The sequence below is a fragment of the Pseudomonas sp. RW10S2 genome (genome assembly GCF_014268985.1).
In the GTDB taxonomy this organism is placed as follows: Bacteria; Pseudomonadota; Gammaproteobacteria; order Pseudomonadales; family Pseudomonadaceae; genus Aquipseudomonas; species Aquipseudomonas wayambapalatensis.
In genome coordinates this window covers 1-80,890 of record NZ_JABWRO010000006.1, presented here as the reverse complement: position 1 = coordinate 80,890, position 80,890 = coordinate 1, and the positions used below count along the sequence as shown (strand labels likewise).

Below are 80,890 nucleotides of genomic sequence, written 5' to 3'. Positions count from 1 at the left end.
CCCCCCCCCCCCCCCCCCCCCCCCTTTTTTCGTTTCTGTCAGCCCTTGCGGGTCAGCAGCGCCGGACGCTCGCCACGTGGGCGGCTCGGCAGGTCATCCAGTTGCTCGGGCGTTGGGTAACGGTCGAGCTTGGACTCCTTGCGGATGATCACAGGCGTGCTCTGCGGCTCACGCGGATTGCGTACGGCAGGCTCCTGGCGGTTGCTGTCGTCCCGGCGCGCGCGGCCTGGGTTGCCATCACGGCGTGCACCACCACCATTGTTGTTGCGGGGACGCTTCTCGCCAGAGCCCTGGCCGCCCTGGCGCTGGCCGCCGCCACCGTTGTTGCTGCGAGGCTGGCCCGAACCCGAACGCTGCCCCTGGCCTTGAGCCTGGCCGCCGTTGCCGCCTGGGCGACGGTTGCGGCCCTGGTTCTTGCCGTTCTGGTAAGGGCTGACGTAGTCGGCGCGGTTACCGAAGTTGTCGATATCGTCGTCCAGGAATTCTTCCGGGTCGCGATCGGCAGGGACTTTGGGGACATTGCCCTGGGCCTGGCCGGCCTGCTGCTGACGCGGCTTCTTGTTGTCGCGCTGCTTGCGTGGTTCCTGCTTCTTCTGCTGTGGCTTGTCGCCCGCAGTGGCCTTGTCGGCAGGTTTGTCGGCGGCCTGTTGCTTGGCCTTGCCTTTGTCCTTGCCCTTGTCCTTGCGCCCGCCGCTGCCTTCCTTGCTGCCTTCGGCACGTTGCTGCTGGTTGCGCCCGCCGCGGCCGTTATTCTGCTGGCGCTCGCGCACCTCGGGTTTCTCGGCCTCGACCTGCGAGGCATCGAAGCCCATCAGGTCGCCATCCGGGATCCTCTGCTTGGTCACCCGCTCGATGCTCTTGAGCAGCTTCTCTTCGTCAGGTGCCACCAGCGAAATGGCTTCACCGGAGCGGCCGGCACGGCCAGTACGACCGATGCGGTGAACGTAGTCTTCCTCGACGTTGGGCAGTTCGAAGTTGACCACGTGCGGCAACTGGTCGATGTCCAGGCCGCGGGCGGCGATGTCAGTGGCGACCAGCACCCGCACGCTGTTGGCCTTGAAGTCGGCCAGAGCCTTGGTGCGCGCATTCTGGCTCTTGTTGCCGTGGATCGCGGCAGCGGTCAGACCGTGCTTTTCGAGGTACTCGGCAAGGCGGTTGGCGCCGTGCTTGGTACGGGTGAAGACCAGCACCTGTTCCCAGGCGCCGAGGGTGATCAGGTGGGCCAGCAGCGCACGCTTGTGGCTGGCGGGCAGGCGGTAGACGCGCTGCTCGATACGCTCGACGGTGGTATTGGGCGGCGTGACCTCGATGCGCTCGGGGTTGTGCAGCAACTTGTCGGCGAGGTCGGTGATGTCCTTGGAGAAGGTCGCCGAGAACAGCAGGTTCTGGCGCTTGGCCGGCAGGCGTGCGAGGACTTTCTTCACGTCATGGATGAAGCCCATGTCGAGCATGCGGTCGGCTTCGTCCAGAACGAGAATTTCCACCTTGGACAGATCGACGCTGCCTTGGCCGGCCAGGTCGAGCAGGCGGCCCGGGCAGGCGACCAGAACGTCGACACCCTTGGCCATCGCCTGGATCTGCGGGTTCATGCCGACGCCGCCGAAGATGCAGGCGCTGATGAAGTTCAGGTCGCGGGCGTAGATCTTGAAGCTGTCGTGGACCTGTGCGGCCAGTTCGCGGGTTGGGGTCAGGACCAGGACGCGCGGTTGGCGCGGGCCGTGACGCTGCGATTTGTCAGGGTGGCCACCCGGGAACAGGCGCTCGAGGATCGGCAGGGCGAAGCCACCGGTTTTACCAGTGCCAGTCTGCGCGGCGACCATCAGGTCGCGGCCTTGCAACACGGCGGGAATGGCCCGCTGTTGCACCGGGGTAGGCTGGGTGTAGCCCGCAGCCTCGATAGCGCGGACAAGTGCCTCGGAGAGACCGAGGGAAGCAAAGGACATGGGCAATCCTGTTCTCGTTTGGGCTGAGCCCTGTGGGATGTTCTGCCTGGCGCGACGGGCATCGGTGGGATGCGATCGCGTCCGGTCCAGCTGGGCTTACACTGCGCATCCTGGAGGCGGCGGGCGGGCACTTGAGTGTGCGTCGCTGCTGGTCGAGATGCCTGTTGCGAGGCCGAGCGTCCGGGCGTGAGCCGGGCGGGAAGGCCCGAGTATAACAGAGCTATCGCGAAGTGCTGCGATCCTGCTGCTCAACGGTGTCGAGAAAATGTCCATCGATGTTTGCGTTGCGCGTCTGCAGGGCAGTACAGGCGCGCTCCAGGGTGGTCAGCAGGGCTGTGCTCAGGCTTGCTGTGCGTCGATCAGATGCCGCTCGATATCCTTGTGGCGTGAGCCTAGCGACAGACGAAGGCCGGGTTGGCGCAAGCATTCGCGCAATTGCTCGGGGCTCATGCCACCCTGACGCTGATTGAAGTTTTCCAGGGCCTTGTCCCACCACGCCGTGGCGCAGGCGCGGTCGAATTCGTTGTCGTAGGGATAGCAGCCATAGAGCAGTTCGCGAGCGAACTGGCGGTGACGACTGGGTAGCGTCAGGCTCATGGCCTTGTAACCGAGGCGGTGCAGCGTGGGTGGGCGAGGCAGTTGGTCGTTGACCAGCGTGATGTCGGCCAGCGCGGCTTCGCCGAGCGGATCGTCGCCGTGCTTGCGCAGCCACGCCTGGATCTTGGCACGGAACTGCGCCTTGCGGCTCCAATAGTGGTGGATGACGTCGGTGCAGGTGGCCAGTTGCAGCTTGCGGTAGGCGGCGACCGCCAGGCAGAACTCCTCGAGCGTATAGGCCTCGCGCGCCAGGGGATAGAGCTCGTCCATCAGGGCGATGGAGTGGTCCAGGGTCGTTGCGTCCTGTGCAGTCAGGCCGATGACGCCGGAGTTGACCAGCGGCATCTGGCAGTCGGCCAGGCCACGTTGCTGCAGGAGGGTCAGCAGGTTCTTGTACAGCAGGCACTTCCGGTTTTCGCCGTAGCGTCCGTCGATGGCGTTGCAGAGCACCGCGCCTGGCTTGACCCGGCGGAACAGTTCGATCGGCGACTGGCGGAAGAAGGTGTCGGTGTCGATCAGGACCGCGCGCGGGTGTTGTTCGAGGACCTGGCGCAGCAGCACATGCTTGCTGCGGAAGTGATAGCCGTGGGGCTGATTCCACGTTGTACGCGTGTGCTCATCGAGCAGGTGCACGGTGACGGGCAGCTTGGCGTAGGGTTCGGGGTTGTCGGTGTAGACCTGGATGTCCATGGCTTCACCTGGCGTCTTGCGCAGGTTGGCCAGGGCGCTGACGATGCTGAAGCACGCTTCCTGGTGATAGGTAGCCGGGCCGAAGGCGAGGTAGACGAGTTGCGGGGTGTCACAGTTGCACGGCTGCATCGAGGGAAACCTGGTATCAGCTTGAATGATCAAGGCTCCAATCTACGTTCGGAGCCTTAATCATTGCTGAAATTTTTGTTACCAAAAGGTGTCAGCGTGGCAGCTTTAGGTTGTTCCAGATCGCCAGGCTCGGCTCGGCCTGGTTCAGGGTATAGAAGTGCAGGCCCGGCGCACCGCCTTGCAGCAGCTCTTCGCACATGGTGCTGATCACTTCTTCGCCGAATGCCTGGATACTGGCGGCATCGTCGCCGTAGGCCTCCAGTTGCTTTCGGATCCAGCGTGGGATCTCGGCACCGCAGGCGTCGGAGAAGCGCGCCAGCTTGCTGTAGTTGGTGATCGGCATGATGCCGGGCACTACCGGAATGTCCACGCCCAGCTTCTGTACGCGCTCGACGAAGTAGAAGTAGCTGTCGGCGTTGAAGAAGTATTGGGTGATGGCGCTGTCGGCACCGGCCTTGACCTTGTGTACGAAGTTGGCCAGGTCGTCCTCGAAATTGTGCGCCTGTGGGTGCATTTCGGGGTAGGCGGCGACTTCCAGGTGGAAGTGGTCACCGGTTTCCTGGCGGATGAATTCGACCAGGTCGCTGGCGTGGCGCAGCTCGCCACTGGCCATGCCCATGCCGGACGGCAGATCGCCGCGCAGGGCGACGATGCGCTTGATCCCGGCCGCCTTGTATTCGGCGATCAGGGCGCGCAGGTCGTCCTTGCTGTCGCCGACGCACGACAGGTGCGGGGCTGCAGGGACTTTCACTTCGTTTTCCAGTTGCAGCACGGTGTTCAGCGTGCGATCGCGGGTCGAGCCGCCGGCGCCGTAGGTGCAGGAGAAGAAGTCGGGGTTATAGGTGGCCAGTTGACGGGCAACGGCCATGAGTTTTTCGTGACCGGCATCGGTCTTGGTCGGGAAGAACTCGAAACTGTAGCGGCGTTCCTGGGACATCGGTCGTTCCTCTGGCAGCGTGCCTCAAGCGTCAGGCTGCAAATAAAAGCCAGATCGGTGATGGCCGATCTGGCTTGGGCGTAGTTCAAGATCCTTGCGCTGCTGCGGCGCGCAATGCGCGCCGCATGCCGCTTAGTAGCGGTACGCGTCGGGCTTGAACGGGCCTTCGACAGTCACGCCGATGTACTCGGCCTGCTGCGGGGTCAGCTGGGTAACCACGCCGCCGAAGCCGCGGACCATTTCCAGGGCCACTTCTTCGTCGAGCTTCTTGGGCAGCACTTCGACGGTCAGGCGCTCGGCCTTCTTCGCGGCAGGCAGCTCGGCGAACTTCTGCTCGAACAGGAAGATCTGCGCCAGTACCTGGTTGGCGAACGAGCCGTCCATGATGCGGCTCGGGTGGCCAGTGGCGTTGCCCAGGTTCACCAGACGGCCTTCGGCCAGCAGGATCAGGTAGTCGTCATTCTGCGGATCGAAGGTGCCGGCGCCGGTGCGGTGGATCTTGTGCACCTGCGGCTTGACCTCTTCCCATGCCCAGTTCTTGCGCATGAAGGCGGTGTCGATCTCGTTGTCGAAGTGACCGATGTTGCAGACCACTGCACGCTTTTTCAGGGCCTTGAGCATGTTGGCGTCGCAGACGTTGACGTTACCGGTGGTGGTGACGATCAGGTCGATGCGGCCCAGCAGGTCCTTGTTGATGCCGGCTTCGGTACCGGTGTTGATACCGTCCTTGAACGGCGAGACCACTTCGAAGCCGTCCATGCAGGCCTGCATGGCGCAGATCGGATCGACTTCGGTGACCTTGACGATCATGCCTTCCTGGCGCAGGGACTGGGCCGAGCCCTTGCCCACGTCGCCGTAGCCGATCACCAGGGCCTGCTTGCCCGACAGCAGGTGGTCGGTGCCGCGCTTGATGGCGTCGTTCAGGCTGTGACGGCAGCCGTACTTGTTGTCGTTCTTGCTCTTGGTGACCGAGTCGTTGACGTTGATCGCCGGGACTTTCAGCTCGCCCTTGGCCAGCATGTCCAACAGGCGGTGCACGCCAGTGGTGGTCTCTTCGGTCACGCCGTGGATCTTGTCCAGCATGGCCGGGTATTTCTTGTGCAGGATTTCGGTCAGGTCACCGCCGTCGTCCAGGACCATGTTGGCGTCCCATGGCTGGCCATCTTTGAGGATGGTCTGCTCGATGCACCACTCGTACTCCTGCTCGGTTTCACCTTTCCAGGCGAATACCGGGATGCCGGCAGCGGCGATGGCGGCGGCAGCCTGGTCCTGGGTGGAGAAGATGTTGCAGGACGACCAGCGCACTTCGGCGCCCAGGGCGACGAGGGTCTCGATCAGCACGGCGGTCTGGATGGTCATGTGGATGCAGCCGATGATCTTAGCGCCCTTGAGCGGTTGCTCGGCTTGATACTTGCGGCGCAGGCCCATCAGTGCGGGCATTTCCGATTCGGCGATGATGACTTCCTTGCGGCCCCAGTCGGCCAGGGAAATGTCGGCGACCTTGAAGTCGGAAAAACCAGCGGGCGTGTTTACAGCGCTCATGAAGAGCCTCCATTCGTAGTGTGCGAATGGGCGCCGTTGTGCGTTGAGCGTCCGCAGGAGCGGACAACGCCCCATCCGAGCCTGACAGGTGAACCTGCTGCAGCGCCCCTCGGACAGGTGGCGGGATGACCACCGCAGCGGGTGGCCATTGGAAACGGCGAGATTATAGCCGCGGCTGTGTGACACACCCAAGACTTTCTGTCGATTTATCGCGACGATAGTCGATGTTCAATGGAGGCGGGCCGGTGGGTCTGCCATCATTGCCCCATGTCAGTCAGGCACGTCAGGAGTTGTAATGAATTTCCACACGCGCAAATGGGTAAAACCCGAAGACCTCAATCCCAACGGCACCCTGTTCGGTGGCAGCCTGCTGCGCTGGATCGACGAGGAAGCGGCGATCTACGCCATCGTCCAGTTGGGCAACCAGCGGGTGGTGACCAAGTATATCTCCGAGATCAACTTCGTCAGCGCCTCGCGCCAGGGCGAGATCATCGAGCTGGGTATCACCGCCACCGAGTTCGGTCGCACCTCGATCACCCTGCAGTGCGAAGTGCGCAACAAGATCACCCGCAAGAGCATCCTCACCGTCGACAAGATGGTCTTCGTCAATCTGGGCGAGGATGGCCTGCCGGCACCGCACGGGCGCACCGAGATCAAGTACATCCAGGATCAGTTCCCGGATTCGGCGGTGGAGTAGTGCTGGAAACCGTGCGGCGCACTTCGCGGGCTTGCTCGCGGAGTGCGCCGTTGTAATCACGGCTGGGCGCTTACCCGGCGCACCACCTTGCCGATTGTCAGCCCCTGCACCAGGATCGACGACAGCACCACGATGTAGGTGATCGACAGCAACAGGTCGCGTTCGTCTCCCACCGGCAGCGACAGCGCCAGGGCCACCGATACGCCCCCGCGCAAGCCTCCCCAGGTCAATACCCGCACCGTGCCACGTGGCACTTCGCGCCAGCGCCGCAGCAAGACGATGGCTGGTGCCACGGTCAACAGGCGCGATGCCAGCACCGCGACCGCAAGCACGCCACCCGCTGCCAGGTGCAGCCAGTTGAACGGCAGCAGCAACAGCTCCAGGCCGATCAGGGCGAAGAGCAGGGCATTGAGCATGTCGTCGATCAGCTCCCAGAAACCGTCCATGTAACGACGGGTCATATCGTTCATCGCCAGGTTACGCCCCAGGTTGCCGATGATCAGGCCGGCTACCACCATGGCGATTGGCGCCGACACGTGCAGTTCGTAGCACATGGCCGAGCCGCCGATCACCAGCGCCAGGGTCAGCATCACCTCGACCTGATACTGCTCGATGCTCTTGATCATGCGGTAGGTGGCGTAGCCGATCAGCCCACCGAACACCACGCCGCCTACGGCTTCGCGGGCGAACAGGATGGCGGTGTCGGAAACGCTCGGCGTCTCGCCGAGCTGGATGATGCCCAGCAGCACGGTGAACACCACCACCGCAGTGCCGTCGTTGAACAGCGACTCGCCGACGATGGTGGTCTTCAGCGGTTTGGAGGCGTTGGCGGTACGCAGTGCACCGAGCACCGCGATGGGGTCGGTCGGCGAGATCAGTGCGCCGAACAGCAGGCAGTAGATCAGCGGTACGTCCCAGCCGAACATCGCGAACACCCAGTGGGCGAGGTAGCCGATCACCACGGTGGCGATCAGTACGCCGATGGTGGCGAGCAGGCCGATTGGCCAGCGGTAGCTGCGCAGGTCGCCGAGGTTGACGTGCAAAGCGCCCGCGAACAGCAGGAACGACAGCATCCAGTGCATCAGCAGGTCATTGAAGTCGATCTGGTTCATCAGGCCTTCGACGCGTTCCTCCAGGCCGGGGAAGCCGATCAGGCTCAGGCCCTGCAGGATCAGTGAGAACAACAGGGCGGTGACCATCACGCCGATGGCGGGCGGCAGGCCGATGAAACGGTAGTTCACATAGGTGAGGAGGGTGGTGAGGCAGATGAACGCGGCAACTAATTCAAGCATCCTGAATCCTGTGACAATGGCTTCCAAGTCGTAACCCGAAGGGCTCGGGCAGTTCTTTGATGGCCTGACGGAGCGCTCGGGACACACCTTATGACCGGAATTATAAGGATCGTTCCTCAATTCACCGCTGAAGCGGCCCTGTAGGAGCAACTGTCTGGTTCACATCCGACGGCCAGCTCATCCTTCTGTGTAGGAGCGGGCTTGCCCGCGAACACCGGCTTGGCCGGTGCCCTGCACCGCGGTGTATGTTTCGCGGGCAAACCCGCTCCTGCAAGCGCTGCCCGGATCGCGTATATAGTGACTCGAGTCTTGTCCAAGGAACTCCACGCGTGCTGGCAACTTCCCTCGTCCTGATCGCCGCCCTGCTGCATGCCACCTGGAACACCCTCATCAAGTTCAGCGCCGAGCGCCTGCTGGTAATCGCCAGCATGGACGCGGTGGCGCTGGTCTTCGCGGTGCTGGCGGTGGCGTTCGTCGAGCCCCCTCCGGCGGCGATCTGGCCATGGCTGTTGGCCTCGGCGCTGGCCGAGCAGGCCTATCGTGTCCTGTTGATCAAGGCCTACCGGGTCGGTGACCTGGGCCTGGTCTATCCTCTGATGCGGGGATTGTCGCCGCTGGTGGTGCTGGGGCTAACCCTGGCCTTTGCCGGTGAATCGCTGAGCAACCAGCAGATCATTGGCATTCTGCTGATCCCCTGCGGCATGGCGTGTCTGCTCTGGCAGGGCGGTGGCGGTGATCGGCTGCCCTGGTCGATGCTGCCGGTGGTGGCGCTGATCGGCCTGTGCATCGGCTGTTACACCTGGTTCGACGGCCAGGCGGTGCGCCTGTGGGGTAAACCCTGGGACTACCTGGTCTGGCTTACGCTGCTGAGTGCCTGGCCGTTCCCGGTGCTGGCAGGCGTGGCCCGACGTGAACCCTTCGTGCAGTTCTGGCGCAGCCAGTGGCGGCTTGGGTTGGCGGTGGGGCTGTGTGTATTGCTGAGTTACGCCCTGGTGCTGTGGGCCATGCACCTGGGGTCGGTGGCCGAGGCGGCGGCGCTGCGGGAGGTCAGTGTGATCCTGGTGGTGCTGTTGGGCATGCGCTACCTCAAAGAACCTTTTGGCGGTCCGAGACTCTTAGCTTGCGGGCTGGTCCTGGCAGGCATGCTGGTGATGAAGCTCTGACCTTTCTGAACGAGGAGCCAGTCCATGACCGTTGCCCTGTGGTGCATCCTGATCGCCCTGGTCCTGCCGCCGTTGTGCGCATTGATCGCCAAAGTCGCCAGTGGCCGTTTTGGCTTGAGCGACAACCATGATCCGCGAGCCTTTCTCGACACGCTCTCAGGCTTGCCTCGGCGCGCTAATGCGGCGCAGCAGAACGGCTACGAGGCGTTTCCTGCCTTCGCCGCAGCGGTGCTGGTGGCCGATATCGTCGGTAACGCCGAGCAAGTGACCCAGGATGTACTGGCGGTGCTGTATATCACCAGCCGGCTGCTGTACATCATCTGTTACCTGGCGGACTGGGCGGCGTTGCGCTCGCTGGTGTGGTTTGCCGGGTTGGCGTTGATCGTGTCGTTGTTCGTCGTATCGGCGTGAAGCCATCGCGGGGCAAGCCCGCGATAGCTTCACCACCGATCACGGCACCTTCGGCACTTCAGGCAGGGCAGCCCCCTTGGGCCACAGCATCCAGATCTGTCCTTGCTGCTTCATGTTGCCTGCCAGCTCGCCGGCCTCGGGGCCGGTGCCCCAGAACAAGTCGGCGCGCACTTCGCCGGTGATCGCGCCGCCGGTGTCTTGCGCACCCACCGGGCGCACCACCGGCGAGCCATCCGGCCGGGTGGTGGACAGCCACAGCAGGCTGCCCAGCGGAATCACCTTGCGGTCGATGGCCACGCTGTAGCCTGCGGTCAATGGCACGTTGAGCGAGCCGCGCGGGCCTTCGTTGCTGTCGGGGCCTGCGGCGAAGAACACATAGCTCGGGTTGCTCGCCAGCAGCTCCGGCACCCGCTGGGGGTTGGCCTGGGCCCAGGCGTGGATGCTGCCCATGGTCACGTCTTCTTTTTTCAATTGGCCCTGGTCCACCAGCCAGCGGCCAATCGGTCGGTAAGGGTGGCCGTTCTGGTCGGCATAGCCCAGGCGCAGTTGGCGACCGCTTTCCAGTTGCACGCGACCGGAACCCTGGATCTGCAGGAACTGCAGGTCCATCGGGTCGGTCAGCCAGGCCAGCACCGGCGCCTTCACACCCTGGCGGTTGATCACTTCGGCGGTGTCGTAGGGCTTGAGCACGCGACCTTCGAGACGACCGCGCAGGCGTTTGCCCTTGAGTTCGGGGTATACGCTGGCCAGGTCGACCACGATCATGTCGTCGGGCGGACCATAGACCGGGACACTGGCCTTTGCCGTACGTGTCAGGCTGCCGGGATAGACCGGTTCGTAGTAGCCGGTGATCAGGCCATTGGCGTTGTTTTCTGCAGAGCGCAGACCATAGACCTGCAGATTCTGTTGCAGGAAGGCGCGCACCTGGGCGGCGTCTGCCGGTACTCCGGCAGCGGCATTGCAGGTAGCGGCCCACACCGGATCACGCTTGAGTTTCTCGCAGCCGTTGCGCCAGGCCTGGAAGCCTGCGACCAGGTCGGTGTCAGTGACACTCGGCAAATCTTGCCAGGTGGCATCGGCATAGGTGGCGATGGCGTGGGGCTCAGGTTTTGTACCCTCACCGCCGTTGCAGCCGGCCAGCAGGGCCAGGGCCGGGAGTGCCCAGGCGAGAGGGCGCAAAGCAGATTTCATAAGCAGGGTCCTGTTGCGGGCAGAGATGAAAAATCGCCCTTGTCTTTTGTGTGGCTATTGGTCTTTACCCGGCGGGCAGCGATACTGGCGACCCGTTCATGCAGGCCGAAGAGACCGTGATGTTCAAGCGATTGACCGTAGTGCTGCTCGCCACCCTGGCCCTGACCGCTTGCGAGCGTGTCGATCCGAACTCGCCATTGGGCCAGCGCAAGGCGATCTTCAAGGACATGCTCAAGACCAGCGAAGACCTGGGCGGTATGTTGCGCGGCCGCTTGCCGTTCGACGGGATGAGGTTCGCCGAGGGGGCGGTGAAGCTCGATACCCTGGCCCACGAACCCTGGCAGCACTTCCCGCAGGCGCGTGACGGGGGGGACAGCAGCGCCCGGCCTGAGGTCTGGGAGCGCCAGGCGCGGTTTCATGACCTGGCCCGCCAGCTCGAGGGTGTTACCAGCGAGCTGGTCGGTGTGACCCGCAGCCAGCCACTGGATGCGGCTGGGCTGAAGGCGCCGATGGACCGCGTCGAGGCGGCGTGCAAGGCCTGTCATACCGAGTTTCGCAATCATTGATGATCTGCAGTGCCCTGTGTGGGAGCGGCCGCGCTTGCCGCTGGCCTCAGCGTTCGAGCTCGTCGACCGCTTCCTGCAGTTCTTTCTTCGCCTCGGCGAGCTTCTCCTTGCGCTTGTTGATCTTTTCCGCGTCACCTTTTTTCATGGCCTTGTCCAGGTCCTTGGTGCGCTGGTTCACCTCGTGGCGGGCATCGAGCACCTTCTGCTCGCGTTCCTTGCGCAGGCCCGCATCGGTGCAGTGTTCGGTGACTTCGCTCAGTGCCTTTTCCAGGCCCGCCTGCTGATCGGCGTTGCCGTGGGCGCGGGCTTGCTCGATCTGGGTGCTGATGGCCTGGCGCTTGGCGGCGCAGCCGGTCAGCTCCGGCTGTACCTCTGCGGCCAGGGCGCTGTTGGCGACCAGGCCCAGTGCGGAAGACAGAATGAAGGTCGAGAGCAGTTTCATGAAGGGCTCCAGTCGGGAGGCGGCAGAAACGGAAATGCTGCCCTGATCTGCGAAAATTAGAAACCCTCTATTGCATGCCGACGCAGTTCTCCGGCCACGGCCAGCACTTCCTCATGGGCGAAAAAGGCCCGCAACTGCCCGGCCCTGCCACGGCCAACCCCAGGTTCGGCAAGCCATTGCTCAATGTTTCGGCTGGCCAGTGTCTGCCAGTCCGGGCCCAGGCGCAGGTTACTTGGGGCCGGAACACCCAGGGCGCGCAGCCAGCGTTCGAAAGGCTGTGTGCGGGCCGTCATGAAGGCCCGATGCAGTTTTTCGGCGCGTACGCTGCCAATCCCCGGGACCTGCAGCAGGTCATCGTGGCCAAGCTCCAGCCAGCGGGTCAGGGTGTCGCCCAGGCCTTGCTCGGTGAGTAACTGCCAGGTGCCGGGGCCCAGGCCTGGCATGTTCAACCCTTGCTTGCCCGAGAGCCACGTGAGGCGAGCAAGGTACTGTTGGCTGCAGTCGTCGCGAGGTGTCCAGCAACTGAGCGGGTGGTAGCGGCCTGGGTCGGGTACTGCGACGGGGACGCGCTGCAGACTGCGCAGCACCACACTTTCGAACCGCGGGATGGTGAGCCCGGCCAGGCTCACCGCCACCTGGTCTCCGGGGCGGATATCCAGTTGCTGCCAGCGCTGCAGCGAGCCGAGGCTGACCTGGCGAACGAGGCGGTCGTCCAGCTTTACAGGCTGAACCTCCAGCAGCGGGGTGATGCGGCCGCTGCGGCCGATGCGGAAGCTGACCTGGCGCACTTCGGTCAGCACCTGGCGGTAGGGGTATTTCCAGGCAGCGATCCAGTAAGGCGCCTGGGCCCGCCAGCGCGTGGCGGGCGGACGGCTGTCCTGGCGCAGAATCACGCCATCGGTGGCGAACGGCAGGGGTGAGCGGTACCAGTGTTGGCGCCAGTGGGCCGCTTGTTCGAGGTTGTCGATCGGCACGCTCAGGCGGCGGCTGTCAGCAAAGCCCAGCGCTTCCAGCTGGGCCAGGCGCTGCGCCTGGTTTTCGGGACCCTCGGGCCAGTCCCAGACGAACAGCCCGATCCCTGCGGCCTGGTCCGCAGGCAGTTGCTTGCGTGCCAGCAGGCCGGCGACGATGCCACGAGCGTTGACCGAACCTGCCTGTGCCTGCACATGGTCTTCGAGCTGCCAGTACAGCTCACCTTGGAGCACAAGGTCGTGCGGCCCGGATAGTTGCCGTATGTCGACACGCAGGTGCGGGATATGCCGGCTCCAGTCGTGGCCGTGCACACCATCGCCGCGGCTGAGCAGCGTGCTCAGGCGTCCCTGTCGGTAGATCAGCGACACCGCGACGCCGTCGACCTTGGGTTGTATCCAGACAGCCTGCCGGCCCTGCAACCATTGGCCTACAGCGGCTTCGTCGGCCAGCTTGGCAACGCCGGTATGTGCCACCGGGTGGGCATGTGGACCTGCGGCCGTGGCCAGTGGCGAGTCGCGATGAGGTTGTCCGAAACAGCCTTGCAGGTGCTCCAGCCGATGCCGGCTCTGGTCGTAGAGTTCATCGGCCACTGTGGCAATACCCTGGCGATGGTAGCGGTCGTCCCATTCGGCGAGGGTCTGGCGCAATTGTGCGATTTCATCGGTGGCGCGCCGTGGCGGCCAATCGGGGCAGGGGGTGGCCAACGCTGCTGAGCTGAAGGCGATGAGTAGCAGTAGGGTGAGCAAGCGAATCGACATGGCCAGCATCCTTGCATGGCAGGAGGAAGGGCTCAGCCTAGGCGCCGATGTTCAGGTGTGCCGGGACAGGACTGTCAGGTGATGTGTCACAAAAAAGCCCCTGCTGATTGCTCGGCAGGGGCTTTCCGTTACTGCTGTAGGAGGCTTACAGGCCGGCGGCGTCGCGCAGGGCGGCGGCGCGGTCGGTGCGCTCCCAGGTGAAGGTGGTGAAGGTGTCGTCACCCACGGTCTTCTGCTGCGGCTCACGGCCGAAGTGACCGTAGGCGGCCGTCTCCTGGTACATCGGGTGCAGCAGGTCGAGCATGGTGGTGATCGCGTAGGGGCGCAGGTCGAAGCACTCGCGCACCAGCTGGATGATCTTGTCGTCGGACACCTTGCCGGTCCCGAAGGTGTTGATCGAGATGGAGGTCGGTTGGGCTACGCCGATGGCGTAGGAAACCTGGATCTCGCAACGCTCGGCCAGGCCTGCGGCAACGATGTTCTTGGCCACGTAGCGACCGGCGTAGGCTGCGGAACGGTCGACCTTGGAAGGGTCCTTGCCGGAGAACGCGCCACCACCGTGACGGGCCATGCCGCCGTAGGAGTCGACGATGATCTTGCGACCGGTCAGGCCGCAGTCGCCCACCGGGCCGCCGATGATGAAGTTGCCGGTCGGGTTGATGTGGTACTGGGTGTCCTTGTGCAGCAGTTCGGCCGGCAGGGTGTGCTTGACGATCAGTTCCATCACCGCTTCCTGCAGGTCTTTCTGCGACACTTCAGGGTTGTGCTGGGTCGACAGGACCACCGCGTCGATGCCGACCACCTTGCCATTCTCGTAGCGGCAGGTGACCTGGGACTTGGCGTCCGGGCGCAGCCATGGCAGCAGCTTGGACTTGCGCGCTTCGGCCTGGCGCTCGACCAGGCGGTGCGAGAAGCAGATTGGCGCAGGCATCAGCACTTCGGTTTCGTTGCTGGCGTAGCCGAACATCAGGCCCTGGTCGCCTGCTCCCTGGTCTTCCGGCTTGGAGCGATCGACGCCCTGGGCGATGTCCACCGACTGCTTGCCGATGATGTTCATCACGGCGCAGGTGGCGCCGTCGAAGCCGACGTCGGAGCTGTTGTAGCCGATGTCGATGATGACCTTGCGCACCAGGTCTTCCAGATCGACCCAGGCCGAGGTGGTGACTTCGCCGGCGATGATGGCGACACCGGTCTTGACCAAGGTTTCACAGGCTACGCGGGCGTATTTGTCCTGGGCGATGATTGCGTCCAGGACCGCGTCGGAAATCTGGTCGGCGATCTTGTCCGGATGCCCTTCGGACACGGACTCGGAAGTGAAAAGGGAGTATTCGCTCATCTCGAGGGGTTCCTAAAATTTACCGATGTGTGTGTCGCCAGCGGCCCGCTGGAAATGACGGACCTGAATCTGGAAACCGTTACGCAAGCCAACATAGAGGCTGTCCCCGGGAGTCAGCCCCGCAGCATTGGCCCAGCGGGCCAGGTCGTCCTGCTCGAAGCCCAGCCAGAGGTCGCCGCAGGCGTCCCGCGCCCACCCCTGGTTATGGCTGCACAGCTCGGTGACCAGCAGGCTGCCGCCCGCTTTCACCCGTTTGGCCAGCAGGCGCAAGGCCAGGGCCGGGTCGCTGAAATGGTGCAGGACCATGTTCAGCACAACGCAGTCGGCTTCCACATCCGTTGCACCCAGTGCATCGGCCAACTGCAGGATTACATTATCCAGGCCTTCACGTTCGCAGACCTGGCGAGCCAGTTCGAGCATGGTCGGGCTGTTGTCCATCGCCGTGACCTGAGCGAAGCGCTGCGCCAGATCAGGCAGGAAGCCGCCATCGCCGGGGCCAACCTCCAGGGCGCTGGCGTCGCTGCCAAAGCTCAACTTGTCGAGCAGGGCCAGCAGGCTTTCGCGGTATTGCGGTACACCGGCGATCAGGTCCTGCTGGGCACGGAATTTTTCTTCGACGCGCTGGAAAAAGTCCTGGCTGGTGGCCGCGCGGCGTTGTTGCACCTGGGCAATACGCGCCTGCACGTCGTCCGGCAGGGCCAGTTCGTCGATTTCCTCGAGCAGGGCCGCATGCAGGCGTCCGCCTTGGCGCAGGCTGTCGGGCAGGGCGCGGCGATAGAAGATCGCGTTGCCTTCGCGGCGCGTGGCCACCAGTTCCGCCTGGGCCAGCACCTTGAGGTGGTGGCTCATGCCGGACTGGCCGATGTCGAAGATCTGCGCCAGCTCCAGCACGCCGAACGAATCGCTGGCCAGGGCGCGCAGGACATTCAGGCGCAGCGCATCGCCACTGGCCTTGCACAGGGCAGCCAGTGTATCGCTTCGCTGGGGGATCGCTTGCGCACGCAGGTTCATGGGGCGGCAGTCTAGACAGGCATCGTTGTCCTGGCAAGCCAATATCAAAAAGTTTTGATATTGGCTGATGGGTGGCCGATACCAGGCTTTGGAATCCGTGGGAGCGGGTTCACCCGCGAAAAGCACGAAGCCGATCTCGAGTTTTTTACCCGAAGTGCCCTCCAATCACAGGAAAAATCCCCGACTGCGACCATCCGTCATTGCCCCGGAGGCCCCCAGTGGGCGAAAATGGCCGCCTTTTTTCGTTTCACTACTTATTCAAGCCTCAGGAGATAAGCGATGCCCAGCCGTCGTGATCGTGCCAACGCCATTCGTGCCCTCAGCATGGATGCCGTGCAAAAGGCCAACAGCGGCCACCCAGGTGCCCCCATGGGCATGGCGGATATCGCCGAAGTGCTTTGGCGCGACTACCTCAAGCACAACCCGAGCAACCCGAATTTCGCCGACCGCGACCGCTTCGTGCTGTCCAACGGCCATGGTTCGATGCTCATCTATTCGCTGTTGCACCTGACCGGCTACGACCTGTCCATCGATGACCTGAAGGCGTTCCGCCAACTGCACAGCCGCACCCCGGGCCACCCGGAATACGGCTACACCCCGGGCGTCGAGACCACCACCGGCCCGCTCGGCCAGGGTATCGCCAACGCTGTCGGTTTCGCCCTCGCAGAGAAAGTGCTGGCGGCCCAGTTCAACCGTGAAGGCCACGACATCGTCGATCACAACACCTACGTGTTCCTGGGCGATGGCTGCATGATGGAAGGTATTTCCCACGAAGTCGCCTCGCTGGCCGGCACCCTGGGCCTGAACAAGCTGATCGCCTTCTACGACGACAACGGCATCTCCATCGACGGCGAAGTGCACGGCTGGTTCACCGACAACACCCCGGCGCGTTTCGAAGCCTACAACTGGCAGGTGATCCGCAACGTCAACGGCCACGACGCCGAAGAAATCAAGATGGCGATCGAGACCGCGCGCAAGAGCGACCGTCCGACCCTCATCTGCTGCAAGACCATCATCGGTTTCGGCTCGCCGAACAAGCAGGGCAAGGAAGACTGCCACGGCGCGCCGCTGGGCAACGACGAAATCGCCCTGGCCCGCAAGGAGCTGAACTGGAACCACGGCCCGTTCGAAATCCCGGCCGACATCTACGCCGAGTGGGACGCCAAGGAAGCCGGTGCCAAGGCCGAAGCCGAGTGGAACCAGCGTTTCGACGCCTACGCCAAGGCCTTCCCTGAACTCGCCGCCGAGTTCAAGCGCCGCGCTGCTGGCGACCTGCCGGCCGATTTCGCCGAGAAGGCCCACGCCTACATCAATGAAGTCGCCGCCAAGGGCGAAACCATCGCCAGCCGCAAGGCCAGCCAGAACACCCTCAACGCCTTCGGCCCGCTGCTGCCCGAGTTCCTCGGTGGTTCGGCGGACCTGGCCGGTTCCAACCTGACCCTGTGGAAAGGTTGCAAGGGCGTCGAGGCCAATGACGCCAGCGGCAACTACGTGTTCTACGGCGTGCGCGAGTTCGGCATGACCGCCATCATGAACGGCGTGGCCCTGCACGGCGGTCTGGTGCCTTACGGCGCCACCTTCCTGATGTTCATGGAATATGCCCGCAATGCGGTGCGCATGTCGGCGCTGATGAAGCAGCGCGTCATCCACGTCTATACCCACGACTCCATCGGTCTGGGCGAAGACGGACCGACCCACCAGCCGATCGAGCAACTGACCAGCCTGCGCAGCACGCCGAACCTGGACACCTGGCGTCCGGGTGACGCGGTCGAGTCGGCCGTGGCCTGGAAAGCCGCCCTGGAGCGCAAGGACGGCCCTTCGGCGCTGATCTTCTCGCGCCAGAACCTGCAGCACCAGGAACGCAGCGCCCAGCAGATCGCCGACATCGCCCGTGGCGGCTACGTGCTCAAGGACTGCGCCGGCGAGCCTGAGCTGATCCTGATCGCCACCGGCTCCGAAGTGGGCCTGGCCGTTCAGGCGTTCGACAAGCTCAGCGAGCAGGGCCGCAAGGTCCGCGTCGTGTCGATGCCAAGCACCAGCGTGTTCGACGCCCAGGACGCTGCCTACAAGCAGTCGGTACTGCCGTTGGAAGTCGGTGCGCGTATCGCCATCGAAGCTGCCCATGCCGACTTCTGGTACAAGTACGTCGGCCTCGAAGGCCGCGTCATCGGCATGACCACCTACGGCGAATCGGCCCCGGCCGCCGCGCTGTTCGAGGAGTTCGGCTTCACCCTGGAGAACATCCTGGGTACCGCTGAAGAGCTGCTGGAAGACTGATGCATCAAGCCTGGGGGCAGTGATGCCTCCATCGATCGCGGGACAAGCCCGCTCCTACAGCGCATGTGTAGTGCTCTGTAGGAGCGGGCTTGTCCCGGGATGGCCGTTCAACGCACTAGCCACGTGAGTCCCGAATGCCCCAGCGTCCCTACAAAGTTGCACTCAACGGTTACGGCCGCATTGGCCGCTGTGTCCTGCGCGCACTGTTCGAGCGAGGGGCGAAGGCAGGTTTCGAGATCGTTGCGTTGAACGACCTGGCCGACCAGGCCAGCCTGGAGTACCTGACGCGCTTCGACTCCACCCACGGGCGTTTCCCCGGCGAGGTGAAGGTCGACGGCGACTGTCTGCATATCAATGGCGACTGCGTGAAAGTCATGCGCAGCGCCACCCCTGAAGGCATCGACTGGGCCGCCCTGGGCATCGACCTGGTGCTGGAGTGCTCCGGTGCCTACAACACCCGCGCCGATGGCCAGCGTTTTCTCGACGCCGGCGCGCCGCGCGTGCTGTTCTCGCAGCCGATGGCCAGCGAGGCGGACATCGATGCCACGGTGGTCTACGGTATCAACCAGGACCGCCTGACCGGCGACGAGCTGCTGGTCTCGAACGCGTCCTGCACCACCAACTGCGGCGTGCCGCTGTTGCGCGTGCTGGACCAGGCCTTCGGTATCGAGTACGTGCAGATCACCACCATCCACTCGGCGATGAACGACCAGCCGGTGATCGACGCCTACCACCACGAAGACCTGCGCCGTACCCGTTCGGCGTTCCAGTCGGTGATCCCGGTGTCCACTGGTCTGGCGCGCGGCATCGAGCGCCTGTTGCCGGAACTTGCCGGGCGAATCCAGGCCAAAGCGGTACGTGTGCCGACCGTCAACGTCTCGTGCCTGGACATCACCCTGCAGACTGCCCGTGACACTACGGCTGCCGAGGTCAACCGGGTGCTGCGCGAGGCGGCGCTGGACGGCCCGCTCAAAGGCCTGCTGGCCTACACCGAACTGCCGCACGCCAGCTGTGATTTCAACCATGACCCGCACTCGGCCATCGTCGATGCCAGCCAGACCCGCGTCTCAGGCCCCCGCCTGGTGAACCTGCTGGCCTGGTTCGACAACGAATGGGGGTTCGCCAACCGTATGCTCGACGTTGCCGAACATTATCTGCACGTCGTCCACCAAACCCGCAGCAAACAGCCCTGAAGGACTGCATTCATGACCGTGTTGAAGATGACCGACCTCGACCTGCAAGGTAAGCGCGTACTGATCCGCGAAGACCTCAACGTGCCTGTGAAGGACGGTGTGGTAACGAGCGATGCGCGTATCCTGGCAGCGCTGCCGACCATCAAGCTGGCCCTGGAAAAGGGCGCCGCGCTGATGGTCTGCTCGCACCTGGGCCGTCCGACCGAGGGCGAGTTCTCCCAGGAAAACAGCCTCAAGCCGGTCGCCGACTACCTGAGCAAGGCCCTGGGCCGCGCAGTACCGTTGGTCGCCGACTATCTCGACGGCGTCGAGGTCAAGGCCGGTGAGGTGGTGCTGTTCGAAAACGTACGTTTCAACAAGGGCGAGAAGAAGAACGCCGACGAGCTGGCGCAGAAGTACGCCGCCCTGTGCGACGTGTTCGTCATGGACGCCTTCGGCACCGCCCACCGCGCCGAGGGTTCCACCCACGGTGTGGCCAAGTTCGCCAAGGTCGCTGCCGCTGGCCCGCTGCTGGCGGCCGAGCTGGACGCCCTGGGCAAGGCCCTGAAGGCGCCGGCCAAACCCATGGCAGCCATCGTTGCCGGCTCCAAGGTCTCGACCAAGCTCGACGTGCTCAACAGCCTGTCGACTGTCTGCGACCAGCTGATCGTCGGTGGTGGTATCGCCAACACTTTCCTCGCCGCTGCCGGGCACCCGGTCGGCAAGTCGCTGTACGAGCCAGACCTGGTCGAGACCGCTAAGGCCATCGCCGCCAAGGTCAGCGTACCGCTGCCGGTCGATGTGGTCGTTGCCAAGGAATTCGCCGAGAGCGCCGAAGCCACCGTCAAGGCGATCGCTGACGTGGCCGCCGACGACATGATCCTCGATATCGGCCCGCAGACCGCCGCCAACTTCGCCGAGCTGCTGAAGTCGTCGAAGACCATCCTGTGGAACGGCCCGGTCGGTGTATTCGAGTTCGACCAGTTCGGCAACGGCACTAAAGTGCTGGCCAAGGCCATCGCCGAAAGCGCCGCGTTCTCCATCGCCGGTGGCGGCGACACCCTGGCGGCCATCGACAAGTATGGCGTCGGCGCTGATATCTCCTACATTTCTACCGGTGGCGGTGCGTTCCTCGAGTTCGTCGAGGGCAAGGTCCTGCCTGCAGTGGCAATCCTGGAAGAACGGGCCAAGGCCTGATAGTGACGGCGCCTGGCAAAGGGAGCGACCTGATGGTCAAGCAATTGCCTGTGATGATCGTGGCCTTGTTTTTGGGGGCCTGCTCCAGCGGCGGCGCCCCCGACAGCGAACCGGCACGTGAGCCCAAGGGCGGCTGTTACCAGTCGCAGTGGCAGGCGGAGACGGTGCCGGTGATCAACAAGCGCCTGGGGCCGGACGGGCTGGAGAAGTACGACGAAGAACACCAGCGCAAGGCGCCCGGCTGCCCTTGATCGGACAGCGGGCAACCGATGGGCTGTTTTGTGGTCTTGAACAGAAGGTCCGTGGTGCGGCCTTCGAAGCGAGGATACTCAATGAAAGCGCTGCTGGCCGTACTGGCCCTGGCGACCCTGGCAGGCTGCTCCCTGCTGCAACCGTCGCGACCTGCCGCGACGGACAACTGGACCCGCTGGGTCTGCGACAGCCAGGCCGAAGTGCTGTGGCGCTTCGCCGATGCTTCGCAGCAGTCGGTCGATGTCCGCCTCGGCGGCGCTGACCAGGTCTACCGGCTCAAGGCCGAGCCCGGCGCCTCGGGCGCGCTGTACAGCGATGGCGTGCTCGCCTTCCACACCAAGGGTAATGAAGGCCTGGTGTACTGGGAAGCGACCAACGATCTGATTGGGCGGGGCTGCAAGGCGCCGTGATTGGCCGGACCGCGACGGTGGTCCACAACTACTTGAACAGCAACCGCCCCTGCGGCAGGCTTGCACGAAACAACGACGCTTGTCGGGAGAGAGATACACAATGGCACTCATTAGCATGCGCCAGATGCTGGACCACGCCGCCGAGTTCGGCTACGGCGTTCCAGCTTTCAACGTCAACAACCTCGAGCAGATGCGCGCCATCATGGAAGCCGCCGACAAGACCGACTCTCCGGTCATCGTCCAGGCCTCCGCCGGTGCCCGCAAGTACGCCGGTGCTCCCTTCCTGCGTCACCTGATCCTGGCGGCGATCGAAGAATTCCCGCACATCCCGGTGTGCATGCACCAGGACCACGGCACCAGCCCTGACGTGTGCCAGCGCTCGATCCAGCTGGGCTTCAGCTCGGTCATGATGGACGGCTCGCTGCGTGAAGACGGCAAGACCCCGTCCGACTACGAATACAACGTGCGCGTCACCCAGCAGACCGTGGCATTCGCCCACGCCTGCGGTGTGTCGGTGGAAGGCGAGCTGGGCTGCCTGGGCAGCCTGGAAACCGGCCAGGCCGGTGAAGAAGACGGCGTCGGCGCCGAAGGCATCCTGGACCACAGCCAGATGCTGACCGACCCGGAAGAGGCTGCCGACTTCGTCAAGAAGACCCAGGTCGATGCCCTGGCCATCGCCATCGGCACCAGCCACGGCGCCTACAAGTTCACCAAGCCGCCTACCGGCGACATCCTGGCGATCGACCGCATCAAGGCGATCCACCAGCGTATCCCCAACACTCACCTGGTGATGCACGGTTCCTCGTCGGTTCCGCAGGACTGGCTGGCGATCATCAATGAGTTCGGCGGCGACATCAAAGAAACCTACGGCGTGCCGGTCGAAGAGATCGTCGAAGGCATCAAGCACGGCGTGCGCAAGGTCAACATCGACACCGACCTGCGTCTGGCCTCCACTGGCGCGATCCGTCGCTTCCTGGAGCAGAACAAGTCCGAGTTCGACCCGCGCAAGTACTTCGCCAAGACCGTCGAAGCCATGCGTGACATCTGCATCGCGCGTTACGAAGCCTTCGGTACCGCTGGCAATGCGTCGAAGATCAAGCCGGTTTCGCTGGATGAGATGTACCTGCGTTACGCCAAGGGCGAGCTGGCCGCAAAGGTCAACTGATCCGCTGATGGCACTGAAGAAACCCGCAGAAATGCGGGTTTTTTTTCGCCTGTGAAATGATCGCAAAGCGCAGTGACCATTAGTCGGCTATTTTCATTTTATCCATTGATAGCGAACTGATTGCATTGCGTCCTGCAAAGTCGCGTCTAGAGTAGAGAATCGGATCCAATTACAAGACGAAGTCGGTCGGACAAGAGAAGCGGCATGGATGGAGCTCAACCCGCGGCACCGGAAGGCAGCTCAGTGCTGCTGGTGGTCGATGACTACCCGGAAAACCTGATCAGCATGCGGGCTTTGCTAGCCCGGCAGGATTGGCAAGTACTCACCGCAGGCTCAGGGATGGAAGCACTGAGCACCTTGCTGGAACACGAAGTGGACCTGGTCCTGCTCGATGTACAGATGCCCGAGATGGATGGCTTTGAGGTCGCCCGCTTGATGCGCGGCAGCCAACGCACGCGCCTGACCCCAATCATCTTCCTTACCGCCAACGAGCAGTCCAAAGCTGCCGTGCTCAAGGGCTATGCCAGTGGCGCGGTGGACTACCTGTTCAAACCCTTCGATCCGCAGATCCTCAAGCCCAAGGTGCAGGCCCTGCTCGAACAGCAGCGCAACCGGCGCATGCTGCAGCGGTTGAGTCGTGAGCTGGAGTCGGCCCGCGCATTCAATGCCTCGATTCTTGAGAACGCCGCCGAGGGTATCCTGGTGGTCGACGAGGCGGGTGATATCAGCTTTGCCAACCCTGCTATCTCGCGTCTGCTGCAGATGTCGGTAGACAGACTGCAGGGCGCCCATCTCCTGGACCTGATCCAACTGCCCAGCGCTGCGTTGTGGCGCGACTCGGACTTCTACCAGGCCTATCTGGGGCGGCAGATCTTCCGCGTGCACGATGCCCAGTTGCGTCCGCCGGAGGGGCCGCTCGTTCCGGTAGCGCTGTCGTGTGCGCCGCTGCCCGCTGAACAGAAGGCCATGGTGGTGACCGTACTGGACATGTCGGTGGTGCGCAGCCTGCACCAGCAACTGGAACACCAGGCGGTGACCGACCCGCTGACTGGCTTGCTCAACCGCCGCGGTTTCTACCAGACGGCAGAAGGTGCGTTGCTGCGCAACGAACGGCCCGGCAAGGTCCAGGCCTTGATGTACATGGATCTGGATGGTTTCAAGCGAATCAACGATTCCTTGGGTCACGAAGCGGGCGACCGGGTCCTGCGCTGGGTCGCCGAGCAACTCAAGGACTGCCTGGGCAGCCAGGCGATGCTTGGGCGTATGGGCGGTGATGAGTTCACCGCGTTGTTCGACGGCTTGCCCTATGCGGAGCAGACCGGCCGGTACGCCGAGGCCTTGATCGAGCGCATGTCCAGTTGCCCGCAGGTTGACGGCCAGGATGTCAGTCTTGGGGTCAGTATCGGCATCGCCACCTACCCTGATTGCGGTGCCTCCGTCGAAGGTCTGCTGCGCGCTGGCGATGCGGCGATGTATGCCGCCAAGCGCGCCGGGCGCCAGCAGTATCGCTTCTATGACCAGGAGCTCAACGGCCGCGCGCGTTCGCGGCTGATGCTCGAGGATAGTGTGCGCACTGCCATCGAGCAAAAGGACTTCACCTTGGTCTACCAGCCGCAGGTGGGATTTGCCGACGGACGTCTGCGTGGCTTCGAGGCGCTGCTGCGCTGGCGGCACCCCAGTGTTGGCGATGTGCCGCCGGGGCTGTTCATTCCGTTGCTGGAAGAAGCGCGCCTCATCCATCGGCTGGCGAGCTGGATCTACAGCAAGGGCGCGGCCCAGCGTCACGAATGGCGCCAGGTGTTCGCCGACGATGTGGTGCTGGGCATCAGCCTGAGCCGCGCGCAGTTCACCCAGCCGAACCTGGTCGATGAACTGCGGCGGGCGATCCAGGAGCACGGCCTGGAGCCTGCGCAACTGGAAGTGGAGGTGGCGGAAACCTCATTGATGTATGACATCGACGCGGCTGCCAAGCAGGTCAAGCGTTTGCGCGAGCTGGGCGTACGCGTGGCGCTGGACGACTTCGGCGCCGGAGATTGCTCGCTGCGCATGCTGCGCGACCTGCCGATCGACACCCTGAAGCTCGACCGCCACTTGGTGGCACGCCTGCCGGATTCGAAGGTCGATGCGGCGCTGGCGCGCAGCGTCATCGCGCTGTGCGCCGACTATGGCATCACGGTGATCGCCGAGGGCGTGGAAACCGACGTTCAGGCGCAGTGGCTGCGCGACAGCGGCTGCGCCTACGTGCAGGGCTTCCTGGTTGCACGGCCGATGACGGCGAGGGATGCGCGTGGTTTTCCGACGGTGTATCCGTGGGTGCCGACCCGATCAACCACTCCCCAGACCTGATAAAACTGCCAGTTGCCCGTTCGGCTCATGATGAGCGACTGTCGTCTCTCCAGTCATGACCCGCAGGTGTACAGGTTGTGAGCAGCGCACTGTTCCAGCAGACGCCCTCGATCAAGGTCCTCGACAACCGCGGCCAAACGGTGCGCGAGATCGAGTATCAGCGTGCTTCGCTGCTGGATGCCGCCGATACGCGTATCACGCGGCAGGTGTTCAGTCCGGCCGGCCGACTGGCGCAGATCACCGACCCACGGTTGCATGGCGCAGGCCTTGCCAACTTCATTCATCGGCATGATCTGACAGCTCAGGTGATACGCACGCAAAGCGTCGATGCGGGCGTGAGCCTCGATCTGAAAGACGCAGCCAGGCGTGACCTGTTCTCGATTAGTCGTATTGGCAGGACGTTGGATGGACAGGGCGATTTCGCTGAAGCCGTGACCCGGACCCTGCGCTACGAACCGGTCAATATGCCCGGGCGTCTGTTGGCGGTTGGCGAGCAAGTTGCTGGCGATATCCCTCGTATCAGTGAACGTGTGTTGTACGGCGGCAATGAGGCGCAAGAGAAAGCCCGCAACCTAGCCGGCACTCGGATTGCCCATTACGATCCAGCCGGGTGCGTTTCTACCCTCGCCAACGCCCTCGGCGGCGCAGCCCTCTGTGTGCAGCGCAAGCTGCTGAAGGGTGGCGACGACGATGCGGTGCAAGTTGACTGGCAAGGTGAGGCTGCTGAGGCCTGGGACGCACTGTTGGATGATCAGCGCTACACGACCCGTAGCCACGTAGACGCCACCGGCAAGGGGCTCACGGCGCTGGATTGCGCAGGCCATCAGCAGCGAAGCGCCTACGATGTGGCAGGCGTCCTGGCGGCCAGCTGGTTAACGCTCGAAGGTACGCCAGAGCGTGAGATCGTCAGGTCGGCGAGTTACTCGGCGGGAGGGCGCAAGCAGCACGAGGTGCATGGCAACGGCATCGTCACTGTGTACACCTACGAACCGACGACCCTGCGCCTGGCGACCGTGCGGACCACTCGCCAGACCAGCGAAGGCCAGCGATTGCAGGACCTGCACTATCGCTATGACCCTGTCGGTAACGTCGTCGTGCTGGCCAACGACGCCGAGCCGACGCGCTTCTGGCGCAACCAGAAGATCAGCGCGCAAAGCGAGTACCGCTACGACAGCCTGTATCAACTGGTCTTCGCCAGCGGCCGCGAGATGGCCAATGCCGGGCAGCAGGGCAATCATCTGCCAGGCGTGCTGGTGCCGCTGCCGGTGGATGATTCGGCCTATACCCTCTACACCCGGAGTTATACCTACGACAGCGCGGGCAATCTCACGCATGTCCGTCATAGTGCGCCGGCCACGAACAACAACTACGTCACTGCAATCACCGTCAGCCAGCGCAGTAATCGCGGCGTGTCGAGCGTTTTGGCCAGCGACCCGGCCAAGGTCGAGGTGCTGTTCAGCGCAGGTGGCGAGCAGCGTGTGCTGCTGCCGGGGCAGCCGCTTGAGTGGACTACACGCGGCGAGTTGCGCAGGGTGGCTGGCGCTACCCAGGAAAGCTATCGCTACGACGCTGGCAGGCAGCGTGTGCTCAAGGTGAGTCATCAGCAGCAAAGTGGATCACTGAAGGTGCAGCGCACGCTGTATCTGCCGGGGCTTGAGCTGCGTATCACGACGGTCGACGGCGCCGTGCGCGAAAGTCTGCACACGGTGGTAATGGGCGAGGCGGGCCGTGCCCAGGTGCGGGCGTTGCGCTGGGAGGCCGGTAAACCGGAGGAGATCGATAACGACCAGGTACGTTTTGGCTATGACAACCTGATCGGCAGTGTCGGACTGGAGCTCGATGGCGAGGGCAGTGTCATCAGCCTCGAAGAATATTACCCCTATGGGGGAACGGCGATTCTGGCGGGGCGTCATCGCATAGAGGTGGAATACAAGACGGTGCGTTATTCGGGGCGGGAGCGAGATGCGACAGGGCTTTATTACTACGGGTATCGCTATCATCAACCCAGGGTTGGACGCTGGCTGACGCCCGACCCCGCAGGCATCGTCGACGGTATCAACACCTTCCGCATGACCCAGAACAATCCGGTCTCGCTTGAGGACTCTGCGGGGCTTGCTACCTTCAGCGACAATCTCCAGCCAGCACGGGGTGACCTAGTGTATGGGCTGGGCGAGTGGCGCGAGAGCTATTTTAATCATGTAGGAATCGATTACACCAAGTCAGCGCTGACGATCGATCACTACAATCAGGCAATCGCTAGAGTCATCAGGGAGAACGCGCTTGCACGCTCAGGTTTGACCGAAACAGCGCCTCATACCGAAGTGATCAAGTTCGTCAGGGCGAATGCATCCCTGTTTGCCAAGGTCAAGGAAACCTTTCCTGGCTACCCGTTATGGAACCGGTATGTATCAGCCGGTCTCTTCAACAATAAGTTCGATATCGACCAAATTTATTCCGAGGTCAAAGGGCGGCCCGGAAAAACCCAGTTCCATGAGTGGCTGGAGGGGGACCCAGGCCCGCAGTTGTTATGGAAGCGCGGGAGCAAGATTGGGCTGTCGATAACCGCGAGAAGGGCGGATCATCATGTTCATTTCATCCTCGATGGTATCGACGAGGCCGCAGTGATCAACAAATCAATGACCCACGGGCAGTCATACACCTCCAGCGAGCTTCGCTATGCATTTAGGCAGTGGGCACAGCTTGAAGCACGACTCCACTTCTACAAAAACGGTCATGAGGTGTCTGCGCCGTGGGTCAGCAATCCAACGGGTTGGAGCAGTTACACGTCCAAGGCTGAGCAACCGCGAAAAATGAAAACCCTCCAGGTAACACGGCGTGCGCAGCACTGACTCACTCACCACGTTTACCTGGTGGACTGATCTGGTCCCGCTCACCGTGTAACGCTAAAGCTCCCGGGCAAACGGCAAATCCGGCCCAACCCGCGAACAGGTGATGGCCGCCGCTCGAATGGCGAATTCGAGGATGCCGTCGATCGCTTCGCGCGTCAGCGCCGCTAGTGCCTGGGGACTGTCCGCGTGCAGCTTGGCCAGACAGCTCAGCACCGCCGCCTGGAAGGTATCGCCAGCACCGACTGTGTCTTTCACTGCCAGCGAGGCATCCGCCGGTCGTGTCCACGAGCCGTGCGCGCAATGCACGCTGGCGCCGTCTGCACCGTGGGTGACGAACACCAGTCGGCAGCGGTCGTTCAGCCAGCCGCGGGCCACTTCGGCCGGCGCACGGTCCGGATAGAGCAGCGCGAGGTCTTCCTCGCTGGCCTTGATCAGGTGGGCGTGGGCCGCGAAGGCTTGCACCTGGCGTCGCCACAACGCCACGTCGGGCTGCGGGTTGAGGCGTACGTTGGGGTCGAGGCTGATCAGCCGGTGTGCGCTTTCGCGCTGCACCAGCGCCAGTAATGTATCCGCCACCGGCGTGACCACCAGGGTGTAGGAGCCCACGTGCAGGCCGCGCACCTGGCCATCGAGCGCCGGCAGGTGTTCGAGGCGCACCTGCCGGTCGGCGCAACCTTCGCCACGGAACTGGTACTGCGCCGAGCCGCTCGCATCCAGCCCGACCATGGCCAGGGTGGTCGGTGCATCGCTGGTCACCAGGTAACTGCAATCGACCTTTTCCTCTTCCAGCACCCGGCGCAGGCGTGCGCCCAGGTAGTCGCTGGACAGCCCGCCGAACAGCGCCGACTCCACGCCCAGCCGGCGCAGGCCCACCGCGACGTTGAACGGCGAGCCGCCGGCAATCGCCTTGAAGCCCAACTCGCTGCTGCGTGGGCTGTCATCCAGGCTGAATACATCGAACAGGGCTTCGCCACAGACCAGGTACATGAAATTCTCCGAAACGAAGTAAGCGGGCAGGATACCTGCGATCAGTGTGCAGGCAGATGCGAAAGGTAACGTTGATAGGCGGTTTCGTAGGCCGCCCGTTGCGCGGGCCGGGGTGTGGTGCGCGTGCTTTCGTCGAGTTCGACGCAGCGCTGGCACAGAGCCTCCAGGCTGTCACCTTCGCCGAGCTTGCGGCCCAGGCTCCAGGCAGCCTGGATCGCAGCACCCAGGGCGGCGGCTTCGGTCTGGCGCGGGCACACCACCGGCAGGCCGAGCAGGTCGGCGAGTGCCTGGCGCCACAGCGGGCTTTTCGCCGCGCCGCCGACCAGGCGGATCTCCTGGCCCTGCAGGCCGCTGGCGCGCAGCAGGTCGAGCCCGTAGCGCAGGCTGAAACAGGTGCCTTCGAGCACCGCCCGGCAGAGGTTGGCACGGGTCAGGTTGCTGCTGGTCATACCGTGCAGGCTGGCACTGGCCTCGGGCAGTGCGGGCACGCGCTCGCCATTGAAGAACGGCAGCAGCAACAGGCCGTCGGCGCCGACGGGGGCTTGTGCGGCGAGCTCGCTGAACGCCGACAGGTCAAGCTGCAACAGGTCTTGCACCAGGGCGCAGGCGCTGGTGAGGTTCATGGTGCAGATCAGCGGCAGCCATCCGCCGGATGAGCCGCAGAAGGTCGCGACCTCACCGTGGGGGCTGACACGTGGCTGGTCGAGGTGTGCGGCCAGGGTGCCGGAGGTGCCCAGGCTGAGGGTGATCATGCCGGGGCGAATGTTGCCGGTGCCGATGGCGCCGAGCATGTTGTCGCCCCCACCGCTGGCCACCCAGGCGCCAGTGTCCAGGCCCAGCGCCTGGGCTGCCGAGGGCTGCAGGGTGGCGATGCAGTCGCCGGACTCGACCAGCTCGGGCAGTGCCGCCAGCAGGCGCTTGCCGGGCTCGATCAGCGCCAGCACATCGGCGGCCCAGGTGCGTTTGCGCACATCGTAGTAGCCGGTGCCCGAGGCGTCGCCCGGTTCGCTGCAGGCACGGCCGGTGAGCCAGTGGTTGAGGTAATCGTGGGGCAGCAGCAGGTGTGCGGCGCGGGCGAACAGGTCTGGATGATGGCGCTGGCTCCACAGCAGCTTGGACAGCGTATAGCCCGGTGCGACCACCAGCCCCAGGCGCTCCAGCGAGCCTGCGGCGCCGCCGAGGGCGGCCAGCAGTTCGTCATTTTCCGTAGTGGTTTCGGTGTCGCACCAGAGCTTGGCCGGGCGCAGCACCTGGCCTTGGTCATCGAGCATCACCAGGCCGTGCTGCTGGCCAGAGACGGCCAGTGCGCGGATGGCATGGCCCCCGACCCCGGCGTCAGCGAGGGCATTGGCCACCGCCGTGCGCAGGGCCTGCAGCCAGTCTGCCGGATCCTGTTCACGGCGGCCGTGGTCGCCCTGCGGCGCCGCATGTGCCGCGCTGCCCAGCCCCAGTACGCGACCGCTGTCTGCGTCGAGCACCAGGGCCTTGGTGCCCTGGGTGCCGCAGTCGATGCCGAGGAACAGTCCTTCCATCATTGCTGCGCTCCGTCTCAGTCGCCCAGTACCCGGCGCAGGGTTTCACTCACGCCGACTTCACGCAAGCTGTCGTACAGGCGCTCGAAGGCGTCGACGAAGGCCCGTGAGTTGGGGATCGCCGTGCCGAAGATCGCTTCGTCGCCGAGCACCCGGGCCGCCAGGCCTTCGCGCTGGACGACACGGGCCTGGCACTGTGCTGCGCGCGGATCGGGAATGCTGTAGACATTGCCCTTTTCATCCTTGCCGCCCAGGTACAGCGCCCAGGCTGCGACTACCAGCGCCACGCGCTCCAGCGGCTTGCCGTCGGCAATCAGGCGGTTGGCGGTGGGTACGATGAACTTGGGGAATTTCGAAGAGCCGTCCGAGCACACCCGCTCCAACTGGTCGGCGATGGCGCGGTTGGAGAAGCGCTCGGTGAGGCTGTCCTTGTAGTGCGTAAGGTCGATGCCTGGCACCTGCGCCAGTTGCGGCGTGACGTCCTGGTCCATGAAGGTGCGCATGTAGCGGCGCAGCAGGTCGTCGGCGAGGGTCTCGTGGACGAAGCGGTAGCCCTGCAGGAAGCCCAGGTAGGTCAGCGCCAGGTGGCTGCCGTTGAGCAGTTTGATCTTCATCTCTTCATAGGGCGTGACGTCGTCGGTGAACTGCACGCCGACCTTCTCCCAGGCCGGGCGACCGCTGACGAACTTGTCTTCCAGCACCCACTGCAGGAACGGCTCGCAGACCACCGGCCAGGCGTCCTCTACACCATGGCGCTCGGCCAACTGGCGGCGATGTTCGTCGCTGGTCATCGGTGTGATGCGATCGACCATGGCATTGGGGAAGCTGACGTGCCGGGCGATCCACTGGGCCAGGTCATGGTTGAGCAGGTGGGCGAAGGCCAGCAGTGCCTTGCGCGCCACGTCGCCGTTGTGTGGAAGGTTGTCGCAGGACATGACCGTGAACGCCGGGGTGCCGGCCTCGCGGCGACGGCGCAGGGCCTCGCAGAGAAAACCGAATACGCTGTGCGGCTGGTCAGGTCTGGCCAGGTCGTGCTGGATCAGCGGCAGGTTCTCGAGGAACTCGCCCGTGCTGTCGTCGATGCAGTAGCCGCCTTCGGTGATGGTCAGCGAGACGATACGGACTGCAGGGTCGGCAAGTTTGTCGAGCAGCGCCTGGCTGTCGCTTTCGGCCAGCAGCATGCCGCTGATGGCACCGATCACGCGCACCTCGGTGTTGGGTTTTTCGCCCAGTTCGAACAGGGTGTAGAGATGGTCCTGGCTTGCCAGGGCGTCGCGCATGGCGCGGTCTTCGCTGCGCAGGCCGGCGCCGCAGATCGCCCAGTCGAGGGCTTCGCCGCGGTTCATCAGGGCGTCGGTATAGGCGGCCTGGTGGGCGCGGTGAAAGCCGCCGACGCCGATGTGCACGATGCCCTGGCGCAGCTGCGCTGGGTCATAGGTGGGGCGGGCGACCGGGGCGGGCAGCTTGTCGAGATTGCGCTGGTTGAGTTTCATCGAGAAATCCTTGAAGACGGCTCAGGCCGCCTGTTGCAGTCGTTTGTCCAGGGCCTTGCCGGTGCTGTCGAACAGATGGCAGTGCGCCGGATCGAAGCTCAGTTCCAGTTGCTCGCCGTACTCGGGCGCGAAATCGCCGCGCACCCGCACGGTGAGCATCTCGCCGGAGGCGCTGCGCACGTGGCAGTAGCTGTCGCTGCCCAGGCGCTCGCTGACATCGGCGGTGACCTGCAGCGAACCCTGTTCGCCGTGACCGCTGCGGCTGATGCTCAGGTGCTCCGGGCGAATGCCCAGGGTGATCTGGCTGCCGGTGGTCAGTTCACCTGCGCACAGCGGCAGGGCGATGCGGGCGCCGCACTCGAGGGCGACCTCGCACTGGTTGCCTTGGTTGCGGCTCAGGTGTCCGCGCAAAAAGCCCATCTTCGGTGTGCCGAGGAAGCCTGCGACGAACAGGTTGGCCGGATGGTGGTACAGCTCCAGCGGCGAGCCGACCTGCTCGATACGACCGGCGTTGAGCACCACCACCTTGTCGGCCAGGGTCATCGCCTCGACCTGGTCGTGGGTCACGTAGATCATGGTCGCGGCCAGTTCCTTGTGCAGGCGCGACAGCTCCAGGCGCATCTGCACGCGCAGGGCTGCGTCGAGGTTGGACAGCGGCTCGTCGAACAGGAAGATCTTCGGGTTGCGCACGATCGCCCGGCCGATTGCCACCCGCTGGCGCTGGCCGCCGGAGAGCTGGCGCGGCTTGCGCTCGAGCATCGGTTGCAGCTCGAGGATGCGCGCGGCGTTGTCGACCTTGCTGGCGACCTCGGCCTTGGCCACGCCCGCCAGGTCCAGGGCGAACGACAGGTTCTTGCGCACGGTCATGTGCGGATACAGGGCGTAGGTCTGGAACACCATGGCCAGGTTGCGCTTGGCCGGAGCGGTGTCGGTGATGTCGACGCCATCGAGGGTGATGCTGCCGCTGCTCACCTCTTCGAGGCCGGCAATCAGCCGCAGCAGGGTCGATTTGCCACAGCCGGATGGCCCGACGAACACCACGAACTCACGGTCGTGTACGTCCAGGTCGATGCCCTTGATGATGGCGTGGCCATCAAAGCCTTTTTGCAGATTGCGGATCTTCAGGTCAGCCATGTCGAGTTACCTGTGCAGTGGCCAGGAAAAATTGAGGTTTTGCAGAATCCTGTAGGAGCGGGCTCGCCCGCGAACACCGGCATAGCCGGTGCCATGCACCGCAGTGTTTGCTTCGCGGGCAAGCCCGCTCCTACAGGGATGGCGTAGTTGGGGGTATTCATTTCACCGCTCCGAACGACAGCCCGCGCACCAGTTGCTTCTGGCTGATCCAGCCGAAGATCAGGATCGGTGCGCAGGCCAGTGTCGAGACGGCCGAAAGCTTGGCCCAGAACAGGCCTTCGGGGCTTGAGTAGGAGGCCACCAGCGCGGTCAGCGGTGCGGCGGCCGAAGAGGTCAGGTTGAGCGACCAGAACGCCTCGTTCCAGCACAGGATCAGCGACAGCAGCACGGTCGAGGCCAGGCCGCCACGGGCGATCGGCAGCAGCACGCGGAGGATTTCCTGCCAGGTGCCGGCGCCGTCCAGGCGCGCCGCTTCGAGGATGTCGACGGGGATGTCCTTGAAGTAGGTGTACACCATCCACACCACGATCGGCAGGTTGATCAGGGTGTACACGATGATCAGCGACAGCCGTGAATCGAGCAGCCCGAACTGCTTGGCCAGCAGGTAGATCGGCATCAGCACGCCCACTGGCGGCAGCATCTTGGTCGACAGCATCCACAACAGCGTGCGCTTGGTGTGGCGGGTCTCGAAGAAGGCCATGGAGTAGGCTGCCGGCACGGCGATCAGCATGCACAGCAGGGTCGCGGAGAACGAGATCAGCACCGAGTTCCAGGCGTAGGCGAAGTAGTCGCTGCGCTCGTTGATGTGCAGGTAGTTCTCCAGCGTCGGGTGGAAGATGAACTGCGGCGGCGTGGCGAAGGCGTCGAGTTCGGTCTTGAAGCTGGTCAGCAGCATCCAGAAGATCGGGAAGAAGATCGCCAGGGCAATGCCCCAGCACAGCAGGCCGATCAGCGCATCGCGCAGGCGGCGGGTTTGCTTGAGTGTCAGCATGGCGGGCTCCTCAGCTGCGCTCGGTGAGGTTCTTGCCGATCATGCGCACCAGCACGATGGCGGCGATGTTGGCGATCAGCACGGCGATCAGGCCACCGGCCGACGCCATGCCGACGTCGAACTGCAGCAGCGCCTGGTTGTAGATCAGGTAGGCGAGGTTGGTGGATTCATAGCCCGGCCCGCCGCTGGTGGTGGTGAAGATCTCGGCGAACACCGACAGCAGGAAGATGGTTTCGATCATGACCACCACGGCAATCGGCCGCGCCAGGTGCGGCAGGGTGAGGTGCCAGAAGATCGCCAGCGGGCCTGCACCGTCCAGGCGTGCGGCCTCCTTCTGCTCCTGGTCCAGCGACTGCATGGCCGTCATCAGGATCAGGATGGCGAACGGCAGCCATTGCCATGACACGATCAGGATGATCGACAGCAACGGATAGTGCGCCAGCCAGTCCACCGGCTGGGCGCCGAACAGGCGCCAGACCGCCGCGAGGATCCCGGACACCGGGTGGAAGATCAGGTTCTTCCACAGCAGCGCGCTGACCGTGGGCATGATGAAGAACGGCGAGATCAGCAGCACGCGCACCACGCCGCGGCCCCAGAACTCACCCGCCTCCAGCAGCGCGGCGATGAGCACGCCGAACACCACGCTGATCGCCAGCACGCTGCCGACCAGGGTCAGGGTATTCAGGGCGCCGGGCAGGAAGCCGGCATCGGTGACGAAGAAGCTGAAGTTCTCCAGGCCGACGAAGTCGTTCTCGCCGGGATACAGCAGGTTGTAACGGATCAGCGAGAAATACAGGGTCATGCCCAGGGGCACGATCATCCATAACAGCAGCAGCGCCACCGAAGGGCTGACCAGGAACCAGCCGGGGCCGACGCGGCGTTTGCCGGGGCGCGCGGTGGCGTGGGTCGGGGTGTCGAGGGCCGAGGTGTTCATGACGACTCCGTGTTCGGCAGAAAGAGGCGAGCAGCCGGCCGCCGGCACACCGAGGGCGGCGTGCTGGCGGCCAGGGGCGGTCTACTTGGGGTAGCCGGCGCGTTTCATCTCGCGTTCGGTGGACGACTGGGCGGCGGCCAGCGCCTGTTCAGGCTTCATCTGGCCGGTCAGGGCGGCGGAGAACAGCTTGCCGACCTGGGTGCCGATGGCCTGGAACTCAGGAATGGTCACCAGCTGGATACCCACGTAGGGCACGGGCTTGAGGGTCGGGTGGTTGGGATCGACCTTCTTCAGCGACTCCAGCGTGACCTTGGCGAACGGTGCGGCCTGCAGGTAGGCCTCGCTGTAGGTGGAGGCGCGGGTGCCTGGCGGCACGTTGGCCACGCCTTCCTTGTCGGCGACCAGTTGGCCATAGGCCTGGGAGGTGGCCCAGGTGCTGAAGGTCCTGGCGGCGTCCTTGGACTTGGAGCTGGTGGGGATCGCCAGCGCCCACGAGTACAGCCAGGTCGCGCCCTTGTCGGTGACCTCCTTCGGCGCGAAGGTGAAGCCCACGTCGTCGATGACCTTGCTCTGGCTCTTGTCGGTGACGAACGAGCCGGCGACGCTGGCATCGACCCACATTGCGCACTTGCCGCTGTTGAACAGCGCCAGGTTCTCGTTGAAGCCGTTGCTGGAGGCGCCGGGCGGGCCGTACTGCTTCATGGTGTCGACGTAGAAGTTCAGGGCCTTGGTCCACTCGCTGCCGGTGAACTCCGGCTGCCACTGCTCGTTGAACCAACGGGCGCCGAAGGCATTGGCCAGGGTGCCGATCAGCGCCATGTTCTCACCCCAGCCGGCCTTGCCGCGCAGGCAGATGCCGTACTGGCCGGCCTCGGGTTTGTTGAGCTTGGCGGCGAATTCGCCCAGTTGGGTCCAGGTCGGTTGCTCGGGCATCTGCAGCCCGGCCTGCTGGAACAGGTCCTTGCGGTAGTAGGTGATCGAGGCTTCGGCGTAGAAGGGCAGGGCATAGAGCGTGCCCTTGACCGACAGGCCGTCGCGCACCGAAGGGAAGATATCGTCGAGCTGGTAGTCGGCAGGCAGGTCTTTCATGGGTTCCAGCCAACCCTTGGCGCCCCACAGCGCGGCTTCGTACATGCCGATGGTGAGCACGTCGAACTGTCCGCCTTGTGTCGCGATATCGGTGGTCAGGCGTTGGCGCAGGACGTTCTCTTCGAGCACCACCCACTTGAGCTTGATGTCCGGGTGCTGCTCCTCGAACACCTTGGACAGCCGCTGCATGCGGATCATGTCGTTGTTGTTGACGGTGGCAATGGTCAGGGTTTCGGCAGCCTGGGCAAACACCGGCAGGCTCAGACAGGCAATGGCCACGCAGGCCTTGATCGAGTCGTTCATCGTTGAACTCCTCTTCCGGACCGCAGGGCGGCGCGGAAGTCACTATTGTTTTTTTTGTGTCGCTGGTTGCCGATTACACTCCTGCATCGCCAGCGCAACAAAGCCTCGACTGCACGCAGGCCGATACTTTTTTGCACTGGGGTATTGGCAGTGCGATGCACTGCTCAAGCGTTTCACTAAAGGTTTTGCTCGGTCAGGCGCTGGGTGACCAGGCTGCGGTAGCCCGACGGTGTCATGCCTTTGAGCTGCTGGAACCGCCGGTTGAAGTTGGACAGGTTGCTGAAGCCGGACTCGAAGCACACCTCGGTCACCGGCAGGTCGCTGCGCGCCAGCAGTTCACAGGACTTGCTGATCCGCAGGCGATTGACGAACTCGACGAAGCCGCGCCCGGCGGCCTGCTTGAAGAAGCGCGAGAAGTAGGTGGGGGTCATGCCCAGGTGCTCGGCGACCTCGTTCTGGGTGAGGTCCTGGGCGTAGTGCTGGAAGATGTAGTCCACCGCGCGGTTGATGCGGTCGACGTTGTGTTCGTCGGCCAGCTGCGAGGAGGTGACGGTGGACAGCAACTGGTAGTCCTCGCAGGCAGCCAACTGTTCCATGAGGATAAAAAAGTATCCCAGGCGCGTCATGCCGGCACTTTGCGAGATACGTTGCATCAGTTGCTGGCTCTCGGCGATCAGGCGCGGATCGCGGAATTCGATGCCATAACTGGCGCGGGCCAGCAGTGGCGTCAGCTGGTTGAGCTCGGAGAACACCTGGCTGCCTTGCTCGAGCACTTCGTCAGTGAAATTGACCAGCATGTCGCGGGTGTCGACGACCTCGTCGGCGGCCACCTGGCTGATCCAGTTGTGTGGCAGGTTCGGCCCGGTGAGAAACAGTGTGCCCGGGGCGAAGTTGCCGATGTAGTCGCCGATGAACACCTTGCCGGAGCTGGCGACGATCAAGTGCAGCTCGTATTCCTTGTGAAAGTGCCAGCGCACCAGCGGGCTCGGGAAGCCGTGCTGGCGATAGATCAGCGAATGGCCTTCGTGGTCGTCCATCAGTTCGTAGGACGGGTCGGTGATCTTGCTGGCTTTGGGCATGGTGAGTGCTTCGAGCAGGGGGTGAATACTGCATCCTAGCCAAATTTTGCGTCCTGTAGGAGCGGGCTTGCCCGCGAAAGGGCCAGCCCTGCCAACCACAGGCCCCCGCCAATTCGGTAAACTCCCACCCCATGACCACCCTACGCTACTTGCAAGCCTATCCCCCGCACCTGCAGGAACAGGTCCGTCAGATGATCGCCAGCGATCGCCTGGGCGGCTACCTGCAGCAGCGCTACCCCGCCCGCCACGAGGTGCAGAGCGACAAGGCGCTGTACCTCTATGCCCAGGACCTGCGCCAGCAATACCTGCGCAGCGCGCCGCCGCTGGACAAGGTGCTCTACGACAACCGTCTCGACCTCACCCACCGGGCCCTGGGCCTGAACACGGCGGTGTCGCGGGTGCAGGGTGGCAACCTCAAGGCCAAGAAGGAAATCCGCATCGCCTCGCTGTTCAAGGACGCGGCGCCGCAGTTTCTGCGCATGATCGTGGTACACGAGCTGGCGCACCTGCGTGAGCGCGACCACAACAAGGCGTTCTACCAGCTGTGCCAGCACATGGAGCCGGACTACCATCAACTGGAGTTCGACTTGCGTGTCTACCTGACCTGGCGCGAATTGCCAGGCAATGCATGAGGATCCCACCAGCATGGACGTGAGCAAGACCAAGAGCAGCTTCTATCGCCGCCTCTACGTGGCCTGGCTGATCGACAGCCAGACCGCCACCAGCGTGCCCGCGCTGATGGAAGCCACCGGCATGCCGCGACGCACGGCCCAGGACACCATCGCCGCCCTGGCAGACCTGGACATCGTCTGCGAGTTCGAGCAGCAGAGCGGTGCGCGCAACCACGCCGGGCATTACCGCATCCACGACTGGGGTGCGATCGACAAGCAGTGGATCATCCAGCACCTGCGCACTATTCGCGAAGTGCTCGGCTATCCATGACCACCCTCCAGGACCCGTTCATGCCGTCCAGCCGCTTCAGCAACTACGCCGCCATGGCCGAGGGCATCGCAGCCCTGTTGTTCCCGCATGCCGAAGTGGTGGTGCACGACCTGGCCAGCCAGACGGTGGTGCATATCGCCAACAACATTTCCAAGCGCCAGCTCGGCGATGATTCCGGGCTCGACGACCTGCCCAGCCAGCTCGATGACAGCACCCGCCTGGGGCCGTATGAAAAGCTCAACTGGAACGGGCAGAAGATCCGTTCGATCAGCAGCGTGATGCGCGACGCCAGCGGCCAGCCCGAGGCGCTGATCTGCATCAACCTCAACGTTTCGATTCTCGAGCAGGCGCGCGATGCGCTGGAGGCGTTCTTCCAGGCCAGCCGCCTGTTGCCGCAACCGCAGGCGTTGTTCCGCGACGACTGGCAGGAGCGCATCAACACCTTCCTGCATGCCTGGTTGCAGGCGCGTGGATTGAGCCTGGGCGGGCTGGACCGCGAGCAGAAGCGGCAGTTGGTCGAGGCGCTGCACGGGGAGGGCGCGTTCCGTGGCAAGAGCGCCCATGACTACGTGGCCAACGTGCTGGGGATGGGGCGGGCGACGGTATACAAGTATGTGAAGGCGTTGCGCCAAGGCTGAGGCCATCGCTGGCAAACGACAGGCTTTCAATGCGTGGAAAAATAGTCTACGGTAGAATTTAATTCTATATCGTGGCGTTTGCCCCTGCGCATCGCCCAAGGAGCCACCATGACTATCCTGGACACCCTGCCACACGCCATCCGCGAAGCCCATGAAGCCCTTCGCCCCCAGGTGGCGGTCACGCCGCTCAGCCACAGCCCGGGGCTTTCCCGTCAGAGCGGCTGCAATGTCCATCTCAAGTGCGAGCACCTGCAGCACACCGGCTCCTTCAAATTCCGAGGGGCCAGCAACAAGCTGCGCCTGCTCGACCCTGCGCAGCGTCAGGCTGGCGTGATCACCGCCTCTTCCGGCAATCACGGGCAGGGCCTGGCACTGGCCGGGCAATTGCTGGGTGTGCCGGTCACCGTGTACGTCAGCAGCAGCGCCTCGCCGCTGAAGATCCGGGCCATGCGCGGCCTGGGAGCCGAGGTAATCGAACTCGACGCTGACCCGCTGTCGGTCGAGCTTGAAGCGGCTCGCCAGGCCAATCTGCAGGGCAAGCCTTTCGTCTCCCCCTACAATGATGCGCAGATCATCGCTGGCCAGGGCACCATCGGCATGGAGCTGTTCGAGCAGGCGCCGGATCTGGACGCGGTTTTCGTCGCTGTCGGTGGTGGCGGCTTGATCTCGGGCATTGGCGCTGCATTGCGCGCGCTTGCACCCTCGGTGCAGGTCATCGGCTGCTGGCCGGCCAACGCGCCCACCCTGCAGCGCTCGCTGGAGGAGGGACGGATCATCGAGATGCAAGAGCTCGATACCCTGTCCGACGGCACGGCCGGCGGCGTCGAGCCCGGCGCCATCACCTTCCCCCTGTGCCAGCAGTTGCTGCATCGCACCGTGCTGGTCAGCGAGGCTGAGATCAGCGCAGCCATGCGCGACGTCGCAGGCCACGACCGCTGGATCATCGAAGGGGCGGCAGGGGTTGCCGTCGCAGGCATGCAGAAACTGGCCGGTGAGTTCCAGGGCAAGAAGGTCGCGGTGGTGCTGTGCGGGCGCAACATCGTGCTGGAGAAGTTCCTGGAGGCGATCCAATGAGGATCATCGACAAGGCGCAACTGGTCGAAATCCTCGACCGGGATTTGGCGGTACGCCTGATCGAAGAGGGTTTTATCGCCTTTTCCGCGGGCAAGGTCCATGTGCCACCGGTGCAGAATTTCGCCTTCCCTGAACAAAACGGCGACTGCTGCGTGAAGTCCGCCTGGCTGCAGGGCAGCGATAGCTTCACGGTGAAAGTCTCCACCGGTTTCTACGACAACCCTTCCAAGGGGCTGGAAAGCAACGCTGGCTTGATGCTGGTGTTTTCGGCCAGTACCGGCCAACCGCTGGCGCTACTCCAGGACCAAGGCTGGCTGACCTGCCTGCGCACCGCGCTGGCCGGGCAAATCGCCGCCCGCCTGTTGGCGCCGCGCAAGGTACGGGCAATCGGTGTACTGGGCAGCGGGGTGCAGGCGCGGATGCAGCTCGAACAACTGCTACCGGTCACCGACTGCCGTCGTCTGATTGCCTGGGGCCGTGATGCCGGGCGGCTTGCGGACTACCGACGGTTCGCCGAAGGGCTGGGCTTCGAGGTGCGCACCACCCATGATGCCCGCGAGCTGGCCGAGTCCGCCAACCTGATCGTCTGCACCACGCCTTCGCGCGAGCCGCTGCTGCAGCGTGAATGGATACAGCCCGGCACCCATATCACCGCCGTGGGAGCCGATGGCCCTGGCAAGCAGGAGCTCGATCCAGCGCTGGTAGCCGCCGCCGATTGCATCGTGGTGGACGCTATCGGCCAATGCAGCCGCTACGGCGAGGTGTCCCACGCGCTGGAGGCCGGCCTGATTGCAGCTACCGACCTGATCGAGATCGGCGCGTTGCTGGCTGGGCAGGCGAGTGGTCGCACGCAGGATGCCGCGATCACGTTGGCTGACCTGACCGGCGTGGCGGTGCAGGACGCGCAGATCGCGCGGTGTGCATTGATGTCCCTTGGGGCAAGCCGCCAAGGAGACCTGCTCGCACAGCTCGGCTAAAATAGAAGCTAAATGACATCATTGTCCGCTGCCGTCGACTGTCGCCTTTGTGTACTCTCGCGTAATCAGTGTGGGGCCCTCAACTGCGAAAGGAACTGAGCATGCGGCCACTGCTTTGCGTTCTGGGATTGACCGCAATGATGTTCACGGCGCTCGCGGCGGCGCAGCCACCGCTGCGCCTGGTGGCTGACAAATGGCCGCCGTTCTCCGACAGCGCCATGCCGGGCGGAGGCCTGGCCACCAGCATCGTCACCACGGCACTCACCCGCGCCGGTTACGCCAGCGAGTTCGAGGAAGTGCCCTGGGCGAGGGCGCTGCTGGGGATTGGCGAAGGGCGCTACGACGTGCTCATCAATGCGTGGTACAACGAATCGCGTACTCGCCTGGGCCAGTTCTCCGGGGCCTATCTGACCAACCGTATCCGCCTGCTCAAGCGTCAGCGCGAGGCACTTGGCTTCAAGCGATTGGCCGATCTGTATCCCTACAGCATCGCCGTGGTGCGTGACTACGCCTACTCACCGGCGTTCGATGGCGACAGCCGGCTGAACAAGGTGGCGGTGCGCAGCTTCCCGTCGGCGATCCGCATGCTGGCGGCAGGGCGCGTGGACCTGGCGGTGGAGGACGAGTACGTGGCGCGCTACAACCTGCAGCGTGAGCCGCAAGAGGTGCGCGAGGCAGTGGATTTTGTCGAGCGGCCGCTGGGGGAGAACAGCCTGCATATCCTCGTCAGCCTTCAGCACCCTGAGCATCGGCAGATCGTCGAGCGTTTCGAGCGAGCGATTGCAGCGATGAAGGCCGATGGCAGCTATGCGCGGTTGTTGAAGCAGTATGGCTTGTGACCTGGGGTGTCGGCGCCGGCCTCAAGCCGGCTCCCCTTCCTTGATCAGATGCGCTGCCAATGTACGCAACGGCCCCAGTTGCCGGCAGATCAACGCCAACTGGGTCTGTACCAGTCGCTGATGCTCATCCAGCTCCTCGGGCATCTGCTCCAGCTGGTTGGCCAGCGCTTCTTCTTCATCGCTGTGAATGGCCACCGGCAGCCGCGCCGCCAGGCCATTGGCGATCTCGTCGAGACTGCGTGCCAGGCTGCTGCCGACCCCATCGATCAACTGTTCGTGCACCTCGGCAGGCAGTGCCGTATCCCGGTGTGCGCCGAGCCCTGACAGATAGCTGAGCAGGGTGTGCGACAACACCAGGAAGCGGAAGCCCACATCGGCCTCCTTGCGGAAGTGCCCCGGCTCCATGAGCATGTTCGACAGCGTGGTCGATAACGCCGCGTCGGCATTGTGGGCGTTGCGCCGGGCCAGGCGGTAGGCGAGGTCGTCGCGCTTGCCGTTGGCGTACTGCTGCATGATCTGGCGCAGGTACAGGCTGGCGCAGCTCAGGGTGTTGGCCAGCACCTTGTTCAGGCGCCGCCCCTGCCAGTCGGGCAGGAACAGGAACACCGCGAGGATCGCGATCAGGGCGCCCACCAGGGTGTCGAACAGGCGCGGCAGGAACAGCCCGTAGCCATCGCCGATCTGGTTGAAGCAGAACAGCACCATCAGCGTGATCGCCGCCGTGGCCAGGGTGTAGCGGGTGGTGCGGTTGACGAAGAACACCACGCCAGCGACCACCGCGAACAGCGACTGGACGATCGGGTTTGGGAACAGGTCGAACAGCGCCCAGCCAACCGTCAGGCCGATGGCGGTGCCGAAGATCCGCTGCACCAGCTTGCGTCGCGTCGCGCCATAGTTGGGCTGGCAGACGAACAGGGTGGTGAGGATGATCCAGTAGCCTTGCGTGGGGTGGATCAGGTGCACCATGCCATAGCCGATCGACAGCGCCAGCGGTAGGCGCAGGGCGTGGCGGAACAGCAGCGAGGTGGGCGTGAGCTGGGTGCGCAGGCGTTTCCACACCTCCTTGAAGGTGCGCGGCGAGCGGTCGAGCAGGCTGCTGTCGCTGGCGTCGGCAAGGCTGTCGGGGTTGCTGGCCGCGCCAAGCAAGCGGTCCAGCGTGGCCAGGTTGACTGCCAGCGCCCGCAGCGAGCGCAGCAGGCTGCGCCAGGCCGGGTTGTTCTGAGTGCGTAGATGCTCCAGCGAGGCGTTCAGGTCTTCCAGCGCCTCGGGGTAGCCGCTGGCGAGCACGAATGGCTGGCGCAGGCGGATCGAACGGGCCAGCTCCTGGCAGGACGAGCCCTGTTTGCGCAGCAGGCGCTGGCAGCGGAACATCACATCGCTGTGGAAGAACGCCTCGCTCAGGGCGTTGTAGGGGTAGTGCGAGGCGCTGACGCGCTCGTGGATGTCCTGGGCCAGGAAGTACAGCTTCAGGTAACGACTGACCTTGGAGTTGGGCTGGCTGTTGCCGACCCGGTGCAGGATGATTTCCTTGGCGGCATTGAGCGCGGCCACCACCTTGCCGTTCTGCTTGGCCAGCTCCAGGCGCGTGGCCTCGACATCGAGGGTGCGCACCGGCTCGAACAGGCTGGCCTTGAGCTTGAGGTAGCTGCCCAGCTCGTAGAACAGCTTGGCCAGGCTCTGCTGCACCGGCTGGTTGGAGAACAGCGCCTGCCAGAGCACCGAGAGCGCCCCGTACCACGCGGCTCCAGCCACCAGCAGCAGCGGCTCGTGCCAGAAATCAGTGACCACGCCGCCGCGCTGGTCAACGCCGATCATGGTGTACACCGACAGGATCAGCGTCGCCGAGGCGATGGCGCCATAGCGTTCGCCCAGTGCTCCGAGCATGGTCAGGCCGAAGGCTGCCAGGGCCAGGGAGCCGGCGAAGATCCAAGGGTAGGGGAACAGTAGCTCGACCGACAGCGCGGCGATGGCGAAACATACGAGGGTGACGGCCAGCGCACTGAGACGGCCCTGCCAGCCGTCGTCGGTCTCGGCCAGGGCGCTGGCGATGATGCCGAGGAACAACGGGATGAGCAGGCTCATCTCGTTCTGGTACCAGCACCAGGCCATGGTGCCGGTCAGGGCGATGGTCACCCGGATGGCGTAGCTGAACTTGTCTTGGCCCCACAAGCGACGCAATGAATGGCGGAACGAGCTCGATGACATAGTGGCCTGCTGGACAGAGTTCGAATGAGGACCTTGGGACCGACGCGGCTGCGCTGCCTTTCGCGGGCAAGCCCGCTCCTACAGGGCCAGCGCAATCCTGTGGGAGCGGGCTTGCCCGCGAAGGGCAGCGCACTCGGTCAAACCTTCCCGGCACAGACCAGCAAGAAGCGTTCCGTGCTGAAAGGATTCTACTCTAAACGAACTGCGCCGCTGCGTTGGCAGAAGCCCACGCCCACTGGAAATTGAACCCGCCCAGGTGCCCGCTGACGTCCAGCACCTCGCCGATGAAGAACAATCCCGGGCTCTTGAGCGACTCCATGGTCTTGGACGACACCTCGCGGGTGTCGACGCCGCCCAGGGTCACTTCCGCGGTGCGGTAGCCCTCGGTGCCTGCCGGTACCAGTTGCCAGGCCGCGAGCTGCCCGGCGATCTGGGTCAATTCTGCCGGGGTGTACTGCTTCAAGGGTTTCGAAACGAACCACTGCTCGGCCAGCAGGGTCGCCAGCTTGCGGGTGAACACCTCGCCCAGCACGGTCTTCAGCTCGCTGTTGGGGCGTTCGGCCTGCACGCCTTGCAGCCACTGCAGCGCGTCGCGGTCGGGCAACAGATTGATCTCCAGGGTGTCGCCCGCTTCCCAGTACGAGGAAATCTGCAGGATCGCCGGGCCGCTCAGGCCGCGATGGGTGAACAGCAGGTTTTCGCGGAAGCTTGTGCCGTTGCAGCTGGCGATGCAGTCCAGCGAGGTGCCGGAGAGCTCGGTGCACAATGCCTTGAGCTGGGGCTCGGTGATGGTGAACGGCACCAGCGCAGCGCGGGTCGGCAGCAGGGCGTGGCCGAACTGGCGGGCGACCTGGTAGCCGAAGCCGGTTGCGCCCAGGGTTGGGATCGACAGACCGCCGGTGGCGATCACCAGCGACTGGCAGGCAAATACACCGGCACTGGTCTGCAGGCGATAACCGCTGTCGGTCTTCTCGATCTGCTCGATGCTGGTGTTCATCCGCAGCTCGGCACCGGCGTCGTCGCATTCGGCCAGGAGCATGTCGAGGATGTCGCTGGACTTGTTGTCGCAGAACAGCTGGCCGAGCTTCTTCTCGTGGTACGGCACGCCGTGTTTGGCCACCAGCTCGATGAAGTCCCACTGGGTGTAGCGGGCCAGCGCCGACTTGCAGAAGTGCGGATTCTGCGAGAGGAAATTGGCGGGCTCGGTGTACATGTTGGTGAAGTTGCAGCGCCCGCCGCCGGACATGAGGATTTTCTTGCCCGGTTTGTTGGCATGGTCGAGCAGCAGCACACGGCGGCCACGGCGCGCGCTGAGTTGAGCACACATCAGGCCGGCGGCGCCGGCGCCGAGGATGATCACGTCGGTGGAGTGCACGGTGTTACCTCATGGATTTCCGGGGCCGCTTCGCAGCACCTCAGCGCTCACAGAGAATGCACTCGGCCTGAGGCCTGTGGAGATCCTGTGGGAGCTGGCTTGCCTGCGATGGGCTGCAAAAGCAGCCCCAGAATAGGTCAGACGATACGGACTTTCAGGGCCCGGCCCTTGATCTTGCCGCTGTTCAAGCGCTGCATCGCGTGCTTGGCCACAGCCCGCTCCACCGCCACGAAAGCGACGAAATCGAAGATGGCGATCTTGCCCACCTGCTTGCCCGGCAGCCCGGCATCGCCGGTCAGGGCGCCAAGGATATCGCCCGGACGCAGCTTGTCCTTGCGCCCGGCGGCGATGCACAGGGTGGTCATGGTCGGCAGCAGTGGCTCACCGCCCTTGTTCTTCAGGCTGTCCAACTGCTCCCAGCGCAGCGGGCGCTTCTGCAGGTCTTCGATGGCTTGCGCGCGGTGGCCTTCGGCCGGGGCCACCAGGCTGATCGCCACGCCTTTCTCGCCGGCACGGCCGGTACGCCCGACGCGGTGCACATGGATCTCGGCATCACGCGCCAGTTCCACGTTGATCACCAGGTCCAGGCCGTCGATGTCCAGGCCTCGGGCGGCGACATCGGTGGCCACCAGTACCGAGCTGCTGCGGTTGGCGAACATCGTCAGCACCTGGTCGCGGTCACGCTGTTCCAGATCACCGTGCAGGGCCTGGGCGACGATGCCCTTGGCGGTCAGGTGGGCGACCAGGTCCTCGCACTGCTGCTTGGTGAAGCAGAACGCCACGCAAGACTGCGGGCGGTAGTGGCCCAGTACGCGGGTAACCGCCTCCAGACGCTGCTGTGGATCGATCTCGATGAAACGCTGCTCGATCTGGCTGTCGCTGTGCTGGCTCTCGACCGTGACCTGCTGCGGCTTGCGCATGAAGTCGGCGGCCAGTTGCTCGATGCCGGCCGGGTAGGTGGCCGAGAACAGCAGGGTCTGGCGGCGCGACGGGGTCTTGCCGATGATGGCGGCGATGGCGTCGAAGAAGCCCATGTCGAGCATGCGGTCGGCTTCGTCGAGTACCAGGGTGTTGAGCCCTTTCAGGTCCAGGGTGCCCTTGTCCAGGTGCTGCTGGATACGGCCCGGGGTGCCGACGATGATATGCGCACCGTGCTCCAGCGAGGCGATCTGCGGGCCCAGCGAGACGCCACCGCAGAGGGTGAGGATCTTGATGTTGTCTTCGGCGCGGGCCAGGCGGCGCAGCTCCTTGGCGACCTGGTCGGCCAGTTCGCGCGTCGGGCACAGCACCAGCGCCTGGCAGCCGAAGAAGCGCGGGTTGATCGGATTGAGCAGGCCGATGCCGAAGGCGGCGGTCTTGCCGCTGCCGGTCTTGGCCTGGGCGATCAAGTCCTGGCCCTTGAGGATGACCGGCAGGCTCTGGGCCTGGATCGGGGTCATCGAGGCATAGCCCAGGGCGTCCAGGTTGGCCAGCATGGCGGCGGACAGCGGCAGGGAGGCGAAAGCGGTGGATTCGGTGGTCACGAGGCGGGCCTGCGGTGCGAAGCGAAAAATGCCGCACAGTCTACCAGCCTCATGGCCATTCGCCCTACGTTTCCACGTGCTCTTCCGGACGACGGGCACGCCTTCCGTCCGTCGGCGACAGTTGCAGGAAGATCGCCGCGGCCAGCATCGCCATCAGGCCGATGGTCAGGAAGGTCAACTGGAACGCGCCCAGCGTGGTTTCCACACCCTCGGCGCTGCCGGAGGCGGTAAAGCCGCCGAGCAGCGCACCGGCGCAGGCTACGCCCAGGCTCAGCGACAGTTGCGCGACCACCGACAGCAGGCTGTTGCCGCTGCTGGCGCTGGCGTCGTCGAGGTCGATCAGCGTCACTGTGTTCATTGCAGTGAACTGCAGCGAGTTCACTGCCCCCAGCAAGCCCAGTTGCACCAGCAGCAGCCAATAGGGTGTCTGTTCGTCGACCAGCCCCAGGCTGGCCAGCAGTACACCCAGCAACAGCGTGTTGCCGGTGAGGATGATGCGGTAGCCGAGGCGCTCGATCAGCGGCCGTGCCACCGACTTGGCGATCATCGCCGCGGCGGCCAGCGGGATCATGCTCATGCCGGCCTGGGCCGGCGAGTAGCCTAGCGCCACCTGCAGCAGCAGCGGCACCAGGAAGGGCAGGGCGCCGCTGCCCAGGCGGGCGAACAGGTTGCCGAGGATGCCGATGGCAAAGGTGCGCACGCGGAACAGGCTGGGCGAGAACAGCGGCTCCGGGTCACGCCCGGCGCGCAGCCAGTAGGCGGCAAGGCAGGCCATGCCAGCAAACAGCAGCAACATCACCCGCAGGTGCGGCAGGTGCAACTCGCCCAGGCCCTCCATGGCGATGGTGATCAGCACCATCGCGGCACCGAACAGGATGAACCCGGGCCCGTCGAAGGTGGTGCGTTCGCTGCCGCGCAGGTCGGGGATGAACTTCCATACTGCGTAGCAGCCCAGCGCGCCGACCGGCAGGTTGAGCAGGAAGATCCAGTGCCAACTGAGGATTTCCACCAGCCAGCCGCCGACGGTCGGACCCAGCAGCGGACCGAGCAGGCCGGGGATGGTGATGAAGCTCATGATCCGCACCAGCTCCGAGCGCGGATAGGCGCGTAGCACCACCAATCGCCCGACCGGCAGCATCAGGGCACCGCCCAGGCCCTGGATGACGCGGGCGATGATCAGGAAGCCCAGGCTGTTGGCCGCCGCGCACAGCAGCGAACCCAGGCTGAACAACAGGATGGCGCCGAAGAAAATGTGCTTGGTGCCGAAGCGGTCGGCGATCCAGCCCGAGGCCGGGATCAGCAGCGCCACGGTGAGCATGTAGGCGATGATCACACCCTGCATGCGCAGCGGGTCTTCTGCCAGCGAGCGGGCCATGGCTGGCAGTGCGGTGTTGAGGATGGTGCCGTCGAGCGACTGCATGAAGAAGGCGATGGCCACCACCCAGGGGATCCAGCGGGCGGTGGTGGGGTCGAGCGGGGCGCGTTCGGGCATGGCCTCAATCCTGAAAAGTGCGCAGTTCCCTGCGGGCGCGGCGAACCGCCGCTCCCACAGGGGCGTGACGTTACAGTGTCAGCGTCAATCCTCTGACCAACGCCCCGGGCAGATGACTCGATCCGGTTTGCCGCTGCCCATAGGTACTGGTCGACAGGATCAGCTCGCGGTCACGGGTCAGCTCTTCCAACTGCTTACCCAGCAGGTTATAGAGGCTGTCGTCGAAGCGCATGGTGCTGACCGGGCCCTGGATCTGGCCGTTTTCCACCCAGAAGGTGGCGAAGCGCGTCAGGCCGGTCATCCGCGCTGCCGGCAGGTCTGAATAGTTCAGGTACCAGAGGTTGCTGATGTACAGCCCGGTATCCAGGCGCGCCAGGATATCCGCCGACGCCAGCTCGCCCGGTGCCAGGCTCAGGGCGCACGGTGTCTCGTAGCTGTCGGCGCCGTTGCCCGGCAGGTCGAACTCTACTGCGCTGCGGGGGCTGACCAGGCGTGCGTGGCCCCGGCCTTCGACGATCAGCGCTACGTCCTTGCGGGGCGAGCCCTCGCTGGAGAACGCCGGGCTCAGCGAACCGCTGACCTGCTCCGAGAAGCTGACCCGCGGATCGAGCTTGTCATCACCGGTGTACAGACGCTGCAGTGGGCTGTTGCCGGTGGCCAGGGCCTGGGCCGAGAAACCGCCCCAGGCCAGCATGCCGGCGATCTCGTCCATGGCCGCGGGTGCCAGGTAGGCGCGGTAGCTGCCAGGCTTTAGGGTGATCGTCGGGCGCCCCAGGTACTCAAGCTGTTCGCGGGCCAGTTGCAGGCGTGCACTGAAGGCCTCGCCGCTCCAGACCTGGCCTGCATAGTTGGCCTTCACGGCCTGGCCATTGGTGTGGAACAGGCTCCAGTCGAAATTGAAGCTGTTGGCCTGGTGCCAGCCGAAGGCGCCGAACGAGCTGGCAAAGCCCCGGCAGATCGGGCCGGCGGCGTAGATGCCGACCAGGTCGAGGTCGCCTGCCTGCTGCTCGACCAGCGTCAGTACTTCGCTGAAGTCGGGCAGTGTTGGATCTTGCACGCTGTGGCTGTGCCAGGCGCTTTCGTCGAGTTTCAGGTAGGGGTCGAGCGGCAGCAGCGGCAAGGTCTGGCGCAATTGCTTCAGGGCATCCTGCAGGCGCTGGCGATCCAGTTGCGCATCGTCACCGAGGGTGAACTGCTGTTCGGCCTGGCGTCCTTCACGTATCAGGCGCAACTGCGCGCTAGCTTGGGCCACCTCGCCCGCCTGGCGCACCTTGGCATGGTTGAAACGCACGAAGCGCGACTGTTCGGCGTTGTAGCCGAGGGTGAATTGCTCGCCGGGGTGCAGCGCCTCGCGCAGGGCACTGACCAATGCCTCGAAGCGTTCTTGATAGGGAGTACTCATCAGGCGTCTCCTCCGAATACGTCGATCTGGCGGAACACGCAGGCCGGCGAGGCATGGCCGACCCGGATGACCTGGTTGGGTTCGCCCTTGCCGCAGTTGGGGGTGCCAAGCACCTGGAAGGTGCTGCTATCGCCCACGGCCGACAGGTTGCGCCAGAACTGCGCGGAGATGCCGCGATAGTTGGGGTTCTTGACCACGCCCTTGAGCTCGCCGTGTTCGATCAGTTGGCCCCATTCGCAGCCGAACTGGAACTTGTTGCGCGCATCGTCGATGGACCAGGAGCGGTTGGTGCGCATCAGGATGCCGTGCTCGATCCCCTTGATGAGTTGTTCGAGCGACTGGTCGCCCGGCTCGATGTTGAGGTTGGCCATGCGGTCGATCGGAGCGCGGTTCCAGCCGCAGGCGCGGCTGTTGGCCACGCCGTCGAGCCCCGAGCGGAACTGCGACAGGGCGCCGCCCAGCGGGCGCAGCAGCTTGCCCTCGCGGATCAGGAACTGCTTGCTGGCCGCGGTGCCGTCGTCGTCGAAGCTGTAGCTGGCCAGCTCCTCGTCGATGGTAGGATCGAAGGTCACGTTCAGCAGGGGCGAGCCGTATTGCAACTGCCCGAAATCGCTGGGCTTGACGAAGCTGGTGCCCGCGTAATTGCGCTCGTCGCCGAGAATACGGTCCATCTCCAGCGGATGTCCGATGGACTCATGGATCTGCAGCATCATCTGGTCGGGCATCAGCAGCAGATCGCGCGCACCGCTCGGGGTGTTGGGCGCCAGCAGCAGTTGCAGGGCTTCGTCGGCGATACGCCGGGCGGCGCCGACCAGGCCGCAGCGCTGGACGACTTCGAAGCCACCCTGCTGGCCAAAGTTCTCCCGGCCCAGGCTGCGGCTCTGGCTGTCGCGGCCATCGCTGGCGGTGACGCCAAGGCCCGGAAAGATGAAGCGCTGCGCGTTGCGCAGCTCGGCGCCGGCCGAGTTCAGGTAAGTCTGCTCGACCAGGGTCATGCCCAGGCTCGCCTGCCAGTCCACCAGACGTTCGTCCTTGGGCACGCTGGCCGATTCGGTGGCGAGCAGCTCGAGGCAATCCGCAAGGTTTGGCAGCGATTGGTCGAAGTTGGGCGAGATATGGTCGTGGCGCGTGCTCGGCACCGGTTGGTCGCGCAGGTCGAGCAGGTGGTGGCCGGTGATCTGCCGGGCCAGGGCCTCGGCGTGTTCCAGGGCGCGTTGCAGGCCGCTCTGCGACAGGTCGGCGGTGGCGGCGTAGGCCTCGACGCCGTTCAGGCGCACGGTGAGCATGGCACCTTCGTCCTGGCTGAAGAATGGCGGTTCGGCGACGTTGCGCCGCACCGACAGCGATTGATGTGATTGCTTCACGTGGCGAAGCGAGAACAGTTCGGCCTTGCTGCGCAGCGCTGCGAAGCGCTGGCGCAGCAGGGCGCTGGAATCGAACATGCGGGAACCTCCTGTTCGCGGTGGCTCCCCCTAGAACCACCCCTCTTGCATGCCCAGGCAGGTGTCGTCGCGTGCCTCGAGCAGTGCGAGCTCAGTATGGCAGCCTGGCACTTCCCAAGTCAGGAAATAACGTGCGGCCTGCAACTTGCCGTAGTAAAAATCGCGGTCGACCTCGACGCCTTTCATCAGCCCGAGCTCAGCATGGATGGCCTGCTCCAGCCAGCGCCAGCCGATCACGCAATGGCCGAACACCTTGAGGTACAGGGCCGAGTTGGCCAGGGCTCCGGCAACCTTGCCCTGGGCCAGGTCGCCGAGCAGTGCCAGGGTCACGGCTTGCAGGCGGTTGACCAGTTGCTCCAGCGGCTGGCGCAGTGCGTCCAGGTTGGGGTGATGGCTGGCGCGCTCGGCAGTGGTGGCGATCAGGCGAATCAGTTGTTTGAGCCCCGCGCCGCCGTTCTGCGCCAGTTTGCGCCCGAGCAGGTCGAGCGACTGGATGCCTTCGGTGCCTTCGTGGATCGGGTTCAGGCGGTTGTCGCGGTAGTACTGCTCTACCGGGTATTCGCGGGTGTAGCCGTGGCCACCGAGGATCTGGATCGCCAGTTCGTTGGCCTTGAGGCAGAACGTCGAAGGCCAGGACTTGACGATCGGGGTGAGCAGGTCGAGCAGTTCCTGGGCCTGGGCGCGTGCCGCCTCGTCGGGTGCGCTGTGGGTGTCGTCGAACAGCCGTGCGGCGTACAGACCCAGGTCGAAGGCGCCTTCCACGTAGGCTTTCTGCGCCAGCAGCATGCGTTTTACATCGGCGTGCTCGATGATCGGCACTGCTGGGCTGTTGGGGTCCTTGTTGTCCACCTGGCGGCCTTGCGGGCGCTGGCGTGCATAGTCCAGCGAGTACAGGTAGCCGGCGTAGCCGAGCATCACCGCACCCATGCCGACGCCGATGCGCGCTTCGTTCATCATCTGGAACATGCACGCCAGGCCCTGGTGCGCCTGGCCCACCAGGTAGCCGACGCAGTGGCCGTTGTCGCCGAAGTTCAACGCCGTGGAGGTGGTGCCACGCCAGCCCATCTTGTGGAACAGACCGGCCAGCAGCACGTCGTTGCGGGCGCCGAGGCTGCCGTCGTCGTTGACCCGGTACTTGGGCACGATGAACAGCGAAATGCCCTTCACCCCAGGCGGTGCATCCGGCAGCTTGGCCAGGACCATGTGCACGATGTTTTCCGACAACGCGTGGTCGCCGCCGGAGATGAATATCTTGTTGCCCTTGAGCCGATAGCTGCCATCGCCAGCGGGCTCTGCACGGGTGCGGATATCGGCCAGCGACGAGCCGGCGTGGGGCTCGGTCAGGGCCATGGTGCCGAAGTAGCGGCCTTCGATCATCGGCTGCAGGAACAGGCGCTTCTGCTCCTCGCTGCCAAAGCTCTCGATCAGGTTGGCTGCGCCCATGGTCAGGAAGGGATAGGCCGTGGTGCCAGCGTTGGCGGCCTGGAAATGGGCGAAGCACGCTTGCGAGACCAGGCTCGGCAACTGCATGCCGCCGACGTCGAAGTCGCGGTTGGCGTTGAGGAAGCCCGCCTCGAGGAAGGCCTCTACCGCAGGCTTGACCTCGGGAATCAACTCGGCGCGGCCGTCGACATAACGCGGCTCGTGCTCGTCGCCCTTGCGGTTGTGCGGGGCGAAGTACTTCTCGGCAATCGCGCGAGCAGTACCGAGCGCGGCGTCGAAGGTCTCGCGGTTGTGCTCGGCGAAACGCGGGCGCTGGGTGAGGGCTTCGGCGTCGAGGACTTCGTAGAGTTCGAAGGCGAGATTGCGGGGGTTGAGGAGGTGCTCGGGCATGGTGGCGGTCCTAGGCAGGCGTGGGGCGAGTCTAGGATTGGCTCGCGGTGCTTACCACCATGATTGATCCAGCTGATGACAGGGCACAATGTGAGGCAACCCTGAGCGTGGGGTGATCAGGGCTGGAATAGCGTGCCGTCAGGGTTCAGCGGCCGGAAGTAGCCTTTGATGCAGGTAATTTCTCGCACACAAAGCTGAATGTGAGTTTCCTGCCGAAAGCTCGTGCCCGGATAGAGGCAGGTCCCTTCAAGGAAGGGTGAGCGAACCGAATGATAGGGCTCTAGGCCCACGACTTCGCGGGCGGAGTGAAGAGACTGGAAAACAAGGCAGTCTAGAAAACGCTTGAGATTATCGGTGTCGCCGGTGAAGCCTGGTTTGTTTTCAGGTAGCGCATCGCTGCTTGACGCTAGAAGTTGGTAAGCCGCTCCAAGTTCTTGCAACGCCCCTTGCTCTGTCAGGTTGAGACAGAGGCCTAGATTGATCACCGCTCCAACAACATACGGGTCTTTGATAGAGCCTTGGCCGCGCTTGTGCTGCTTGATGCGTTGGGCGTAGCTGAGTGCCCGTTCCGGGCTGTTTTCCCAAAAGTAGGCACCAGCGCCAAGCCAGTCGTAGTCGTTTACGCTTGGCGATACCTTATCGCCAGCCAGGATGGCCTCACCGACTTGACGGTCACAACCGTGGAACCCGAGAACGAACGAAGGGAGCTGTTGATACATTCAGCGAAAAATAGCCTTGAGCTCATCTTTGGCGGTGAACATTCCCGTTTTAGCGCGGAAGGCCTTTGCTTCGGAGGGATTGTTGGCCAGTATTTGAGCCAGCTGGCTGATGCGCTGGGCGGCCTCAAGATGAGGGTTATCAGTTTTTGGCTTGTTGGCGACCTTGGCTGTCATGTCGACCTCCAAGGGTCGTTTAGGCGGATAGGATGTCTGCCACTCTATAGCTGAACCGTGCATTTGTCAGCCTGCGAGCGCTCAAATCAGAGGTTTCTTAGGAATGTCCTTACTTCTTGTAGTTCATTTCCCAAGCATACTTCCACGTCCTTTTGAGCCATTGCAGTGGTCTGGGTTGGCTTCAAGTCTTCGGCGGTCATTGCGAATCAACGACCGGCTGTGACAGCCCGACTAGAAAAATCACATGGCTTGCTTCTTATGGCGGCTGTGCATAGGGCACTTCGTGTGCGCCGGGTTTTGGTTTTTCTACCGGTCTGTCAACCCATGCATAGCTGTCACCCTTTTGTTTGACAGCAGTGGGTGGTTGCCTCTGAGGAGAAAAACCAATGCTGAAGATCGTTCCCGACCCGCCCCGCAATCGTCACTCCCTCGAAGATACCCTCATCCAGGCCACGGAGTACGCCCTCTGTGCGCTGAACGTCGCTCAGCAAGCCGTTCGTCTCCAGCCCAGGTCGCATGGCTCGATCCTGATGACGGCATCGATGCATGAGCTCGAATCGCTACATGTGCTGCTCGAATCGGCCTTGATTCAAGTGCAGATGTCGGCACCGCCACAAGCGCGAACCGCCGCCCCGCAGGTAACTGCGCCGCCTGAAGGATTGGCGCAGTACCTGTGGGGGCGGCGGTTCGCCGGAGCGACTTGTCCCGCGATGGCGTCAGTACGGTCAGCCGATGGTCATCAGGCTGGCGTTACCCCCTGCAGCCGCGGTGTTCACGCTCACCGCACGCTCGATCACCAACCGCTCCAGCGCGATCTGCTGATCGCCGCTGGACAGCCCATGCACACCAACGATGGCACCGGCGCGTTTGGCGACCTGCTGGCACACCGCGCGCAGCTGGTCGGAGTCGCCGTGGTGGATGACCGCGTCGAACGCCACGTCATCTTTGCTCCAGTCGGCCACCAGCTTGATCTTGCCTTGCAGGTCTTTCGGCAGGCGACCGCGCAGGCCCTTGGCCGGCTCGCCGTCGGCCCACACCGCCGAGCTGCCAACCGCCAGCACCGCGGCGAACTGCGCGAGCAGGTCGGCCTCGTTGTCAGCCAGGCACAGCACATGCTCGCGAGGCAGCACGGTGTAGGTGTTGCGCTCGCCGGTCGGGCCAGGCAGTACACGGGTGATGCCACTTTGCGACTGTTCGGCGAACTGCTCGCACAGTGCCACCAGCTCGGGCTGGTTGCTCGAAGCCCAGGCCTTGAGCACCTGCAGCGGCTTGATCAGCTGGTCGCGCAGGGTGGTGTCGGCTTTGGTCTCACCGTCGGCACGCTGGAAGTGGCGGGCGATGGCGTCAGCCGGGCGGGTCGACAGCAGGCGGTACAGGTACAGCGGGCCACCGGCTTTCGGGCCGGTGCCCGACAGCCCTTCACCACCGAATGGCTGCACGCCGACCACGGCACCGACGATGTTGCGGTTGACGTACATGTTGCCGGCGTTGACGTTGTCCACCACCTTGGCGATGGTTTCGTCGATGCGGGTGTGCACGCCCAGGGTCAAGCCGTAGCCGGAGGCGTTGATCTGCGCGATCAGCTGGTCGAGGTGCTTGCGGTTGTAGCGCACCACGTGCAGCACCGGGCCGAATATCTCGCGCTTGAGCTCGTCGAAGCTCTCCAGGTCGATCAGGGTCGGCATGACGAAGGTGCCGCGCTTGCACTCCTCGGATTCGGCAATGGCCACCTGGTAGACGCTGCGACCTTTCTCGCGCATGGCCTGGATGTGCTTCTCGATGCCGGCCTTGGCTTCGGCGTCGATCACCGGGCCGATGTCCACCGACAGGCGCTCGGGGTTGCCCATGCGGTTCTGCGCCATGGCGCCCTTGAGCATCTCGATCACGCGGTCTGCGGAATCCTCTTGCAGGCACAGTACGCGCAGCGCCGAGCAACGTTGACCGGCGCTGTCGAAGGCCGACGACACCACATCGATCACCACCTGCTCGGTCAGCGCCGAGGAGTCGACGATCATCGCGTTCTGCCCGCCGGTTTCGGCGATCAGCGGGATCGGACGACCCTGGGCATCCAGGCGGCCGGCGACGTTGCGTTGCAGCAGGCGCGCCACTTCGGTGGAGCCGGTGAACATCACGCCCTTGACCCGTTCGTCACCGACCAGGCCGGCACCGACGGTTTCGCCGCGCCCCGGCAGCAGTTGCAGCACACCTTCGGGGATGCCGGCTTCGAGCAGCAGACGCACGGCCTGGGCCGCGACCAACGGGGTCTGTTCGGCCGGCTTGGCCAGCACCGGGTTACCGGCGGCCAGTGCGGCGGCCACCTGGCCGGTGAAGATCGCCAGCGGGAAGTTCCATGGGCTGATGCACACCACCGGGCCGAGCGGGCGGCAGGCGTCGTTGCTGAAATCGTTGCGTGCCTGCACGGCGTAGTAGCGCAGGAAGTCGACGGCTTCGCGCACTTCGGCGATGGCGTTGGCGAAGGTCTTGCCGGCCTCGCGGATGAGCAGGCCCATCAGCGGCTGGATCTCGGCTTCCATCAGGTCGGCGGTGCGCTCCAGGATCGCGGCGCGCTCGGCTGGTGGGGTGGCTTGCCAGATCGGCGCGGCATTGAGGGCGCACTGGATGGCGTTGTCGACGTCGGTGACGCTCGCCTCTTGCACATGGCCCACCACGTCGCGGTGGTCGGCTGGGTTTAGTACCGGTGCGGCGGCTTCCTGGCTGGTGGCGCAGGCCAGCAGCGGGGCAGCCTTCCAGTCGTTGTGGGCGGTTGCCAGCATGGCGCAGGACAGCGACGCCAGGCGGTGTTCGTTGGCCATGTCGATGCCGGCCGAGTTGGCCCGTTCGCTGCCATAGAGGTCGCGCGGCAGCGGAATGCGCGGATGCGGCAGCCCGATGCTGCCTTCCTGGGTGGCCATGCGCTCGATGCTCGCGACCGGGTCGGCGACCAGTTCCTGGATGGAGATCGAGTGGTCGGCGATACGGTTGACGAACGAGGTGTTGGCGCCGTTTTCCAGCAGGCGGCGTACCAGGTAGGCCAGCAGGGTTTCGTGGGTGCCGACGGGTGCATAGACGCGGCACGGACGGTTCAGCTTGCCATCGGCGATCTTGCCGACGACCTGCTCGTACAGGGGCTCGCCCATGCCGTGCAGGCACTGGAACTCGTACTGGCCTGGGTAATAGTTCTGGCCGGCAATATGGTAGATGGCCGACAGGGTGTGGGCGTTGTGCGTGGCGAACTGCGGGTAGATGGCTTCCGGCACCGACAACAGCTTGCGGGCGCAGGCGATGTAGGACACGTCGGTATAGACCTTGCGGGTGTAGACCGGGTAGCCCTCCAGGCCTTCGACCTGGGCGCGCTTGATCTCGCTGTCCCAGTAGGCGCCCTTGACCAGGCGGATCATCAGGCGGTGACGGCTGCGCTTGGCCAGGTCGATGACCGAGTCGATCACGTACGGGCAGCGCTTCTGGTAGGCCTGGATGACGAAACCGATACCGTTCCAGCCCGTCAGCGATGGCTCGAAGCACAGGCGTTCGAGCAGGTCCAGTGACAGCTCCAGGCGGTCGGCTTCCTCGGCGTCGATGTTCAGGCCGATGTCGTACTGCTTGGCCAGTTGGGTCAGCGACAGCAGGCGCGGGTACAGTTCTTCCATCACACGCTCGTATTGCGCGCGGCTGTAGCGCGGGTGCAGCGCCGAGAGCTTGATCGAGATGCCCGGGCCTTCATAGATGCCGCGCCCGTGCGAGGCCTTGCCGATCGAGTGGATCGCCTGCTCGTAGGAGGCCAGGTACTTCTGGGCGTCGTGCTCGGTCAGCGCGGCTTCGCCGAGCATGTCGTAGCTGTAGCGGAAGCCCTTGGATTCGAAGCGGCTGGCGTTGGCCAGGGCTTCGGCGATGGTCTCGCCGGTGACGAACTGCTCGCCCATCAGGCGCATGGCCATGTCGACACCCTTGCGGATCATCGGCTCGCCACTCTTGCCGATGATGCGGGTGAGCGAGGAGGTCAGGCCGGATTCGTTGTGGGTGGAGACCAGCTTGCCGGTCAGCAGCAGGCCCCAGGTTGCGGCATTGACGAACAGCGAAGGGCTGTTGCCCAGGTGTGGCTGCCAGTTGCCCGTGCTGATCTTGTCGCGGATCAGGGCGTCGCGCGTACCTTTGTCGGGGATGCGCAGCAGGGCTTCGGCCAGGCACATCAGCGCCACGCCTTCCTGGGACGACAGCGAGAACTCCTGCAGCAGGCCCTGGACGATGCCGGCGCGGCCGCTGGCGCTCTTCTGGTTGCGCAGCTTGTCGGCAAGGCCTGCGGCCATCTTGTTGGTCGCTTCGGCCAGCGGGGCCGGCAGGCGGGCCTGCTCCAGCAGCATCGGCACCATTTCCTGCTCGGGGCGACGGTAGGCTGCGGTGATCGCTGCGCGCAGCACGGACTGGGGCAGAATGCTCTCGGCGAATTCGAGGAAGCACTGGTGGGTGTGGTCGGCCGGGAGTTCGCCAGCGTCGTCACCGAACTGCGCAGCGTGGCCGTTGATTTCGTTCAGGGTTGCACCACCCTCGAGCTTCTCCAGGTAATTGAAGATCGCTTGCTTGATCAACCAGTGCGGGGTGCGGTCGATGGACTGCGCAGCCGCTTTGAGTCGCTCACGGGTCGGGTCGTCGAGTTTGACCCCAAGGGTGGTCGTCGCCATTTCTTATCCTCGTTATTGCCACGGGCGTGGCTAAGCTGGCGGCAAGATTAGCGCCAGGCACCTCTCGGGTGCAACCGGGTGCAACCCGAATTTTTCATGAAAAAGGTGCAACTCGTCTGGCGCAAAACGCTAAACAGCGGAAAGGGTCGTTTTTGCTGCCCTTGCTTATTAAAAGCGACGTTTTTGCTTCAAAAAGGAGCAAAAAAGGGGTTTTAACTGAAAAGACATTTCCAGGTGCAACTTGCAAATGAAAAATGGTTGCACCCGCTTCATGTTGTTGCATAGGATTCGCCGCCTGGGTGCAACCGTCTCACGAAGGTCGGCTGCAAGAGATAACAACAACGCCAGGGCACAACCATGGGCAATCCAATCACGATCACCTTTGTGGTCTACATCGCGGTAATGGTGCTGATCGGCTTCGCGGCCTATCGCTCCACCAAGAATCTCTCCGACTACATCCTCGGCGGTCGCAGCCTCGGCAGCGTGGTCACCGCGCTTTCTGCTGGCGCTTCCGACATGAGCGGCTGGCTGCTGATGGGCCTGCCGGGCGCCATCTACATGTCGGGCCTGTCGGAGGCCTGGATCGCCATCGGCCTGACTGTCGGTGCCTACCTGAACTGGCTGTTCGTCGCCGGCCGTCTGCGGGTGCAGACCGAGCACAACGGCGATGCGCTGACGCTGCCCGACTACTTCGCCAGCCGTTTCGAAGACCACAGCGGCCTGCTGCGGGTGATCTCGGCCATCGTCATCCTGGTGTTCTTCACCATCTATTGCGCCTCGGGCATCGTGGCGGGTGCGCGCCTGTTCGAAAGCACCTTTGGCATGTCCTACGAGACAGCCCTGTGGGCCGGTGCTGCGGCGACCATCGCCTACACCTTCATCGGTGGTTTCCTGGCGGTAAGCTGGACCGACACCGTGCAGGCCTCGCTGATGATCTTCGCGCTGATCCTCACGCCGATCATCGTGCTGATCTCCACTGGCGGCTTCGACACCACGATGTTGGCGATCGAGGCGCAGAACCCGGCGAACTTCGACATGTTCCGCGGCGCCACCTTCATCGGCATCATCTCGCTGATGGGCTGGGGCCTGGGCTACTTCGGCCAGCCGCACATCCTGGCGCGCTTCATGGCCGCCGACTCGGTGAAGTCGATCGCCAATGCCCGTCGTATCTCCATGACCTGGATGATTCTGTGCCTGGCCGGCACTTGCGCCGTGGGCTTCTTCGGGATTGCGTATTTCTCGGCCAACCCTGATCTGGCTGGCCCGGTCACCGAGAACCACGAGCGTGTGTTCATCGAGCTGGCGAAGATCCTGTTCAACCCGTGGGTTGCCGGTGTGCTGCTGTCGGCCATCCTGGCGGCAGTCATGAGCACCCTGAGCTGCCAGTTGCTGGTGTGCTCGAGTGCGCTGACCGAGGACTTCTACAAGGCTTTCCTGCGCAAGGGTGCTTCGCAGACCGAACTGGTCTGGGTCGGTCGCCTGATGGTGCTGGCCGTGGCATTGATCGCCATCGCCCTGGCGGCGAACCCTGACAACCGTGTGCTGGGCCTCGTGGCTTATGCCTGGGCGGGCTTCGGTGCTGCGTTCGGGCCGGTGGTGCTGCTGTCGGTATTGTGGAAGGGCATGACCCGCAACGGTGCCCTGGCGGGGATCGTGGTGGGTGCGCTGACCGTGATCCTGTGGAAGAACTACGTCGGGCTTGGCCTGTACGAAATCATCCCGGGCTTCCTGTTCGCCATCATCGCCATCATCGTGGTGAGCAAGCTGGGGCGTCCGAGCGGCAGCATGGTTTCGCGGTTTGAAACGGCTGATGCTGCATATCACGCAGACAAGTAACACCTGCTGATTCGGCGACGGCTGCTTCGCGGGCGGGCCCGCTCCTGTGGAGGCGGGCCTGCTTGCGAATGGCCTTTGTGCCGATCGACGGCCAGGCCTGACTCCGCCCGCAAGGCAAGGTAAACTTGCCGCCCCCGCAGGAGTTGCCATGAACTATCGTCACGCCTTCCACGCCGGCAATCATGCCGACGTCCTCAAGCACATCGTGCTGACCCGCCTCATCGCCCTGATGTCGCGCAAGGAACAGCCGTTCGCCTATATCGACACCCACGCCGGCCTGGGTCTGTACGACCTGCAAGGCGACCAGGCGACGCGTACCGGTGAGTATCTCGAAGGTGTTGCCCGCCTGTGGAATCGCGAAGACCTGCCGGCTGCGACCGCCGACTACCTGCGCATCATCAAGCGCCTGAACGCGGATGGCGAGTTGCGCTACTACCCCGGCTCGCCGGAGTTGGCACGGCGCCTGATGCGCCAGCAGGATCGCGCACTGCTCAACGAGAAGCACCCTGAAGACGGGCCCTTGCTCAAGGAAAACATGAAGAAGGATCCGCGGGTCACCGTGCACCTGGGCGAGGGCTGGCATGTGCCGCGGGCCCTGCTGCCGGTGCAGGAAAAGCGCGCGATCATGCTGATCGACCCGCCCTTCGAGCAGGCCGACGAACTCAAGCGCTGTACCGTGGCGATGAAGGAGGCGATCGGCCGCATGCGCCAGACCGTCGCGGCCATCTGGTACCCGATCAAGGACCAGCGTTCGCTGACCCGCTTCTATCAGGACCTGACCAGCACGGGCGCGCCCAAGCTACTGCGCGTCGAACTCTATGTGCATCACCAGGACAGCCCGCAGGGGCTGAACGGCTCGGGCCTCGCCATCGCCAACCCGCCATGGGGGCTGGAGGATGAGCTCAAGGAGTTGCTGCCCTGGCTGGCCAGGGAGCTGGCTCAGACTTCGGGCAGCTTCCGCATGGACTGGCTGATCGCCGAATAGCCCCGCGCCGACAAGGGGCGGTGTGCCCCTGATCTTTGCGTTATAATCCCGCCCTTTAGCCGCCAGCCGCCCACGAGGCCGCTGGCGCATCTCTACCGAATGAAGAGGCTAGTCCCTTGGCATTGACGATTCTTGGCCTGTCCGGCGCCCTTAGCCATGACCCTTCCGCGGCCTTGTACATCGACGGCAAGCTGGTTGCCGCCGCAGAAGAAGAGCGCTTCGTGCGTGACAAGCATGCGAAGAACCGCATGCCCTACGAATCGGCGAAGTTCTGCCTGGAGCAGGCCGGTATCAAGCCGTCCGACGTCGATGTGGTGGCCATTCCGTTCGCCCCCATCAGCCTGTTCGGCAAGGCCCGCTGGCACTACGCCAAGCGCTACTGGTACGCCCCGGATCGCGCCCTCGACGCGATCCTGATGGGTAACCGTCGCTACAAGCGCTACCGCAAGAAGATCGTCTGGTGCCTGGAGCAACTGGGCTTCGACCCGAAAAAGGTCAAGATCGAGCCGGTCGAGCACCACCTGGCCCACGCCTCCAGCGCCTACCACTGCTCGGGCTTCAAGGAAAAGACCGCGATCCTGGGCATCGACGGCAAGGGCGAGTACGCCACCACCTTCTTCGGCTACGGCGAAAACGGCAAGATCCACAAGATCAAGGAGTTCTTCGACCCGGATTCGCTGGGCGGCCTGTATGGCGCGATCACCGAGTTCCTGGGCTTCGAGATGCTCGATGGCGAATTCAAGGTCATGGGCATGGCCCCGTATGGCGACGCCAGCAAGTACGATTTCTCCCGCCTGGCCAGCTTCGAGAACGGCGAACTGGTGATCAACACCGAGTACGCCAACGTCATCGGCCTGCGTCGCTATAAAGAGAAGGGCAAGGGCTTCTACTTCTCACCCAAGCTGATCGAATGGCTGGGCCCCAAGCGCGAAGGCGATATCGCCGACGAGCCGTACATCCATTACGCGGCCAGCATGCAGGCGCTGTTCGAGAAGCTCGCCTTGCAGATGATCGATCATTACCTGGGCGACATCCTCAAAGAGACCGGCAAGCTGGCCTTCGCTGGTGGCTGTGCGCTGAACGTCAAGCTGAACCAGAAGATCATCGCCCGCCCTGACCTCAAGGAACTGTTCGTCCAGCCGGCCTCCGGCGACGCGGGTACTGCGGTCGGCGCAGCGGCCTACGTGTCCCACGCCCGTGGTGTGCCGGTCGAGAAGATGGAGCACGTCTACCTCGGCCCTGCGTTCTCCAACGAGGACGTGATCGCCGCCTGTGCCCGCCATCCGAATGCACCGAAATGGCGCAAGCTCAGCGACATGCCGCAGCGCATCGCCAAGATCATGGTCGACGGCAATCCGGTGGCCTGGTTCCAGGGGCGCATGGAGTTCGGCCCGCGCGCATTGGGTGGTCGTTCGATCATCGGTTGCCCGAGCGTGCCGAACGTCGCCGACCGTATCAACGAGCAGATCAAATTCCGCGAGCGCTGGAGACCATTCTGCCCGTCGATGCTCGACACCGTTGCGCCGCAGATGATCAAGATCGACCATCCTGCTCCGTTCATGACCTTCACCTTCGAAGTGGCCGAGGAGTGGAAAACCCGCGTGCCGGAAGTGGTGCACGAGGACGGCACCTCGCGTGCCCAGGTGCTCAAGCGCGAGTACAACCCGCGCTACTACGACATGATGAAGGCGCTCGAGGAGCTGACCGGCAACGGCGTGTCGCTGAACACGTCGCTCAACCGCCGTGGCGAACCGATGATCTGCTCGCCTACCGACGCGCTGAACATGTTCTACGGTTCGGACCTGCAATACCTGATCATGGAAGACATCCTGGTGGTCAAGGACGGCGCGGCCCCGTATGACCAGCCGCTCTGACCTGCGCGTCCTGCAATTCTGCCATGGCTACGACGGGCCGTTCCTCGACTGCGCCCGTCAGTACGCCAGCCTGTTCGAGGGGCGTGGCTACAAGGTCACCACAGTCTTCCTGACCGGGAAGGCCGACCCGCAGGTGGCCGCTGGCTGTGCCTCAGACGAAGTGCTGTTTCTCGAGTTCAGCTCCAAGGCCGTGCGCGGCCTGAAGCTGGGCGCGATCCGTGCGCTGCGCAAGATTGCGGCCGAGCGTCGTTTCAGCTTCTGCATCGCCCACCGCTTCAAGCCGATCTATGTCGCGCTGCTGGGCACCGGCTTGCCGGTGATCGGCGTGCATCATGCCTTCGGCGATTACCAGCGCAAGGGGCGACGCCTGTTCGCCAACCTGTTTCGCAAGCGCTTGAGTCTGCTGGGTGTGTCCGACGCCGTGCGTGACGACATGCGCCGCTGTCTGGCGCAGTGGCCGCACGAACGCATCCAAACGCTGTACAACCGTATCGACGTCGAGGCGCTGCAGGCCAGTCTCGTGCCGCGCGACGAGGCGCGGCGTGCCCTGGGGCTCGATGCCCAGGCGTGGATCGTCAGCAACGTCGGCCGCCTGCACCCGGACAAGGACCAGGCGACCCTGCTGCGCGGTTTCGCCGAGGCGTTGCCGGGCCTGCCGGCCAATGCGCGGTTGGTGGTGCTGGGCAAGGGGCGGCTGGAAGACACGCTCAAGGCCCAGGCGAGCGAGTTGGGGATTGCCGACCGTGTCGACTTCCTTGGCCAGGTGCCGGATGCCCGCCGCTATTTCCAGGCGTTCGATGTATTCGCCCTGAGCTCTGACCACGAGCCTTTCGGCATGGTCCTGCTGGAAGCGATGGTCGCCGGTGTGCCGTTGCTGGCCACGGCCTGTGGTGGTGCGCGCGAAGTGGTTGAAGGCGTAGGCGTGCTGTTCCCGCTGGGCGATGCCGGGCAACTGGCGCAGGGGCTGAAGCACATGGCCGGGCTGAGCGACGATCAGCGTCGCGAATGCGCGCAACTGATGCTGCAGCGCCTGCGCGAGCGGTTTTCCGACGCAGCCGTGCGCCAGGCGTTCTGGCAGTTGCCGCAGGTGCGCGCACTGGAGGCTCGGGCCTGATGCTCAATCATCTGCAAGCCTGGCGCGAACGCGGCTGGGCCGTTATCGATGCGAACGAGTACGCCGACGCCTGGCAGCGGTTCGGCGGCAGTGTCGCCACCCATCCGCTGGTGGTCGAGCAACTGGCTGAACTTGCACAGATTCCGGTGCGCTACCTGGGCTGGCGCCGGGGCGGCGAGCTTGTGGCGGCAGTCCCTACCTGGGGACGGCATCTGGCGTTGTCCAAGGATGTTCTCAAGCGTCATGGCAAGAAGGGGCTGTTCGACCTGGGCAATGCCGAGCTCATCCTGCCTGCAGCCGTTGAAGCGGGTGCGCCCTTGCGCCATGCCGGGCGCTACCTGTCGGAGCTCAATCACGGGCGTTTCGAGGGTTTGAAACCCCAGGCCGAGCAATTGGCCATGGCGCGCCCGCATGAAGACCTTTCGAAGAAATTCCGCTACAACCAGCGCCGCGAACTGCGCCTGCTGGAGGAGGCCGGTGGAGTGGTGCGTCCAATCAGCGACTTCAGCGCCGCGGAGATCGCCGCGATGTACTGCGACCTGTTCCAGCGCCGCTGGAGCTTCCCCGCGACCGGCGCTGCGCGCATGGCCGAAGTCGTCGAGCGCCTGCGCGAGCTGCTGATCGGCTCGGTGCTGTTTCTCGAGGACAAGCCGATCGCCATCCAGTTGATCTATCGGGTCGAGTCGCCCGAATGGATCAGTGTCGAGTACGTCAACGGTGGTGTCGATCCTGAAACCAAGGCCTTCAGCCCCGGCAGCGTACTGAGCTTCCTCAATACCCAGGCCGCCTGGGAAGACGCCAACGCCCGTGGCAAGGCCCTGCGTTTCTCATTCGGCCGTGCCGACCGCGAATACAAGGACCGTTGGTGCAATCCGGTCCCGGTGTATCAGGCATGAGTCGCAAGCAGCAATTGCTCAAGCGCCACCGGCGCAACAAGCGCCTCGGGTTGGTGATCGCGTTGTTGCTGCTGATCGCATTGGGAGCGCTGGCCTGGTGGTGGCTGCCACTGCTGCTGCTGCCGCTCGTCTGGGCTGCCCACGAAGCCTGGTTCGCCGACCATCTGTTCTACGCGCCCGGCGAGGATTACACCTTCGATTTCGGTGAGCACAGCCGTGTCGAGGCCGTCAGCATTCAAGGCGGCGTGCTGAACAGCGATGCATCGTTCGGCGATGATGACACGCTGATCCTCGAGATTCGTGTGAAGTCCGGGTGGCTTGGTCGCTTTCTCGATCCTCGGGTCGAGCTGGTCGCGGACGCCATGCGTGACAGCCAGACCTTTGAGCGCGGTGTCGATGGCGTGCGTTTTCTCAACCTGACCGGCCTTGCTGCGGCCCTGCGCGATGGGCGACTGCGCCTGTCTGGGCGTCACTGTCGGCTGCTGGGCGAACCACGCCTGTGGATAACCCCGGCGGTGGTGTTGCGCCAGCGTCGGATCATGGTGGTCGCGCCCCATGCTGACGATGCAGAGCTGGCGGCCTATGGGCTCTACAGCCAGGCCGACGAGGCCTGGGTGGTTACCTTGACTGCAGGCGAGATCGAGGCCGAGCACTATCAGCAGATGGGGCTGGCCAAGGCCGAGGCGGCGCAGCTCAAGGGGCGCCTGCGCGCCTGGGACAGCATCGCCGTGCCACGCTGGGCCGGGGTGCCGGAGGCCCGTTGCGTGCAGTTGGGTTACTTCTGTCTGCAATTGCCTGCCATGCAGGCTGCGCCGGATCAGCCAGCGGCCTCGCGCGAGGCGGATATGGCCGATATCCGGCCGTTCCGTCGCTTCAATCCGTTTCCGCTACCGGCCGATGCCGATGGTGCGCCGACCTGGAACAACCTGCTGGCCGACTTGCGCGTACTGCTGCAGATGGCTCGCCCGGAAATCCTGGTCATGCCGCACCCGCAGCTCGATCCGCACCCGGATCATCTCTGCGCCCAGGCCGCCGTGCTCGAAGCCCTGCAGGGGCTGGACTGGCAGCCGCAGACCTTGCTGTGCTATGCCAACCACCTGCACGACAACGACCGCTGGCCCATGGGTGACAGCGGCGACGGTGTTGCCCTGCCGCCGCAACTCGAAGCCGCTCAGCCCTGGGCGCCCTGCAGCCTGGTGCTGGACGTGCCGACCCAGCGCGACAAGGCCATGGCGTTGGGCATGATGCACGACCTGCAGCCTCCGGCCCCGTTCAAGCGTCGCCTGCGCCGTCTGTTGCAGCGCTGGCTGGCCGGGCGGCGACCGTCGCCTTACGGGGAGAACGAATTCTTCCGCAAGGCGGTGCGTCGACATGAACTGTTCTGGCGCCGCGAGCTGTGAGTGCCCGATGATTGACCGCGATGGCGTCACGCCCCCAAGGAATGCAATGAAAGTCCTATTTCTGGTGCAGAAGGAACAACGGGCCATCCTCGATCGCCTGTACGACGGCGTCGCGGCCAACTGCGAGTGCGACTTGCGCTGGCTGTCGAGCGACGAGCAGCGCAACCTGCGGCGCTACTTCAAGCGTGAAGTGGACGTCGAGCGTTATGACCGTATCGTCTTTTTCCTGCGCTTCAAGCAGGAGATTCGCCAGGTCGGCTTTATCCGCACGGTCCCTAATCTGGTGATCCTCGAGCACGATGCCTACCAGAACTACATTCCCTGCAAATACACCGGCAAGTTCAGCGCGCACTACCGCAAGCTGCCTTGGGCGCGAGTGATCAGCTCTGGCTACATGGTCAGCGAGCGCCTGCGCCAGGAAGGTTTCGATGCGGTGTTCGTGCCCAAGGGCTATGACGAGCAATTGCTGACCGACCAGGGGCGCGAGCGTGATATCGAACTGGCCTTTGTCGGCAGCACCAAGAGCGTCGCCTATAGCGGCCGCAAGGCGTTGCTCGATGAACTGGGGCAGGTGGAAAACCTGGTGGTGACTCGCACCAAGTCCGGTGAAGACTACTGCAACACGCTCAACCGTATCCGCTTCTTCGTCAGTGCCGACGTTGGCATGGGCGAGTACATGATCAAGAACTTCGAGGCCATGGCCTGTGGCTGCGTGCTGCTGGCCTTCGACCAGGGCGAGGCGGAAAACCGTGCGTTGGGTCTTGAGGACATGCACAACGTGGTGTTGTACGACAGCATCCCGGTGCTGCAGGAGAAGTTGCGGACATTACGCGCCGATCCGGCACTCGCCGAACGCATCGCCGCCAATGGCCGCGAACTGGCGGTTTCTGGCTTTAGTTTTGCCCAGGTCGGGCGTAGCATCGTCGACCACATGATGCCCCCCCTCAGACCGCGAGCGCCGCTTAGTGCGTGGCAGCGCCTGCGTCTGAAACTGGGGCTTTGAACCACATCAACCTGTCCGTCGGACGGATCGGAAATGGCCGCAAGGCGGAGGGAGCCCAGTGCGCTTCTCGGAAAACAGTGACATCACGCTGGTGGTAACCAGTTGCGGGCGTTTCGACCTGCTCAAGACAACGCTGGAAAGCTTCGACCGCTACAACACCGCGTCGATCCGTGAGGTGTTCATCACCGAAGACTCGGGAGACGATGCGGTTCACGCGGCCGTTCCCGAGCATTGGAAGGCCCACTGCAAGGTGTTCGTCAACCGGCCCAAGCTGGGGCAGCTGGCGTCGATCGACCTGGCCTACAGCCACGTCAAGACGCCCTACATCTTCCACTGCGAGGATGACTGGAGCTTCTATCGCCAGCACTTTGTCGAGGACTCCCGGCTGATCCTCGAGGCCAGCCCACAGATCCTGCAGGTGTGGCTGCGCAGCCATGCTCACGACCTGGCGATCCATAGCCCCTACATTCGCCTGGGCGACCGGCAGGTCATCGCGCAGGTGCCGTGTTACCCGCTGCTTTCGGATAAAGCCGATTGGCAAGCGTTTTCGCTTAACCCAGGATTGCGCCGCCTGAGCGATTACCAAACCTGCGCACCATTTGCTGCCTATTCTGGAGAGAAGGCGCTGTCGCGTCGTTATGCCGAGCTGGGCCTGACTGCGGTCACGCTCGAGGGCGATGCGGTGCTGCATACTGGTTTCGGTAGCCATGTGACCTTGCCCGAGGAAGTTCAGCGCAAGGCCAAGCGTCGCCAGCGCGATCGGATCAAGCTGGTGGCCGCGCTCGTTGTAGGAACATTGGTCGGTATTGGAATCGGCTTTCTTGCTCATTGAATCGGTTGACCTGGCGGTCGGCCCGCCGGGTATGAGGGAGCTCTACCGATGAATGTTGTCAATGTGATGTGGTCGGGAGGTGCCCCGTACATGTCAGTTCACAAGGTGCACCGTCAGATGTTGTGCCATGTTGCAGAAGGGGCCGAGATCAGCAACTGGCTGCTGCTGGGCGATGGCCTGTGCTGCGGCGAGGGCACGACCCGAGAGTGGCACATGCCGCCTCGCACACTCAAAGGCCGAAGTTTCTGGCGCTGGCTGACGCCTGTGTTGCGGCGCCGTTTGTACAAGGCACTGCAGCAGACCCGACCCGATGTCTTGCTGCTCGACGGCATGGGTGTTGCGCGCCTTGTCTTGCCGTTGATGCGCCATTTCCCTGATGCGCGAGTGACGGTGCTTTTTCATGGGTCGACTCGCTTGCGCGGCAGCGACATTCGCTTGCTGCGTGCGGTCGAGGCGCACCGCCTGAGCATCGCTGCGGTTTCCCACACCCTTGCCCAGGCGCTGGAGCAGGCGCTTGGTCGTTCTGTCGAAACGCTGCGTGTCGCGCTGGACCCACAGGTGTTCGACGCAGCACTCTTCGAGCGTGACCACGCCAGACGAGAGCTTGCCCTCGTTCAGCGTCCGGGGCCTGTATTCGGCGCGGTAGGCCGGCTGGTGGAAAGCAAAGGTTTCGAGATGCTGATCGAGGCCTTTGCCCAGGTGCACCGGCAGCAGCCGGACGCTCGCCTGGTGATCCTCGGCGACGGCGAGCTGCGAGAGCGCCTCAGCGCCCGTATCCAGGCGCTCGGGCTGGGCGAAAGCGTGCAACTGTGCGGTTATCGTCCCGATCTATCTCAGCTCTATCGTGCCTTCGACTGGCTGCTGGTGCCTTCGCGTTCGGAAGGGCTGGGGCTGGTGCTACAAGAGGCGGTGCTGGCCGATGTGCCGGTGCTGTGCAGCGACCTGCCGGTGTTCCGCGAGCAATTGGGGCAGGCCGGACGCTACCTGCCGGTAGGGGACCAGGCCGCCTGGGCGCATGCCATCGGGGAGTGCAACACGCTCAGCGTCAAGGAGACGGCTGCCGGGCAGCGTGAGGCGCTGGCCCCGGAGCAGGCCTGGCGGGCATTCAGCCAGGGCTCGCGGACGTTGTTGCGGGGTTGAGGCTCAGCGCTCGAGCAGCGCCGACTTCAGTTCGGTGAGTGGGAAGTGGTCGCCGAGCCGCTCCCGTTCGATGTAGTTCGCCAGATGCTGCACGTTGCGCCGAACCATGCGTGCCGACAGCGGAGGGCGCAGGAAACGCATGTCGGCGACATCGATGAGGCCAAGCTGTTGCTCAGGGGTGACCACGACGTTGCCCAGGTGCAATGAACGGAAGTAGATCCCTGAGCGATGAAGGTGGCGGATCAGCGCGATCAGTGCCGGCAGGTAGTCATTCCAGCTGAACCCCGGCAGGCGCGAGCGCTGCAGCAGAGTTTCGCCCGGCAGCGGGCGGTAGAGCACCGCGGTGCGCCCCGGCAGGTCCAGCTTGTGATGGCTGATCACTTCCAGAGTGGGAATGCCCAGTTGCACCAGGCGCGCAGCGTTGTCGATGAAGCGCTGTGAGTAGGGCCGCAGCAGCGCAGATGAAATCAGACGCTTACGACGAAAAACCTTGAGGATATTGCCATCCTCGAGCAGGTAGACTTTGGCGCCGTGACTGTCGGCCTCCAGAACCCTGGCGCCGAGTGTCAGCTGATCGAAGTCGGGCTGGGAGAGTCGGGAGCATTGCATGGATGGGTGCCTTGTCTTCTGCAAGCAAAATGACTGGCAATAATGCCGAAAATAATGCGGTTGCACCATGACGGTGTCATTGGACTGATCGGGGGAAGGAATGTTGTATGAAAAGCGCTGGGCCCAGGCCTGGCTCGGATTCGGTTTCGTCTGGTTCCTGGCTGCGATCGCCCTGGCGCCGAGCAACAAGCTCTACCAGCAAGGCCTCATCCTGTTCCTCTGGCTACCGACCCTGGTCTTCGCCTGGTCCGCCCGGCACCTGTTCGTGAGCGGGTGGCGACGTCAGCCGGCACTCTGGACGGCGATTGCACTGTTGTTGGCCTGGGGAGCGTTGAGCCTGGTGTGGTCATCCACCGCAGAGGGCGGACGCGAGGGTAAGCGGCTGGTCTATATCCTGCTGTTCCTTATGGCTTTCCCATTGCTGGCGCAGCTTGGTGCCCACCGTGTGCGTATGTTGTTGCGCATCGGTGGAGTCCTGATGGCGGTTGCTGCACTGATTTCGATCTACCGCTTCTATCATGTGGCCGGCAACGTACTGGTTTCTCGTCTTGAGGGAATCGGTGAAATCAGCCATCCGATCCTGGGCGCCTATGTCGTCGGTGTCATGGCCGTATTGATGCTCAACGATTGTCCGCGCAACCGCTTCGTGCAGTCGGGTTGGCTGCTGGCTCTGGCCTGCCTGGGGGCTTTCATTGCCTTTTGCCAGAGCCGCGGCGCGGGCGTGGCCTTGCTGCTCACTGTGCTGTTGGCGCCATTCTGGATGCGTGATCGGCTCAGCAAGCTGGTCTTCGTGTCATCGCTGCTGATCACTGCCGTCGCGATATTCCTGTTCCAGGACCTGATCATGCAGCGGGGTTCCTCTTATCGGCCCGAGATATTCCAGTCCTCGATGCAGATGATCGAACAGCACCCATGGACCGGCCTGGGGCTTGGCGCGTTCTACCGCGTGGAGGCACTGGGGATCCAGTTCGACCATACCCACAATATGCTCACTCACGTCGCCGTCGAGCTGGGGCTGCCCGGTATGTTGCTGTGGATAGCGGTATGGCTGTTCGCCCTGCGCGAGATCCTGCGTGCCCGGGAGACCATGTTGGGCAAGCTGGCGCTGGCGGTCTGGGTGTTTTCAACTGTGGCCATGCAACTCGATGCGGCAAGCCTGACTGGCACGCCACGCGCGGAGTGGTTCATCAGCTGGTTGCCGGTCGGTCTGGCGATGATGTTGCCGTGGGTGCATGCCGAGCGAAAAGCCTGTGGTAAAATTTCCGGTTCAACCTGAACAGCGAGCTCGATGATGGCCGAAACACCGCGACCGGCGGAGAACCCCACCAGTCTGAAGATCTATTTCAGGCTCCTGGGCTATGTGAAACCCTACATCGGCATTTTCCTGCTGAGCATTGTCGGTTTCGTGATCTTTGCCTCGACCCAGCCGATGCTGGCGGGGATCCTCAAGTACTTCGTCGATGGCCTGAGCAATCCGCAAGCGGTGTTGTTCCCCGACGTTCCCTATCTGCGCGATCTGCAATTGCTGCAGGCGGTGCCGTTGCTGATCATCCTGATCGCTGCCTGGCAAGGGCTCGGGTCGTTCCTCGGCAACTACTATCTGGCCAAGGTCTCCCTCTGCCTGGTCCACGATCTGCGCCTGGAGCTGTTCAACAAGCTGCTGGTGCTGCCCAACCGCTACTTCGACAGTCATAACTCCGGGCACCTGATCTCGCGCATCACCTTCAACGTCACCATGGTCACCGGTGCTGCCACCGACGCGATCAAGGTAGTGATCCGCGAAGGCCTGACGGTGGTGTTCCTGTTCGTCTACCTGCTGTGGATGAACTGGAAGCTCACTCTGGTGATGGTTGCCATCCTGCCGGTCATTGCAGTGATGGTGAGTACCGCCAGCAAGAAATTCCGCAAGCAGAGCAAGAAGATCCAGGTGGCCATGGGCGACGTCACCCACGTGGCCTCCGAAACCATCCAGGGCTACCGCGTGGTGCGCAGCTTCGGCGGCGAAGCCTACGAAGAGCGTCGCTTCAGAAACGCCAGCCAGAGCAACACCGACAAGCAGCTGCGCATGAACAAGACCGGCGCCCTGTACACTCCGGCGCTGCAACTGGTGATCTACAGCGCCATGGCCGCGTTGATGTTCCTGGTGCTGTTCCTGCGTGGCGATGCCTCGGCTGGCGACCTGGTCGCCTACATCACGGCGGCAGGTCTGCTGCCCAAGCCGATTCGCCAGCTTTCGGAGGTCAGCTCGACCATCCAGAAGGGCCTGGCCGGCGCCGAGAGCATCTTCGAGCAGCTCGACGAGAAGCCTGAGGTGGACGGCGGTACCGTGGAGAAGGAGCGTGTCGAGGGTCGTCTGGAGGTGCGCAACCTGAGCTTCACCTACCCAGGCACCGAGCGTCAGGTACTGACCGACATCAGCTTCGTCGCCGAACCCGGGCAGATGATTGCCCTGGTGGGGCGTTCGGGCAGCGGCAAGTCGACACTGGCGGCGCTGATCCCGCGGTTCTATCACCACAACAAGGGCGAGATCCTGCTCGACGGTGTGGAAATCGAACACTACCGCCTGCGCAACCTGCGTCGGCATGTGGCCCAGGTGACCCAGCATGTCACCCTGTTCAATGACACCGTGGCCAACAATATCGCCTATGGCGACCTGGCCGGTGCGCCGCGCGAGGCCATCGAGGCTGCCGCGGCCGATGCCTACGCCAAGGAGTTCGTCGACCAGTTGCCCAAGGGTTTCGACACCGAGGTGGGCGAGAATGGCGTGCTGCTGTCCGGTGGTCAGCGTCAGCGCCTGGCAATCGCCCGGGCGCTGTTGAAGAACGCCCCGCTGCTGATCCTCGACGAGGCGACCTCGGCGCTGGACACCGAGTCCGAGCGGCATATCCAGGCGGCGCTCGACCATGTGATGGAGGGGCGCACCACCCTGGTGATCGCGCATCGGCTGTCGACCATCGAGAAGGCCGACCTGATTCTGGTCATGGACCAGGGGCGTCTGGTCGAGCGTGGTACCCATGTCGAGTTGCTTGAGGCTAATGGCCATTATGCCCGCCTGCACGCCATGGGGCTCGATGAGCCGGACAAGGCCGATATCACCTGAAACCCTCATGAATCGGGGCGTGTGCGCCCCGATTGTCACTGGAATTGTCCCCACCGCAGTTGGCGTTAAAGCCGCCGGCTGCCGTGTGCTAATATCCTGCCCCTGTTCATTTTTTCATATGGGTTGCCCATGAAGTTGTCCATGCCGCGTTTCGATCAAGCCCCGGTACTGGTGGTCGGCGATGTGATGCTCGACCGCTACTGGCATGGCGGTACCTCGCGTATCTCGCCTGAAGCGCCGGTGCCGGTGGTCAAGGTCGACCAGATCGAGGATCGGCCTGGCGGTGCGGCCAACGTTGCCTTGAACATCGCGGCGCTTGGGGCCCCGGCTTCGCTGGTGGGTGTCACCGGCCAGGACGAAGCAGCCGACAGTCTGGCCAACAGCCTGCAGGCCGCAGGTGTGCGTTCGGTGTTCCAGCGTATTGCGCACCAGCCCACCATCGTCAAGCTGCGGGTCATGAGCCGCCACCAGCAACTGCTGCGCATCGATTTCGAAGAGCCCTTCGCCACCGATCCGCTGTCGCTGGGTGCCGAGGTCGATGCACTGCTCGAAGGCGTCAAGGTGCTGGTGCTGTCGGACTACGGCAAGGGCGCACTGAAGAATCACCAGTCGCTGATCCAGGCTGCTCGCAGCAAAGGCATTCCGGTACTGGCCGACCCCAAGGGCAAGGATTTTTCCATCTATCGCGGTGCCAGCCTGATTACCCCCAACCTCAGCGAATTCGAGACCATCGTCGGGCGTTGCGCCGATGAAGCCGAGTTGGTCGCCAAAGGCCTGCAATTGCTCGATGATCTTGACCTCGGCGCGTTGCTGGTGACGCGCGGGGAACACGGCATGACCCTGCTGCGCACCGGGCATCCGGCCTTGCACCTGCCGGCCCGCGCCCGCGAGGTGTTCGATGTCACTGGTGCTGGCGATACCGTTATCTCGACGCTGGCGGCTGCCATTGCCGCAGGCGAGGACCTGCCGCACGCGGTGGCCCTGGCCAACCTGGCCGCTGGCATCGTCGTCGGCAAGCTGGGTACGGCGGCCATCAGCGCCCCGGAATTGCGCCGCGCGATCCAGCGTGAAGAAGGCTCCGAGCGCGGGGTGCTGGGGCTCGAGCAACTGCTGCTGGCCATCGACGACGCGCGTGCGCACAACGAGAAGATCGTCTTCACCAATGGTTGTTTCGACATTCTCCACGCTGGGCATGTGACATACCTGGAGCAGGCTCGCGCCCAAGGGGATCGCCTGATCGTTGCGATCAACGACGATGCTTCGGTCAGCCGTCTCAAGGGGCCTGGGCGTCCGATCAACAGCGTCGATCGCCGCATGGCGGTGCTCGCCGGCCTGGGCGCGGTGGACTGGGTCATCAGTTTCCCTGAGGGAACCCCTGAAAACCTGCTGCGCCAGGTCAAGCCGGATGTGCTGGTCAAGGGGGGCGACTACGGGATCGACCAAGTGGTTGGGGCGGATATCGTCAAGGCCTATGGCGGCACGGTGAAAGTGCTGGGCCTGGTCGAGAACAGCTCGACCACCGCGATCGTCGAGAAAATTCGCAAGAACTGACCTGCCCTTGAAGGCGCAGGGCAGGTGGCAGCGGCCAAGCGCCGCTGCTGCTATTTATGCAGTGTGGTCTTCGCCCGCTGCAACAACGCCCGCGCCTTGTCGCTGAAACGCTGCAGGTGCGAAGGCTTCTCGGGCCGACTCTCCACCAGCCCTTGCTGACGCACCCATTCCCGCCAACGTACGCGTTCCTCTCTCACCACCCAGCCATCCTGCAGGGCGAAGCTTTCGGCCAGGTACAGCCCGCGCGTGCTCGCGGGAACAAGCTGGTCCTTCTTCAGGGTGTACAGCTCCGCCAATGGCTGGCCGTCCTTCAGGGGCATCAGGTACAGGTCGGGGCGCTTGCGGTTGAGCCGGGCCACCAGTTGGTCACCTTCCAGGCGCTCGTCGACGTGAAACAGGCTGAGCGACTTGGCCTCCTTGGGTACTTGCAGGCGCAGATCGTAGATCAGTTGCAGCGAGGCGGTGGGCAGGTGCACATAGGCCCGTGGCCGCTCCAGTAGCATCAGGTTGCCGCAGTGTACCGGCCGCGCCGCGCCCGAGGCCGGGCTCAGGGTGAAGGGCAGGGCTTCGCGGTAGTGCAGGGCAGCGGCATACGGGGCGGGTAGCCAGGTGTCGTTGAAGCGTCCGCTCAGCCAGCCTTCCGGGGTTTCCAGCAGGCACTCTTCCGCCACTTCCTGAATGGCAGTGTGCAGTGGGAGGTTGAGCTCCTGGGCAGGTACGTAACCGGAGATCAGCTTGAGTACCACGTCGCCGCGGTCCTGGCGGCGTTGACGCACCAGCACCCAGTAGTCGCGGTTCTGCCAGTTGAGGGTCAGGCGTACCGAAACGCCCAGGTTGGCCAGTTCGATGACGAAGCGTTGGCTGTCATCCAGCTGGATCGCCTTGCGCCGTTGCAGGGTCTGGGCGAAGTTCAGCGGCATACCGATGCTCTGGTAACTCAGGCGTTCGGGGGTGGCTTCGACATGCAGCGGCAGGGTCTTGAAGTTGCTCGGGTTCTTGCGGATAAGCGTACGCGCCACGAGGCTCCTCCTTGCATTCGGCGGCCGCGTGAGCGGCTCAGGCCTGGCCCAGAATACGGGCGACGGTGGCCACGTTGTGGGCCAGGTGCAACGGATTGATGGTGCCGACAATAGCACTGCTCACCCCCGGATGGGTGAACAGCAGCTCGAAGCTGGCCTGGACCGGGTCCACGCCTGCAGACAGGCAGATATGCCCGCTGGCCAGGGCCTTCTTCACCAGGATGGCCTTGCCGTGTTCGGCAGCGTAGTCCAGCACCGGGCGCTCCGCCTGCTCGTTGAGGTTGTAGGTGACCATCGCGCAGTCGCCCTGCTCAAGCGCTTTCAGGCCGCCGGCGGCGGTCTTGCCGGAGAAGCCGTAGCCGAGGATCTTGCCCTCCTGCTTGAGTGCGGCGAGCGTCTGGTAGACCTCTTGCTGCTCGAGAATGGCCAGGTCGTTGCCGTCGGAGTGCACCAGCACCAGTTCGATGCGGTCGGTTTCCAGGCGCTTGAGGCTGCGCTCGACTGAGCGTCGGGTATGGGCGGCGCTGAAGTCGAAGTGCGACAGACCGTTTTCGAACTCTTCGCCGACCTTGCTGACGATGATCCACTCGTCACGCTGGCCACGCAGCAGCGGGCCGAGACGCTCTTCGCTGCGGCCATAGGCCGGCGCGGTGTCGATCAGGTTGATGCCCAGCTCGCGAGCCTGCGACAGCAGCAGGCGGGCATCGTCGTCGCCGGGAATGGTGAAGCCGTTGGGATATTTCACGCCCTGGTCGCGGCCAAGCTTGACCGTGCCCAGCCCCAGTGGCGATACCTTCAGGCCGGTGCTGCCCAACGGGCGGTGGAAATCGTGCAGGGTCGGCAGGCTCATGGCAGCAGTTGCTCCCAGGCGGGCACGCCGAGCGGTGGACGCGGTAGGTCCGTCAGATCGACCTGGGCGCTCGGGCGAATACCATCGCGTTCGAAGGCGGCCAGGATGCGGTCGGAGAAGTCTGGCGCCAGCGCCAGTTTGGTCGGCCAGCCAACCAGCAGGCGATCCTGCTCGCTGAGGAACGCGTTGTCGGGGCGCACCAGGCCCGACTGTGCGGGCTCTGCGCGATCGACGCGCAAGGTCGCCCAGCGCACCTGGCTTTGATCGACCCAGGGCAGCAGGCTGGCGATCTCTTTTTGCGCCGCAGCGATCTGCGCGGCCGGCTCGCGTGCCACGCCATCGGCTTCGGCGAGGTCGCCGCCCAGATACCAGACCCACTGGCCATCGGCCGCCGGGTGGGTGGTCACGGTGACCCGTGGCTTGGGCCCACCGCCCAGGCAGTGGGCGTACAGTGGCTTGAGGTTGGGGCCCTTGGCCAGGACCATGTGCAAGGGGCGGCGTTGCTGCGCGGGCTGGCTCAGGCCGAGGGCATGCAACAGGTCCTCGGTGCCGCCGCCGGCACTGAGCACGATGCGTTGGGCACGGATCTCGCGGCCATCGACCTTCAGGCCGACCAGCGCCTGGCCGTCGCGCAGAGGCTCGATCCGCTCGCCGGCGAGCAGGCTGTCACCGGCGAGCTGCGCGAGGTTGGCGAGCAGGCTGGGCACATCGATGACCAGCTCGGCCAGGCGGTAGACCTTGCCTTTGAACGCGCGATCCTGCAGGGCAGGGGGCAGTTGCTCGCCCTTGACCTGGTCGACCCGGCCTCGCACGGCCTTGCTGGCGAAGAAGCTGGTGAGGTTGCCGGCCAGGGTGCCCGGCGACCAGAGATAGTGGGCGTCCGAGAGCAGGCGGGTGTCGCGCAGGTCCAGCTCGCCGCTGCCGGCCAGCGCCTCGCGCCAGCGCCGCGGCATGTCGGCGATGGCCTCCGAAGCGCCGGTCAGCGCGCCATGCAGGGCGTACTTGGTGCCGCCATGGATGATGCCCTGGGACTTGATGGTCTGCTCGCCGCCAAGGCTGGCGCGCTCCACCAGCACTGTCGAATAGCCCAGGCGACGTAGCCGGGCATTGAGCCAGAGGCCTGCGACCCCGGCGCCGACGATGAGGACGTCAGTGGAAATGGCGGATGGCATGCGGGCACCTCGAAAACTGGAACGATTGCCCAGTATACAGCCCGTGCCCGGCAATGTTGCCTATCGATCAATGCCCAGCAGTCTTGGAGAAGAGCTGGATCACCACCACGCCCCCTACGATCATCGCCATCCCCAGCATGGCCGGCACATCCAGCTTCTGCCCATAGATCACCAGCGCTGCGAGGCTGATCAGCACGATCCCTATGCCGGACCACACCGCGTAGGCGATACCCACCGGGATGCTGCGCACCACCAGCGTGAGCATCCAGAAAGCCACGGCATAGCCGCACACCATCAGCAGCAGCGGCAACGGCGTACTCAGGCCCTTGACCGCTTTCATCGAAGCGGTGGCGATGACTTCGGCGCAGATGGCGATGGTGAGATAGGTGTAGGCATTCATGATCAGGTTCCTCTGTTTACTGGTCGGGCATTCTAGGTTGTTCCTGATTGCGGTAAAGTCATTACCTATCGATTCTGGAGATAGGTAATGGCCGAACAGTGGAACCTTGAACAGTTGCGGCTTTTCGTCCAGGTCGCCGAGCTACGCTCGTTTTCTGCCGTCGCCCGTGCCCAGCGCAAAGCGCAGTCGGCCGTGAGCAACGCCATTGCGCTGCTCGAAGCAGACCTTGGCGTGACACTTTTCGAACGCAGCAGTGGTCGCCAGCCGCGCCTGACCGAAAGTGGCGAAGCCTTGCTGCGTGACGCCCAGGAGTTGTTGCGTCAGTGCGAGCGGCTCGATGGTCGCGCCCAGGCCTTGATGCGCGGCCAGGAACCGCTGCTGCGGGTGGCCCAGGATGAAGCCATGCCCTACCAGCCGGTGATCGACAGCCTCGATGAACTGGCCAGCCAGTTCCCCTTTCTCCAGGTGCAGCTGGCCAGCGGTGCACAGGGCGACGTGGCGCGCAAGCTGGTTGAGCGACGCGCGGACCTCGGCTTGTTCTTCCATCACGAAAGCATCCCGGACTCGCTGGAGCGTCGCACCCTGGGCAGCGTCGAGATGGTCACGGTCTGTGCTACGCATCATCCGCTTGCCCATGCCGGGCGGGTAACCTGCCAGCAGCTGGCGCGCCACCGGCAGTTGCTCATCGCCCCACAGGACAGCGACTATCCGGGCGGCGAGCCGGTCAGCGCTCAGGTCTGGCGTGCCGACAGCTTCTATGTCATGGCCGAACTGCTGATGCGAGGCCTGGGCTGGGCCTGGCTGCCGCGGCATGTGGTGCAGTACCCGACGTACCAGGCGCACATGGTCGAACTCGACAGCGAATGGCGTCCGCCTGCGCTGGTCGCTGAGCTGGCGTGGCGGCGCGACGAGCCGCTTGGGCCGGCAGCTCAGTGGCTGGCTGAACGCTTTGCCATGCACCTGCGGGCAATCGGCTAGGCCAACAGCCCTTTTGCTGCCGATCCCAGGGGCCGTCTTCAACGCTCTATGGGCGAGTGCAGACACATTTCAGACAGACCCTAGTAAACTGCGACGCCATGAACAGAACCCTCTACACCCTGCTGTTTCACCTGGGCCTGCCGCTGGTTGCGCTGCGCCTGTTCCTGCGTGGGCGCAAGGCGCCAGCGTATCGCCAGCGCATCGCCGAGCGCTTTGCCTGCAAGCTTCCGGCCATGCGCCAGGGTGGCATCTGGGTGCATGCGGTGTCGGTGGGCGAGAGCATCGCTGCGGCGCCGATGGTCAAGGCACTGCTCAAGGCCTACCCGGACCTGCCCATCACGCTGACTTGCATGACACCGACCGGTTCGGAGCGCATCCGCGCGATGTTCGCCAGCGAGCCGCGGGTCCAGCACTGCTATCTACCCTACGACCTGCCCTGGGCAGCGGCGCGTTTCCTCGATCATGTGCGTCCGAAGCTTGGCGTCATCATGGAAACCGAGCTGTGGCCCAACCACATCCACCAGTGTGCCAGGCGCGGTATCCCCGTTGCCCTGGCCAATGCGCGGCTATCGGAGCGCTCGGCACGCGGTTATGCCCGCTTCGCCGGGCTGACCCGGCCGATGCTCGAAGAGATGAGCCTGATTGCGGTACAGACCGAGACTGAAGCAGAGCGTTTCCGCAGCCTGGGCGCCCGCGCGCAGTGCGTGCAGGTGACCGGCTCGATCAAGTTCGACCTGAAGGTGGATGATCAACTGCTGCCACGCGCACGCCAATTGCGCGAGCAGTGGGCGGCGACGCAGCGCCCGGTATGGATCGCCGCCAGCACGCATGAGGGTGAAGATGCGCTCATTCTCGAGGCTCATCAGCGCCTGTTGCAGGTTCATGGCGATGCATTGTTGATCCTGGTGCCGCGTCACCCGGAGCGTTTCGATGCAGTACACGCGCTGTGTCGCGAACGTTTCACTACAGTGCGGCGTTCTTCAGGAACGACGGTGGACGGGCAGGTCCAGGTCCTGCTTGGCGATACCATGGGCGAGTTGATGTTCCTCTATGCCCTGGCCGATATCACCTTCGTCGGCGGCAGCCTGGTGCCCACGGGCGGACACAATCCGCTGGAACCGGCGGCGTTGGCATTGCCGGTGATCACTGGGCCCCATGTGTTCAACTTCCTCGAGATCACTGCGATGTTGCGTGAGGCCGGGGCGCTGCAGCAGGTGGACGATACGGAAGGCTTGACCGTGGCAGTGCGTCGTCTGATCGAGTTGCCGCAGGACGGCCGGCGCATGGGCAAGGCGGGCAGGGCGGTGATGCAAGCCAATCAAGGGGCCTTGCAACGCCTGCTCGAGGGGCTGGGCGGCTTGCTGGGGTGTCGGTAATTAAGTGAGGCCTCTGCCCACTGACCCTTGTTTACCTTGATCAAGACGCGCGCCATGCCGGCGCGCTTTGATCAAGGTAAACATCATGGTATTCAAGACATTAGCGCTATTGCTGTCGGTAGTGGTCCTGCCGGCTCATGCCTTCATCGTACCGCGGCCCTACCCGGGAAAGGCCGCCCCGGCGCCACGGGTCAGCATGATGGTCGATTACGCGGACTCCAAGGCGAAGATCGATCATGCCGGGGACTTCCTCACTCCGGATTGGAACGCCTCCTTCGCAGTGGACGATGAGTCCAGGGGGCGACTGTGGTTCCTGGAGAAAGCGTTTGGAGGGAAGAACTTCAAGGAATCCGTCACCCTGACCAGTGGTGGCAAGCGCTGCAAGTTCACCCTTCGTTTCGATGCATCGAGCCGCGAGGTGAGGGCCAGCACGACGTCCTCCGGGTCGGAGTTGGCAGATTGCAGGAGCTCGATCGAGATGAACGGTGAAGTGCTCGATGTGCGATTCACAATGAACTGAAGTGGCGAGCGGCCTGCACGTGGGGCGCACGTGCAGG

67 protein-coding genes, 1 pseudogene and 1 riboswitch are annotated in these 80,890 nt (G+C 64.1%); of the genes and pseudogenes, 34 read left to right on the top strand and 34 right to left on the bottom strand.

What is annotated here, in order from left to right; genetic code table 11:
- Positions 1-38: 38 nt before the first annotated feature.
- The 4 genes from HU729_RS02950 to ahcY form a co-directional block, all read right to left on the bottom strand.
- Positions 39-1,943 carry a DEAD/DEAH box helicase gene (locus tag HU729_RS02950; RefSeq protein WP_186708285.1) on the bottom strand — a complete coding sequence of 635 codons (1,905 nt, stop codon included), beginning with the start codon at positions 1,941-1,943 and terminating at the stop codon, positions 39-41.
- 339 nt (positions 1,944-2,282) lie between these two features.
- On the bottom strand, positions 2,283-3,359 hold the full coding sequence (locus tag HU729_RS02945) for a hypothetical protein (RefSeq protein ID WP_186665828.1): 1,077 nt from the start codon (positions 3,357-3,359) through the stop codon (positions 2,283-2,285).
- A gap of 91 nt (positions 3,360-3,450) precedes the next feature.
- Positions 3,451-4,296, bottom strand: coding sequence for a methylenetetrahydrofolate reductase [NAD(P)H] (gene metF, locus HU729_RS02940; RefSeq protein WP_186665829.1), 846 nt, complete (start codon positions 4,294-4,296; stop codon positions 3,451-3,453).
- Positions 4,297-4,428: 132 nt separating this feature from the next.
- Positions 4,429-5,838, bottom strand: a complete 1,410-nt coding sequence (gene ahcY, locus HU729_RS02935; RefSeq protein ID WP_186656321.1) for an adenosylhomocysteinase — start codon at positions 5,836-5,838, stop codon at positions 4,429-4,431.
- Positions 5,839-5,859: 21 nt separating this feature from the next.
- A riboswitch (S-adenosyl-L-homocysteine riboswitch) is annotated at positions 5,860-5,955 on the bottom strand.
- Between the two features lie 178 nt (positions 5,956-6,133).
- Between ahcY and HU729_RS02930 the strand changes: the two genes are divergently transcribed.
- The gene (locus HU729_RS02930; protein WP_054894823.1) at positions 6,134-6,535 is read left to right on the top strand and encodes a hotdog domain-containing protein; all 402 of its coding nucleotides are present in this window, start codon (positions 6,134-6,136) and stop codon (positions 6,533-6,535) included.
- A gap of 56 nt (positions 6,536-6,591) precedes the next feature.
- Here the strand turns inward: HU729_RS02930 and HU729_RS02925 are convergent, their stop codons facing one another.
- Entirely contained in the window at positions 6,592-7,827 is a 1,236-nt protein-coding gene (locus HU729_RS02925; protein ID WP_065863852.1) for a sodium:proton antiporter, read from the bottom strand.
- A 329-nt stretch (positions 7,828-8,156) separates the two neighbouring features.
- Between HU729_RS02925 and HU729_RS02920 the strand changes: the two genes are divergently transcribed.
- Together HU729_RS02920 and HU729_RS02915 are read left to right on the top strand one after the other, a co-directional pair.
- A complete protein-coding gene (locus tag HU729_RS02920; RefSeq protein WP_186665831.1) occupies positions 8,157-8,990 on the top strand; it encodes a DMT family transporter in 834 nt (277 codons plus the stop codon).
- A 24-nt stretch (positions 8,991-9,014) separates the two neighbouring features.
- Complete coding sequence (locus HU729_RS02915; RefSeq protein ID WP_054894820.1) at positions 9,015-9,401, top strand: MAPEG family protein; 387 nt, start codon at positions 9,015-9,017, stop codon at positions 9,399-9,401.
- A 39-nt stretch (positions 9,402-9,440) separates the two neighbouring features.
- Here HU729_RS02915 and HU729_RS02910 read toward each other — a convergent pair whose 3' ends face one another.
- Positions 9,441-10,592 (bottom strand): MltA domain-containing protein, encoded by a 1,152-nt coding sequence (locus HU729_RS02910; RefSeq protein ID WP_186708283.1) that lies wholly within the window; start codon positions 10,590-10,592, stop codon positions 9,441-9,443.
- A 119-nt stretch (positions 10,593-10,711) separates the two neighbouring features.
- Here HU729_RS02910 and HU729_RS02905 point away from each other — a divergent pair, with 119 nt between their 5' ends.
- Positions 10,712-11,158: a cytochrome c gene (locus HU729_RS02905; protein ID WP_186708289.1), complete on the top strand. Its 447-nt coding sequence runs from the start codon at positions 10,712-10,714 to the stop codon at positions 11,156-11,158.
- A 46-nt stretch (positions 11,159-11,204) separates the two neighbouring features.
- On the opposite strand, the gene HU729_RS02900 is transcribed toward HU729_RS02905, so the two are convergent.
- The 4 genes from HU729_RS02900 to HU729_RS02885 form a co-directional block, all read right to left on the bottom strand.
- Positions 11,205-11,600 (bottom strand): DUF1090 domain-containing protein, encoded by a 396-nt coding sequence (locus HU729_RS02900; protein ID WP_186708281.1) that lies wholly within the window; start codon positions 11,598-11,600, stop codon positions 11,205-11,207.
- A 56-nt stretch (positions 11,601-11,656) separates the two neighbouring features.
- Positions 11,657-13,330 carry an NAD-dependent DNA ligase LigB gene (ligB, locus tag HU729_RS02895; protein ID WP_186708279.1) on the bottom strand — a complete coding sequence of 558 codons (1,674 nt, stop codon included), beginning with the start codon at positions 13,328-13,330 and terminating at the stop codon, positions 11,657-11,659.
- Positions 13,331-13,475: 145 nt separating this feature from the next.
- Positions 13,476-14,666 (bottom strand): methionine adenosyltransferase, encoded by a 1,191-nt coding sequence (gene metK, locus HU729_RS02890; RefSeq protein WP_186665837.1) that lies wholly within the window; start codon positions 14,664-14,666, stop codon positions 13,476-13,478.
- Between the two features lie 12 nt (positions 14,667-14,678).
- On the bottom strand, positions 14,679-15,677 hold the full coding sequence (locus HU729_RS02885) for a metalloregulator ArsR/SmtB family transcription factor (RefSeq protein ID WP_186665838.1): 999 nt from the start codon (positions 15,675-15,677) through the stop codon (positions 14,679-14,681).
- 279 nt (positions 15,678-15,956) lie between these two features.
- Here HU729_RS02885 and tkt point away from each other — a divergent pair, with 279 nt between their 5' ends.
- From tkt to HU729_RS26030, 8 genes are all read left to right on the top strand, one after another.
- Positions 15,957-17,954 (top strand): transketolase, encoded by a 1,998-nt coding sequence (tkt, locus tag HU729_RS02880; protein WP_186708277.1) that lies wholly within the window; start codon positions 15,957-15,959, stop codon positions 17,952-17,954.
- 134 nt (positions 17,955-18,088) lie between these two features.
- Positions 18,089-19,147 carry an erythrose-4-phosphate dehydrogenase gene (epd, locus tag HU729_RS02875; RefSeq protein WP_186708275.1) on the top strand — a complete coding sequence of 353 codons (1,059 nt, stop codon included), beginning with the start codon at positions 18,089-18,091 and terminating at the stop codon, positions 19,145-19,147.
- Positions 19,148-19,159: 12 nt separating this feature from the next.
- Positions 19,160-20,323, top strand: coding sequence for a phosphoglycerate kinase (locus HU729_RS02870; RefSeq protein ID WP_063546513.1), 1,164 nt, complete (start codon positions 19,160-19,162; stop codon positions 20,321-20,323).
- Between the two features lie 32 nt (positions 20,324-20,355).
- Entirely contained in the window at positions 20,356-20,574 is a 219-nt protein-coding gene (locus tag HU729_RS02865; protein ID WP_186665841.1) for a hypothetical protein, read from the top strand.
- 81 nt (positions 20,575-20,655) lie between these two features.
- Complete coding sequence (locus HU729_RS02860; RefSeq protein WP_186665843.1) at positions 20,656-20,985, top strand: MliC family protein; 330 nt, start codon at positions 20,656-20,658, stop codon at positions 20,983-20,985.
- Positions 20,986-21,085: 100 nt separating this feature from the next.
- A complete protein-coding gene (fba, locus tag HU729_RS02855; protein WP_009399343.1) occupies positions 21,086-22,150 on the top strand; it encodes a class II fructose-bisphosphate aldolase in 1,065 nt (354 codons plus the stop codon).
- A 204-nt stretch (positions 22,151-22,354) separates the two neighbouring features.
- The gene (locus HU729_RS02850) at positions 22,355-24,496 is read left to right on the top strand and encodes an EAL domain-containing protein (protein ID WP_186708273.1); all 2,142 of its coding nucleotides are present in this window, start codon (positions 22,355-22,357) and stop codon (positions 24,494-24,496) included.
- Between the two features lie 77 nt (positions 24,497-24,573).
- Positions 24,574-27,345 (top strand): RHS repeat-associated core domain-containing protein, encoded by a 2,772-nt coding sequence (locus HU729_RS26030; RefSeq protein WP_186708271.1) that lies wholly within the window; start codon positions 24,574-24,576, stop codon positions 27,343-27,345.
- 54 nt (positions 27,346-27,399) lie between these two features.
- Here the strand turns inward: HU729_RS26030 and HU729_RS02840 are convergent, their stop codons facing one another.
- The 8 genes from HU729_RS02840 to HU729_RS02805 form a co-directional block, all read right to left on the bottom strand.
- A complete protein-coding gene (locus HU729_RS02840) occupies positions 27,400-28,332 on the bottom strand; it encodes a carbohydrate kinase (protein WP_186665848.1) in 933 nt (310 codons plus the stop codon).
- Positions 28,333-28,373: 41 nt separating this feature from the next.
- Complete coding sequence (gene xylB, locus HU729_RS02835) at positions 28,374-29,864, bottom strand: xylulokinase (RefSeq protein ID WP_186708287.1); 1,491 nt, start codon at positions 29,862-29,864, stop codon at positions 28,374-28,376.
- 17 nt (positions 29,865-29,881) lie between these two features.
- On the bottom strand, positions 29,882-31,357 hold the full coding sequence (locus HU729_RS02830; RefSeq protein ID WP_186708269.1) for a mannitol dehydrogenase family protein: 1,476 nt from the start codon (positions 31,355-31,357) through the stop codon (positions 29,882-29,884).
- Positions 31,358-31,378: 21 nt separating this feature from the next.
- Positions 31,379-32,491: a sn-glycerol-3-phosphate ABC transporter ATP-binding protein UgpC gene (gene ugpC / locus HU729_RS02825; protein ID WP_186665850.1), complete on the bottom strand. Its 1,113-nt coding sequence runs from the start codon at positions 32,489-32,491 to the stop codon at positions 31,379-31,381.
- A gap of 157 nt (positions 32,492-32,648) precedes the next feature.
- A complete protein-coding gene (locus HU729_RS02820; RefSeq protein ID WP_063546497.1) occupies positions 32,649-33,482 on the bottom strand; it encodes a carbohydrate ABC transporter permease in 834 nt (277 codons plus the stop codon).
- Positions 33,483-33,492: 10 nt separating this feature from the next.
- Positions 33,493-34,416 carry a sugar ABC transporter permease gene (locus tag HU729_RS02815; RefSeq protein ID WP_186665851.1) on the bottom strand — a complete coding sequence of 308 codons (924 nt, stop codon included), beginning with the start codon at positions 34,414-34,416 and terminating at the stop codon, positions 33,493-33,495.
- An 81-nt stretch (positions 34,417-34,497) separates the two neighbouring features.
- Positions 34,498-35,808, bottom strand: coding sequence for a sugar ABC transporter substrate-binding protein (locus HU729_RS02810; protein WP_186708267.1), 1,311 nt, complete (start codon positions 35,806-35,808; stop codon positions 34,498-34,500).
- A 176-nt stretch (positions 35,809-35,984) separates the two neighbouring features.
- Entirely contained in the window at positions 35,985-36,887 is a 903-nt protein-coding gene (locus HU729_RS02805) for an AraC family transcriptional regulator (RefSeq protein ID WP_186666114.1), read from the bottom strand.
- Between the two features lie 131 nt (positions 36,888-37,018).
- Between HU729_RS02805 and HU729_RS02800 the strand changes: the two genes are divergently transcribed.
- From HU729_RS02800 to HU729_RS02775, 6 genes are all read left to right on the top strand, one after another.
- On the top strand, positions 37,019-37,519 hold the full coding sequence (locus HU729_RS02800) for a M48 family metallopeptidase (RefSeq protein ID WP_054895460.1): 501 nt from the start codon (positions 37,019-37,021) through the stop codon (positions 37,517-37,519).
- Between the two features lie 13 nt (positions 37,520-37,532).
- Positions 37,533-37,829 (top strand): winged helix-turn-helix domain-containing protein, encoded by a 297-nt coding sequence (locus HU729_RS02795; protein ID WP_186665854.1) that lies wholly within the window; start codon positions 37,533-37,535, stop codon positions 37,827-37,829.
- On the top strand, positions 37,826-38,467 hold the full coding sequence (locus HU729_RS02790; RefSeq protein ID WP_186708265.1) for a PAS domain-containing protein: 642 nt from the start codon (positions 37,826-37,828) through the stop codon (positions 38,465-38,467). The genes HU729_RS02795 and HU729_RS02790 overlap by 4 nt, the downstream gene beginning before the upstream one ends.
- Before the next feature lie 108 nt (positions 38,468-38,575).
- Positions 38,576-39,541, top strand: a complete 966-nt coding sequence (locus tag HU729_RS02785; RefSeq protein ID WP_186665855.1) for a threonine/serine dehydratase — start codon at positions 38,576-38,578, stop codon at positions 39,539-39,541.
- Entirely contained in the window at positions 39,538-40,518 is a 981-nt protein-coding gene (locus HU729_RS02780) for an ornithine cyclodeaminase family protein (RefSeq protein ID WP_186708263.1), read from the top strand. The genes HU729_RS02785 and HU729_RS02780 overlap by 4 nt, the downstream gene beginning before the upstream one ends.
- Before the next feature lie 101 nt (positions 40,519-40,619).
- Entirely contained in the window at positions 40,620-41,357 is a 738-nt protein-coding gene (locus tag HU729_RS02775) for a transporter substrate-binding domain-containing protein (protein ID WP_186708261.1), read from the top strand.
- Between the two features lie 21 nt (positions 41,358-41,378).
- On the opposite strand, the gene yccS is transcribed toward HU729_RS02775, so the two are convergent.
- From yccS to HU729_RS02730, 9 genes are all read right to left on the bottom strand, one after another.
- Positions 41,379-43,562 carry a YccS family putative transporter gene (gene yccS / locus HU729_RS02770; RefSeq protein ID WP_186665857.1) on the bottom strand — a complete coding sequence of 728 codons (2,184 nt, stop codon included), beginning with the start codon at positions 43,560-43,562 and terminating at the stop codon, positions 41,379-41,381.
- A 193-nt stretch (positions 43,563-43,755) separates the two neighbouring features.
- Entirely contained in the window at positions 43,756-44,937 is a 1,182-nt protein-coding gene (locus HU729_RS02765) for an NAD(P)/FAD-dependent oxidoreductase (protein WP_186708259.1), read from the bottom strand.
- 137 nt (positions 44,938-45,074) lie between these two features.
- On the bottom strand, positions 45,075-46,412 hold the full coding sequence (gene dbpA, locus HU729_RS02760) for an ATP-dependent RNA helicase DbpA (RefSeq protein ID WP_238348289.1): 1,338 nt from the start codon (positions 46,410-46,412) through the stop codon (positions 45,075-45,077).
- 112 nt (positions 46,413-46,524) lie between these two features.
- The gene (gene mdtD / locus HU729_RS02755) at positions 46,525-47,952 is read right to left on the bottom strand and encodes a multidrug transporter subunit MdtD (protein WP_186665860.1); all 1,428 of its coding nucleotides are present in this window, start codon (positions 47,950-47,952) and stop codon (positions 46,525-46,527) included.
- Between the two features lie 70 nt (positions 47,953-48,022).
- On the bottom strand, positions 48,023-49,354 hold the full coding sequence (locus HU729_RS02750) for a TldD/PmbA family protein (RefSeq protein WP_186708255.1): 1,332 nt from the start codon (positions 49,352-49,354) through the stop codon (positions 48,023-48,025).
- The gene (locus tag HU729_RS02745) at positions 49,354-50,796 is read right to left on the bottom strand and encodes a TldD/PmbA family protein (RefSeq protein ID WP_186665863.1); all 1,443 of its coding nucleotides are present in this window, start codon (positions 50,794-50,796) and stop codon (positions 49,354-49,356) included. The genes HU729_RS02750 and HU729_RS02745 overlap by 1 nt, the downstream gene beginning before the upstream one ends.
- A gap of 30 nt (positions 50,797-50,826) precedes the next feature.
- Entirely contained in the window at positions 50,827-52,629 is a 1,803-nt protein-coding gene (locus tag HU729_RS02740) for an acyl-CoA dehydrogenase (protein WP_186708253.1), read from the bottom strand.
- A 116-nt stretch (positions 52,630-52,745) separates the two neighbouring features.
- Positions 52,746-53,348: a hypothetical protein gene (locus tag HU729_RS02735; RefSeq protein WP_186708251.1), complete on the bottom strand. Its 603-nt coding sequence runs from the start codon at positions 53,346-53,348 to the stop codon at positions 52,746-52,748.
- The gene (locus HU729_RS02730) at positions 53,349-53,522 is read right to left on the bottom strand and encodes a hypothetical protein (protein ID WP_186708249.1); all 174 of its coding nucleotides are present in this window, start codon (positions 53,520-53,522) and stop codon (positions 53,349-53,351) included.
- A gap of 386 nt (positions 53,523-53,908) precedes the next feature.
- On the opposite strand from HU729_RS02730, the pseudogene HU729_RS25710 reads away from it, so the two are divergent.
- Positions 53,909-54,139: pseudogene (locus HU729_RS25710) on the top strand (hypothetical protein); the annotation flags it as partial.
- 108 nt (positions 54,140-54,247) lie between these two features.
- Here HU729_RS25710 and putA read toward each other — a convergent pair.
- The gene (gene putA / locus HU729_RS02725; protein ID WP_186708247.1) at positions 54,248-58,198 is read right to left on the bottom strand and encodes a trifunctional transcriptional regulator/proline dehydrogenase/L-glutamate gamma-semialdehyde dehydrogenase; all 3,951 of its coding nucleotides are present in this window, start codon (positions 58,196-58,198) and stop codon (positions 54,248-54,250) included.
- Positions 58,199-58,292: 94 nt separating this feature from the next.
- Entirely contained in the window at positions 58,293-58,481 is a 189-nt protein-coding gene (locus HU729_RS02720) for a hypothetical protein (protein WP_186708245.1), read from the bottom strand.
- A gap of 74 nt (positions 58,482-58,555) precedes the next feature.
- Between HU729_RS02720 and putP the strand changes: the two genes are divergently transcribed.
- From putP to HU729_RS02675, 9 genes are all read left to right on the top strand, one after another.
- Positions 58,556-60,034: a sodium/proline symporter PutP gene (putP, locus tag HU729_RS02715; RefSeq protein ID WP_186708243.1), complete on the top strand. Its 1,479-nt coding sequence runs from the start codon at positions 58,556-58,558 to the stop codon at positions 60,032-60,034.
- Between the two features lie 148 nt (positions 60,035-60,182).
- Positions 60,183-61,019, top strand: coding sequence for a 23S rRNA (adenine(2030)-N(6))-methyltransferase RlmJ (gene rlmJ, locus HU729_RS02710; RefSeq protein ID WP_186665870.1), 837 nt, complete (start codon positions 60,183-60,185; stop codon positions 61,017-61,019).
- A 116-nt stretch (positions 61,020-61,135) separates the two neighbouring features.
- Positions 61,136-62,893, top strand: a complete 1,758-nt coding sequence (locus HU729_RS02705) for a carbamoyltransferase (protein ID WP_186708241.1) — start codon at positions 61,136-61,138, stop codon at positions 62,891-62,893.
- Positions 62,877-64,007, top strand: coding sequence for a glycosyltransferase (locus HU729_RS02700; protein WP_186708239.1), 1,131 nt, complete (start codon positions 62,877-62,879; stop codon positions 64,005-64,007). Before HU729_RS02705 ends, HU729_RS02700 begins: the two co-directional genes overlap by 17 nt.
- Positions 64,007-64,903 (top strand): antimicrobial resistance protein Mig-14, encoded by an 897-nt coding sequence (locus tag HU729_RS02695; protein WP_186665875.1) that lies wholly within the window; start codon positions 64,007-64,009, stop codon positions 64,901-64,903. Before HU729_RS02700 ends, HU729_RS02695 begins: the two co-directional genes overlap by 1 nt.
- Positions 64,900-66,303 (top strand): PIG-L family deacetylase, encoded by a 1,404-nt coding sequence (locus HU729_RS02690; protein WP_186708237.1) that lies wholly within the window; start codon positions 64,900-64,902, stop codon positions 66,301-66,303. The genes HU729_RS02695 and HU729_RS02690 overlap by 4 nt, the downstream gene beginning before the upstream one ends.
- Positions 66,304-66,349: 46 nt before the next feature.
- On the top strand, positions 66,350-67,306 hold the full coding sequence (locus tag HU729_RS02685) for a glycosyltransferase (protein ID WP_186708235.1): 957 nt from the start codon (positions 66,350-66,352) through the stop codon (positions 67,304-67,306).
- Between the two features lie 58 nt (positions 67,307-67,364).
- Positions 67,365-68,138, top strand: a complete 774-nt coding sequence (locus HU729_RS02680) for a glycosyltransferase family 2 protein (RefSeq protein WP_186665881.1) — start codon at positions 67,365-67,367, stop codon at positions 68,136-68,138.
- Positions 68,139-68,186: 48 nt separating this feature from the next.
- Positions 68,187-69,278, top strand: a complete 1,092-nt coding sequence (locus HU729_RS02675) for a glycosyltransferase (RefSeq protein ID WP_186708233.1) — start codon at positions 68,187-68,189, stop codon at positions 69,276-69,278.
- Between the two features lie 3 nt (positions 69,279-69,281).
- Here HU729_RS02675 and HU729_RS02670 read toward each other — a convergent pair whose 3' ends face one another.
- Positions 69,282-69,887, bottom strand: a complete 606-nt coding sequence (locus tag HU729_RS02670) for a toluene tolerance protein (protein WP_186708231.1) — start codon at positions 69,885-69,887, stop codon at positions 69,282-69,284.
- A gap of 100 nt (positions 69,888-69,987) precedes the next feature.
- On the opposite strand from HU729_RS02670, the gene HU729_RS02665 reads away from it, so the two are divergent.
- The 3 genes from HU729_RS02665 (at position 69,988) to hldE (ending at position 74,538) form a co-directional block, all read left to right on the top strand.
- Positions 69,988-71,163, top strand: a complete 1,176-nt coding sequence (locus HU729_RS02665) for an O-antigen ligase family protein (protein WP_186708229.1) — start codon at positions 69,988-69,990, stop codon at positions 71,161-71,163.
- Positions 71,164-71,178: 15 nt separating this feature from the next.
- On the top strand, positions 71,179-72,987 hold the full coding sequence (gene msbA / locus HU729_RS02660; protein WP_186708227.1) for a lipid A export permease/ATP-binding protein MsbA: 1,809 nt from the start codon (positions 71,179-71,181) through the stop codon (positions 72,985-72,987).
- A gap of 129 nt (positions 72,988-73,116) precedes the next feature.
- Positions 73,117-74,538 carry a bifunctional D-glycero-beta-D-manno-heptose-7-phosphate kinase/D-glycero-beta-D-manno-heptose 1-phosphate adenylyltransferase HldE gene (gene hldE / locus HU729_RS02655; RefSeq protein ID WP_151926040.1) on the top strand — a complete coding sequence of 474 codons (1,422 nt, stop codon included), beginning with the start codon at positions 73,117-73,119 and terminating at the stop codon, positions 74,536-74,538.
- 50 nt (positions 74,539-74,588) lie between these two features.
- On the opposite strand, the gene HU729_RS02650 is transcribed toward hldE, so the two are convergent.
- The 4 genes from HU729_RS02650 to HU729_RS02635 all read right to left on the bottom strand — a co-directional run bounded on the left by HU729_RS02650 (position 74,589) and on the right by HU729_RS02635 (position 77,979).
- A complete protein-coding gene (locus HU729_RS02650; protein WP_186708225.1) occupies positions 74,589-75,557 on the bottom strand; it encodes a metal ABC transporter ATPase in 969 nt (322 codons plus the stop codon).
- 37 nt (positions 75,558-75,594) lie between these two features.
- Positions 75,595-76,407 carry an aldo/keto reductase gene (locus HU729_RS02645; protein ID WP_186665887.1) on the bottom strand — a complete coding sequence of 271 codons (813 nt, stop codon included), beginning with the start codon at positions 76,405-76,407 and terminating at the stop codon, positions 75,595-75,597.
- On the bottom strand, positions 76,404-77,579 hold the full coding sequence (locus tag HU729_RS02640) for an FAD-dependent oxidoreductase (RefSeq protein ID WP_186708223.1): 1,176 nt from the start codon (positions 77,577-77,579) through the stop codon (positions 76,404-76,406). The genes HU729_RS02645 and HU729_RS02640 overlap by 4 nt, the downstream gene beginning before the upstream one ends.
- 67 nt (positions 77,580-77,646) lie before the next feature.
- Positions 77,647-77,979 carry a multidrug efflux SMR transporter gene (locus tag HU729_RS02635; protein WP_186708221.1) on the bottom strand — a complete coding sequence of 111 codons (333 nt, stop codon included), beginning with the start codon at positions 77,977-77,979 and terminating at the stop codon, positions 77,647-77,649.
- 87 nt (positions 77,980-78,066) lie between these two features.
- Here HU729_RS02635 and HU729_RS02630 point away from each other — a divergent pair, with 87 nt between their 5' ends.
- From HU729_RS02630 to HU729_RS02620, 3 genes are all read left to right on the top strand, one after another.
- Complete coding sequence (locus HU729_RS02630; RefSeq protein WP_186708219.1) at positions 78,067-78,957, top strand: LysR family transcriptional regulator; 891 nt, start codon at positions 78,067-78,069, stop codon at positions 78,955-78,957.
- Positions 78,958-79,055: 98 nt separating this feature from the next.
- Complete coding sequence (gene waaA / locus HU729_RS02625) at positions 79,056-80,333, top strand: lipid IV(A) 3-deoxy-D-manno-octulosonic acid transferase (RefSeq protein ID WP_186708217.1); 1,278 nt, start codon at positions 79,056-79,058, stop codon at positions 80,331-80,333.
- 85 nt (positions 80,334-80,418) lie between these two features.
- The gene (locus HU729_RS02620; RefSeq protein WP_186665893.1) at positions 80,419-80,853 is read left to right on the top strand and encodes a hypothetical protein; all 435 of its coding nucleotides are present in this window, start codon (positions 80,419-80,421) and stop codon (positions 80,851-80,853) included.
- The last annotated feature ends 37 nt before the right edge of the window (positions 80,854-80,890 follow it).

Coding starts and splice junctions, on each gene's coding strand:
- HU729_RS02950 (WP_186708285.1), bottom strand. CDS start 1,943: ATGTCCTTTGCTTCCCTCGGTCTCTCCGAGGCACTTGTCCGCGCTATC.
- HU729_RS02945 (WP_186665828.1), bottom strand. CDS start 3,359: ATGCAGCCGTGCAACTGTGACACCCCGCAACTCGTCTACCTCGCCTTC.
- metF (WP_186665829.1), bottom strand. CDS start 4,296: ATGTCCCAGGAACGCCGCTACAGTTTCGAGTTCTTCCCGACCAAGACC.
- ahcY (WP_186656321.1), bottom strand. CDS start 5,838: ATGAGCGCTGTAAACACGCCCGCTGGTTTTTCCGACTTCAAGGTCGCC.
- HU729_RS02930 (WP_054894823.1), top strand. CDS start 6,134: ATGAATTTCCACACGCGCAAATGGGTAAAACCCGAAGACCTCAATCCC.
- HU729_RS02925 (WP_065863852.1), bottom strand. CDS start 7,827: ATGCTTGAATTAGTTGCCGCGTTCATCTGCCTCACCACCCTCCTCACC.
- HU729_RS02915 (WP_054894820.1), top strand. CDS start 9,015: ATGACCGTTGCCCTGTGGTGCATCCTGATCGCCCTGGTCCTGCCGCCG.
- HU729_RS02910 (WP_186708283.1), bottom strand. CDS start 10,592: ATGAAATCTGCTTTGCGCCCTCTCGCCTGGGCACTCCCGGCCCTGGCC.
- HU729_RS02905 (WP_186708289.1), top strand. CDS start 10,712: ATGTTCAAGCGATTGACCGTAGTGCTGCTCGCCACCCTGGCCCTGACC.
- HU729_RS02900 (WP_186708281.1), bottom strand. CDS start 11,600: ATGAAACTGCTCTCGACCTTCATTCTGTCTTCCGCACTGGGCCTGGTC.
- ligB (WP_186708279.1), bottom strand. CDS start 13,330: ATGTCGATTCGCTTGCTCACCCTACTGCTACTCATCGCCTTCAGCTCA.
- metK (WP_186665837.1), bottom strand. CDS start 14,666: ATGAGCGAATACTCCCTTTTCACTTCCGAGTCCGTGTCCGAAGGGCAT.
- HU729_RS02885 (WP_186665838.1), bottom strand. CDS start 15,677: ATGAACCTGCGTGCGCAAGCGATCCCCCAGCGAAGCGATACACTGGCT.
- tkt (WP_186708277.1), top strand. CDS start 15,957: ATGCCCAGCCGTCGTGATCGTGCCAACGCCATTCGTGCCCTCAGCATG.
- epd (WP_186708275.1), top strand. CDS start 18,089: ATGCCCCAGCGTCCCTACAAAGTTGCACTCAACGGTTACGGCCGCATT.
- HU729_RS02870 (WP_063546513.1), top strand. CDS start 19,160: ATGACCGTGTTGAAGATGACCGACCTCGACCTGCAAGGTAAGCGCGTA.
- HU729_RS02865 (WP_186665841.1), top strand. CDS start 20,356: ATGGTCAAGCAATTGCCTGTGATGATCGTGGCCTTGTTTTTGGGGGCC.
- HU729_RS02860 (WP_186665843.1), top strand. CDS start 20,656: ATGAAAGCGCTGCTGGCCGTACTGGCCCTGGCGACCCTGGCAGGCTGC.
- fba (WP_009399343.1), top strand. CDS start 21,086: ATGGCACTCATTAGCATGCGCCAGATGCTGGACCACGCCGCCGAGTTC.
- HU729_RS02850 (WP_186708273.1), top strand. CDS start 22,355: ATGGATGGAGCTCAACCCGCGGCACCGGAAGGCAGCTCAGTGCTGCTG.
- HU729_RS02840 (WP_186665848.1), bottom strand. CDS start 28,332: ATGTACCTGGTCTGTGGCGAAGCCCTGTTCGATGTATTCAGCCTGGAT.
- xylB (WP_186708287.1), bottom strand. CDS start 29,864: ATGGAAGGACTGTTCCTCGGCATCGACTGCGGCACCCAGGGCACCAAG.
- HU729_RS02830 (WP_186708269.1), bottom strand. CDS start 31,357: ATGAAACTCAACCAGCGCAATCTCGACAAGCTGCCCGCCCCGGTCGCC.
- ugpC (WP_186665850.1), bottom strand. CDS start 32,491: ATGGCTGACCTGAAGATCCGCAATCTGCAAAAAGGCTTTGATGGCCAC.
- HU729_RS02820 (WP_063546497.1), bottom strand. CDS start 33,482: ATGCTGACACTCAAGCAAACCCGCCGCCTGCGCGATGCGCTGATCGGC.
- HU729_RS02815 (WP_186665851.1), bottom strand. CDS start 34,416: ATGAACACCTCGGCCCTCGACACCCCGACCCACGCCACCGCGCGCCCC.
- HU729_RS02810 (WP_186708267.1), bottom strand. CDS start 35,808: ATGAACGACTCGATCAAGGCCTGCGTGGCCATTGCCTGTCTGAGCCTG.
- HU729_RS02805 (WP_186666114.1), bottom strand. CDS start 36,887: ATGCCCAAAGCCAGCAAGATCACCGACCCGTCCTACGAACTGATGGAC.
- HU729_RS02800 (WP_054895460.1), top strand. CDS start 37,019: ATGACCACCCTACGCTACTTGCAAGCCTATCCCCCGCACCTGCAGGAA.
- HU729_RS02795 (WP_186665854.1), top strand. CDS start 37,533: ATGGACGTGAGCAAGACCAAGAGCAGCTTCTATCGCCGCCTCTACGTG.
- HU729_RS02790 (WP_186708265.1), top strand. CDS start 37,826: ATGACCACCCTCCAGGACCCGTTCATGCCGTCCAGCCGCTTCAGCAAC.
- HU729_RS02785 (WP_186665855.1), top strand. CDS start 38,576: ATGACTATCCTGGACACCCTGCCACACGCCATCCGCGAAGCCCATGAA.
- HU729_RS02780 (WP_186708263.1), top strand. CDS start 39,538: ATGAGGATCATCGACAAGGCGCAACTGGTCGAAATCCTCGACCGGGAT.
- HU729_RS02775 (WP_186708261.1), top strand. CDS start 40,620: ATGCGGCCACTGCTTTGCGTTCTGGGATTGACCGCAATGATGTTCACG.
- yccS (WP_186665857.1), bottom strand. CDS start 43,562: ATGTCATCGAGCTCGTTCCGCCATTCATTGCGTCGCTTGTGGGGCCAA.
- dbpA (WP_238348289.1), bottom strand. CDS start 46,412: ATGCTGGCCAACCTGGACGCCCTGGGCTATGCCTCGATGACCCCGATC.
- mdtD (WP_186665860.1), bottom strand. CDS start 47,952: ATGCCCGAACGCGCCCCGCTCGACCCCACCACCGCCCGCTGGATCCCC.
- HU729_RS02750 (WP_186708255.1), bottom strand. CDS start 49,354: ATGAGTACTCCCTATCAAGAACGCTTCGAGGCATTGGTCAGTGCCCTG.
- HU729_RS02745 (WP_186665863.1), bottom strand. CDS start 50,796: ATGTTCGATTCCAGCGCCCTGCTGCGCCAGCGCTTCGCAGCGCTGCGC.
- HU729_RS02740 (WP_186708253.1), bottom strand. CDS start 52,629: ATGCCCGAGCACCTCCTCAACCCCCGCAATCTCGCCTTCGAACTCTAC.
- HU729_RS02735 (WP_186708251.1), bottom strand. CDS start 53,348: ATGTATCAACAGCTCCCTTCGTTCGTTCTCGGGTTCCACGGTTGTGAC.
- HU729_RS02730 (WP_186708249.1), bottom strand. CDS start 53,522: ATGACAGCCAAGGTCGCCAACAAGCCAAAAACTGATAACCCTCATCTT.
- putA (WP_186708247.1), bottom strand. CDS start 58,198: ATGGCGACGACCACCCTTGGGGTCAAACTCGACGACCCGACCCGTGAG.
- HU729_RS02720 (WP_186708245.1), bottom strand. CDS start 58,481: ATGCAACAACATGAAGCGGGTGCAACCATTTTTCATTTGCAAGTTGCA.
- putP (WP_186708243.1), top strand. CDS start 58,556: ATGGGCAATCCAATCACGATCACCTTTGTGGTCTACATCGCGGTAATG.
- rlmJ (WP_186665870.1), top strand. CDS start 60,183: ATGAACTATCGTCACGCCTTCCACGCCGGCAATCATGCCGACGTCCTC.
- HU729_RS02700 (WP_186708239.1), top strand. CDS start 62,877: ATGACCAGCCGCTCTGACCTGCGCGTCCTGCAATTCTGCCATGGCTAC.
- HU729_RS02695 (WP_186665875.1), top strand. CDS start 64,007: ATGCTCAATCATCTGCAAGCCTGGCGCGAACGCGGCTGGGCCGTTATC.
- HU729_RS02690 (WP_186708237.1), top strand. CDS start 64,900: ATGAGTCGCAAGCAGCAATTGCTCAAGCGCCACCGGCGCAACAAGCGC.
- HU729_RS02685 (WP_186708235.1), top strand. CDS start 66,350: ATGAAAGTCCTATTTCTGGTGCAGAAGGAACAACGGGCCATCCTCGAT.
- HU729_RS02675 (WP_186708233.1), top strand. CDS start 68,187: ATGAATGTTGTCAATGTGATGTGGTCGGGAGGTGCCCCGTACATGTCA.
- HU729_RS02670 (WP_186708231.1), bottom strand. CDS start 69,887: ATGCAATGCTCCCGACTCTCCCAGCCCGACTTCGATCAGCTGACACTC.
- HU729_RS02665 (WP_186708229.1), top strand. CDS start 69,988: ATGTTGTATGAAAAGCGCTGGGCCCAGGCCTGGCTCGGATTCGGTTTC.
- msbA (WP_186708227.1), top strand. CDS start 71,179: ATGGCCGAAACACCGCGACCGGCGGAGAACCCCACCAGTCTGAAGATC.
- hldE (WP_151926040.1), top strand. CDS start 73,117: ATGAAGTTGTCCATGCCGCGTTTCGATCAAGCCCCGGTACTGGTGGTC.
- HU729_RS02645 (WP_186665887.1), bottom strand. CDS start 76,407: ATGAGCCTGCCGACCCTGCACGATTTCCACCGCCCGTTGGGCAGCACC.
- HU729_RS02640 (WP_186708223.1), bottom strand. CDS start 77,579: ATGCCATCCGCCATTTCCACTGACGTCCTCATCGTCGGCGCCGGGGTC.
- HU729_RS02635 (WP_186708221.1), bottom strand. CDS start 77,979: ATGAATGCCTACACCTATCTCACCATCGCCATCTGCGCCGAAGTCATC.
- HU729_RS02630 (WP_186708219.1), top strand. CDS start 78,067: ATGGCCGAACAGTGGAACCTTGAACAGTTGCGGCTTTTCGTCCAGGTC.
- waaA (WP_186708217.1), top strand. CDS start 79,056: ATGAACAGAACCCTCTACACCCTGCTGTTTCACCTGGGCCTGCCGCTG.
- HU729_RS02620 (WP_186665893.1), top strand. CDS start 80,419: ATGGTATTCAAGACATTAGCGCTATTGCTGTCGGTAGTGGTCCTGCCG.